The organism is Aeromonas sp. Y293-4 (assembly GCF_027705905.1).
Classification (GTDB): domain Bacteria; phylum Pseudomonadota; class Gammaproteobacteria; order Enterobacterales; family Aeromonadaceae; genus Aeromonas; species Aeromonas veronii.
This window is the reverse complement of record NZ_JAPDCI010000003.1, coordinates 53,256-144,785: the sequence shown is the minus strand read 5'-3', so window position 1 is coordinate 144,785 and position 91,530 is coordinate 53,256. Positions and strand designations below refer to the sequence as shown.

Annotated in this window: 73 protein-coding genes, 3 tRNA genes and 2 riboswitches; of the genes, 39 read left to right on the top strand and 37 right to left on the bottom strand. The window is 58.0% G+C overall.

Annotated features, from left to right (window positions below; all coding sequences use genetic code 11):
- Positions 1 to 6: 6 nt before the first annotated feature.
- The 4 genes from OKC31_RS04610 to OKC31_RS04595 form a co-directional block, all read right to left on the bottom strand.
- Positions 7 to 82, bottom strand: a tRNA-Ala gene (locus OKC31_RS04610).
- A gap of 788 nt (positions 83 to 870) precedes the next feature.
- Entirely contained in the window at positions 871 to 2,787 is a 1,917-nt protein-coding gene (locus OKC31_RS04605) for a glycoside hydrolase family 19 protein (RefSeq protein WP_270656377.1), read from the bottom strand.
- A gap of 79 nt (positions 2,788 to 2,866) precedes the next feature.
- Positions 2,867 to 5,848, bottom strand: a complete 2,982-nt coding sequence (locus tag OKC31_RS04600; protein ID WP_270656376.1) for a M66 family metalloprotease — start codon at positions 5,846 to 5,848, stop codon at positions 2,867 to 2,869.
- A gap of 73 nt (positions 5,849 to 5,921) precedes the next feature.
- Positions 5,922 to 8,534 carry a glycosyl hydrolase family 18 protein gene (locus tag OKC31_RS04595; RefSeq protein WP_270656375.1) on the bottom strand — a complete coding sequence of 871 codons (2,613 nt, stop codon included), beginning with the start codon at positions 8,532 to 8,534 and terminating at the stop codon, positions 5,922 to 5,924.
- A gap of 104 nt (positions 8,535 to 8,638) precedes the next feature.
- Positions 8,639 to 8,726, bottom strand: a riboswitch (cyclic di-GMP riboswitch).
- Positions 8,727 to 9,041: 315 nt separating this feature from the next.
- Between OKC31_RS04595 and OKC31_RS04590 the strand changes: the two genes are divergently transcribed.
- Positions 9,042 to 10,277 carry a sensor domain-containing diguanylate cyclase gene (locus tag OKC31_RS04590; protein ID WP_231720104.1) on the top strand — a complete coding sequence of 412 codons (1,236 nt, stop codon included), beginning with the start codon at positions 9,042 to 9,044 and terminating at the stop codon, positions 10,275 to 10,277.
- Positions 10,278 to 10,404: 127 nt separating this feature from the next.
- On the opposite strand, the gene OKC31_RS04585 is transcribed toward OKC31_RS04590, so the two are convergent.
- Positions 10,405 to 12,999, bottom strand: coding sequence for a glycosyl hydrolase family 18 protein (locus tag OKC31_RS04585; RefSeq protein WP_270656374.1), 2,595 nt, complete (start codon positions 12,997 to 12,999; stop codon positions 10,405 to 10,407).
- A 103-nt stretch (positions 13,000 to 13,102) separates the two neighbouring features.
- A riboswitch (cyclic di-GMP riboswitch) is annotated at positions 13,103 to 13,190 on the bottom strand.
- Positions 13,191 to 13,424: 234 nt separating this feature from the next.
- Positions 13,425 to 16,880 carry a hybrid sensor histidine kinase/response regulator gene (locus tag OKC31_RS04580; protein ID WP_247823331.1) on the bottom strand — a complete coding sequence of 1,152 codons (3,456 nt, stop codon included), beginning with the start codon at positions 16,878 to 16,880 and terminating at the stop codon, positions 13,425 to 13,427.
- A gap of 215 nt (positions 16,881 to 17,095) precedes the next feature.
- Between OKC31_RS04580 and OKC31_RS04575 the strand changes: the two genes are divergently transcribed.
- The 3 genes from OKC31_RS04575 to OKC31_RS04565 are packed head-to-tail and all read left to right on the top strand — an operon-like array spanning position 17,096 to position 19,086.
- Positions 17,096 to 17,644, top strand: a complete 549-nt coding sequence (locus OKC31_RS04575; RefSeq protein WP_021229702.1) for a DUF2975 domain-containing protein — start codon at positions 17,096 to 17,098, stop codon at positions 17,642 to 17,644.
- A gap of 7 nt (positions 17,645 to 17,651) precedes the next feature.
- Positions 17,652 to 17,861 carry a helix-turn-helix domain-containing protein gene (locus OKC31_RS04570; protein WP_005335250.1) on the top strand — a complete coding sequence of 70 codons (210 nt, stop codon included), beginning with the start codon at positions 17,652 to 17,654 and terminating at the stop codon, positions 17,859 to 17,861.
- 7 nt (positions 17,862 to 17,868) lie between these two features.
- A complete protein-coding gene (locus tag OKC31_RS04565) occupies positions 17,869 to 19,086 on the top strand; it encodes a hypothetical protein (RefSeq protein WP_270656372.1) in 1,218 nt (405 codons plus the stop codon).
- Positions 19,087 to 19,163: 77 nt separating this feature from the next.
- On the opposite strand, the gene OKC31_RS04560 is transcribed toward OKC31_RS04565, so the two are convergent.
- The gene (locus tag OKC31_RS04560; protein WP_139408996.1) at positions 19,164 to 20,318 is read right to left on the bottom strand and encodes a 3-phenylpropionate MFS transporter; all 1,155 of its coding nucleotides are present in this window, start codon (positions 20,316 to 20,318) and stop codon (positions 19,164 to 19,166) included.
- 289 nt (positions 20,319 to 20,607) lie between these two features.
- Positions 20,608 to 22,713 (bottom strand): TonB-dependent hemoglobin/transferrin/lactoferrin family receptor, encoded by a 2,106-nt coding sequence (locus tag OKC31_RS04555; RefSeq protein WP_270656370.1) that lies wholly within the window; start codon positions 22,711 to 22,713, stop codon positions 20,608 to 20,610.
- Between the two features lie 193 nt (positions 22,714 to 22,906).
- On the opposite strand from OKC31_RS04555, the gene OKC31_RS04550 reads away from it, so the two are divergent.
- Genes OKC31_RS04550 through OKC31_RS04540 form a run of 3 tightly spaced genes read left to right on the top strand, consistent with a single transcriptional unit; the run spans position 22,907 to position 24,879 of the window.
- Complete coding sequence (locus OKC31_RS04550; protein WP_247823335.1) at positions 22,907 to 23,878, top strand: ChaN family lipoprotein; 972 nt, start codon at positions 22,907 to 22,909, stop codon at positions 23,876 to 23,878.
- 25 nt (positions 23,879 to 23,903) lie between these two features.
- On the top strand, positions 23,904 to 24,458 hold the full coding sequence (locus OKC31_RS04545) for a cysteine hydrolase family protein (RefSeq protein ID WP_005348211.1): 555 nt from the start codon (positions 23,904 to 23,906) through the stop codon (positions 24,456 to 24,458).
- Between the two features lie 37 nt (positions 24,459 to 24,495).
- Positions 24,496 to 24,879 carry a hypothetical protein gene (locus tag OKC31_RS04540; protein WP_270656368.1) on the top strand — a complete coding sequence of 128 codons (384 nt, stop codon included), beginning with the start codon at positions 24,496 to 24,498 and terminating at the stop codon, positions 24,877 to 24,879.
- An 87-nt stretch (positions 24,880 to 24,966) separates the two neighbouring features.
- Here the strand turns inward: OKC31_RS04540 and hutZ are convergent, their stop codons facing one another.
- Together hutZ and hutX are read right to left on the bottom strand one after the other, a co-directional pair.
- A complete protein-coding gene (hutZ, locus tag OKC31_RS04535) occupies positions 24,967 to 25,524 on the bottom strand; it encodes a heme utilization protein HutZ (RefSeq protein WP_270656366.1) in 558 nt (185 codons plus the stop codon).
- Positions 25,521 to 26,033, bottom strand: coding sequence for a heme utilization cystosolic carrier protein HutX (gene hutX / locus OKC31_RS04530; protein WP_005362516.1), 513 nt, complete (start codon positions 26,031 to 26,033; stop codon positions 25,521 to 25,523). Before hutX ends, hutZ begins: the two co-directional genes overlap by 4 nt.
- Before the next feature lie 170 nt (positions 26,034 to 26,203).
- On the opposite strand from hutX, the gene OKC31_RS04525 reads away from it, so the two are divergent.
- From OKC31_RS04525 to pepE, 8 genes are all read left to right on the top strand, one after another.
- Positions 26,204 to 27,055: a heme/hemin ABC transporter substrate-binding protein gene (locus OKC31_RS04525; RefSeq protein WP_270656364.1), complete on the top strand. Its 852-nt coding sequence runs from the start codon at positions 26,204 to 26,206 to the stop codon at positions 27,053 to 27,055.
- The gene (locus tag OKC31_RS04520; protein ID WP_270656362.1) at positions 27,052 to 28,083 is read left to right on the top strand and encodes a FecCD family ABC transporter permease; all 1,032 of its coding nucleotides are present in this window, start codon (positions 27,052 to 27,054) and stop codon (positions 28,081 to 28,083) included. The genes OKC31_RS04525 and OKC31_RS04520 overlap by 4 nt, the downstream gene beginning before the upstream one ends.
- An 11-nt stretch (positions 28,084 to 28,094) precedes the next feature.
- The gene (locus tag OKC31_RS04515) at positions 28,095 to 28,907 is read left to right on the top strand and encodes a heme ABC transporter ATP-binding protein (protein WP_270656359.1); all 813 of its coding nucleotides are present in this window, start codon (positions 28,095 to 28,097) and stop codon (positions 28,905 to 28,907) included.
- 230 nt (positions 28,908 to 29,137) lie between these two features.
- A complete protein-coding gene (locus tag OKC31_RS04510) occupies positions 29,138 to 30,493 on the top strand; it encodes an endonuclease/exonuclease/phosphatase family protein (protein ID WP_270656357.1) in 1,356 nt (451 codons plus the stop codon).
- 246 nt (positions 30,494 to 30,739) lie between these two features.
- Entirely contained in the window at positions 30,740 to 32,434 is a 1,695-nt protein-coding gene (locus tag OKC31_RS04505; protein WP_247823337.1) for a sensor histidine kinase, read from the top strand.
- Positions 32,428 to 33,165, top strand: a complete 738-nt coding sequence (gene btsR, locus OKC31_RS04500; protein ID WP_247823338.1) for a two-component system response regulator BtsR — start codon at positions 32,428 to 32,430, stop codon at positions 33,163 to 33,165. The genes OKC31_RS04505 and btsR overlap by 7 nt, the downstream gene beginning before the upstream one ends.
- 217 nt (positions 33,166 to 33,382) lie before the next feature.
- Positions 33,383 to 35,191 carry a carbon starvation CstA family protein gene (locus OKC31_RS04495; RefSeq protein ID WP_164537584.1) on the top strand — a complete coding sequence of 603 codons (1,809 nt, stop codon included), beginning with the start codon at positions 33,383 to 33,385 and terminating at the stop codon, positions 35,189 to 35,191.
- Between the two features lie 250 nt (positions 35,192 to 35,441).
- Complete coding sequence (gene pepE, locus OKC31_RS04490; protein ID WP_247823339.1) at positions 35,442 to 36,179, top strand: dipeptidase PepE; 738 nt, start codon at positions 35,442 to 35,444, stop codon at positions 36,177 to 36,179.
- 120 nt (positions 36,180 to 36,299) lie between these two features.
- On the opposite strand, the gene OKC31_RS04485 is transcribed toward pepE, so the two are convergent.
- The 3 genes from OKC31_RS04485 to dnaB form a co-directional block, all read right to left on the bottom strand.
- Positions 36,300 to 36,719, bottom strand: a complete 420-nt coding sequence (locus tag OKC31_RS04485; protein WP_247823340.1) for a secondary thiamine-phosphate synthase enzyme YjbQ — start codon at positions 36,717 to 36,719, stop codon at positions 36,300 to 36,302.
- Positions 36,719 to 37,792, bottom strand: a complete 1,074-nt coding sequence (gene alr, locus OKC31_RS04480) for an alanine racemase (protein WP_236293611.1) — start codon at positions 37,790 to 37,792, stop codon at positions 36,719 to 36,721. The genes OKC31_RS04485 and alr overlap by 1 nt, the downstream gene beginning before the upstream one ends.
- A 191-nt stretch (positions 37,793 to 37,983) precedes the next feature.
- Positions 37,984 to 39,378 carry a replicative DNA helicase gene (gene dnaB, locus OKC31_RS04475; protein ID WP_194495529.1) on the bottom strand — a complete coding sequence of 465 codons (1,395 nt, stop codon included), beginning with the start codon at positions 39,376 to 39,378 and terminating at the stop codon, positions 37,984 to 37,986.
- A gap of 363 nt (positions 39,379 to 39,741) precedes the next feature.
- Here dnaB and OKC31_RS04470 point away from each other — a divergent pair, with 363 nt between their 5' ends.
- Positions 39,742 to 40,602 carry a Tim44 domain-containing protein gene (locus OKC31_RS04470; RefSeq protein ID WP_005335275.1) on the top strand — a complete coding sequence of 287 codons (861 nt, stop codon included), beginning with the start codon at positions 39,742 to 39,744 and terminating at the stop codon, positions 40,600 to 40,602.
- Positions 40,603 to 41,026: 424 nt separating this feature from the next.
- Here the strand turns inward: OKC31_RS04470 and slyD are convergent, their stop codons facing one another.
- Positions 41,027 to 41,698 carry a peptidylprolyl isomerase gene (gene slyD, locus OKC31_RS04465; RefSeq protein WP_100645229.1) on the bottom strand — a complete coding sequence of 224 codons (672 nt, stop codon included), beginning with the start codon at positions 41,696 to 41,698 and terminating at the stop codon, positions 41,027 to 41,029.
- Between the two features lie 143 nt (positions 41,699 to 41,841).
- The gene (locus OKC31_RS04460) at positions 41,842 to 42,045 is read right to left on the bottom strand and encodes a YheV family putative zinc ribbon protein (protein WP_005335287.1); all 204 of its coding nucleotides are present in this window, start codon (positions 42,043 to 42,045) and stop codon (positions 41,842 to 41,844) included.
- Positions 42,046 to 42,084: 39 nt separating this feature from the next.
- On the opposite strand from OKC31_RS04460, the gene OKC31_RS04455 reads away from it, so the two are divergent.
- The 3 genes from OKC31_RS04455 to OKC31_RS04445 all read left to right on the top strand — a co-directional run bounded on the left by OKC31_RS04455 (position 42,085) and on the right by OKC31_RS04445 (position 44,850).
- Complete coding sequence (locus OKC31_RS04455; RefSeq protein ID WP_247823342.1) at positions 42,085 to 42,744, top strand: hypothetical protein; 660 nt, start codon at positions 42,085 to 42,087, stop codon at positions 42,742 to 42,744.
- Between the two features lie 153 nt (positions 42,745 to 42,897).
- On the top strand, positions 42,898 to 43,797 hold the full coding sequence (locus OKC31_RS04450) for a chemotaxis protein (RefSeq protein ID WP_005335289.1): 900 nt from the start codon (positions 42,898 to 42,900) through the stop codon (positions 43,795 to 43,797).
- A gap of 66 nt (positions 43,798 to 43,863) precedes the next feature.
- Positions 43,864 to 44,850, top strand: coding sequence for a hydrolase (locus tag OKC31_RS04445; protein ID WP_247823343.1), 987 nt, complete (start codon positions 43,864 to 43,866; stop codon positions 44,848 to 44,850).
- On the opposite strand, the gene OKC31_RS04440 is transcribed toward OKC31_RS04445, so the two are convergent.
- Both OKC31_RS04440 and OKC31_RS04435 read right to left on the bottom strand, forming a co-directional pair.
- The gene (locus OKC31_RS04440) at positions 44,829 to 45,206 is read right to left on the bottom strand and encodes a diguanylate cyclase (RefSeq protein WP_270656355.1); all 378 of its coding nucleotides are present in this window, start codon (positions 45,204 to 45,206) and stop codon (positions 44,829 to 44,831) included. The two genes, OKC31_RS04445 and OKC31_RS04440, sit on opposite strands and share 22 nt — an antisense overlap.
- Positions 45,207 to 45,242: 36 nt before the next feature.
- Positions 45,243 to 45,977, bottom strand: a complete 735-nt coding sequence (locus OKC31_RS04435) for a membrane-associated sensor domain-containing protein (RefSeq protein WP_270656353.1) — start codon at positions 45,975 to 45,977, stop codon at positions 45,243 to 45,245.
- A gap of 97 nt (positions 45,978 to 46,074) precedes the next feature.
- Between OKC31_RS04435 and OKC31_RS04430 the strand changes: the two genes are divergently transcribed.
- The 3 genes from OKC31_RS04430 to OKC31_RS04420 are packed head-to-tail and all read left to right on the top strand — an operon-like array spanning position 46,075 to position 47,771.
- Positions 46,075 to 46,299: a YheU family protein gene (locus tag OKC31_RS04430; protein WP_005335298.1), complete on the top strand. Its 225-nt coding sequence runs from the start codon at positions 46,075 to 46,077 to the stop codon at positions 46,297 to 46,299.
- A 52-nt stretch (positions 46,300 to 46,351) separates the two neighbouring features.
- The gene (locus OKC31_RS04425) at positions 46,352 to 47,221 is read left to right on the top strand and encodes a phosphoribulokinase (RefSeq protein WP_247823345.1); all 870 of its coding nucleotides are present in this window, start codon (positions 46,352 to 46,354) and stop codon (positions 47,219 to 47,221) included.
- A gap of 16 nt (positions 47,222 to 47,237) precedes the next feature.
- A complete protein-coding gene (locus tag OKC31_RS04420) occupies positions 47,238 to 47,771 on the top strand; it encodes a DUF4136 domain-containing protein (protein ID WP_005335300.1) in 534 nt (177 codons plus the stop codon).
- A 141-nt stretch (positions 47,772 to 47,912) separates the two neighbouring features.
- On the opposite strand, the gene OKC31_RS04415 is transcribed toward OKC31_RS04420, so the two are convergent.
- Both OKC31_RS04415 and OKC31_RS04410 read right to left on the bottom strand, forming a co-directional pair.
- Positions 47,913 to 48,209 (bottom strand): MliC family protein, encoded by a 297-nt coding sequence (locus OKC31_RS04415; protein ID WP_043820839.1) that lies wholly within the window; start codon positions 48,207 to 48,209, stop codon positions 47,913 to 47,915.
- Between the two features lie 93 nt (positions 48,210 to 48,302).
- A complete protein-coding gene (locus tag OKC31_RS04410) occupies positions 48,303 to 48,707 on the bottom strand; it encodes an OsmC family protein (RefSeq protein WP_270656351.1) in 405 nt (134 codons plus the stop codon).
- A gap of 326 nt (positions 48,708 to 49,033) precedes the next feature.
- On the opposite strand from OKC31_RS04410, the gene crp reads away from it, so the two are divergent.
- The 4 genes from crp (at position 49,034) to OKC31_RS04390 (ending at position 52,854) form a co-directional block, all read left to right on the top strand.
- The gene (gene crp, locus OKC31_RS04405; RefSeq protein WP_005335304.1) at positions 49,034 to 49,672 is read left to right on the top strand and encodes a cAMP-activated global transcriptional regulator CRP; all 639 of its coding nucleotides are present in this window, start codon (positions 49,034 to 49,036) and stop codon (positions 49,670 to 49,672) included.
- A 125-nt stretch (positions 49,673 to 49,797) separates the two neighbouring features.
- Positions 49,798 to 50,598: a putative RNA methyltransferase gene (locus OKC31_RS04400; protein ID WP_247823346.1), complete on the top strand. Its 801-nt coding sequence runs from the start codon at positions 49,798 to 49,800 to the stop codon at positions 50,596 to 50,598.
- Positions 50,599 to 50,941: 343 nt separating this feature from the next.
- Positions 50,942 to 52,048: a porin gene (locus OKC31_RS04395; protein ID WP_227342031.1), complete on the top strand. Its 1,107-nt coding sequence runs from the start codon at positions 50,942 to 50,944 to the stop codon at positions 52,046 to 52,048.
- A gap of 176 nt (positions 52,049 to 52,224) precedes the next feature.
- Positions 52,225 to 52,854, top strand: a complete 630-nt coding sequence (locus tag OKC31_RS04390) for a murein L,D-transpeptidase catalytic domain family protein (protein WP_216952974.1) — start codon at positions 52,225 to 52,227, stop codon at positions 52,852 to 52,854.
- Positions 52,855 to 52,930: 76 nt separating this feature from the next.
- On the opposite strand, the gene OKC31_RS04385 is transcribed toward OKC31_RS04390, so the two are convergent.
- Positions 52,931 to 53,362 (bottom strand): universal stress protein, encoded by a 432-nt coding sequence (locus OKC31_RS04385; RefSeq protein WP_216952973.1) that lies wholly within the window; start codon positions 53,360 to 53,362, stop codon positions 52,931 to 52,933.
- A 193-nt stretch (positions 53,363 to 53,555) separates the two neighbouring features.
- Between OKC31_RS04385 and OKC31_RS04380 the strand changes: the two genes are divergently transcribed.
- Positions 53,556 to 54,305, top strand: a complete 750-nt coding sequence (locus OKC31_RS04380; protein WP_216961110.1) for a substrate-binding periplasmic protein — start codon at positions 53,556 to 53,558, stop codon at positions 54,303 to 54,305.
- Positions 54,306 to 54,323: 18 nt separating this feature from the next.
- Here OKC31_RS04380 and OKC31_RS04375 read toward each other — a convergent pair whose 3' ends face one another.
- Positions 54,324 to 54,776, bottom strand: a complete 453-nt coding sequence (locus tag OKC31_RS04375) for an RNA methyltransferase (RefSeq protein ID WP_216954310.1) — start codon at positions 54,774 to 54,776, stop codon at positions 54,324 to 54,326.
- 204 nt (positions 54,777 to 54,980) lie between these two features.
- Here OKC31_RS04375 and OKC31_RS04370 point away from each other — a divergent pair, with 204 nt between their 5' ends.
- Together OKC31_RS04370 and OKC31_RS04365 are read left to right on the top strand one after the other, a co-directional pair.
- Complete coding sequence (locus OKC31_RS04370) at positions 54,981 to 56,072, top strand: PfkB family carbohydrate kinase (protein WP_247823347.1); 1,092 nt, start codon at positions 54,981 to 54,983, stop codon at positions 56,070 to 56,072.
- Positions 56,066 to 56,974 carry a pseudouridine-5'-phosphate glycosidase gene (locus OKC31_RS04365; protein WP_247823348.1) on the top strand — a complete coding sequence of 303 codons (909 nt, stop codon included), beginning with the start codon at positions 56,066 to 56,068 and terminating at the stop codon, positions 56,972 to 56,974. The genes OKC31_RS04370 and OKC31_RS04365 overlap by 7 nt, the downstream gene beginning before the upstream one ends.
- Before the next feature lie 86 nt (positions 56,975 to 57,060).
- On the opposite strand, the gene OKC31_RS04360 is transcribed toward OKC31_RS04365, so the two are convergent.
- The 4 genes from OKC31_RS04360 to OKC31_RS04345 all read right to left on the bottom strand — a co-directional run bounded on the left by OKC31_RS04360 (position 57,061) and on the right by OKC31_RS04345 (position 59,997).
- Entirely contained in the window at positions 57,061 to 57,786 is a 726-nt protein-coding gene (locus tag OKC31_RS04360) for a carbonic anhydrase (RefSeq protein ID WP_201989967.1), read from the bottom strand.
- Between the two features lie 350 nt (positions 57,787 to 58,136).
- Complete coding sequence (locus OKC31_RS04355; protein WP_201989823.1) at positions 58,137 to 59,411, bottom strand: alpha/beta hydrolase; 1,275 nt, start codon at positions 59,409 to 59,411, stop codon at positions 58,137 to 58,139.
- 426 nt (positions 59,412 to 59,837) lie between these two features.
- Positions 59,838 to 59,913 (bottom strand) — tRNA-Asn (locus OKC31_RS04350).
- Positions 59,914 to 59,921: 8 nt separating this feature from the next.
- Positions 59,922 to 59,997, bottom strand: a tRNA-Phe gene (locus tag OKC31_RS04345).
- A gap of 722 nt (positions 59,998 to 60,719) precedes the next feature.
- Between OKC31_RS04345 and OKC31_RS04340 the strand changes: the two genes are divergently transcribed.
- Together OKC31_RS04340 and OKC31_RS04335 are read left to right on the top strand one after the other, a co-directional pair.
- Positions 60,720 to 61,877 (top strand): tyrosine-type recombinase/integrase, encoded by a 1,158-nt coding sequence (locus tag OKC31_RS04340; protein WP_175429520.1) that lies wholly within the window; start codon positions 60,720 to 60,722, stop codon positions 61,875 to 61,877.
- Between the two features lie 38 nt (positions 61,878 to 61,915).
- The gene (locus tag OKC31_RS04335; protein WP_270656348.1) at positions 61,916 to 64,219 is read left to right on the top strand and encodes a DUF927 domain-containing protein; all 2,304 of its coding nucleotides are present in this window, start codon (positions 61,916 to 61,918) and stop codon (positions 64,217 to 64,219) included.
- Between the two features lie 445 nt (positions 64,220 to 64,664).
- On the opposite strand, the gene OKC31_RS04330 is transcribed toward OKC31_RS04335, so the two are convergent.
- From OKC31_RS04330 to OKC31_RS04320, 3 genes are all read right to left on the bottom strand, one after another.
- Positions 64,665 to 64,841: a hypothetical protein gene (locus tag OKC31_RS04330; RefSeq protein ID WP_005348328.1), complete on the bottom strand. Its 177-nt coding sequence runs from the start codon at positions 64,839 to 64,841 to the stop codon at positions 64,665 to 64,667.
- A 126-nt stretch (positions 64,842 to 64,967) separates the two neighbouring features.
- Entirely contained in the window at positions 64,968 to 65,861 is an 894-nt protein-coding gene (locus tag OKC31_RS04325) for a helix-turn-helix transcriptional regulator (RefSeq protein WP_049049173.1), read from the bottom strand.
- 324 nt (positions 65,862 to 66,185) lie between these two features.
- Positions 66,186 to 66,953 (bottom strand): hypothetical protein, encoded by a 768-nt coding sequence (locus OKC31_RS04320; protein WP_049049176.1) that lies wholly within the window; start codon positions 66,951 to 66,953, stop codon positions 66,186 to 66,188.
- Between the two features lie 269 nt (positions 66,954 to 67,222).
- On the opposite strand from OKC31_RS04320, the gene OKC31_RS04315 reads away from it, so the two are divergent.
- Complete coding sequence (locus OKC31_RS04315; protein ID WP_124244789.1) at positions 67,223 to 67,645, top strand: helix-turn-helix domain-containing protein; 423 nt, start codon at positions 67,223 to 67,225, stop codon at positions 67,643 to 67,645.
- Positions 67,646 to 67,735: 90 nt separating this feature from the next.
- On the opposite strand, the gene OKC31_RS04310 is transcribed toward OKC31_RS04315, so the two are convergent.
- The 5 genes from OKC31_RS04310 to OKC31_RS04290 all read right to left on the bottom strand — a co-directional run bounded on the left by OKC31_RS04310 (position 67,736) and on the right by OKC31_RS04290 (position 71,397).
- Positions 67,736 to 68,977: a tyrosine-type recombinase/integrase gene (locus tag OKC31_RS04310; RefSeq protein ID WP_227342027.1), complete on the bottom strand. Its 1,242-nt coding sequence runs from the start codon at positions 68,975 to 68,977 to the stop codon at positions 67,736 to 67,738.
- Between the two features lie 492 nt (positions 68,978 to 69,469).
- Positions 69,470 to 69,904 carry a DUF2787 family protein gene (locus OKC31_RS04305; RefSeq protein ID WP_227342026.1) on the bottom strand — a complete coding sequence of 145 codons (435 nt, stop codon included), beginning with the start codon at positions 69,902 to 69,904 and terminating at the stop codon, positions 69,470 to 69,472.
- Positions 69,901 to 70,527 carry a hypothetical protein gene (locus tag OKC31_RS04300; RefSeq protein WP_227342025.1) on the bottom strand — a complete coding sequence of 209 codons (627 nt, stop codon included), beginning with the start codon at positions 70,525 to 70,527 and terminating at the stop codon, positions 69,901 to 69,903. Before OKC31_RS04300 ends, OKC31_RS04305 begins: the two co-directional genes overlap by 4 nt.
- Before the next feature lie 22 nt (positions 70,528 to 70,549).
- Positions 70,550 to 70,852 (bottom strand): YkvA family protein, encoded by a 303-nt coding sequence (locus tag OKC31_RS04295; protein ID WP_227342024.1) that lies wholly within the window; start codon positions 70,850 to 70,852, stop codon positions 70,550 to 70,552.
- Complete coding sequence (locus OKC31_RS04290; RefSeq protein ID WP_227342023.1) at positions 70,849 to 71,397, bottom strand: hypothetical protein; 549 nt, start codon at positions 71,395 to 71,397, stop codon at positions 70,849 to 70,851. The genes OKC31_RS04295 and OKC31_RS04290 overlap by 4 nt, the downstream gene beginning before the upstream one ends.
- A 245-nt stretch (positions 71,398 to 71,642) precedes the next feature.
- Here OKC31_RS04290 and OKC31_RS04285 point away from each other — a divergent pair, with 245 nt between their 5' ends.
- The gene (locus OKC31_RS04285; protein ID WP_227342022.1) at positions 71,643 to 72,002 is read left to right on the top strand and encodes a hypothetical protein; all 360 of its coding nucleotides are present in this window, start codon (positions 71,643 to 71,645) and stop codon (positions 72,000 to 72,002) included.
- 74 nt (positions 72,003 to 72,076) lie between these two features.
- Here the strand turns inward: OKC31_RS04285 and OKC31_RS04280 are convergent.
- Positions 72,077 to 72,930, bottom strand: a protein-coding gene (locus tag OKC31_RS04280; RefSeq protein WP_227340631.1) for an IS5 family transposase whose coding sequence is annotated in 2 segments (ribosomal slippage) — positions 72,077 to 72,588 and positions 72,588 to 72,930 — 855 coding nt in all. Because the reading frame shifts where the segments join, the coding sequence is not laid out codon by codon here.
- Between the two features lie 623 nt (positions 72,931 to 73,553).
- On the opposite strand from OKC31_RS04280, the gene OKC31_RS04275 reads away from it, so the two are divergent.
- From OKC31_RS04275 to rraB, 5 genes are all read left to right on the top strand, one after another.
- The gene (locus OKC31_RS04275; protein ID WP_257119816.1) at positions 73,554 to 74,735 is read left to right on the top strand and encodes an efflux RND transporter periplasmic adaptor subunit; all 1,182 of its coding nucleotides are present in this window, start codon (positions 73,554 to 73,556) and stop codon (positions 74,733 to 74,735) included.
- Positions 74,736 to 74,811: 76 nt separating this feature from the next.
- On the top strand, positions 74,812 to 77,979 hold the full coding sequence (locus tag OKC31_RS04270; RefSeq protein ID WP_227342021.1) for an efflux RND transporter permease subunit: 3,168 nt from the start codon (positions 74,812 to 74,814) through the stop codon (positions 77,977 to 77,979).
- Positions 77,980 to 78,028: 49 nt separating this feature from the next.
- Positions 78,029 to 79,483, top strand: a complete 1,455-nt coding sequence (locus tag OKC31_RS04265; RefSeq protein ID WP_227342020.1) for an efflux transporter outer membrane subunit — start codon at positions 78,029 to 78,031, stop codon at positions 79,481 to 79,483.
- A 179-nt stretch (positions 79,484 to 79,662) separates the two neighbouring features.
- The gene (locus tag OKC31_RS04260; RefSeq protein WP_227342019.1) at positions 79,663 to 80,709 is read left to right on the top strand and encodes an AraC family transcriptional regulator; all 1,047 of its coding nucleotides are present in this window, start codon (positions 79,663 to 79,665) and stop codon (positions 80,707 to 80,709) included.
- 1,349 nt (positions 80,710 to 82,058) lie between these two features.
- The gene (rraB, locus tag OKC31_RS04255; RefSeq protein ID WP_026034893.1) at positions 82,059 to 82,394 is read left to right on the top strand and encodes a ribonuclease E inhibitor RraB; all 336 of its coding nucleotides are present in this window, start codon (positions 82,059 to 82,061) and stop codon (positions 82,392 to 82,394) included.
- A 63-nt stretch (positions 82,395 to 82,457) separates the two neighbouring features.
- Here the strand turns inward: rraB and OKC31_RS04250 are convergent, their stop codons facing one another.
- Complete coding sequence (locus tag OKC31_RS04250) at positions 82,458 to 84,413, bottom strand: sensor domain-containing protein (RefSeq protein ID WP_162517759.1); 1,956 nt, start codon at positions 84,411 to 84,413, stop codon at positions 82,458 to 82,460.
- Positions 84,414 to 84,597: 184 nt separating this feature from the next.
- On the opposite strand from OKC31_RS04250, the gene OKC31_RS04245 reads away from it, so the two are divergent.
- Entirely contained in the window at positions 84,598 to 85,092 is a 495-nt protein-coding gene (locus OKC31_RS04245; RefSeq protein WP_042060865.1) for a hypothetical protein, read from the top strand.
- 65 nt (positions 85,093 to 85,157) lie between these two features.
- Here OKC31_RS04245 and OKC31_RS04240 read toward each other — a convergent pair.
- Both OKC31_RS04240 and OKC31_RS04235 read right to left on the bottom strand, forming a co-directional pair.
- A protein-coding gene (locus OKC31_RS04240) for an IS3 family transposase (protein WP_270656344.1) occupies positions 85,158 to 86,377 on the bottom strand; the annotation gives its coding sequence in 2 pieces (ribosomal slippage) (positions 85,158 to 86,029 and positions 86,029 to 86,377; 1,221 coding nt in all).
- Positions 86,378 to 86,487: 110 nt separating this feature from the next.
- A partial coding sequence (locus OKC31_RS04235; RefSeq protein WP_270656341.1) for an Ig-like domain-containing protein occupies positions 86,488 to 91,530 on the bottom strand: 5,043 nt, incomplete at its 5' end.

The window sequence follows — 91,530 nt, the reverse complement described above, 5'->3', positions numbered from 1 at the left end:
AGAATTTGGTGGAGCTACGCGGGATCGAACCGCGGACCTCTTGCATGCCATGCAAGCGCTCTCCCAGCTGAGCTATAACCCCAACTCACCTCGGCGCTGACGAAGTTATCTCCGGCAACGGAGGCGCATGATAGGCATCACCCGCTTTGCTGTCAACCCTAAAATAACCGCGACTGATTCGTTTAGTCAAAATTGCAGCAGTTCGCTGTTTTTACCAGCAAGGCGCGTGCTATCTCTCTGTTTTATGTCATAAATCGGCTCAAGCACCTATAAAGGAGAGGCCATGCAGCAAGCCTCTTTCCCCGTGCAACGCCCCCGCTCTCAGGCCTCTTTTGCAGGCTGATCGTCAGCGTCTCCCCCGTCACCTAGGGAAAGCCTTTCCATAAAGGGCATTGCATTTGAAAACCCTTTCCATGATTTTTGTAAATTTACAACACAGAAAGTTGATCTGGCTCACAAATGACCATAGGATCAAACCGTGACCCAGGTCACACACCATAACCATAAATGACAGAGCGATGAGGTAAACCATGTTTGAGAATCTGGCAGTCCTGTTCCACCTGCGCGGTGCAACCACCAAGAACGGCGTTGTAGAGAAAGATGCCTATGCCCCCTCCACCCGTGAATACTACTTCCGCTACGGCAAGTAATTGCTGAAAGCCTTTCACGAAAAATGTAATAAAAAAACAACACACATCATCACACAGCCCTTTCGAGGCGCTGTCCTGTCCGGGCCAGATGTTCCACGGCCAAACCTGAACTCCACCAAACATGAATGGGGCCCGCAGGCCCCATCTTTTATTGCTCCGAATTGTCATTGCACCAGATAGTGTTCCGGCTAATCGGCAAGCCTTGTAACCCTGAAACGGCTCAGAGTTTGATCCAGGCATCGGCCCAGGCCGTGCCCTTGCCCGGCTCATAGGCCCAGGCGGCACCGGCACACCAGCCGGTGTAGGGGTGCGGTTTGCACTCGTAGCTGGCACCGCCGCTGCTGACCCGCTCGCCCGCCTTGTAGGGAGTCCCCTCTTTATAGGTCGGATAGTCAGGCGGCGTTACGCCCCCCTCCTCCCCTTTCACCAGCAGGCTATGGGTGGTGCTACGGCTCAAGCTCCCTTCATCGGTCACCGTCAGTTTGATCTCCAGCTTGGTATCACTGGCCAGCTTGGGCAGAGTCAACTCCAGAGTGACCTGATCCAGTGCCGGTGCAGAGGCACCTGCCGGAATAGTCCAGGCATAAGAGAGTGGCTTGCCTTCCGGATCTCTGGAATGCTGGCCGGAGAGGGTCACCTTGCTGCCACCTTCGGCCTGCGCCGGGCCGGTGATATTGGCCACCGGTGGCAGGTTGGTACCACCGCCGTTATCCTCGATCACCACCTCCGGATAGAAGTGCTGAACGCAGCGGCTGTAATCCCCCTCCTTGAAGGCACTGAAACGGGTCTGGTAACCCACCAGCTTGCAAGCGTAACTCTTGCCGCCGTTGGGGTTCTCTGCCACATAGCTCCAGTCCTGCTCCCAATAGATGGGCAAGGCACCGGCGCCATTGTCATCAAACACCTTCATATTCTTGCAACCCAGCACCTCGTCGGATGGCACCGCCACTCCGAGGTAGTTGGCAAACTCGCGGTAGTAGTTGATGCGATTCTGGGACTGGGCGTGCTCGACCGGACCGCCGCACTCCACCCCGCCGTTGATGATCTGGGTAGTGACCCCGAAGCCCGGCACCAGACCGTTCTGCTTGTCATGGTCATTCGGCTGCCAGGTGCCATCGATGACATGGAGCATGGAAGGCTTGGGCGGCTGCGGATAGGTATAGAAGAACACCGCACTGGCGAGGTTCAGCCAGGTGTCGGCCACCAGATCGGGGCGGTCGAGCAGGGTGCGCACCGTGCCGAACATCGCCTCGGAGAAGGGGCCATAGTTGTAGTTGTAGGAGAGCTGCTTGGCACCGCGGCCAAAGTAGCTCTTGAACTCGCCATTGTCGAACGTACCGCACGGCCACTGCTGACCCTGCCACACATCGGGACGGCACTCGGCGTTGTAACCGCCGCGCATGGTCTCATTCCATCCCATCTCGCGCACGTAGACCAGCGCCTGACGCCACTCGGCTTCCGGGCGCCAGTTTTCATGGCCACCGGTCTCCTGGGCGAAGTGGGCGAACATAGTTGCCAGGGTCTTGCGGCAGATGGCATCGGCATCACGGCCATCGCTGTAGTCGCTGCACAGGGCCGGGAACTTGGCCGCCGCCTGCAGCAGGCCGCGATAGGTGTACTCGGGGGCGCGCAGCGGGAAGAGGTAGTTGAACTGGCTCTCGCTCAGCAGGCTTTCGACCCGCTTGACGTTGCCCGGGTTGTCGGCACGGCCCGGCTGCACCGCCTCGACGACCAGATTGTCCCGGGTAGCGATGGAAGCCTTGACCGCCTCCATCGCCGGGAAGTCGGTCAGCGCCTTCTCTTTGGCATCCAGCTCAGCCTGGCTCATATAGACGGGGGTGGTGCTGCCATCCGGCGGGGTTGGCGTTGGCGGATTGGGCTTGTCATCGCCACCGGTGTCCGGCGGGGTCACTTCCCCTTCGCCGACAAGCTTCCACGGGGTATCCCACTCATTGGCGGCCGCCATGCCCGGAGTCTGACCCGGGTTGACCCACCACTTGGCCTCAAAAACCTGGCCGTTGTAATTGACCTGGCTGCCGCCCGGATAGGATTTGTTGATGTCGTATGCCTCGGCCGCCCACAGGTGGCCGCTCAGCATCATGCTGGCAAGCAGAAGGGTGATGCGGTTTTTTTTCATTATTCTTGCTCTCTATGGTTTTGTGGCAAAAGGCAGAGCCCGCCTGAACAGGCTCCGCCATCTTCATCATGGACTCAACCTAGGGGCAGCTTGCCGCCCCGACATCCAGCCAGACATCGTGCTTCCCCGGCTCGTTGCCTTGAGTCCACCACTTGGCCTTCCACTGACGGCCATTGTGGTTGGTCAGCTCACCGCCGTTGTAGGCAACGGTAGCGCTCCAGCCCAGCTCAACCTGACTAGCCAGCGCCCACTGATCGGCGACGCGGCCCGGTTCATTGCCCTGAGTCCAGTACTTGGCACGCCATACCAGCTGGTTGTGGCTCACCTTGTCGCCGCCGTTATAGACCTTGCCGGCCTGCCATGCGGGAACATTCGCCGCTTCCGGGTCGGTGGTGTTGCAAGAGCCGTCGACCATGGGCTCCAGCGTCAGCACGACGCGCCCTTCGCTCTGATGTACCCCATCCGAGACGCTCACACTCAGCTCATGCTGCTCGCTGGTGGTGACAACTGGCGGTAACAGACGCAGGTTGGCACTGGTCTCGCCGTCCGCCTGCCAGCCAGCTGGGAAGTGCCAGCGGTAGCTCAGCGCATCCCCCTCGGGATCCCTCGCCTCGGCAGTGATGGTCAGCCACTCACCGCCGATGCCGCCAAGCTGCGCCGGCACGGTCACCACCGGAGGCTGGTTCTCCACCACGCCCTGCTCCAGCGGCCGCCCGTTGACGGTAAAGGAGAGGGTCTGCTGCGATGGCAACAAGCTCTGCTGTACCAGTGTCTGGCCACGGCACTGGATGGTGGCGCGACCGGGCTCGCTGGCGGTGGGCAGGTTGATGTGGAACTTGTTCATGACGCTGCTCGCCGCCCGGTGATTGGCCAGCCTGAAGCGCTGCAGACCATCGCGGGTCTCCACCTGCAACTGGCAGTCATTGCCGGACAGGGTGCGGCTGTCATCCGGATAGGTGAAGCCGTAGGCGCCGTGCAGTGCCGGATAGATATAGCTGCGCAGGGCTCCTTGCGGATCGTAATAGCCCACCAAAGTGGTCACCGGCACGCCGAACTGCTCGGGCTTGCGCGCAACCTTGGTATCGATAGGGGAGACCTCCACCCAGCTCTGGCCATCCGAGGTGAAGCTCTTCTTGAAGCCCCTGCTCACCAGGATATCCTTGCCGTTGATAAAAAGGTGGCTGTTGTAACCGGCCCCGTGATCGATGGTCAGACTGCGCCCACGGTTGTCCGCAGAGGCAATCGGCACCCGGATATCACGGGTCCAGCGACCATCCCACATGGCGACCCTGACCAAGCCGTAATCCGCCAGCAGGGCACTCAGCCCGGCCTCGCTCAGGGCATCCATGGGGGCATCGACCTTCTCGATCCCCTCGATTGTGTGCTGATAGGGCTCCATCCTGGCCGTCGCACTGTTCCACTTGCTAAAGCCGGTGGCCGAGTTGGCATCGAACACCGCCTTGCTCTCCAGAAAGCGCTGGATGATGGCGGCCGAATTGGGGGTATAGAGGGTGAAACGGTTGGCGCCGGAGAGAGGGCGGCCGCCCGCCATCGCATCGTGGCCAAACTTGCGGCCATCGAACGGTGGCTGGCACTGGCCATCCAGACAGGCATCCTCATTGGTGCGGGTCGGCGAGAAGTTGGGGATGAAACGGTGTTTGTCACTGTCCCAGCCCCAGCTGGAGTTGAGCTGATCGGCACTGCGATGAACCGAGCCGCGGAAACCATCCACATAGTGGCCAAGGCCGAAGTTATGGCCCACCTCGTGGCTGAACTCGTTGCCCAGCGAATCATCCAGCGTGACGATGCCACCGCCACCGGAACCTCCGTGCACCTGAACTCCATTGGCATACTTGCCGCGACTGTTGTGCGCCGTCAGCTGGGCCGCAACAAAGGGATGGCTTCCCTCCCCTTCACCGGCACTACTGTTGATGCCGTAATTGGCATTGTCGATACCGTGGGAGATAAGCTCCTTGCCGATGCGCTGACGCATGGTGCCGCCATGCCAGCCCCCTTCGCTCGGGTCAAAATCAGTCAGCAATGTGCCGTTGGGCAGCATCACCTCAGGCAGGGAGAGCGGTGCATACTGACTGACAATCATCCGGCTGGCCGGAATGGTCTGGAAGTATTCGCGATGGGCCTCCCTGTCATTGGCAAAGGCAAAGCGATCCCGTGGCGTGGTGAGCATGCCGATGTCGATGGTGTGCAGCAGCAGCTCGCCGGGGGCGCCGACCTTGATATCACGCAGTTCACCACTGAGATTGCCCTGACGAACGGAGAGGGTCAGTCCGGGCTGGATCCACCCGGCGGGCAGCTCGCCGCTCCAGGTATCCGCTGCATAGGTGATGCGGTTGTTCTCCAGCTCCCCCTCGCGGAACCACTGCCCATTGGCAAACTTGAACTGCAGGGTCTGACCACGGGAGACGGTCACCTGTCGCTCACCATAGAAGGCCGTCGAGTTATAACCGGCGCTGGAACTGATCCGCACCATCTTGCCCTCCAGCTCCGGGCTCACGGGCAGGTAGATATCCCGAACCCAGCGGCCGTCGGCGGTCTGGATCTCCACCAGCGCACGCTCGGTCAGCCGATCCTTGAGAAAGGCGCCGCTCTTGTCGTTCAGTTTGGCCAAATCAGCACTGCTGCTGATGACAGCAGTGGTGCCGCTCTCCGGGATGAAACTCACTCCCCCTTCTGGAGCCCCCGCGAGGTGGTAGACCGTCTCTGGCAGCGCCGATGGCGGCGACAAGGTCAGGGTGCCCAGCAGCTTGCCGCTGCCGTCACGAGCCTCCACCGTCATGGGGGTCACCCCATCGGCCTGGAGTGGTTTCACCAGCAGCAGGCTCTTGCGCAGGCTGGTCAGGATGGGTTGGCGATCCCCCTCCTTGGGATGGGAAGGCAGGATCTGGCTCTGGGCAAACTGCACGCGGGCAGCCAGGCTACCCGCCAGATCGCTTTGCGGTGTCGTCTCATTGAATATCAGGGGCGAGGTGGTGGCAGACAAGGGGCCAGCCGCCAGGGTTGTCATGATGAGGGCAGCGATTCGGGTCACATTTGTGGTCATTGTCGGGTTCTCGTTCATATTGCTACCGGGAATGAGGGGCATGTCGCCATGCCCCGTCATCGGTGAGGAGGCCTCAGTTACAGCTTGCTGCCCCGATATCCAGCCAGACATCGTGCTTGCCCGGCTCATTGCCCTGAGTCCACCACTTGGCCTTCCACTGACGGCCGTTGTGGTTGGTGAGATCCCCGCCGTTGTAGGCAACGGCTGCGTTCCAGCCCAGCTCAACCTGACTCACCAGCGCCCACTGATCGGCGGCGCGGCTCGGCTCATTACCCTGAGTCCAGTACTTGGCCTGCCATACCAGCTGGTTATGGCTCACCTTGTCACCGCCGTTGTAGACCTTGCTGGCCTGCCATGCGGGAACGTTGGCTGCTTCCGGATCTGTGGTGTTGCAAGAGCCACCCTCACCGCCTTCGTTGACTGGCGTGACGGTGAGACGGGTGGCCGCGTTGGCATCGAGTGCGCCATCGGAGACGGTCACAGAGAGGTCATAACCGGTTTCGACATCCACCGCCGGGCCGGTGACCACCAGGGTGGCGCTGTTCTGGCCGGTCGCCGTGATACCGGCGGGCACTTGCCACTGGTAGATCAGCTCGTCGTCGTTGGGGTCGGATGCCTTGGCAGTGATGGTCACCTGCTTGCCCTCTTCCACCTTGACGCTGGCAGGCAAAGTCACCACCGGAGGCAGGTTGGGCTGCGGCGCCTTGTTGGTCACCACCACCTGATCCCTGGCTGTCAGTTGATGGTCATCGGTCACCGTCAGCTCGAATACCAGGGCGGTATCAGCACTGACGGCATTCACATCGACCCGCACCTTGGCCTGCGTGGTATCGCCCAGCACAGCTTGCGGGCCGGAGACCTGCTTCCAGCTGTAGGTCAGAGAGCCTTTTTCCGGATCATGGGAGGCTGAGCCATCCAGCGTCAGGGTAGCCGGGCCGGTCACCGCCACATCGCTGCCCGCATTGGCGACCGGCGGCTTGTTGGCGGGCGGAGTGACCCCTTCGCCGTGACCGAGACCTTCATGCATGGCGTTAAGGATGTCGCCATTGTCGGCATCGATCTCCCAGGAGAAGAGGCCGCCCAGCTTGTTGGCCAGCACGTATTGTCCTTTCGCCTTGACCGAGCGCTCGTCGTCATAGGTGATCAGCTCGCCGGTGGAGGGCTTGAACAGGGTGGCCGCTTCGGCAGTCTCGTCGTAGTTGTACTCCCAGCCTGCGCCCATATGGCTGTTGACGATGTGGCGATAATCCAGCACGCCATCTTCCCAGGTGCCCTTGATCTTGCCGGTGGCGGTGCCGGTGAAGGGATCGTTACCCTGATAGCCGCTCACCCCTTTCCAGCCGCGACCGTAGGCGGCGGCACCGATCACCAGCTTCCCGGAGTCGACCCCCTGCGCCAGCAGTTGCTGTACCGCTGCATCAGTGTTGTAGCGCTTGTTGGCCGAGCCGTTGGTGGCCTGATAGAGGTTGGCCTGATGACCCAGGGAGGTGTTGCTCCAGGCACCGTTGTAGTCGTAACTCATCACGAAGAGGTGATCCATGTACTGCTGGGCAGCCTTGTAATCCACATCCTCGATCTTGTCGTAACCGGCACCGATGGCGGAGGTGAGCTGATAGGTGCGACCGGTCTCGGCCTCCAGCTCGTCGAGCATGGCGCGCAGATCCTTCATGATCAGCACATAGGTTTCACCATCTTTGGTCTTGTCCCCCAGATTGGGGTTGGCACCGTCGCCGCCCGGGAACTCATAGTCGATATCGACACCGTCGAAGAACTTCCAGGTCTGCAGGAACTCTTTGACCGAGGCGACGAACACGTCACGCTTGGCCTTGTCATGCATGAAGAAGAAGGGATCGGAGAGGGTCCAGCCACCGACGGAGGGGAGGATCTTCAGGTCCGGATAAGCCTGCTTGAGGGCCATCAGGTTGCCGAAGTTGCCCTTGTAGGGCTCATCCCAGGCAACCAGTGACCCCTGCCCTTTTTGCAGCGCAGCCCAGGGATCGTGAATGGCGACCTGGAAATCCTTGCGCCCGGCGCAGGCACGTTGCAGCGCCTGGAAGCTGCCAGAAATCTCTTTGAGGCTGTCGTTGAGGCCATCACCGCCACAGATCGGGGTGAAGCCATAGAGGATATGGGTCAGGTTCTGGGCTGGCAGCTTGTCCACGGTGAAGTTGCGATCATAGACCCCCCACTCCACATAGTAGGTGCCGACCACCTTGCCGGATTTGTTGACGTAAGGCTTGTTGTGCTCCTGCAGGGCTGGCTTGAGTGGTGCGAGGTGGCTGCCGTCGGTATCGGCGACCACGATCTCCTTGGTATCAGACAGGGTGCAGCCATCGCCGTTGCACAGCGCGACCTGCATCTGATAGCGGCCCCCCTTGTGCACCTTGAAGGTGGCAGTGCCAGCGGCGGAAGAGGGACCGGACCAGACTTCCTTGCCATCCAGCAGCACCTTGGCACTCTGGCCAATATCGCCGTTCCAGAGATTCCAGGTGACGGTCACATCGGCGCCATCCTTCACCTTGACCAGCTCGTTATAAGCGGTCGCGGACTGGCTGACTTCGACGATAGCAAACTTGGTGGGGCCCCAACCGATAGCGGGTTTGCCGGGAGCTGCCGCATAAGCGGCGGAGGAGGCGAGCAGGGTGCCGACCATCATGGCCAGCAGTGCGGGTTTTGGACTTAGCATATTGCTTTCCTTTTCGTTTCGTTATGGGAAAAACGAAAGGGCAACGCAACACGACAGGTGACACAAAAACGGCCACCCCTTGGCAAAGGCAGCCTGCATTCTACTGTGGTGGCCCCGCTATCCTAGGTCGTCTTGACCCTTAGACCGGAAGCTTTGCGTCCCGACTTTTCAATCGGTTTGCCCTTGTCACAACGTTATTTCTGGCGATAAATAATCACCGATTGACTGTAGGGTAATTCTGATAAGTAAGCAAATAGGACCATTGCCAGCCCACCAGTTACCAACCCCGACAATTACCCACTTTCAAGAAATTAATGTTTAAAAAACAGCCGGATATGCAGACCTAATCTCATCACCTCCAACCAGATACCTCACACCATTTTTTTGATCTGCATCACACCAAATTGAGAAAAATCAATGAGTAAGAACAATATGCGACAAAAGACCCATCTGTATCGCAACTAATGAATTTATAATCGCCGCTTTGCATGGCCAGCAGGTGTCTTCATGCCCAGCGAATTGCCCTCACGCACCCGGTTATCCAGATACGACAAATTTGTTCGTTTGACGATTTATGCCTTGCCACTGGCCGGGATGATCTGGCTTATCAACAGCCTCAATGGCTGGCAAAGGGCGCCGCTTGCCAGCACCTTGCTAGTCCAGAGCTACCTTATCTGCACCTTCTGGCTCTATCGCCACTACCGCTACCATCTGCACCGCCAGTGGCAGCATCTGAGTGAGGCGCTCAAGATCAACGAAACCACCGCCGAACTGGCCCGCAACTCGGCGCAATACCAGACCGAAGAGGCCTTTCTGGAGGATCTGCTCAGACGAGCCGTGATGTTGATCCCGGGAGCCGAGATGGGCTGCCTGATCAAGCTGCTGCCGGGCACAGGCATGTTGAGGTATGAAGCGGCCATCGGCATGGATCTGGTGAAACTGCGGCGGATCAATCTGCCGCTGGAGCACACCTTTCAGTACAAGCTGACTCAGGGGCGCTGCAACAAAACACTGCTGATCAACGACCTGTCGAAGATAAATGCCACCATGCCCCTGTCCGAACAGGACAGAGAGCTGCTGGTCAACTGCACCGACCTGCCCATCCAGGCCACGCTGGCGACCCCGATCCATATCGATGGTCAGCTCTACGGCATGATCAATATGGACAGCAGCAAACGTCATGCCTTTACCCGCTACGACAGCCACCTGATGGCGATCCTGGCGCGGGATATTCGCCACGCCATCACCATCTATCAGCAGTCCCGCCGCATCTATCAGCTGGCCAATACCGACCAGCTGACCGGGCTCGCCAATCGCCAGCAATTCGAACTCGCTCTGCAAGCACAGCCGGAAGGCACCCTGCTGCTGATCGACATGGATAATCTCAAGCAGCTCAATGACAGCAGTGGCCATTTAGCGGGTGATCAGGCCCTGCGCCTTATCGCAGATGGCATACGCCAGCACTTCGGTCAGGGGGTGATTGCCGCCCGCTTCGGCGGGGATGAGTTTGTGCTGCTCACCACTCTGACACCGACCGAGCTGCAACAGGCGATGGCCAGGCTGACGACCATGCTGGCCAGCGCCTCCCCCACTATCTCGTGCAGCATGGGGATGGCCCCCTATCGCGGCGACTTTGCCGCTGCGTTTGCCAGAGCCGATGCCGACATGTACCAACACAAGCGGCACCACAAAGAGCAACGTGCGGCACAGATGCCAGCTATCGGGGAGAGCATTAATCACTAGGCAAGAGTGAGCACTTTGCAGGGACACGAGAGAAGCTGGGGGAAACCGGTTGGCAGACCCGCCAGAATGTGGCGAAGCGGGGAGAAAAAACGGGGCATGACTGGCATGCCCCGCCACCATTCAATGCTTATTTACAGCTGGCGGCCCCCACATCCTGCCAGACGTCGTGTTTGCCGGGCTCATTGCCCTTGGTCCAGTACTGCGCCTTCCACTGACGGCCGTTATGGGTGGTGAGCTCGCCACCGTTGTAGGCCACATTGGCATCCCAACCCAGTTGCACCTTGCTCACCAGCAGCCACTGATCCGCGGTGCGGCTAGGCTCGTTGCCCTGGGTCCAGTACTTGGCCTGCCACACCAGCTGGTTGTGGCTCACCTTGTCGCCGCTGTTATAGGTGCTGGCCGCTTTCCAGACTGGCCAGTTGGCCGCATCCGGATCGGTCGCCGTGCAACCACCGCCGCTGCTGGCCGGTTTGACCGTCAGACGGGTTGCCGCACTGGCATCCAACCCACCGTCGGAGACGGTGACGCTCAGGTCATAGCCGGTGTCGCTGGTGACGTTCGGGCCAGTCACCACCAGGGTGGCGCTGTTCTGACCCGTTGCGGTGATGCCTGCCGGCACGCTCCACTGATAGGTCAACGGATCACCGTTCGGATCAGAGGCGGTCGCCTTGATGGTCACCTGCTTGCCCGCCTCCACAGAGGCCGTGGCAGGTACACTCACCACCGGCGCCAGATTGGCCTGCGGCGCCTTGTTGGTCACCACCACCTGATCCTTGGCACTCAACAGCTGGTCATCGGTCACCGTCAGCTCGAACACCAGATTGATGTCGGCAGTCACCGCATCGAGTACAACACGAGCCTTGGCCTGAGTGGCATCCAGCAGGGCAGCCTGCGGGCCGGAGATCTGCTTCCAGCTGTACCTGAGCGCGCTGTTTTCCGGATCGTGGGAGGCCGAACCATCCAGCGTCACCTCGGTCGGACCGGTCACCTTGAGGTCACTGCCCGCGTTGGCCAGCGGCGGCTTGTTGGCGGGGGGAGTCGTCCCCTCGCCGTGACCCAGCCCCTCGTGCATGGCGTTGAGGATGTCGCCGTTGTCGGCATCGATCTCCCATGAGAAGAGGCCACCCAGCTTGTTGGCCTGCACATACTGCCCCTTGGCCTTGACCGAGCGCTCGTTGTCATAGGTGATGAGATCGCCGGTCGCCGCCTTGAACAGATAGGGCGCCTCGGCCACCTCGTCGTAGCCCTTCTCCCAGCCCGCCCCCATCCGGTTGTTGACGATGTCGCGGTAATCCACCACCCCGTCCTCCCAGGTGCCTTTCACCTTGCCGGTCGCCTTGCCGGTGAAGGGGTTGTTGCCCTGATAACCGCTCACCCCGGTCCAGCCACGGCCATACATGGCGGCCCCGACCACCAGCTTGCCCGGTTCAACCCCCTGCGCCAGCAGCTGATTCACCGCCTTGTCGGTGGTGTACTTGGTATCGGGATCCCAGCTTGCCGCATAAAGGTTGGTCTGGTGACCCAGCTCGGTGTTGCTCCAGGCACCGTTGTAGTCGTAGGTCATCATGAAGATGTGGTCCATGTAGGGCTGGGCCGCTTTGTAGTCCACATCCTGGATCTTGTCGCCCCCCGCCCCAATGGCGGAAGTGAGCTCATACTGGCGACCGGTCTCGGCCTCCAGCTCGTCGAGCATGGCCCGCAGCTCCTTCATCAGGGCCACATAAGTGGCACCATCACTCGGGCTGCCCAGTTTCGGGTTGGCACCCTGTCCGCCTGGGTACTCCCAGTCGATATCCACACCATCGAAGAACTTCCAGGTCTGCAGGAACTCTTTCACCGAGCCGACAAACACATCGCGCTTGGTTTTGTCACCGAGGAAATAGAAGGGGTCGGAGAGGGTCCAACCGCCGACCGAGGGGAGGATCTTGAGGTTCGGATAGGCCTGCTTGAGCGCCATCAGGGCACCAAAGTTGCCCTTGTAGGGCTCGTCATGGGCGGTGAGGTTGCCTTGCGGCATCTGGATGGCGGCCCAGGGATCGTGCATCGCCACCTTGAAGTCAGCCCGGCCGGCGCACGCCCGTTGCAGCGCCTGGAAGCTCCCTTCGATCTCCTTGAGGCTGTCGTTGAGGCCATCCCCGCCGCAGATGGGGGTGAAGCCATAGAGGATATGGGTCAGGTTCTGGGCCGGGATCTTGTCCACCGTAAACTTGCGGCCATAGACTCCCCACTCCACATAGTAAGTCCCCACCACCTTGCCGGACTTGTTGGCGTAGGGCTTGTTGTTCTCCTGCAGCGGCGCCTTGAGTGGCGCCAGATGGCTGCCATCGGTATCGGCGACCACGATCTCCTTGGCATCAGAGAGGGTACAGCCATCGGCGTTGCACAGCGCCACCTGCATCTGGTAGCGCCCCCCTTTCTTCACCTTGAATTTGGCCATGCCCGCTGCGGCCGAGGGGCCGGACCACACCTCCTGACCATTGAGCAGTACCTTGGCACTCTGGCCCAGATCGCCGCTCCAGAGGTTCCAGTTCACCTCCACATCGGCGGCATCCTTTACCTTGACCAGATTGTTGTAGGCAGTGGCCGCCTGATCGACTTCAACGATGGAAAACTTGGTGGGGCCCCATCCGATGGTCGGCTTGCCGGGCGCCGCAGCATAAGCGGACGAGGCGCAGCACAGACCGACCGCAAGGGCCAGCATGGTAGGCTTTGGACTTAGCATTTTTTATATTTCCCTATTTCGTTATGTTGGCAACGAAAAGGGCTACGCCCTGACAGGTAACGCAGACGGCAGTGCGGCCTCTTGGCAAAGGTGCACAACAACCTGTGGTGGCCCCGCTATCTCAAGTACGGCTCATCCCTGGACCGGAAGCTTTGCGTCCCGATCTTGCGATCGGTTTGCCCTTCGGTTACTTCATTTTCGATGCAAAAAATCGCATCCCGACTATAGAGTGAGCCAATCCGGTCTGCCACTGTCGGCGTTCACCGACAGTGGCAAGCCAAAAGAGTAACTGGCAGCCATTACGCAGGAAGATGAAGAGATCTTCGCCAATAAATCTCTGTTTTCGGCATTTATCCATGACCATGGCCCACGGGATCATTGCGCGGTTTTGTGAGCCGGTTCACGGCTTGCCGCTCCGGATGCGGCTAGCGCAGCAGCAAGCTGTTCATCAGGGCTCGCAGTTTGAGTGGTTTGACCGGTTTGCTGATATAGCCATACCCCCGCTCGCGGATCTGCACCTGCAACTCGCTCTTGCGATCGGCACTGATGATGATCCCTCCCAGTTCATCGCCACACACCCGTTGCAGGACAGCGAGCGCCTCCAACCCAGTCTTGCCATCGTCGAGGTGGTAATCGGAGAGCACCAGCCGTGGCACAAACCCCTCTGCTATCAGCGCCTCGGCTTCGGCCAGATCGACGGCGCAGCGCACCTCGCAGCCCCAGCGGCCGAGCAAGGTGCTCATGGCGGTCAGAATGTCCCGCTCATTGTCAATGCAGAGCACGGCTACCCCCTCCAGCTGGCTGTCGCGCGCCACCGGCGCAGCCAGCTGATGGGCCGTGACCTGCCGGGTCGCCAGATTGAGGGTCACCGCAAAGACCGATCCCTTGCCCGGCCAGCTCTGCAATGTGAGCTGATGACCGAGCACCTGCGAGATGCCACGGGCGATGGCGAGCCCCAGACCCAGCCCCTGCTCCTTGGCGGTGCGGGAGTGATCGAGGCGGGAGAACTCGTCGAAGATCGCCTCCTGCTTGTCCTGCGGGATGCCGGGGCCGTTGTCCCATACCTCGATGCGGATCTTATCCCCCATCCGGCGACAACCGAGCAGCACCCGGCCACCCGGGTTGTAGCGAAACGCATTGGTGAGGAAGTTCTGCAGCACCCGGCGCAGTAGCCGCACATCGCTGTGTACCGCATGCTTGCTCTCCACCACCGAGAAGTGGATCCCCCCCGCCTGGGCCAACACGCCAAACTCCGCCTTGAGGTTGTCGAGCAGATCGCGCAGGGCAAAGTCGAGCTTCTTGGCCTTGAACTTGCCCGCTTCGAGCCGCGAGATATCGAGCAGATCGGTGATGAGATCCTCGGTCGCCCCCAGCGCATCGTCGATATGGCGGGCAATGCGGGCCTGCTCGCCAGCATCGGGCAACATCTCCAGCAGGGAGGAGGTAAACAGCTTGGCGGCATTGAGGGGCTGGGTCAGATCGTGGCTGACCGCCGCCAGAAAACGGCTCTTGGATTGATTGGCCCGCTCCACCTGCTGGTTCACCAGCAATAGTTGGCGGTTGAGTTCGGAGAGCTCACGGGTACGCTCGGCCACCCGTGCCTCCAGATGTTCGTTCGCTTCGCGCAGCACCCGCTCCGCATCGCGAAACGGCGTGATGTCGGTAAAGGTCATAACAAAACCGCCGGCGGGCATGGGGTTGCCCTGCATCTCGATCACCCGCCCGTCCGGGCGCTCCCGCGCCGAGATATGGGCGCTGCCCCGCTTCATAAAGGCGACCCGCCGCGCCACATGATCCTCGATATCGCCGGTGCCACAGAGCCCCTGCTGGGCGTTGTAGCGGATGATCTCCTCGATGGGACGCCCTGCCTGAATAAGCCCCGGCGGATAGTGGAACAGCTCGATGTAGCGGCGGTTCCAGGCCACCAGCCTAAGCTCCCTGTCCACCACCGAAATCCCCTGCCCGATATGCTCGATCGCCCCCTGCAGCAGGCCGCGGTTGAAGCGAAACACGTCGGAGGCCTCATCGACTATGGTGGCGATCTCCTCGAGCTGCATGTTGCGCCCCTGCAGGGCAGAGGCGAGCACCAACCGCGCCGAGGAGGTCCCAAACACCCCGGCCAGCAGCCGCTCGGTATGGGCAATCAGCTCGGCCGAGGCCTGCATCTGCGGAGCAAGGGTGCCGCCCCGCTCTCCGGCGAAGCGACCAAAGGCACGCTTGACCCGGCTTGAGCCGACAAAGCGGGCCGCCAGCATCTCCAGCTCCTTGACCGAGACCCGCGCCTGATAGAGGGCGGCGGTATCGCGGCTCGGCTTGCCGACAAAGTTGGCCGCCTGCAGCCGCTCGCTCACCGCCGGACGGGAGAGCAGCGAGCCTGCCACATAGCCGAGCAGGTTGAAGAGCAGGCTCAGGAAGATGCACCAAGCCCCGAGACTCAGCTCGCGAAATGCGGGCCAGTCCGGCGGCGCCAGCAGTGCTGCCAGCGGTGAACCGGCCAGCAGCCCGCTCTCCACCAGCAGGGTCACGAACCAGAGGCTCACCCCGAGGCTCAACCCAAGATAGACCCCCTTGCGATTGCCGTGACGCCAGTAGAGGCCGAGCAGCAGGGCTGGCGCAAACTGGGCCACCGCGCCAAAGGAGAGATAGCCGATGCGCGACAAGCTGGTGAGATCGCCGAGCCACAGGTAGAGCCCCCAGGCCGCCAGCAAGATCAGCAGGATGGCGCCACGGCGCACCTGCAACAGCAGCCGCACCAGCCGCTCGTCGCGCCCCTGCCGCCAGAAGCGGCGCAGCAGCACCGGCAGCACCAGATCATTGCTCACCATGATCGCCAGTGCGATGGTGCAGACGATCACCATGCCGGTGGCCGCCGAGGTGCCGCCGAGAAACGCCAGCATCGCCATGCCATCGAACCCGAGGGCCATCGGCAAACTGATCACATAGGTGTCGGAGGCCATGTCGGCCCCGACCCACTGCTTGCCCGCCAGCGCCAGCGGCCAGATAAAAAGCCCCATCACGAACAGGTAGAGCGGGAAGATCCAGCGCGCCCAATGAAGATCCTGCCCCTGATTGTTCTCCACCACAGTCACATGAAACTGGCGCGGCAGGCAGATGACGGCGCACATCGCCAGCACCGTATAGATGGCAAGCTCCAGCAGGTTGCCGGGGCTCACCGCCACCACCTGTGCAAAGAAGTCGCGGGTCACCTGCTCGTGAGCCTCGCCCGGTTTGCTCAGGATCAGCCAGAGGGCGAAGCCCCCCACCGCGATAAAGGCCAGCAATTTGACCACCGACTCGAAGGCGATGGCTACCACCATCCCCCTGTGGTGCTCGGTGGCATCAAGATGGCGAGTACCGAACAGGATGCTGAACAGCGCCAGCAGCAGAGTGACCCCGAGCGCCAGCTCGCTGGTATTGCTGGTCGGGCTGATGCCGCCGCTGTTGACCATCAGCAGATCCAGCCCGGTGACGATGGCTTTGAGCTGCAACACCAGATAGGGGAGGATCCCCATGATGGCGATGAGAGCGATCACCATGGCGAGCCGCTGGGATTTGCCGTAACGGGCGGCAATAAAGTCGGCGATGGAGGTGATGTGCTCGCGCTTGGCCACCAGAATAAGGCGGGCCAGCAGCCGCCAGCCAAACAGAAAGACCAGCATGGGGCCAAGGTAGATGGGCACCGGTGACCAGGGGGATTCACTCGCCTGACCCACGGTGCCGAAGAAGGTCCAGGAGGTACAGTAGACCGCCAGCGACAGGCTGTAGAGCAGCGGTTGTCCCTTGAGACGGTGCCGTTTGTGCTTGTCTGCCACGAAGGCGATCAGAAACAGCAGCCCCAGATAGGTGAGCGACAATCCGATCAGCAGCCATCCCTGGTGCATCGATAACTCCTTGTCCATGTTGAGTTTTTGTATACAACCTCGCCAGTCTAGAGAGGCTGCAGCCAAAAGTCATCCCCTTCGGACAGATTGAAATTATCGTTTTTCAATAAGTTTTATCTTGACTGTATATCGTAAAACAATAAACATTGCCGATGTAAATATTGATAAACGATAAACTTTACCTTTCAGATAAAACCATCACAGTGAGGAATGAGATGATCTCCAACAAACTCGAACGCTCGAGCATGCTGATCGAATGGCTGCTGCTGCTGGCACTGCTGGCGACCCCTTTGATCACCTTGCTGGAGGTGTGGACCCCCTTCGGTGGCGCCGATTTTCTGCAGGAGAAGCTCAACACCATCTTGAGCCGCCCCGGCATCAATCCTGCCGACTATCCCCTTCACTTCTCCACCCGGCTGCTCGGCACCCTGGTGCAGCTGTTGCCAGATCTGGTCTTTATGATGATGCTCTGGCAACTGCGTCAGCTGTTTCGCGGCTACCGCGCCGGTCTGCTCTTCACCTTCGAGCAGATCCGCCGCTACCGGCAGATCGGACTGCTGCTCTGTACAACCTTCCTGGTCGAATTGATCCTGACCCCCTTGCTGGATACGGTGCTCACCATGAGAGGCCCGGAAGTACTCGGTACCATAGCGCTGAGTACCTCAGATTTCCGGGTACTGCTGGCGGGACTGATCGTACTGGCGCTGGCACTGGTCATGCGCGAGGCCAAACTGCTGGCCGATGAACAGCAACTGACGGTGTGAGGATCCTATGCCCATTATCATCCGCCTCGATGCCCTGCTGGCCGAGCGCAAAATGACCGCCCGCGAGCTGGCCCAGCGCATCGACATCACCGAGGCCAACCTCTCGATCCTCAAGAATGGCCACGCCAAGGCGGTGCGCTTCTCCACTCTGGAGGCCATCTGCCGTGAACTCAAATGCCAGCCCGGCGATCTGCTGGGCTACGAGCAGGAGCGCTAACCCCCTTATGAGTCGTCATATCACCCTGTTTGCCCTGTGGCTGCTGCCGCTGTGGGCCTGCGCTGGCAATGACGCGAACGGCCCCCGCTACCTTATCGAGCAGGGCGCCAGCGCCAATGTGCTGCAAGTGCGCCTCACCATGCAGGGCAAGCCCCCTTTTACCCTGCTCCCCGCTCGTCAGTTGCCGGGCAGTGCCACGCCGGTTTCCCCCGCGCTGGTCTGCCTTGCAGACAACCAGCCGGTTGCCCTCAACCAGCCCTTCTCCTGCAAAGAGATCGGCTGGCAAATCACGCTCACACCGGCTCCGGCAGAGGGTGCAGATGCCTCGGCCCAACAGTCGCTGCTGTTTGCTCCCAACCAGTGGCTATTGACCGAATGGGGTAACTTTGTGCGCCAGATGGGGAGCCGCCAAGGAAAGGTTTGTCTGCCGGATGGCAGCTGCCAACCACTGCCGGATGTCAACCAGCCGCCGCTGATCCTGCCATTTGGTCTGGACACAGTGCCCGTCACCAAGCCGGATCCGCGGCTGGTGCTGAGCCATGACGAGACCGCCAACCAGCTCGATCTGCCGGCCTTGCAGCAGCAACTGAATGAGATCATCGACTATCTGGCCTTCCAGCTCGATGTGGATCCGCCCGCTCATCCATGGCAACTGGTGTGGCTGGGGCGGGATGTGGCGACCCGCTCCCTCGGCGGCGCCGCCGGAAATCAGGTGTTTGTCGCCAACTACCCCACCGAGGCTGGCAAGCCGACGCCACAGGCCCCCTTGCGCCTGCTGCGCACCTCGGCCCACGAGGCGGTGCATATCCTCAGCGCTCGCCACTCTGCTCCACAACCCACCTGGGTCAACGAGAGCCTTGCCGAATACCTTGCCATCAAGGCGCTACGCCGCTTTCGGCTGCATCAGGTCACGGCGGTCAACGAGCTGGCCGAGCGGGGCAAACAGCTGCCCCATAGCGAGAGTGGTCTCTATCGGGCGGCTCGCGAGGTGCTGGCGGGCGATCACTCCTACTACCCGCTCTTTTACGTCAAGGGGAGCGCCTTCTGGGAAGCGCTGGAGCGGGAGCTGCAACACAATGATGTGACGCTGGCGCAACTGCTGCCCCAACTGGGCTGGCTGCCGGATGGACGCTTTGATGCCGCCTCCAATGAGCTGCTTGCCGGCACCATCGGCTCGGATACCTGGCGCCGCCTCAGCCGCCTCTATCTTGGCAAGCAGCAGTAACGCCACAAACCGCAGTAACGAAAAAGGGAGAGCCGTGGCTCTCCCTTTTGTTAGGTGATGATTCAAATAGACAAATATCAGGCTGGAGCCCTCTCCTGCGCAGAGGGCGCAAAGGGGCGCAGCCGCAGGAAAAAGACCGGCAAGACCACCAGCACCATCAGGAAGAAGATGCCGCCGCCGAGAGGCTCGAACAGCACGCCGCAGAGTGCCATCAGAGCCGCCACCGTCATGCCGAGGCCAAGGGCCGCATAGAGCGCCTGAGTCGGGATCAACTGCTCGGCCGGTAGCTGACGGGTCATAAAGCGCACCGCCCCCAGATGGCTCATACCAAACGTCACCGAGTGGAGCAATTGCCCCAGCACCAGCACCCACAACTCGGTCGAGGCACCCAGCAATACCCAGCGCACCACACAACCGATGGCACCGGCGATAAAGAGACTCTGGGCGCCAAAGCGCTGCAAGAAACGCTTGTCGGCGGCGAACATGCAGATCTCCGCGACCACCCCGAGCGCCCAGAGATAGCCGATGATGGTGCCGCTATACCCTTGCGCCTTCCAGTAGATGGCACTGAAACCGTAGTAGGCGGCGTGGCTTCCCTGCAGCAGAGCTGTCAGCAGCAGGAAGCGGCGCACCGGCGCGCTGCGCAGGGTCGCCAGCAGTGATGCCTTGGCGCGCTCCCCCTGCACATCCTGTGGCGCGGGACTAAGTGGCAGCCAGCTGAGCAGCAGCATCAGCACCAGCCCCGCCACCATGGTGTGCAAAATCCAGTCGCTACCGAAGTTGCCCACCAGCGCCCCCACCAGGGTAGAGGCGACGATAAAGGCAAAGGAACCGCATAGCCGCACCTTGCCGTAATCGAGGTGAGCCTGCACCACCATTCGGGTCGCCAGCGCCTCACCCACCGGCATCAGGGTCGGATAGATAAAGTTCGCCAGCAGAGTCAAGCCCACCAGCCACCAGAGGTTATGACTGAGATAGAAACCGAGAAAGGCCAGCAGACTGAGCAGGGAGAGCAACCGGGTAACCGGCAACAGATGGCCCGCCCCCTTGATCTGCCCCATCACCATCAGGTTGCCAGCAAAGCGGATCGCCATCCCCGCCCCCAGCAGGAGACCTATCATCTCGGCACTGACGCCCACCCCCTCCAGCCAGAGCGACCAGAACGGCAAGTAAGCACCGTAGACAAAATAGAAGGCGCCGAAAAAGAGCGCTAACCAGGAAAACGCGGGCATAGATCCTCTGCAACCGGATGACGGGAGCAGAATGATAACCCATCCGCCCCCGCAGATCCCGATGGAAACCCTGCGCAGAAAACGAAAAAACTTCAATAAAATTGAACTATTACCGAAGAGGTGGGGTCTACTTGGTAACACCTCCTCCTGGTTAGTGTTGCAATCCTTCTACCCGCCCATGGCGGGTTTCTTTTTTAGGCAAACATTTGCTCTGCTCCATCGTCACAACATGGCGGCGACAAAAAAGGGGCCGAAGCCCCTTTGATCATCTGCGTCTGTTGTTTGCTCTTTAGAATACGTATTTGACCCGTGCACTCAGGTTGCGGCCCGGTTCGGTCATCATGCTGTTATCGGAGCCCTCGGCACGACCGGCGATGCGCTCGTAGCTGGTGTACTCCTTGTCAAACAGGTTGAAGACCCCGACGTTGAGCTGCAGGTCGGTCATCGGGTTGAACTGGGCGTACATATCCACAACACCCCAACCGGCGCTCTTCACGTAATCGTTGCCTTTGCTGTCTTTACGGACTTTGTCCATGTCGTCAGCAAAGCGCAGGGCTGTGTTGAAGTTCCATTGGGCCTGTTCCAGACGCACACCGACGGAGCCGTTGAGCGGGCTCAGACTGTTGATGTAGTTGCCATCCCCATCCTTGCCTTCGATGTAGGCGAGGTTGCCCCAGACATTAACGATATCGTTGAGCCAGTAATCCGCCTTGGCTTCGACCCCTTTGGTGGTCGCCTTGCTCAGGTTCTGGTACTGGTAGACGGCGGTGCGCCCCTCTTTGCCCACTTCCACCATCTCGATGAAGTCTTCAAACTTGTTGTAGAAGCTGGCTACTTCATAGCTGAAGCCGTTGCTGCTGCCACGTACACCGAGATCGATGCCGTCGCTGCTCTCCGGATTGAGGTTCGGGTTGGGCTCGATGCGATAGCCGTACGCCTGATGGTTCAGGGTGGAGAAGGCGCTGTCATACATGGGGGCCTTGAAACCGTGGCTGTACTGGGCGAACAGGTTGGCCGCCTCGTGGGCCTTGAACACCAGACCCAGCTTGGGTGACAACTCCCCTTCCGAGAACTTGTGCAGCTTGTCGCCTGTGTAGGCCGGATCGTTGTCCGGAGTCATCCGGTAGTAGTCATAACGGGCACCCGGGGTCAGCACCCAGCGCTCGCCAAACTTGATCTCGTCAAAGGCCCACAGGGCGCTGCGCTCGCTGGTGGTAGCCGGGAAACTCAGCTCGTTGTAGCCGACAAAATCACCGGGGGTCGTCGGCCCCTTGTAACGGGTACGTTCGTTGTCGGTGTGCTCGTATTCAGCCCCCCAGGCCAGACGGTGGTTGGCGACCGCCTTGTGGAACTGCAGCTGGGCGCCGATGTTCTTCTGATCGAACACGTTGTGATCAAGAGAGTTTTTGGTCACATAGGGGTTGCCGGGGCTGACCGGATACTTGGATGAGGCGTACTGATCCAGTGTCTGCTTGGTGCGGGCGAAGTAGACCTTGCTATCCATCCGATCGGCCCAGCCTTGATTCAGCGCGATGCCGTGATCCAGCACCACAGAGAGGTTGTCGGTCTGCTTGTCGGTGATGGGCTGATCAAAGACACGGGCAGTACCGGTACCGACCTTGTTGAGCTTGACCGCATCCGGCTCCTCGCCATCGGTCAGGTAGTCAACGGTCAGCTTGAGGAACTGCTCATCGGAGAGGTTCCACTTGCTCTTGAGCAGCAGGGCGTGGGTACCGATATCGAAGTCGTTTTTGGTGGAGTCGAAATTCTGGGTCACACCGCCATCGCGCCAGGTGTAGCGCAGCAGGTTCTCCACTTCACCAGTGCGCAAGGCGCCGGTAAAGCCCGCCATCTTCTGGTGGCTGCTGGAGGCGTAACCGCTGGTCACGTCCAGATAACTATCCTTGCCCTTGAGGAAATCGCTGGCATCCTTGGTGGTGATGGCAATCACGCCACCCAGCGCATCGGAGCCGTAGGCGGCAGACGCCGGCCCCTTGGCCACTTCTACCTGCTTGATCATGTCGGTATCGAAGTAGCTCTGACCGACACCGCCTTTGCTGTAGGCATCGTTCTGGCGCACACCGTCGCGCACCACCTTGACCCGGTTTTCACCCATGCCGCGGATGATGAAGGTCTGCGCATCACCCTGACCGCCGAGCACAGTCACACCGGGTTCGTAGCGGAACAGGTCGGCGACATTGGTGACGACCTGCTCTTCAATCTGCTTGGCGGTGATCACCGAGATGGGGCCGGAGACATCTTCCAGTTTTTGCTCCATCCGTGAGCCGCTGACGACCACGACTTCATCCGCCTTCTGGGTGGCAGCAAAGACCTGGGAGGAGAGACCGGCAGCCACGGCGAGGGCAACCAGAGAGAGTGCGTTATGATGGGTCACAGCGAATCCTTATTGAGAACTGTTATCAAACAGGCCGCATATTACCCGGCTCTCGACAAAGATCAACAAGAAACGAAATCATTCTCATTTGTTTTGAACCAAATTGGTTTTACACTGTCGCCCTGTGTTGCCCTTATTCTCTATTAGCCCCCCGAGATGCACCGGCATCCGGGCATATCAGCCGTGAGATCCCATGATTAGACGACTTCCCCTGCTCGCCCTGCCGCTGCTACTGGCAGCCTGTGCCACCCCCACCCAACCGACCCAGTCATCACAGTTGCAGACGCTCTATGACTACCAGCTAAGCAGCGAGGGAGACGCAGACCTGACGCTGGAGCAGGCGATCGCGCGCATTGCCGACGCCGACATCATTCTGGTGGGTGAGCTGCACAGCCATCCCGCCGTGCATCTGTTGCAATCGCGCCTGCTGAGCGGGCTTTACACCGCTGGCCAGCAGCACGGGCGGCCATTGGCCCTCTCCATGGAGCAGTTCAGCCGCGCCGATCAGAAGACGCTGGATGCCTATCTGGCGAACCAGATTGGTGAGGCTGCCTTGATCCGCGAAGGCAACGCCTGGCCCAACTATCCGAGCGACTACCGCCCGCTGGTAGAGTTTGCCAAAGCGCACCGGATGCCGGTGATCGCCGCCAACGCCCCCAAGCCGCTGGTGAGCTGTGTCGGTCAGGAGGGGGCTGAGTGGCTCGACAAACTGCCAGCCACTCGTCGCAGCCAGCTGGCCCGCCAGTTGACGCTGGGGGATGACCCCTATCGCCAGAAATTTATGGCCTCCATGCACCATGGCGATGCCGACAGCAACGCCCGCCGCTTCGCCGCCCAGACCAGTTGGGATGACACCATGGCCGAGAGCATGGTGGATTATCTCGTCAAGCACCCAGGCCAGCAGATCATGCATATCGCCGGCAATTTCCACGTCGAGGGGGGGCTTGGGCTCGCCAGTCGCATCGCCAGCCGCAATCCTGCCCTCAAGGTAGCGCTGGTCGTGCCTCGTACAGATGAGACCTCTGTTGCAGATCGCGCAGCCGATGTGCAGGTAACCATCATGCCGCTGCCTAAGCGCTGGCAAAACAGTGACGAGATGAAGCAAGATATGGGCGCGCTGCATCAATCCCGCAGTCGTGACTGCAGCCAGTGGCTGCAACCCTAATCTTCCAGGAAACGGCGGGTAAAATATGGATGTGTTACTGATCATCGATGTGCAGCAAGGCTTGTTCAACGAGCCCCGTTACCGCCAGGAGCAGGTGCTGGCCAATATCAATCGGGCTGCGGCCCATGTCAGACAGCAACAGGGACGGGTCATCTATATCCAGCATGACTCGCCCCCTGGTACCGAACTGGAACCGGGCACCCCGGGTTGGCAGTTGCACAGTGCGCTGCAACCGGCCAAGGGGGAGAGCCGGGTGCGCAAAACGGCCTGTGACAGCTTTCTCGATACCGAGCTTGCCTTCCTGCTGGCCGAGCAGCCGGTCGATCGACTGATCCTCTGTGGCTGCGCCACCGATTTTTGCGTCGATACCACAGTGCGCAGTGCGGCCTCCCATGGGTACGAGGTGCTGGTGTTGAGCGATGGTCACACCACCGCCGATCGCCCCCACCTGAGCGCGGCCCAGATCACCGAGCACCATCACTGGATGTGGCGCCACCTCAGCCTGCCGGAGGGGCGCAGTGTGACCCTGCTCACCACCGACGAGCTGCTGGCAGTAACACCCGCCCTGCAGCCATGCTAATCTGCGAGCCTCGTCTCGTTTCTCACCGGAGTCTGTCGTGCGCCTGTTGTCTGCCACCGTGTTGTTGATTGTTCCCCTGCTGTCGGCCTGCTCCAGCTTGCCCGGCCAGAAGTATGACGGGCCGGAACCCCTGTTTCTGACCCACATCAATGAGGAGGGGAGCAAGCGCTTCACCTTTGAAGCCGCGCCCAACGACACCTTGCCGCGCGGCCTCTCGGCGGCCCAGAGCCAGCGGCTGCTGGAACAGCGGGAAGCGTTGCAGGAGAACCTGCTGACCGAGACCCTGGCGACCAAGCAGTATTGCCGCCAGGGCTACATAGTGCTGAGCCAGACCTCATGGAAGGTGCGGGGAGAGTGCAACGAAACGGCCACCGACGCCGATCGTCGCGCTTTTCCCAACAAGGCCTCCTGGCAGGATTGAACAGGCCGGATGAGATAACGCAATAAAAACGGGCAGCCCAGTGGCTGCCCGTTTTGTTATGACGGCTGTCGTGGTCGACAGGGATCCTCAGACCGGCGCATCGGCCGGGCTGGTGAGCTCGGCACCGTTGTCAATGCGCTTGTGCCCTTCCACCAGATGGACGAAATCCACCAGCTCGTCACCGGAGACCGCGAACGCCTGGCCGAAGCCCTTGACGAACAGCCCCTGCTCCGGCTTGAGGCGGAACAGTTTGAAATCCTTGAGGTTGGAGAGACCCTTGATGATCTCGCCAAAACGACCTTCCAGTGCCGCCACCGCCTTGCTCCAGCGGGCGTCGTCACGGGCCACCACTTCAGCCACCGCATCGAAGGTCAAGCGCTTGCGGGCAAACAGCTCGCGGGCACCGCTCTCATCCTCGATCAGCATCAGGGATACCTGGGGCACCTGTTGCAGGTTGCGGGCGTGGCGGGCGATCTCGGAGATCAGCACATAGTAGCCATCTTCCTGCAGCACGAACGGGGCATAGCTGGCGTTGGGATTGCCTTCACCATCGACGGTGGCGAGCTGCAGGGTACGGCAGTTGTCGCGAAACTCGCGGATCTCCGGTTGCAGGCGGTTCTGCAGACGCTCCTGACGTTCACTCATGCTTTGACTTCCTCTTGAGAGTTGTGGCGCAGCGCCATAAAACGGGTGACCTGATCGGCCAGCAGCTGGCGTTTCTCGTCGCGACCCAGATAGACCTTGAAAATGCAGCGGCCGGAGTGACCGAAGAACTGGAAGGAGTGCCCCTCCTTGCCCATGAACAGCTTGCTGACCAGCGCAATCCCCGCCACGTTGTCGAGCTTGAGATGACCATGCAGCTCACCGTCGCGGCCCATCAGGTTGTAGTAACCGCGTGCGTCCTTGCCTTTCGGGAAGGGGGCTTTTACCTCGAAGATGGATCCTTCTGATTCAACGATGGTGGTCACCGGGCCCCAGTCGGCCAAATCTTCCAGCAGACCTTGTGCGCGATCGGCGGGCAACAGGGTCACCAGCTCGGCGGGCAGATGGCGAACCACCTCCCATTCGCTGATGGCAAGCTGGGCCGCCAGGGTGGACGGATGAGCGCCGGGATCCTGCTCCAGCAGCGCGTGAATGCGTTGTGCAATGCTCATGTTTTCTCCCTCTGCGGGACCATACTGTCCCGCTGTTTATCATGGCGGCTACTCTAATAAAGCACCGAAACCAATGCAATTGATAATTGCTATCATTATCAGTGCATTTTTTCCAAAGCCTTGATATTCTCGGCGGCACACCCGTTTCATTCACCCCTTCGGAGGTTAGCATGGGCCGTCGTTTTGCCCTCGCCATCACCCTGCTCTGCAGTTCACTCTCTCCCTTCTCTGCCGTTGCCGCCGACGGACAGAAAGAGCGTATCGTCAGTATCGGCCCGGCCACCACAGAACTCATTCTGGCCCTTGGCGGTGAATCGAGCCTGATCGCCACCGATGTCAGCAGCCCCTTGCCAAAAGGGTTGCCCAAGGTGGGTTATCACCGGGCACTGGCCGCCGAAGGGATCCTGAGCCTCTCCCCCACCCGACTGGTGGGCAGCGACGAGATGGGCCCGGCCCCGACCCTAGATCAGCTGCGTCGTGCCGGGGTCAAGGTAGAGGTTCTGGATACTGCGCCGACCCTCGCCAACCTCAATCAGCGTATCGACACCCTCTCCAGCCTGCTGGGCGACAAAGCCGCTGGCGATCGCCTGAAGGCTGAGATCCAGGCTCAGACCGATCAGCTGGCGGCGCAAGCCAAACAGAACAAACCGCTCAAGGTCGCCTTCCTGCTGCTGCACAAGGGGCAACCCACCAGCATCGCCGGGGGGGACACCACCGCCAGCGCGCTGATTTCGCTGGCGGGCGGCATCAATCCAGTCGCCGAGTTGCGCAACTACAAGCCGGTATCCGCCGAATCCCTCATCGAGATGCAGCCCGATCTGGTACTGGTCAGCGGTCGTGACTGGCAGCAATATGCCGATCCGGCCAAGGTGCTGGCGGAAGTGCCCGCCCTGGCCGCCACCCCGGCTGGCAAGCGTAACGCCATTCACGCCATCGACGGCCACGCCCTGCAAGGGGGCCTGAGCCTCAACTCCCTGCAACAGGCGAACCAGATCGCTCAGTGGATCAAGCAGGGGTCATGATGCGGTTACCCCTCTCCTGGCTGCTGGCCTTCACCACGACCGCACTGGCGCTGTTGCTGCTCGGTTCGCTGGCAACCGGCCCCATGACCCTCACCCTGGGCGAGAGTCTGCGGGCGCTGTTTGCCGGACAGGAGAGCGGGATAGAGTCGCACAAGCTGCTGATCGTGCAGGAAATTCGCCTGCCACGTACCCTGCTCTGCATCGCAGTGGGGGGGATCCTCGGGCTATGTGGCGCAGTGATGCAGGGGCTGTTTCGCAACCCCCTGGCTGACCCAGGCATCATAGGTGTCTCCGGCGGTGCGGCGCTCGGCGCGGCGCTCGCCATCGTGCTGCTGGCCCCCCTCGGCCAGCAGCTGCAAGCCACCATCGGGGTTGGTCTGCTGCCGCTGCTCGCCTTTCTCGGCGGCGCGCTCACCACCACCCTGGTCTATCTGCTCGGCACCCGTGAGGGGGGCACCTCGGTCACTGTCATGCTGCTGGCCGGGGTCGCCATCACGGCGCTCTCCGGTGCAGTGATCGGCCTGCTCACCTATCTGGCGGACGATCAGATGCTGCGCAACCTGAGCCTGTGGCAGATGGGAACGCTGGCGGCAGGCAAACCGGCCGATGTGGCGCTGGCCCTGCTCACCCTGGCGGCCCTGCTGTGGCTCTTTATGCGCGATGCCAATCCCCTCAATGCCCTGCTGCTGGGTGAAGGGGAGGCTCGTCATCTGGGGGTCAATGTGCAATCCCTCAAACGTCGTCTGATTCTACTCACCGCCGCAGGCGTCGGGGTGGCGGTGGCGGTATCGGGGATGATCGGCTTCGTCGGGCTGGTAGTGCCCCATCTGGTGCGCCTGCTGGCGGGCCCCAACCATGTCAGGTTGCTGCCGCTCTCGGCCCTGCTTGGCGCCGCCCTGCTGCTGGCGGCCGATATGCTGGCACGCACCCTGCTGGCCCCGGCCGAGCTGCCGGTGGGCATCATCACCGCCCTGCTCGGCGCCCCCTTCTTCATCTGGCTGCTGGTAAAAGGCCGCCGCGCCCTGTGATACGGACTGTTATGCAACCACTCTCATCCTCACTCTCCTCCCCCCTGTTGAGCTGCACCCGGCTCAGCCTGCGCCGTGGCCAGCGCCAGATCCTGGATGGGCTCGATCTCGACCTCGAGAGCGGCACCCTGACAGCTCTGCTCGGCCCCAACGGGGCGGGCAAGAGCTCGCTGCTCAAGTGTCTGACCGGCGAGCTGGAATATGAGGGTTCCATCACCCTCTTTGGCGCAGATCGCCAAGGGTGGGACAGCAGCCAGCTGGCCCACCGGCTCGGGGTATTGCCGCAAAGCTCCTCACTCAACTTCCCCTTTCTCTGCGAGGAAGTGGTCGCCATGGGACGCTTGCCCCACAGTGAACCGGCGGCGCGGCGTGACGAGATTGTGGCGGCGGCCATGACCCATGCCGGGGTCGAGCATCTGGCCAAGCGGCTCTATCCCGGGCTCTCTGGCGGCGAGCGGCAGCGGGTGCAATTTGCCCGGGTGCTGGCGCAGATCTGGCAGACCCCCTCTCCGACCGAGCAGGCCGAGCAACCCCGCTTGCTGCTGCTCGACGAACCCACCTCGGCGCTGGATCTGAAATACCAGCATCAGCTGCTCACCATGGCGCGCGCCCTCGCCAGCCGCAATACAGCGGTGCTGGTGGTGCTGCACGACCTCAATCTGGCGGCGCGCTATGCCGACCGGCTGGTGATGCTGGAGCGGGGAAAACTGATGGCCGATGGCACGCCTGCCGAGGTGCTGACCCCCGAGCTGATTGCCCGTCTCTATGACTATCCGGCACAGGTGATCCACCACCCCGAGAGCGGCCTGCCGATGGTGGTGTGACAAATTCAGAGTGCGGTAACGGCAGGAAATGCGCCATTCATCCCGGAAACTGCAGTGTATAAACCGGTTTTTCACACCCCATATCGCCCTGCTAACATTCATCATCGCCAGATATGTGGTGTGAATATCCTCACACTTTACTCAGGCAAAATCCCCGCAGCATCGCCGTCTACTTATAATGGCGCCGCCTCACAGAAGGCATAACTCATTGATGCTACGGAACAATTACAATGAAAAATATCAACAAGACCCTACTGGCCGCTGCCATCTCCCTCGGGATGCTGGCAGGCTGCGACAACGACTCAAAGGCAGCTGATCCCATGGTTCGTTTTGCCACCTTCAACCTCTCTTTTGATCGCACTGCCGCCGGTATGCTGACCGGTGAGCTGGCCTTGACCCGCACCGAACAGGACGCCCTGCTGGCCCGCCTCGCCGAAGGGAGCCTGAGCGGCGCCACGGAAACCAAAGCCAAGAACGTGCAGCAGATCCGCAACGTGGCGGAGATCATCCAGCGCACTCGCCCGGATGTGTTCCTGCTCAACGAGTTCGACAACGACGGCAAAGGCGAGAGCACCGCCGATCTGAAAGCCTTCAACGACAACTATCTGGCTCACGCCCAGCACGCAGAGGTGACGGCCATCAGCTATCCGGTGATGCAGAATTTCGCCACCAACACCGGCCTGATGAGCGGTTATGACCTCAATCTGGATGGCAAGGTCAACAGCGGCCCCGACGATGCCTGGGGCTTTGGCAACTACCACGGCCAGTACGCCTTTGCGGTAATGTCCAAATACCCCATCGACACCAAGCAGATCCGCACCTTCCAGAACTTCAAGTGGAAGGATATGCCGGGCGAGCAGAACCCCATCATCGATGACTGCAACAATCCCAAGGTCAAGATCCCGGCCGGCCGCCAGTGTGGTGATGCCTGGTATTCAGACGCAGCCTGGCAGCAGTACCCGCTCTCCTCCAAGAACCATGCCGATGTGCCGGTACGGATCAAGACCGAGAAGGGGGAAGAGGTGATTCACTTCCTGATCTCCCACCCGACCCCGCCAATCTTTGCCAATGCGGCGCGCCACACCGTCAAACACAACCGCGCCGAGATCGCCTTCTGGAATGACTACGTCAAGGGTCTCAACTACATGACCGATGACAAGGGCACCAAGGGTGGGCTGGCCAAAAACGCCAAGTTTGTTATCGCGGGTGATCTCAACGCCGATCCGCTCACCGGTGACGGCGACCTGACCGCCATTCAGGATCTGCTAAACAACCCGCTGATGAATCAGGCCATCACCAATGGCACCCTGATCCCGGTCAGCGAAGGGGGCTCGGAGTGTGTCAGCAAGGGGACCGACTGCAAACGCAACCTCAATCGTCCCAACCCGGAGCGGATCACCAATAGCAGCGTACTGCAGCTGGATCACGTCATCCCCTCCGCCAACCTCAACGCGGTCAAGAGCGGCGTCTTCTGGCCTGCCAGCTTCGAGGCCGGTTATCACCTGGTCTATGATGCGAAACTCGGCATCGCCAAGGGAGTCAGTTCGGATCACCGCATGGTATGGGTCGATCTCAAACTCGATTGAGCCACCCACTGACTGCCAATTCGGGGGCCTCTTGGCCCCCTTTTTGTTGCCGCCATCTCGCCACTTCTGCCGCTGGCTCAAGCGCCATGCTGAGTAACCAGACAGTTACCGCCTGCCACGGCGGCAGACGATTCGGCAAATCGTGCGCTACGCCACCATTCCGATAACCCTGCCTTGCAAGGGGGTACGGGGTTTGCTAATACTCCGCGTCCATTAAATGACCAATCATTACCGGGGCAACGAGCCGTGGCATTTGAACAATTCACTCTGGTGATCTCGCTGTTCCAGCAGCTCTGCGTCTATCTGGTGATCGCCTGGCTGCTCTCCAAGACACCGCTGTTCATGCCGCTGACTCAGGTGACCCTGAGCTGGCCCCACAAGATCCTATGCTACCTCATCTTCTCCGGCTTCTGCGTCATGGGCACCTACTTTGGCCTGAGGGTCGAGGACTCCATCGCCAATACCCGCGCCATTGGCGCCGTGCTGGGAGGCATCGTCGGCGGCCCTGTGGTGGGACTGCTGGTAGGGCTCACCGGCGGCATTCATCGCTACTCGCTGGGGGGCTTTACCGCGCTGGCCTGCACCTTCTCCACCATCGCCGAAGGGCTGCTCGGCGGGATGGTGCACCGCCACTTCGTCGCCCGCCACCGGCTTGATCTGCTGTTCAGCCCCTGGGTGGTGGGCTCGGTGGCCCTGGTCGCCGAGCTGATGCAGATGGGGATCATATTGCTGGTGGCTCGCCCTCTCGATGACGCCATCCACCTTATCGAGAACATCATCGCCCCCATGCTGGTGGCCAATACGCTGGGGGCCGCCATGTTCATGAGGATGATCCTCGATCACCGCGCCATGCTGGAGAAGTACTCGGTGGCCTTCTCCGCCCGCGCCCTCAAGATCGCCGAGCGGGCGATGCGGGTGCTGGACAAGGGCTTCACTCAGGAGGCGTGCCAGCAGATGGCGCGCATTCTCTACGAGGAGACCGGGGTCGGCGCGGTGGCCATCACCGATCGGGAGAAGCTGCTCGCCTTTATCGGCATCGGCGAGGATCACCACCTGCCGGGCACCGCCATCAACTCCCGGCACACCTTCAAGGCGATCCAGCACAACGAGGTGGTCTATGCCGACGGCAACCTCATCCCGTACAGCTGCACTATCCATCCCGGCTGCAAACTCGGCTCCTCGCTGGTCATTCCGCTGCGGGGGGAAGAGGGCTCCGTGGTAGGCACCATCAAGCTCTACGAGCCCAAGCGCAAGTTCTTCTCCTCCATCAATCGCACCCTGGGGGAAGGGATCGCCCGGCTGCTCTCCGGCCAGATCCTGGCGGGCAAATACAACGAGCAAAAGCGGCTGCTGGCCCAGTCGGAGATCAAGCTGTTGCAGGCGCAGATCAACCCGCACTTCCTGTTCAACGCCCTCAACACCCTGTCGGCGGTGATCCGGCGCGACCCCGAAAGCGCCCGCACCCTGGTGCACAACCTCTCCACCTTCTTTCGCAAGAACCTCAAACGCCAAGGGGACGAGGTGACACTGGCCGACGAGCTGGAGCACGTGAACGCCTATCTGCACATCGAACAGGCCCGCTTCGCCGAACACCTGAGCGTGCAGATCCATATTCCCGAGCCGCTGCTGGAGTACCGGCTGCCCACCTTCTCCCTGCAACCCATCGTCGAGAACGCGGTCAAGCACGGCATCTCCCAGATGTTCGAACCCGGCCTGCTGACCCTGACAGCCCGGGTTGAGGCGCAGCGGGTGGTGCTGGAGGTGTGCGACAACGCCGGGCTCTATCAGACGAAACAGGAGGGGAGCGGCCTTGGCATGAACATAGTGGATCGGCGCATCAAGGCCCGTTACGGCGCCGAGTACGGGGTCGCCATCGACTGCGTCCCCCATCAATCAACCCGGGTGAGGATCACCCTTCCCCTGCAGGAGAGCCCATGCTGACCGCCCTGATCGTTGACGATGAACCCCTCGCCCGCGAGGAGCTGCACCTCTTGCTGGAGCAGGCGGGCAATATCCGCCTGCTGGGAGAGTGCGCCCACGCCATGGAGGCGCTGCCCGCCATCCACCGCCTCAAACCCGACCTGCTGTTTCTCGACATCCAGATGCCGCGCATCAACGGGCTGGAGCTGGTGAGCATGCTGGACCCGGACTTGCGCCCCCACATCGTCTTCATCACCGCCTACGACGAGTTTGCCCTGCGCGCGTTCGAGGAGAACGCCCTCGACTACCTGCTCAAACCGGTCACCAGTGAGCGGATGAACAAGGCGCTGGAGCGCATCCAGCGGCTGCTTTCGCCCAAAGGTGAATTAGCTGGCCAACCGCTGCCGGATCCAACCCGCATCGCCCAGCCCCTGCGCAGCATCCCCTGTAGCGGCCACAACCGGATTCTGCTGCTGCCTCTTGGCGAGGTGGAGTTCATCCATAGCGATCTCACCGGTAACCGGGTGATCAGCGGCCAGCAGCAGGGCACCACCGAGCTGACCCTGCGCACCCTGGAAGAGAAGACCGGCTTCGTGCGCTGTCACCGCCAGTACCTGCTCAATCCGGGCCAGATCCGCGAAATCCTACTGCTGGACGGCGGGCTGGCGGAAGTGGTGACTCAGGGCGGCCACAAGGTGCCTGTGAGTCGCCGCTACCTTAAGCCCCTCAAGGAGCTGCTCGATATTCCCTGATGGCGCGCTATGCTTCACCCCGCTCCCGCTCTGCCAGCGACCACTCACCCGCTGACCACGGCCGTCGACACTCCCGCCAAACCACTCGGGGTCGCTTTTCAGCCACTCGCGGGCAGAACCCGGCCACTGACCTTTTCTTCGCTCCCCTTTCCCCACCGCATGGGTAGAGTACAGCCTGAGCCCGGCCAGACTGGCCACAGGAAAAGGAAACTCCCCCATGCAACACGCAATCACTTTTGTCATTGCGGCCCTCTGCATCCTCGCCATCGCATATCGCCTCTACGGCGTGTTCTTTGTGCGCAAGGTGCTGCAGGCTGACGACAAGCAAGTCACCCCCTCCCACCAGCTGGAAGATGGCAAGAACTATGTGCCGACCAACAAGTGGGTCAACTTCGGTCAACACTTTGCCGCCATCGCCGCCGCTGGCCCGCTGGTCGGCCCGGTTCTGGCGGCCCAGTACGGCTACCTGCCGAGCTTTCTCTGGCTGCTGATCGGCTGCGTCATCGGCGGCGCGGTACACGACACCGTGGTGCTGTTCGCCTCCATGAAGCATCAGGGCAAGTCCCTCTCCGAGGTGGCCAAGGCCGAACTCGGCCCCATCGCCGGCTGGTGCACGGGGCTCGCGATGCTGTTCATCATCACCATCACTATGGCGGGTCTCTCCATGGTGGTGGTACACGCACTGGAGCGTAACGCCTGGGGCGTGTTCGCGGTGTTCATGACCATCCCCATCTCCATGGTGGTGGGAATTTGGCACAAGCTGACCGGCAACCTGCAAGCCGCCTCCTGGATCGGCTTTGCCGCCGTGCTGGCCTGCGTCTTCTTTGGCCCCTACGTGCAGGAGAGCGCCTTCGGTGCCTGGCTGACCCTGCGTGCCGAGACCATCAGTCTGGCGCTGCCCATCTACGCCTTCTTCGCTACCGCGCTGCCGGTCTGGCTGCTGCTCACCCCGCGCGGCTACATCTCCAGCTTTATGAAGATCGGCGTGTTCGGCGCGCTGGTGATCGGCGTTATCTGCATCAACCCGGAGATCCAGTTCCCCGCCATGACCCAGTTTGTCCACGGCGGCGGCCCGGTACTGGGTGGCCCGGTCTGGCCCTTTATCTCTATCACCATCGCCTGTGGCGCCATCTCAGGCTTCCACGCCTTTATCGGCTCAGGCACCACCCCGAAACTGGTGGACAAGTGGAATGACATTCTGCCGGTCGCCTTCGGTGCCATGCTGGCCGAGTGCGTGGTGGGCGTGATGGCGCTGATCGCCGCCACTGCCCTGCACCCGGCTGACTACTTCGCCATCAACGCCACCCCGGAGGCCTTCGCCAAACTGGGGATGCAGGTGGTGGATCTGCCGTTCCTCTCCCAGGAGATCGGTATGGATCTGAACGGCCGCACCGGCGGCGCCGTCACCCTGGCGGTGGGCATGTCCTACATCTTCACCAAGGTGCCCTGGTTCAGTAACCTCGCCTCCTACTTCTTCCAGTTCGTGGTGATGTTCGAAGCAGTCTTTATCTTAACCGCCGTCGACTCCGGCACCCGGGTCTCCCGTTACCTGATCCAGGACTTCTTCGGCGAGTTCTACCCGCCCCTCAAGCGCATCGACTGGATGCCGGGCGCCATCGGGGCCAGCGTGCTCGCCTGTGTGATGTGGGGGTATCTGCTGATGTCCGGTGATATCGGATCTGTGTGGGCGCTATTCGGGGTCTCAAACCAGCTGATGGCCTCGGTGGGCCTGATCATCGGTGCCACCATCATCTTGCGACTGGCCAGCAAGCGCCGCTACATGCTGACCTGCCTGATCCCGCTGGCCTATCTGTTCGTCACCGTCAACTACGCCGGTTACTGGATGATGAGCAACGTCTACTTCAACGCCGCGGCCAAGGGCTACAACCCGATGAACGGCATCATCTCCCTCATCATGCTGGTGCTGGGAATGCTGATCCTGCTCTCCGCCCTGCGCAAATGGAGCGAGCTGTGGAAGCTGCGCCAGCAGCCCTCCTACAAGGTGGTTGAAGCGACCGCCTCCTGATGGGCGAGTGGCTTTTCCCCTGACACGACCCCGCTGCGGCGGGGTCTTTTATTGGCGATGGGTGGCGAGCTGACCACTGCTCGTTAATCCACCGCTTGGCATGGCATCACTCATCCATAGCGGTTGAATAGGCCCCCCGATCACAGAACCGCCGCGCCAATGGTGGTAGCATGCCTCCTCTTGCCATCCGGCCGCACGGCGGCTCCGGTGGCCCTCCCTCCTCCGCTTTCACTTTTTGAGGACGTATCTGATGGAACTGCTTCTGCTTAGCAACGGTAAAGCCAACGAATTTCCGGGTCTGCTCGGCTGGGCCCGCGACCGGGTGCAGAGCCTGCTGGCTCGCAAACAGGTCAAGCGCATCCTGCTCATCCCCTACGCGGTGATCCGCAGCGACTGGGATGCCCGCGCCAACGAACTTACCGAGAGCCTCGGGATCGAGACCATCAGCATTCACCACTTCGACGATCCGGTCGCGGCCGTCAATCAGGCCGGCGCCATCTTTATCAGCGGCGGCAACACCTGGCGCCTGAATCAGCTGCTGCATGAAAACGGCCTGATCGTGCCGATCCAGCGTGCCGTGCGCGAGCGGGGCGTCCCCTATGTGGGCTGGAGCGCCGGTTGCAACGTGGCGACCCCGAGCATACGCACCACCAACGACATGCCGGTCTGCAACGCCGCCGTGCTGCCCGCGCTGGGCCTGTTCCCGCTGCAGATCAACCCGCACTATCTGGACGCCAGCATCAGCGGCCACATGGGCGAGACCCGCGACGAGCGTCTGGCCGAGTTCTGCGCCATCAACCCGAGCGAATATGTGGTGGCCCTGCGCGAAGCGAGTCTGCTGCAAATCACCGGAGAAAACGGCAGCGAGCGTCTGGAGTACTGGAGCGCCCGCGAGCAGGACTTCAAGATCTTCAAACAGGGTCAGGAGCCGCAAGCCTTTATGGACGCCGCCCCGCTGGCTGAGCTGACCCCCTTCAAGGTCGCCTGAGCCAAGCAGAGCGCTTCACTACTGGCAGGCGGATAGCTCGCGAAATCGTAAAAACAAAAGAGGGATGGCTCAATGCCATCCCTCTTTTTTATCGTCATCTTTCAGCTGGTTGCAGCCTGATTACTCACCCTGCAGGGTCACCAGCACCTTGCGGGCACCGCCATCGACGCGATGTTCGCCAAGCCAGACCCCCTGCCAGGTGCCAAGTGCCAGCTGACCGTCACGGATCGGCAGTAGCAGGCTCACCCCGAGCAGGGAGGATTTGATGTGGGCGGGCATGTCATCCGCCCCCTCATAGGTGTGGCGATAGTAAGGGGCATCTTCCGGCGCCAGCCGGTGCAGATGGGCCTCCATATCGCTGCGCACGCTGGGGTCGCAATTCTCGTTGAGGGTGAGCGAGGCGGAGGTATGTTGCAGCAGCAGGTGCGCCATGCCAATCCGGTAATCCGCCAGCATCGGCAGCTTGGCCACCAGCTCGTCCGTCACCAGATGAAAGCCCCGCAAACGGGGCTTCAGAGTCAGCAGGCACTGCTGCCACATCAGACGTACTCCATAAAGACGCGGGAGGTGAGTTTGGTGATGAGCTCGTAGGGGATGGTGCCAATCTCGTCTGCCACCCGCTCCACCGGCAACCCCTCGCCCCACAGCACTGCTTCGTCGCCGGGCTTGTCGGTCGCGCCCGGGCCCAGATCGACCGTGCTCATATCCATGGAGACACGCCCCACCAGCGGCACGATGCGGCCGTTGATCAGCACGGAAGTACCATTGGGCGCCATGCGCGGATAACCGTCACCGTAGCCGATGGCGATCACCCCGAGCCGGGTATCGCGATCCGCCACCCAGTTGGCGCCATAACCCACCGGCTCGCCCGCTTTGTGATCCCGCACCGCAATCAGCTGAGTCTTCAAGGTCATCACCGGCTGCAGGTCGTAATCGGCTGCCACCGTGTTGGGGAAGGGCGACACGCCATAGAGGATGACACCGGGGCGAACCCAGTCGCAGTGGGAGTCTGGCCAGGCCAGAATGCCCGCCGAGTTGGCCATGGCCCGCTCGCCCGCCAGCGGCGCCGTCAGGCGGCTAAAGAGATCGATCTGCTCGCGGGTAGTGGGCTGCTCCAGCTCATCGGAGCGGCTGAAGTGGGTCATGATGTTGAACGGCTGCACCACGTTCTTGCACTTGCCGAGTCGTTCGATAAAGGCGGGCATCTCGTCGGCACGCACCCCGAGGCGGTGCATGCCAGTGTCGAGCTTGAGCCAGGCCACCACGGGGGCTGGCAGCTCGACCTGCTCCAGCGCTTCGAGCTGCTCCCAGGTGTGAACCGCCGTCTGCAGGTTGTTGGCCGCCAGCACCGGCAGATCATCGGCAGAGAAGAAGCCCTCCAGCAGCACTATGGGCTTGACTACGGCGCAGGAGCGCAGCATCAGCGCCTCTTCGATACGGGCCACAGCGTAGGCATCCGCATCCACCAGGGTGCGGGCGACCGGCAGCAGTCCGTGGCCATAGGCGTTGGCCTTGACCACAGCGATGATCTTGCAAGCGGGAGCGTGGCGCTTGACCACGGCGAGGTTGTGGCGCAAGGCCGCAGTGTTGATTTGGGCAGTAGCCGCTTTCATGGTTTTCCCTTACGAGGGCACAAATGGTCTCCCCCTCATCGGGCCGAAGACCGCCACTCACTTATCGTCGTCGAAGGCCGGACCGGCATAATTGTCGAACCGGGAAAACAGGCCCTGAGCGGCAGCCAATGACTGGCTATCGATCAGGGCAGTCGTGGTAATGACGAAACCGCCATCACCTTGGGTTTACATCAATAATCGTCGTCAAACGCCGGGCCGGCGTAGTTGTCGAACCGGGAGAACTGACCCTGGAAGGTGAGACGCACTCTTCCGATAGGGCCGTTACGCTGCTTGCCGATAATGATCTCGGCAATCCCCTTGTCCGGACTGTCGTCGTGATAAACCTCATCACGATAGATAAACATGATCAAATCCGCATCCTGCTCGATGGAGCCAGATTCACGAAGATCCGAGTTGACCGGGCGCTTGTCGGCCCGCTGTTCCAGGCTTCGGTTCAGCTGGGAGAGCGCCACCACAGGGCACTGCAGCTCTTTCGCCAAGGCCTTGAGGGAGCGGGATATCTCGCCGATCTCCAGGGTACGGTTGTCAGAGAGCGCCGGCACCCGCATCAGCTGCAGGTAGTCCACCATGATCATGGATAGGCCGCCATGCTCGCGCGCCACCCGACGGGCACGGGAGCGCACATCGGTCGGGGTGAGGCCGGAGGCGTCATCGATATACATCTTGCCCTTCTCCAGCAGCAATCCCATGGTGGAGGAGAGGCGCGCCCAATCCTCGTCGTCAAGCTGACCGGTACGCACCTTGGTCTGGTCGATACGACCGACCGAGGCGAGCATACGCATGATGATCTGCTCGGAGGGCATCTCTAGCGAGAAGATAAGCACCGGCTTGTCGGCGGTGAGGGCCGCATGCTCGCATAGGTTCATGGCAAAGGTGGTCTTGCCCATGGAGGGACGGGCCGCCACGATGATCAAGTCCGAGCGCTGCAAACCGGCGGTCATCTTGTCGAGATCGTTGTAACCGCTCGATACCCCGGTCACCCCGTTGTGGGGGGTCTTGAATAGCTCTTCAATCTTGTCGACGGTCTGCTCGAGGATGAGCTTCAGGGGCTGGGGCCCCTCGTTGGCGCTGGTGCGCTGCTCGGCAATCTTGAATACCTTGCTCTCGGCCAGATCCAACAGATCGCCGGAGGTACGGCCTTGCGGCTCGTAGCCCGCTTCGACGATCTCGTTGGCGACCGAGATCATCTCCCGCACCACCGCCCGCTCACGCACGATTTCGGCGTAGGCGTTGATGTTGGCGGCACTCGGGGTGTTCTTGGCGATCTCCACCAGATAGGCGAAGCCACCCGCCTCTTCCAGCTGTTCGGAGCGCTCCAGCTCCTCCTGCAGGGTGATGAGGTCGATGGGGTTGCCCGCGTTGGAGAGGCGGGTCATGGCCTGGAAGATCAACCGGTGCGGACGGCTGTAGAAATCCTTGTCGATCACCCGTTCGGCAACCCGATCCCAGGCATCGTTATCCAGCATCAGGCCGCCCAGTACGGACTGTTCGGCCTCAAAAGAGTGGGGAGGAACTTTCAGCTGTTGTGTCTTGGCGTCTTTTTTCGCCGTCACTTGCTCTGCCATACACATAAAAACCGCAGCGGGAAGGGGACGGGAATTTTACAAAAGAAAGCCAACTACGGCGAGCCCTATCTGGCGGCTCATACCATCATAAAGGGCCAAACCAGAGTCTGCTCTACCTTGACCATTTTGATTTTGCTTCGCATTTTGCGCTCCTTGCGACTCAATCTTCTGCTTTTCATCCGGTTTACTCCTCTTGTTTGACGCCGTATCGCGGCAACCTCGTTCATGAATAATTCATGCCAGAGGTGATATTGATGAATACAAGCTGCGACACAATTAGGGACAGGCAGCCTGCCATGCGCCTTGCTGAGCTTGCCAAAGCGGAGCATGCCCCACCCACAGACGAGAGTGAAAAGAGTCAAAATGAAAAAGATGCTGACCCTGTTTGCCGTGATCCTGGCCATTGGCCTGGGGGCACCTCACGCCGAAGCCAAGAAGTTTGGCGGCGGCAAATCCTTTGGTAAAAGTTACAAAACTGCGCCGGCCCAGCCTGCGGCCAAACCGGTCGACAACAAGAATCCGACACTGAATGCCCAGACTCCGCCGAAAAAGAGCGGCATGATGGGTGGCCTGCTGGGCGGCCTGCTGGCTGGCGGCCTGTTTGCCTACCTGCTGGGCAGCGGTGCCTTTGAAGGTCTACAAGGAATGGACTTCCTGCTGATCGCCCTGCTGGCGCTGGGTGCCGTCTTCCTGATCCGTACCCTGCGCAAGGGCAAGGTCGCGACGCCACAGCCACAACAAGCGGCCTATGCGGGCTATCAGCCACCGCAATCTGCGGCCCCGCAGCAGTTTGAGCAGAGCAACAGCGCCCCGCAAGCCACTGGCTTTGCCGACAGCGACGTGCCGTTCCGCCTGCCGCCTGGCTTTGACATGAACAGCTTCCTGGCCGGTGCCCGCGATCACTATCGCACCCTGCAAGAGGCGTGGAACAAAAACGATCTGGAAAAAGTGCGCGAGTACGTCAGCCCCGAGCTGTTTGAGCAGCTCAAAGCCGAGCGCGCCGAACTGACTGGCGACCAGCATACCGAAGTGATGTACGTCGATACCCAGCTGGTACGCGCTGACTATGGCAGCGACTGGGCCCAGGTGAGCGTGCGCTTCAGCGGCCGCTACATGGACCGTCAGGAGCAGGTCGAAGAAGACATCAAAGAGGTGTGGCACCTCGAGCGCGATCTGGCCAAGAACAATGCCCCCTGGCATATCGTCGGTATCGAGCAGCTGTAAGGCTTCGCGCCTATCAGTTAGTCACTAGGCAATAGCCAGTCAGTTAAGCCTGACTGGCTATTTTTTTATGGGCACAACGAGACCAAATAGAGACTGACGCTGGCTCGTTATAGCTGTTGGGGCATGAAGTAACTTGGTCATATTGTGCTGATGATGACACCGATTTGATGACTCGTTTGCAGATGACGTTTGCGCTCCGCACAAAAGCCCCATCGCGGAACCGAGAGGGAATAATGTTGAGCATTAACCAAAAATAAGCAGCCTATTAGCTTGGGAAAAGCCGCGAGCCTATTTGACAGACATAAAAAATCCGAAGCCAGAACAACCGGCTTCGGATTTCATCATCCAAGGAGGAGCAATTAATGAGCATTAATTGCTCGGTATGACTCCTACGGCAGATTTTTTATCATCGGCATGGCCGTGATCAGTGGTGATGGCCCTTGCCACCACAACCGCCGCCACCGCAGCAGCCGCCGTGACCATGGTCGTCACCGTGGTCGTGGCCATGATCGTGACCGTGGCCAGCACCGCCGCAGCAACCGCCGTGGCCGTGATCCTCATCGTGGTCGTGACCATGACCGCCACAGCAGCCGCCGTGATCGTGGTCATGACCGTGATCGTGACCGCAACCACCGGCACCGTGAACGTGGCCGTGAGCCAGCTCTTCGGCAGTGGCGGCACGCACGTCCTTGATCTCGACCTTGAAGCCCAGAGTTACGCCAGCCAGCGGATGGTTGCCATCCACCTTGACGAACTCTTCAGACACTTCAACCACGGTCACCGGACGGTGACCATCGTCGGTTTCAGCCACAAAAGTATCCCCTTCGGAGACTTCCATGCCGTCGAACAGCTCGCCCGGTACTTCTTGTACCAGTGTCTCGTCATATTCGCCGTAGGCCTGGCTCGGTGCCAGAGTCACTTCGAAGGCTTCACCTACCGCGCGACCTTCCAGCTCGGCTTCCAGGCCTGAGACCAGGTAACGGGTGCCGTGCAGATAGACCAGCGGCTCTTTGCCGACAGTGCTGTCGATGACTTCACCGTGCTCGTCGGTGACTGTGTATTCCAGCGTAACCACGCTCAGAGGAGCTACTTTCATGTCAGGATCCTGCGGATAGAAAAAAACGGGCTCAGAATACCCTAAAAAGCGGGCCGCGCATATGCCGTGCCGCGCCACGGAGTGACGAAAAAAACGGCAACAGCGTCAGCGAGGAGACCCGCATTCCACCCGCCGTTCCCTTATCAGGGGCGAAACACCCCGATCACCTCTTCCGCCTCGCGAGTCTGCTTGTCGACCTCGGCAGGCGTTTGTACCTGGGTATCGCCACAGGCGACACAGGTCACCTTCTCGACTCCATGCTCCAGATACAGCATCATGTTGTCCAACTTGCCGCACGCCGGGCAGACAGCACCGGCAATGAAGCGTTTTTTACGTCTGGTTTCCATATTTGTTACCTCCAGGCAGCATCATATCAGGGTTTTTACATGCATCACGCCATCGAGTATCACCATTTTTCCTGCCAGGGCCTGCACGCCGGCAACCGCAAACGAACTCCAGTCGGGCAGCTGTTGCGGATCACCCGGGGCGCCGCGCTGCTGAGACTGGGCCAACATGAGCTGTTGCTGCCGGCAGGCAGCAGTTTCTGGCTCTGCGCCGATGCCCTCGCGGCCTTCAGCCCCCTCAGCGGTTGCGAGTACGATCAGCTGAGCGTCTCTTTGCGCGTGGCTCAGCCGCAGCAGGCAGGCTGGCTGCAGACCACCCCGCTGCTCGATGCCCTGCTCGACTCGCTGGCCCGGTGGCAACGTCCGAAAGAGTGGCAAGGCGCCTACGGCCAGCGACTGCAGGTGATCCTGGATGAGCTGCAACAGTGCGCCATCAGCCAGCAGGGTCACGGTGAGCTGCAAGCCTGCTGGCAAGCGCTGGCCAATCGCCAACCGGAGTCTCAGCAACAGTGGGCACAACAAGCCGATGCGCCGGTAGAAGGGAGTGAATTGCAACAACAGTGGCAACTGCTGCAGGCACTCAGATTGCTCAAGGGCGGCAGCAAGCCCGCACAGGTGGCCAGCAAGCTGGGTTATGCCGATGAGGCCGCATTGCAAGCGGCCTGCCAGCAGTGGGGCGTTGGCGAAGATAGTGATCAATAACCTGACACCAGTGTGAGTGTGCCAACGAAATTGGCTGAATGAGTCCAGTTTTTTGCCAGATGGTCGTTAACAAGGAAGGGCCATTCCCCCCGTAATCCTTTATGCTAGAGGCCTGAAGTGACTGCCAACGTTTCGACCAACAGGACATCTGCCATGACGAGCAAAGCCAATCAATCCCAGGGCATGTTGCTGTTTCACCTTTCAGCCAAACAATCCTTTGCCATCGGTACCCTCAAGGTGAAGGAGATAGTGCCCTACACCCAGCTGACGGCAATGCCGCACTCGCACCCGACCGTGTTGGGGGCCGCCAATATGCGCGGCTCCACCATTCCGGTGATCGACATGGCGATGGCGGTGGGCTATCGCCCCATCAGCAAGGAGGAGATGCCCCACTGCTTCATCATCATTACCGACTGCCGCCGCACCCTGGTGGGCTTTCTGGTACGGGGCATCGACAAGATCACCGAGTGCAACTGGCGCGATATCGAATCGCCCCCCGCCTCCCTCGGCCACAATGTCTTCGTAACCGGCGTGACCCGGGTCAATGACCAGCTGATCCAGCTGCTGGATGTGGAGCTGATCCTCTCCCGGGTCTATCCGGATGATCCGAGCCACCTCTATCCGGTACTGACCGATGTGCAGCGGGAACGGATCAAGCCGATGCGGATCCTGCTGGTTGATGACTCTTCGGTCGCTCGCCGTCAGCTGATGGCCGCCCTCGACTACATCAATATCCCCTATGAGGTCTGCACCAATGGCAAGGATGCTCTGACCCTGATGCAGACGCGGGCGAGCCAGAAGACCCCGATCGACATTCTGGTGAGCGATATCGAGATGCCGGGGCTCGATGGCTACGAGCTGGCCTTCGAGGTACAGAGCGACAGCAAACTGGCGGGGGCCTACATCATCCTGCACACTTCGCTCTCCAGCGAGATCAGTGTGGAGCGGGCCCATCAGGTGGGAGCCCATGAGGCGCTGACCAAGTTCGAGGCCAATGAGCTGATTCAGGCCATGCTGCGCGGCGCCGAACATCACGATCGCCTGCTGAAATAAGCCAATGACTGGCGGGAGGAACACACCTCCCGTCCTCCTTATCTTCGACCCAGACCGACTGACCCCATGCTGACCGAGAGCCACTTCCACGCCCCCTGGTGGGCACGCAATCCTCATCTGCAGACCATATTGCCCAAATGGCTGCGCCGCCCCCCTGCCCGTTTTGTGGCGGAGCGGTTTGAACTGCAGGATGGGGACTTTGTCGACCTCGCCTGGAGCGGGGAAGTCAGCCTTGATGAACGGCCGCTGATAGTGGTGTTTCACGGGCTGGAGGGAAGCATTCACTCCCACTATGCCAAGGGATTGTTCGCCCACCTGCAGCAAGAGGGCAGAGAGGCCGTGCTGATGCACTTTCGCGGTTGCAGCGGCGAGCCCAATCGCCACCTGCAGGCCTATCACTCCGGCGCCATCGGTGATGCGCAGGAGCTGATTGCCGAGCTGAGCCAGCGCTTCCCGGGCAAACCACTGATCGCCATCGGCTTTTCACTGGGTGGCAATATGCTGGTCAATCTGCTGGCGCGGGCCTGCCCTGCGGCGCTGAAGGCGGCGGTGGTGGTCTCGGCCCCGCTGCAACTGGCGAGCTGCGCCGATCGGGTCAATCAGGGCTTCTCGAAGGTCTATCAGAACTATCTGCTGCGCACCATGCGCCGCAATTTGCTTAGCAAGATCCGCCAGCAGCAGAAAGCGAGTGAACGCTGGCAACCTAGACAAGTGGAGCAGATTGCCACCCTGCGCGATTTTGACGAGCTGGTCACCGCGCCACTGCACGGCTTTCACAGTGCCAACCACTACTACCAGAGCTGCTCCGGCCTGCCCCTGCTGCGCCAGATCCCGATCCCTACCCTTATCCTGCACGCCGCCGACGATCCCTTTATGTCACACGCGGTCATTCCCCGGCCGGAGCAACTCTCGCCCACGGTGCGCTATGAGTTGAGCCAGCGTGGCGGCCATGTCGGCTTTCTGCACGGCACGCCCTGGCGGCCACGGTTTTGGCTGGATGAGCGGATCAGTCGCTGGATTGCCGAACAGACTCAGGGAGCGGTGCAGAACTGATTGCGTCCCGACTCCTTGGCCCGATAGAGTGCCTGATCGGCCCGCTCCAGCAACTGGCTAGCCTCTTCGCCGGAGACATTGCTGGCAATCCCCTGACTCACCGTCACCCAGGGGGCAACATCGGACGCCAGATGCTCCAGCTGCAGGCTGGCCAAGCCATCTTGCAACCGCTGCGCCAGGCTGGCCGCCGCCTGACGGTCAGTATTGGGCAGCAGCACAAACTCTTCCCCACCATAGCGGGCCACCAGATCAGATGGCGTGCGTACCGCACGGTTGAGCGCTTGTGCCACCTCGTTGAGACACATATCCCCCACCTGATGGCCGTAGTAATCGTTGAAGCGCTTGAAATAGTCCACATCGATCAGAATGAGCGATAGCGGAGCGCCGCTCTCCTAGCTATGGGCCAGCGCGCGCTCCAACTCGATATTGAAATGCCGCCGGTTGGCGACACCGGTCAGAGGATCTTGCTTGGCGAGCTGATCAAGTTTGCGCAGCAGCGTCAGATTTTCATGCTCTCGCATGATCGCAAGCTCAAACCAGCGGTGCAGCATGCGGCGGCCAACCTCCAGCGCAATCACGCCAAACAACACGCCAAGCAGGTAGATCTGGGGAAAATCGACGCGTAAAAAGAGCTCCAACCCCACACCCACCGTCATCGGGCCCAAGAGATAGCCATAAAAAACCTTGCGATCGGGATAAAACGCAATGAGCGCAGCCAGCAGGTTGAGCCGCATGATCCCGTTGGCATAGCTGACCCCTCCCCGCAGCTCCACCTGACCAATCGTATAGATATGCAGCGTCCAGAGTCCGCCCCATAGCACAGTCACCAGTGCAGCCATCCGTAACCAGAGGCGATCCTGCAGATGGTCACAAAACAGGCTGACAACGGGTAGCAGCAATAGCACCACCATGACCAGCGCCAGCTCACTCTGAAAGCGCCAGGGCAAGCTGTCATCACTGGCGAGCCCGACCTGGCTGTAAACCTCATAGCGTATCGAAAGAAACAACACCACCAGCCAGTTCAACAACCAGAACCACACCATGCCTCGGGCAATCGCCTCTCGACGTGCGCTGTCCAGATGCTCAGTCAGGGTTAACGGCGCGCTGCGCTGCGCTTCAGACAACATCTCTCAGACTCCGGTGAAAAGGTAAAAAGTGATTGCATTCGCGGGATTCAACACAACAATAGCCTGACGATCACCTCTTTTGCTGTGAGACCTTTAAATGATCATTCCCTGGCAAGAACTGGACGGCGACACCCTGACCAACCTGATCGAACACTTTGTGTTGCAGGAGGGAACAGAATATGGAGAACAGGATGTACCGCTTGGCGTCAAAGTCGATGCAGTGAGAGAACAATTACAGCAAGGCAAAGCTGTCATCGTCTATAGCGAGCTGCACGAATCGGTGAATATCGTAATGAAAGACCGCTTCATCGAGCAGTCTTGACCCAACCGCAATCCGGACCTTATAACGGAATTCCCAAGGAAGAGAGAATCCCATGTCGGCCAAGCACCCCATTATTGCCGTTACCGGTTCTTCCGGAGCCGGCACCTCCACCTCCACCAACGCCTTTCGCTCCATGTTCCATCAACTGGGATATACCGCGGCTGTGGTGGAAGGTGACAGTTTTCACCGCTACACCCGACCGGAAATGGATGTAGCGATCCGCAAGGCGCGCGAACAGGGGCGTCATATCAGCTATTTTGGCCCTGAGGCCAATGACTTCGGGCTGCTGGAGGGCTTTTTCCAGGGCTATGGGCAGGATGGCAATGGCCAGTATCGCCGCTACCTGCACAGCTTTGACGAGGCGGTGCCCTTCAACCAGATGCCCGGCACCTTCACCCCCTGGCAGCATCTGCCCAGCAATACCGATCTGCTGTTTTATGAAGGGCTGCACGGCGGTGTGGTCACCGAGGATCACAATGTAGCGCGCCACGTGGATTTTCTGATAGGCGTAGTGCCCATCGTCAACCTGGAGTGGATCCAGAAGCTGATCCGCGATACCTCGGAGCGAGGGCATTCCCGCGAGGCGGTGACCGACTCCATCGTTCGCTCCATGGATGACTACATCAACTTCATCACCCCGCAGTTCTCGCGCACCCATATCAACTTCCAGCGAGTACCGACGGTGGATACCTCCAACCCCTTCAGCGCCAAGGTGATCCCGAGTCTGGACGAGAGTATGCTGGTGATCCGGTTTCGCGGTATCAAGCAGGTGGATTTCCCCTACCTGCTGTCGATGATCGATGGCTCATTCATGTCGCGGATGAACACCATAGTGGTGCCGGGTGGCAAGATGGGCTTTGCGATGGAGCTGATCCTGCGCCCGCTTATCCAGCAATTGATCGAAACCGGCAAAATAACCTGATTCAAAGGAGTTCACGATGCGGCTTGCTTATCTCTCTGTGGCACTGCTCGCCCTGCTTGGCGGTTGCAGCAGCGGGCCGGCGGCCCCCACGCTGGAGTCCGGTACCATGCTGGTTCGCCCGATGGGCAACTGGACCTATGGTGCAACCCCGCGCTACGCCCTGGCCGAGCAGTATCAATTTGCCGGTGAGTTGGCGGAAGGGTGGCTGGAGCCAATGCAGCAGGCGGTAAGCCGGGAGCTCAATGGCAAGGGGTGGCAGAGTGCACCGCTTGACGAGGCGGATCTGTGGGTCGCCATCGGCGTCGCGGGCGGCAAGGATATGAGTGACGGCGAGATTTTCGCCCGTCTTGGCATGACGCCCGGGGTATATGCCTCGGCCAACCAGCGCAAAGGGTCGCTGGCCATCGTGCTGCTCGATCGCAAAACCCAGAAAGCGGTCTGGAGCAGCATCATCCAGCTGACCAGCGATGTAAGCATTGCAGACAGCCAGCGTCAGGCGCTTAGCCAGCAGCTCGCGGCCGAGCTGCTCAATCGCGTCCCCACCAACTAACGCTTGTTTAGTGATAATGGATGGATAGAAAAACGGCTTGCCTCCCGGCAAGCCGTTTTTTGTGGTCTCAACCTCTTGACCCAATCCGGCCTTGGCCAGACCCGGACATAAAGCTGCACACCTTCAGATATCTGTGGTCACTTATTTAAGCGTACAGGTCAACAGTGTGACCCCTTTCTGGGTGAGGAGAGCTTGTTTCTCCTGATTCCAGAAGGTGGTGACGCTGTCGGAATATTTGGCGCCAGATTCAGACTCAACACGCGCCAGCTTGTGATAAACCCCGGCATAGGGGAACTGCACCATGTCAGCCTGGGCATCATAGGTAACGGCCAGCATCTCTTCGCCACACTGGTATTGGCTGTATTGATACTGGGTAGGTTGCGGGCTGCTGCACGCCGCCAGGCCCAAAAGGGGAAGCAGAGCGATCAATTTTTTCATTGCACTTTCCTTATGTAATGGCTTTATGTCATGGCCTTGTGCAGTGGCCTTACGTAACGGCCTTATGCCAGGGTACCAACGAAACTATCGTTATCAAGCTTCAACAATTTGATAACTATGGGTAATTTGTACCGCTTTTTCTAACATCAGGGAAACAGAACAGTATTTTTCCATCGACAGATCGACCGCTCTGGCCACCTGTTTCTCTGCCAATCCCTTGCCCGTCACCACGAAGTGCAGATTAATCTTCTCGAAAACCCGGGGCACGCTATCGACCCGTTCGCCACTGACATCGACATGGCATGCGGTCACCGACTGGCGCGCTTTTTCGAGGATGGAGACCACATCAATGGAGCTGCAGCCACCGACCGCCAGCAGGATCATCTCCATCGGGCTTGCCCCTTCACCAGGGGTGGCACCATCCAGCACCACCTTGTGGCCGGACTCGCTCTCCCCTGTAAATTTCATGCCCTCTACCCAGCTGACCTTGGCTTTCATCTCACGCATCCTCATATTGTCATTATGCTCATGATGTCCATAGCATACCCCACTCCCCCTCCGTTCGGCACCCTTGTGCCCATACCGACGCCGTAACGGATGAGTTGGAATGGAAATAGATCAAAATCAACATATCCCCCGCTCATCTTCCCTAGAATGACGCGAACGGCGCAGCAGGCATGACTCCAAGGGATCCTCAAAAGCCCGCAAAGCCTTGTCAGCACAGACAAAGGCTCTTATCCTACTGCGACCACTACAAGGAATGGCAAGGTTGGCAGCTTGCCCGGACGCACAAGTCCATAAAAAGACACTACAGAGGAATTCTCATGGTTATTGGCAAACCGCAAAGCGATCCCACCCTGGAATGGTTCTTGTCGCACTGCCACATTCATAAGTATCCCGCCAAGAGCACCCTGATCCACGCAGGTGAAAAAGCGGAAACCCTCTACTACATCGTCAAGGGCACTGTGGCCGTCTTGATCAAGGACGATGAGGGCAAAGAGATGATCCTCTCCTACCTGAACCAGGGCGACTTCCTGGGCGAGATGGGGATGTTCGAGGAAAACGAGAATCCTGAGCGTTCCGCCTGGGTTCGTGCCAAGGGCTCCTGCGAAGTCGCAGAGATCTCCTACAAGAAGTTCCGCCAGCTGATCCAGGTCAACCCGGATATCCTGATGCGCCTCTCCGGCCAGATGGCCAAGCGTTTGCAACATACCAGCCAGAAAGTCGGCAACCTCGCCTTCCTGGATGTGACCGGCCGGATCGCCCAGACCCTGCTCAACCTGGCCAAACAGCCGGATGCCATGACCCACCCGGATGGCATGCAGATCAAGATCACCCGTCAGGAGATCGGACAGATCGTCGGCTGTTCCCGTGAAACCGTCGGCCGCATCCTCAAGATGCTGGAAGAGCAGGAGCTCATCTCTGCTCACGGCAAGACCATTGTGGTATTTGGCACTCGCTGATAACCCATCCGCAGGCCTGACTGAGGCCTTGGGATAAAAAAGGCTGCTACGGCAGCCTTTTTTGATCCTCTCCCCTATAATCCCGAACGCCCTTCACTGTTCCGGCATTCGCCCAGAGAGTTACTATGCATCTTCAATGTCCCCGCTGCCGCAGTCCGCTCCATCTTCATGAAGCCTCCCAGGGGCGCTATTGCGACAACAAGCATCACTTCGATCCGGCACCGGAAGGTTATCTGGATCTCATCCCCGGCAAGAAAAACCCCAAAGACAGCGACAGCCGCGCCCTGATGCGCGCCAAACACCATTTCCTAGAAGCCGGCCACCAACTGCCGCTGGTTGAGGCCATGGCCGCTCTACTCGCTCCGCTGGCCCCGCAAGAGCTGGTTCATCTGGGATGTGGTGAAGGCTACTACTGCCGCGCGCTGGCAGAGCGCCTGCCCGGCTGGCAGTTTGCTGGGGTTGATATCGCCAAGAACACCATCTTTGCCGCCAAAAAAGCGCAGCCGGACGGCCAGTTTGTCATTGCCGATCCCGCCCGTGCACCGCTGCAACCGGGCTCTGCTCAGGTGCTGCTGGTCAACGATCTCAAGGTCAAGACCGAGCAGCTGGTCAGCTGGCTGGCCCCCGGTGGCTATCTGCTCTATCTGCAGCCGGGCCCCCGTCATCAGTGGCAACTGCGGGTCAGCCTCAATCCGGTGAGTATGGAACACCCTTTAAGCTGGCCCTCGCTTGCCGGTCTCCGACTGGTAAGCCAGGAGCGCTGCCAGTTCCCTATCTCTATGGATCAGACCATGCGCGCCTTTATTCTGGAGACAAGCCGTCTCGGCTGGCGCGCCAACGGCGAACAGCGCCATGCCTTTATCCAGCAAGGTCCGGCACAGCTGGAACAGGATTTGCTGATGACACTGTGGCAAAAAGCAAGCTGACCGCCTGACAGGAGCACGGCAAGTGCTCCTGTCCCATTTTCCTCCCGCCACTCTTCTCCCCCTTCGTGATTCGCCTCACAACTTGAGTCATCGACCTTATTGGTCAGGCCAGCTTTAATGTCAAAACAGCCAATAGAGAATAATTCATTGAATTTAATCTCTTTTTAACCTGTCAAAAAACGTCATATCCAGTATCAACAGCGCCCTTCAGCACCAAATTAAACGACGACAGATTCAGGCCCAGTCAAGGTTCAAGCGCCTACCGTGTGGCTATCGGACCCTTTCCGATTTCCATAGAACCGACCACAGGTTCGGAAGTGTTTACATCAGAGGAAATAAGGATATGAAAAAGTCTGCACTGACTATGGCCATCTCCAGCTTGCTGCTGGCCAGTGGCGCCCACGCTGCTACCGTTTACAACCAGAACGACACCAAGCTGGATATCGGTGGCCGTGCCCAGGGTGCCTACTACGGCACTGACAACAACAGCGCCGAAGGAGATCAGAGCTACTTCCGTCTGCACGTTGCTGGCGAGACCAAGATCGCTCCCGAGATGAAGGCATTCGGCTTTGCCGAATACAACCTGCCGACCTCCGGTTCTGACAACGATGAACTGCGTTACGCCTATGCCGGCATCCAGCACGATCGCTTCGGTGCCTTCAGTTATGGCCGTCAGGATGGTCTGTTCACCAAGGCCGTAAACAACTATACCGACGTACTGCCCGAATGGGGTGGTGATGGCCTGGGCAAAGATACCGAAGTATTCGGTACCGGCCGTACCAACGGTCTGGCTCAGTACATCTTCAACTACGAAGGTCTGACTCTGGGTGCCCAGTTCACTGGTAACAATACCCCGCAAAATGCTGGCCGCAGCGCCATTGCCGAGTCCTTCAACGGTAACCTCTACAACGGTGAGAGCTGGAACAGCACTGGTTCCAAAGAGGGCTTTGCCTTCTCTGCCAACTATGACTTCGATATGGGTCTGAGCCTGGGCGCTGCATACAACCAGGCTGGCAAAACTGCCGAACAGGCCCGCTACGCGGCCTTTGGCGGCGAGAAAGATGCCAAGCTGATGGGCTTCGGTGCCAAATATGCTGCAGGCGACCTCTATCTGGCGGCAACCTATTCCCACGGTGAGAACCACCTGTTCGTCAACAACGGCTACGCCGAGAAGATGGATGGTTACGAAGCCGTTGCCCAGTACACCATCGGCAAGTTCAAGCCTTCTCTGGCTTACCTGCGCACTGACGTCAAAGATACTGCCCACGGCATTGACGACACCTACACCGAGTACGTATCCATCGGTGCCTGGTACAACTTTACCGAGAACTTCAACGCCTACGTTGACTACAAGCTGAACCTGCTTGACTCTGTTGATGGCAAGTCCACCAACTCTCTGGGCAAGAACACCGACGACGTTGTTGCTGTCGCCCTGCAGTACAACTTCTAAAAGGTTGACTGTCGGTTATACCCTGTGAAACCAATGTCTACTGTTTGAATTTCTTCCGGCCGCTCTGCGGCCGGTTTTTTATTGCGCGTTTTCAGCACCTTGCATATAACTATCGAGCGGATAGCTGTAATTTCAGCCCGTTGGACAAGCAAGGATGCGCAAAGAGGGGAGCAGGGATGACAGAGTTACTCGGAAAACGGTGGGGGCCACTGTGGCCAGTGTTACTGTTGCTGGTGAGCATCGGCTGGAGCGGGAATAGCGCCGCCAGTAGTGAGCGCAACCTCTATCAGCAGCTTGGGCTGGCCGGCAAACTCGACAGACAAACCTTTCAAAAAGCCCTTGTCAGCTATCAAAGCGTACGCAGCAAGCAAAAATCCATCCTGACCATCATTGATTACAGCAAGCCTTCGACTCAGCGCAGGCTGTTCGTCATCGACATGAAACGTCACAAACTGCTTTATCACACCTGGGTAAGCCATGGCCGCAACTCAGGTGAACTAGCCGCAGAGCGCTTTTCCAACCAGCTCAACTCCCGACAAAGCTCCCTCGGCGTCTATCGTACCGCAGAAACCTACTTGGGCAAGCATGGCTACTCCCTGCGGCTGGATGGGCTCAGCCCCGGCAAAAACTGCAATGCCCGCAAACGTGCCATCGTGGTGCATGGCGCCGCCTATGCCAGCCCAAACCATCTGCGCAAATATGACAAACTGGGCCGCAGCTGGGGCTGTCCCGCCCTGCCAAAGGAACAAGCCAGGGCCATCATAGATACCATAAAAGGGGGCAGTGTCATCTACGCCCACGGCTAACGGGCACAACACCATAAAACACAAGGCCAGCAATCGCTGGCCTTGTTTGTCACGCTCTCACACTAAACGGGACGAGTTATTGGCGCACCACCAGGACCGGGCACGGAGCATGACGCACCACGGATTCGGCAACGCTGCCTACCAGCAGATGGCTGATGCCGGAGCGGCCGTGACTCCCCATAACGATCAGTTCAACCTCGTCTTCCTTGGCCTGGATAATGATTTCATCCGCTGCCCTGCCAAAGCGAATATCAAACGTTGCCGGAATAGGCAGGGTGGCAATCAGCTCTTTGAGTTGGGCTCTGGCCTGACGCTCCATTTCGTGAGTGATCTCAACGGCTGTCATATGAAGAATTTTGTAACTGTCAAAGCCGTGCAGTTGGTCTACGACATGGATCAGCTTGAGCTGGGCCTCATGGCTCTGCGCCATGAATACGGCATAGTCGAGTACCGCCCGGGACATTTGGGAAAAATCGACAGGACAAAGCAGAGTTTTGATCGATGGCATAATGCAGTCTCCTCTACTGATTGGGGTACTATTGAATCTTGAGTTCATCATAACCATCAGATTGAAAATAACTCTCGACCCTGTCGCAAAATGAACATCAGGGATTTTTTCTGTACGCCGTCGCCATCAATGCCATGGTATAAAGTAGGGTATCAGTGTTTTTTCCTCTGCCCCAGCGAGGCCAGCTCTGACCATGCTACGCATCTGTCTGTTGCTCTGTTGTCTGTTCACTGCGGCGAATTGCCGGGCAGAGTCTATTGACGTTTATTGCGATGATTGGCCCGGTTTTTGTCAAAAGGATGGCAAAGGCCTCTATCTAGATCTGGTGCGAGCCATCTACCAGCCTCACGGCTATCAGGTAACCCCCCATATTGTGCCCTATAAGCGCGCTCTCGCTGTCATTGCAAAAAAAGGGGGAGATATCGCCATGGGGGTATATCGCGATGAAGTATCCGGCGTCCAGCAATCTCGCTATCCGGCATCAGCGGATGACCTGACCGTGTTCATGCTCAAGAAATGGCAACCCCAGTGGCAAGGGGAGAAAAGTCTGGAAGGGCAAACCGTGATATGGCGGCGGGGCTGGGCATTCGACAAGTACATTGCGGTCACCATGCAGTGGCATGAAATTGACAGCGATGAGCTGGCCCTGCAACTGCTTGGTAAAGAGCGATATCGCTTTTACCTCACTGCCGGCGTGCTCTATGTGGATGAGGCTATCCCTCCCGAGCTGCATCGCGTCTTCCTGCGCTGGATCCCGACCTATCCCATTTTTGCCGATACCCAGCAAGGCAACCGGATGTTACAGCTCTGGGATAAGGGAATGGTTGAGTTGATCCGCAGCGGGGGTCTGGCAGAGATCTATAAGCACTATCAGCTCTATGACTACTATCAGGGTTTTATCGAAGAACTGGAACAGAAAGTGGCTGCCAGTCCTGCAGACTGAATGATAACGTTGCGCTAATTACTCTCCCCTCATTCCCTTGGCCAAGCGGTCGTAGAGGATCACATTGACCGAGGCCGCCAGATTCATACAGCCACTGGTCGGCACATAAACCACATCTTTCACCGCGCCATAGAGGGCAGGATCGAGCGTACCATCCTCCGGCCCGAAGATATAAAAAGCGCGTTCCGGATGGACATAGTCGGGGAGCGGTGTAGCGCCGTCGATCAGATCGACCACCACGGGCACGCATCCCTGCGGGATAAACGCCATCAGATCATCCACCCCGAGCAGCGGGATCTTCTCCACCATCTGCTTGGTATCAGTGGCAAAGCGGCGCGCCAGCTCGAAGCGGTTGCCGGTGTAGTAGACCTCGTCCACCCCGTAACAACCCGCAGCCCGCATCACGGAACCGACATTTTCCGGGGACTTGGGATTGACCAACCCCACGCAGCAGAATGCACTCTTTTCCATCATCTCTCCTCATCTTGCGACGGCCATTATAAGCCGTTGCAGGGCCACCGACCCGTTAAAAGTCCCCTCCCCAGCTAAACCGCTTGCCAACCCAGCTTTGAATGTCGATTTTTTGTGCGCAAGCCGACAAATTTTGTACAAGCCGATAGCCAGCAAACGTTTCCCAGCAATAATGGACAAACGTCTGTAAATGGATGTTTGTCTATGACTGAGCGTGAACAAGAGATCCTAGCCCTGCTGCGTCAGGATCCCATGATTGCCCAGCAGGATCTGGCCGATCGCCTCGGCATCAGCCGCTCCGCGCTGGCCAGCCACATCTCCAGCCTGATCCGGCAGGGATATGTGCAAGGCAGAGGTTATGTACTGCGAGAAGGCCCCTACGTAGTGGTGATCGGCGGTGCCAATATGGATATTTGTGGCACCAGCCATGACAACCTGCTGCTCGGCGACTCCAACCCGGGCAAGGTGCGCACCTCGGCAGGTGGTGTTGGCCGCAATATCGCCGAGAATCTGGCGCGGCTCGGCAGCGACACCCGGCTGCTTACAGCGGTCGGCAACGACCAGTATGGTCATCATCTGCTGGAGGTAAGCCAGCGGGCCGGCGTCGATGTGCGCCAGACCCTAGTGCTCGATGGCCACACCACCTCCTGTTATCTCAGCCTGCATGATGGCAGCGGCGAAATGAGCTGTGCCATCAATGACATGGCCATTATCGAGCAGCTCACGCCTGCCCGCCTGACACCCCTCGCAGGCTTTCTCGGCGGTGCCCGGCTTTGGGTGCTCGACACCAATCTGGCCATCCATACCCTCGACTGGCTGTTCGAACGGCAGGGGGATCACGCCATCTTTGTCGATACCGTTTCGGTGGCCAAAGTGGAGAAGATCCGCCCCTGGCTCGGCAAAATCCACACCCTCAAACCCAATCGCAGTGAGGCCGAACAGCTGTGCGGCATGACCATCGCCGGGCCCGAAACCTGGCCCATGGTGGCCGCCTGGTTCCACCGCGCCGGGGTCAAGCGACTGTTCCTCAGTCTGGGTGAACAGGGGATCTTCTACAGCGATGGCGAGCAGCAGGGCCACCTGCCGGTGCTGGGCAGTCCGGTACTCAACGTCACCGGCGGCGGGGATGCCTTTATGGCTGGCCTCGCCCACGCCTGGCTGCAAGAGCTCGACATTGCCCAGACCACCCGCTTTGCCCTGGGCTGCGCCGCCCTCACCGTCAATTGTTCCGATACCGTTTTTTCCGGTCTGAGCAAGACCGCCGTTGACCGCATACTGGAGGAGTACTCATGCTGAACGCTTACCTCGATATCCAACCGGAAGTGGCTGCCGCACTGGCCGCTGGCAAACCGGTCGTTGCCCTCGAATCCACCATCATCTCCCACGGCATGCCCTATCCGCAAAACGTGGAGACGGCCCGTCAGGTGGAGCAGGTGGTGCGCGATAACGGCGCCATTCCGGCGACCATCGCCATCCTCGACGGCCGCCTCAAAGTGGGTCTCGATTCGGGGGCGCTGGAAGCGCTGGGCCGGGCTGGCCACGACGTGACCAAGTGCAGCCGCCGCGACATTCCGTTCGTGCTGGCGCGCAAGGGGATGGGGGCCACCACGGTCGCCTCCACCATGATCATCGCCGCCATGGCGGGGATCCGGGTCTTTGCCACCGGCGGTATCGGCGGGGTACATCGCGGTGCGCAAGAGACCTTCGATATCTCGGCCGATCTGCAGGAGCTGGCACAAACGCCAGTGGCCGTAGTCTGCGCCGGAGCCAAGTCGATCCTCGATATCGGGCTGACGCTGGAGTATCTGGAGACCCAGGGCGTGCCGGTGATCGGCTATCAAACCGAAGAGCTGCCCGCCTTCTACACCCGCGAGAGCGGCTTCAAGGTCGATTATCGCCTCGATACCCCGGCAGCCATCGCAGAGGCGCTGCGCCTCAAGTGGGAGCTGGGACTGGCGGGCGGCGCCGTGGTTGCCAACCCCATCCCGAGCGCACACGCCATGCCAAAAGCCGATATCGACGCAGCCATTGCCCAAGCGCTGCGTGAAGCCGATGAGCAGGGGATCAAGGGCAAAGCGTCTACCCCCTTCCTGCTGGCCCGCGTCTGCGAGCTGACTGGCGGCAACTCGCTGGCGGCCAACATCCAGCTGGTACTGAACAACGCGGCCCTCGGTGCCCGGATCGCTGCCAGCCTGTGATCGCACGCCGATACCTCGCCATGTAAAAGAGGGCCTCGCGGCCCTCTTGTTGTTTTTGCTATCTACAGTGCTATTGCAACGCTGCGTTATTGCAGTACCACGCGCCCATTGAGTGGCTGCACCGGCCGGTTGTTGGGGTGGTGCATCACCGCCTTGAAGGCGTCGATCTGGGCCTGACTGACCTCAACCGGCTGCTTCATCACCAGCCAGCGCACTCCTTCCGAGCAGGGAGGCGTAGTAAGGGAACCGCTGAAGCGATAGTAGTCACGATTCTCGGGCAGCAGTTGCTCAGCAGAGAGTGGCGCCTTGAGGGCCTGGATCTCCCCCACTTTGGCCGGTAGTTCACCCCAGGCAGCCGCCAGCGCAGGATTGGCCTTGCCAGCCTCGAACATCACCGCCACCACGGCGATCTCTCCCTTGTCACTGACATGCACCAGATGCCCTTCCAGCGGATAGGATTTGCCCTCAATGAGGTTTTCACTCGGGGCGTGGAAGTGGAACTGCTTGAGCTCAAACCTGGTGCCATCGAGTTGCAAGGTGCTGCCTGGGGCATAACCGACCTGCACGGTATGACCGTTGTTGACCACTGTGTTGCCACCCGCATGATAGTGGAGTACCAGCGGGGCCAGTTTGGCCTCGACCAGCCCGCTCAGATCGACCGGAGACTGATTGCTGCCCGCACACAGACCAAATTCCGGGGTCAGCTTGGCCCAGTGGGCAGGCCCCGCCTCGCCGCTATATTCCCAGTGGGGGGTGGCAGCAAACACGACAGGGCACAGCAACAGGGAGCAGGCCAACAGAGACTTTCTCATCATACATCCTTATCTTGATTGAAAAGCACGACCATCCCCTCCCCCGGATAGCGGGGCATGCAGAGATGGTATATCTGATACGCGGGATACAGAACATCAGAGCGACTTTCTAATGGTAACGAGCACGGGTTGGTCAATCGGTTGGACCGCGGCTCAATACAGAGTCGTTTGGCAAGTATATGGTGAGGGATCGACAGAGACAGTGAAAGAGGGGGAAATTAATCAGCCGGCTATCCACTCATCGTCTGGCGGATACGGGGCAAGGTTCAGGGAGTCACGCTTTCATAACAACCATCCATCACAACCATCGCGGGAGTCCGGGCTCCCGCGATGGTTGACGATAACGGCAATTAACGGTCGCGATTCAACGCGATCAGACGATCAAGAATCGCTTCACCATCGGCACGCAAACCGTTGTGCTCATATTCATTGGTGATCCAGGCACGACTGTTGCCCAGGCCACGCAGGGTCTCGCGGCTGTAGTCAAACTCCACATACATATCCTCGGCATAGACGGCGCAGGCTACCGGCACCTTGTTGCGGGCCAATTGTGCCGGGTCATAGAGCGCCCCCCAGTCCGCCTTGTTGGCCAGCAGATGAGCCGCCTCTTTCAGGGGCAGCAACTCGCGAAACTGCTCGAACATCCAGGGGTAAACCATCTCGCCGGTGAAGGCGAAATCCTTGCCGGGCGCCCAGTTCACCGCAGGAAACTCCCCTCTGACCCGATCCGCCGCCCAGCGAGTCGCCTCCCCTTCGGCGTAGATAGCCTCGTGCAGAATGGCAAACAGCGGGTTGGTATTGAATGGCTGCATGCTCTGCACCTGATAGAGAAAGGCCGGGCTCAGCTTGTCACCGATAAAGGCCTCCTCCAGCAGGTAATAAAGCTCCTCGAAAGCACCCGTAGCGCCGAGATCCAGCCCTTGCTGCTGGAACTGCTCCACCGTCAGGCGCTGGCCGTTGGGCAGCCGCACATCGTGATGGTGCAGATGGTTGGCCAGCCGGTTGGAAATCCCCTGAGCGTGGGGGAAGCGGGCGAAGAAGGCACGGTTCTTGTCAGCCACCCTCTGGTAGGTGGCACGGTAAACCTCCTCGGCACTGCGGCTGATCGGCGCGATACCGCCGGTGATATAGACCTCCCGCAGGCTATCGGGGAAGAGCGAGAGATAGGTCAGGCAGCAAAAACCGCCAAAACTTTGCCCCAGCAGGCTCCAGCGATGCTTGGGGCTGAGCTCCTGCCGGATGAACTCAGCATCTTGCACTATGCTGTCGGCGCGAAAATGGCTGAGATACTCCGCCTGCTCGGTCGGTGTCATTTTGGCCAGAATATGCCCATGGATGGGGCTCGACATCCCGGTGCCACGCTGATCCAGCAGCAGCACTCTGAACTCCTGCAACGCCCGCTTGAGCCAACCACTGTTAGCCGTCGGGCGCGGCGCCCCGAATCCCGGCCCCCCTTGCAGAAACAGCAGCCAAGGGAGCTTGTCATCGAGTTTGTCTTTGCAGCAGAGGGTGCGGGCAAACAGGGTAATGCTGTCACCATCCGGCTCATCATGATCGAGGGGAACGGTAAAAAAGTGCGGCTCGCAATGAATGCCGTCCAGTACATAGCTCAAGGGGCTGTTCATCTGGGATCTCTCCGTCAGGATGGGAACATCATTGACCCCATCATAGCCCCGCCCAGCCACAGGGTCACTCCGGTTTTCCAAAATGTTAACAATGGCTTAAAGGTCGAAACATCACCCGACAAGCCGCTCTTCAACGGTGCTGAATTAATTGTTTTGCAGGGGAGATTGACGCCATGGCGCCATTCAACAAAGATGGCTCGCCTGCACAGGAGTGCAGCCATTCAGGCCGACAAAATGGATAAGGGAATGTGATGAAACCGAAGTGGATCAGGGCCAGAAAAAGAGAGAAGAAGCCATGCCCTGGCAGCATGCTGCAGACCGGAATGCTGCTGTTCAGTGCCACCTGTGGCGCAACGCTCTTTTTGGCAGCATGCAACAGCAACTAGAAATGAAAAAGCCCGCTCGATTGAGCGGGCTTTTCGAATTTGGCTCCTCCTACTGGACTTGAACCAGTGACATACGGATTAACAGTCCGCCGTTCTACCGACTGAACTAAGGAGGAATTGTAATTGGTGCCCAGAGACGGAATCGAACCGCCGACACGGGGATTTTCAATCCCCTGCTCTACCGACTGAGCTATCTGGGCAACGGCGCGCATTAAACCCTTTCTGGACTGGGGTGTCAACCTTGCAGCCCCAGTTTCTGGCATGTTTTTGCATAGGGTGAACCAAGTGGCGAGATAGTGTGCAAGGAGTCCCTGACTCCACACCGGGATCCGGTTGTCGGCAGGTGCTTCTATCGAGGTTTTTTCCCTTTATAGAATTACCTTTTCGCTCTCTCACGCATTCGGTTCCTCCAACAAGTCAGCCCATTTTCTGTCAAAAAACGGATGAACTAACCTGCATGTTTTTTGTGCGCTGAAAAGTTACCAGAAATTGACCAGACAGGGTTTGGTGCGTCGATACCGAAGGACCTCCGGTCGTCGGCTCCTCAGCGTCCCTGTGAAGAAGAGAAGTGATGGTGTTTCGGCGGGGGAACTCAAATTTATTGTGACGAAAATCACAAAAATTCAATCTCGATTACACCTCTTTTTGAGCCTCAAATGACGATCTTTGCTTTGTGGGCGTACACAGATCCCCCTGAAGATAAGGAGCATTTGTCGTTAGAAGCACAAAGTCGCTCTCCAGAAGGCGATCTGATGTTCGCCTCCGAATCGCCTTCATATGGCTGCCTTTAGGGTCCTCAACTACAAACAAATTCATTAAATATCAATAATATGACTGCGTTTGGTGCTGTTGTGATTTGAGGGGGGGTATGCAAAATTTCTGCAAGCACCGCCATCCGGCGGTTATGGTTAGAGAGGTAGTTGTGAGCAGCGAAGTGTCAACGCCAACTGCTAAAAGCAGGCAGGAGTCGTGTGGAGAATACGTCTCCAAACAAAAAGAGGTAAAAGACGAGTACGTCCCTTGGCTCGCATGGGTCACATATACATCTGGTGCCAGGGTCGGCTACTTCAATGTGCACAGAAACAATCAGCGTTATCGGTTTAAGATCGCGAGCACCAGTGAGGCTAGCCTCAAAGTGATACGCGATAAAGCACGTAAACTGATGGCGGAGCTCATCACAGATCCTGAGGGATTCAAGCAAGCCTATCGCGCTAGTTTATCGGTAGAGCGCTTCATTTATGATGATTACCTACCCGCAGTGCAGGAAACTCATCGTTCTATCAGGACTATAAAGTCCCGTATAAAGCCAATCGTGGCAGCCTTAGGGCACAAGCCACTGAACCGTGTCAACCGTGATGACATCGAGCGCTTTCAAGCGGAGCAAGCAAAAACCAAATCTGTTGCTACGGTGAATCGCTACCTAGCGCAGATCAAGGCTATTGCGACCTTCGCAGTGGAGCGCGGCATACTCAAATCGTCTCCCGCAGCAGATATCCCCGCCAAATACGAGCCTGTCCTGCCTCCCAAAGGCTTACCCGATGAGGCAGTCAATAAGCTGGTCGCTCGCTTGATGGAAGACATTGACGAGGAAAAGGCTCGTCTGTTGCTGTTCCTGTTCGCAACGGGCTCCCGGATGGGAGAGGCCAGAGCTCTAAAGCTGCAGGATTGTAACCTCACCACTCAGATCGCTTTTCTACCGACGAGTAAGTCTGGCCGAGAAAGGCTTATACCGCTTAATCAGTTCGCCCTTGAATTGGTTCAACTTCAGCGCCAGCGCCATGGCACGACCGGCCTGCTTTTTCGAGGCCAAGATGGTGTCTCTCCGATATCGGAGCCCCGCCGTTACTGGTACCACGTCTGTAATGATTGCGGATTATCGGGGGTACGCATACATGATGCGAGGCATTCAGTCGCGACCTCACTGCTGAACAAGGGCTGTTCGCTCGATGTATTGCAGAAAGTCCTAGGCCACAGCTCTCCTCGGATGACTGAAAGGTACGCTAGGCACCACGATAAGACGCTGGTCAAGGCCGTCGACGTACTTCACACCGTATGGGACCTGCCCAACCTCACCTGCTAACAAACTTTAGGAGATGGGGGAGGGAGACTCCCCCATTAATGATTATGCATCGTTCCAAAAAAGATAATAACGGTAAACTGAATCGTTTCATTACTGATAGGACGCATCAAAGAAGGGGCTCACTAGGTTCCCTCGATATTGCTAATCAGGTTGTACCGCCGACAGACTCGGTACCTGACTCGGATCAGGAAGCATCCGCGCCAGAATCGATCCCTACGGTCGCCCCTAGATCGCAGCCATTACTGGTGTCGGCAACGCATGATGAGCAACCTCATGATGATTACTGTACAAGAGCGCAGGTAGCTCAAGAGCTGGAGGCATTCCGTGTTAGGCATATGCATGCCGCCTTTTATGCTTCTGACGAGGGGCAAGCCCTCAATAAGGGTAAAGAGCCAGATGAGTGTCTAGTTTTGCGGGATGGCTCCTTGTCGCCTCACTGCATCAAGGAGCTGACAGAGTGGCAGGGCTCACCATTTATCCCTGAAAATTTCAAGATCACTCCTGATGGCAAAGTCATGTTCATGGCTGGTAACCCCCCCTCCGAGGTCTTTGCGGGGGTCACATTGCCAATAGCCACATACCTGGACAAAGACGGTCGGCTTGAAGCCGTGGAGCTGGCTTGCCTTGCTCCTGATGGCAGTGTAGTTACCTTCCAGTTATCTCTGAAGGACATTCATAACGACCTGAAAAAAGTCAAGACAACGCTGAGCTCTTACCGACTCTCTTACTACCAAGGAACAGAGAACCAACTGATACGCTTTATGCTTGGCTGTGCAAAGATGGAGCTGATAAAGTCCATTTGCTTAGTGGAACAGGCAGGTTTTGTGCCTGAAAAACGGGTCTATGTGACTCATGAAGCTACCCTGAGCCGCGAAGATGGTCACTCAGCAAAGCGGTACCGATATCGACTTCGCAAGCAGCTTGGGCAACTGAGCTCAAGGGATTCACTGGAAGCCTGGAGGCGGAGTGTCGCGGAGCCAGTACGGCAGTTCCCGATAATGGTGTTTTCGATATTGGCGATGCTGACCAATGTGTTGATAAACCTGCTACAAAAGCCCTCAACGATCGTTCATGTTTATGGCCTGAGCTCCGTGGGGAAGACGACTCTAGCGATGCTGGCTCAGAGTACAGTAGGACGGGCTACCGACCCTAGTGAGGATGGCACGTCTGCTATTAGAAAATGGCACAATACTTTCAATGCATTGATATCACTCATTGAAATGCACCATGGGATGGGGTTGGTACTTGACGAGTTGGGTTCATTCACCGGGAGGAATTTCAGCTCGCTCATGTATGCGATGACAAACGGGCAGAGCAAAGGGCGTTGTGACAAAGATAGCCTTCTGATTGAAGCCAAAAACACAGCGGCGCTCTGCATTTTCTCGACGGGCGAGATGAGCTCTGATGATTTTTTGCGCAAATTGCGTGACTCTGTAAACTCAGGCGCTCGTGTCCGGATGCTTAATATCGAGATCCTGCAGGATGATGCCAGGCTGCCGGGTGAAACACTGGCCCAAGCCAAAGCCCGGATTGACCAACTCAAGGCGGCTTGTGGGACTTACTACGGCACAGCGCTCCCGGCTCTGGCGCAAGGGCTGTTGAACTTGCCGGAGGCCACTTCCTTTGAGGTGTTGCAGCAGTTGACTCGTGATCGGGTTAATGAGTGCGCCGGGCGTTTGGAGTCTTTGGTCAATGGTGCTACCGAGTCACCGCTTATTCGTAGAGGTCTGGATTTCTTTGCCATGACGCTGGCTACCGGCTTGTATGGTATCGAGCTGGGTGTGTTGCCCTTCACTGAGAGTGAGGTTTTGGATGCAGTAGTCGAAGGGGCTAATCGATGGGCATCCTCATTAAGGGAGAAGCCTGATGATGTATCTCTGGCCGCGCATGGACTCCTCAATACCCTAATCCGAAACCGCCAGATGTTTCCAGACATTGACTCGGTGAAAGAGAGTAAACACATGGGGTTCACTCAAGGTCCTAATTTCTTGGTGCGTTTGTCATGGTTCGATGAGTTGGTTCCGCAATATGGCAAACAGGTGATTGAATGGCTTGAGAAGCATGGTTATCTGCGGCCTGGGCCAGATAAAAAATACATCCGGTTGCGCAACACCAGCCGGGATACCAAGTATAGAGCTGGTAATTACTATGCGCTGGATCACGACAAGGTGATGGGCTTTACCGGTGGTATCGAAGAGATAGATGGTTACGAGGGGGCATCCCGAGAGTCTCCATCCTCCGCTCCGAGTTTCACCCGCCGCGCGACGAGCGAGACGGGGGGTGTGATGGTTGAGTCCTCACCAGACATGTCAGAGATACCGGCAGATGTCGAAAAATTCTAAAAGATGAAGGGGGGCCAGTGCGAACTGGCCCCCTTGCTTTGTGGGATCCGGTGGCAAATTACCGTGGTCTCTACACGGTTACTCAGGGCTGCGAATACTTGTCAATTATGGGGTGGTTGACCGATGCAGCAGGCAAAAGGGGGAGGAGTGTTTCAGCAGGCCGAGAAGGCCAGGATGATCTTGTTGCGGAGGTTTGGAGAGCCGTGAGGCCAAAGCAGCTCATTGGGTCGCTAAACCGCGATACGGGTGTCTCACCGTGGGGGGAGATACCGGTGCAGTTCAGTGACGAGATCCCAAGCAGTCCTCCTGCATCAGCAGGTATTGTCAAACGGTTAAAAAAGAGGCCAGAACCGACTGGCCCTGACCTCTTCACTTCCGAGCTTTCGTGGCAGATATCGCTCAGAAATCCATCTTCATAAAACAGGAGTTAGTTTATTTCGCTGGATTAATATACTTCATATCCAGCGGGAACGCGGTCCCCTTCATCAATTTCCTCTCGGGATTCACCGATCACCCGGTTAACCCGATCCCAGAACGTCTGACCATCGGTTTCGGTCAGGCCGTATTCCTGCTTCACCTCGCGCTTTGCCGTGGACTCTTTCATCTGGATCATTTTACTCATGTATTACTCCTTGGATTGCTACTGCTTGATGGTTGACGACAATGCAGAACAGCGGCGACAGGTGGTGTCGTGGCATGTCAGGCGCTGTCGCCAGATGTATAAACTGGGATCTTTGTCACAAATGGGTCAGGGCGGAGCCTGACTCATCAGGGTCAATAAATGGCGTAAATCACGGACGATTTGCTCATGGATAAAACCGGGCGAGATCACCGTCAGTCCCGGCATCCAGGATTTGATGACGGGCAGAATTTGATTGGCATCGAGCACACGACTGCTCAATAACAGCGCACCGTCATCCAAGGTTTTGACAATCTCCTGCTCGGGCAGCAACGGGCGGTGCTGAAAGTTGATGGCGATGGCGGCACTGGCCTTGAGGAGCACCTCGATCATGCCGGAGCGCCAGAGCGTCGGATCGGTATCGATTTGCCGCTGAATAAGCGCATCGCGGGTAAAGGTCTGTTGCGATAGCTCAACCAGCGCGATGGAGCTCAACGGATAGGCTTGCAACCTCCCCTCGCTGACGCCGACCAAGTGCCAGGTGCCCTTGTAGTTGACAAGCTGATAGGGGCTAAACAGTTGCTTGCGCTGGTCTTTGGTGATGAGCCAGCATTGCAGATGCTGGGTCATTGCCTGCTCTAATACCGGTAGCTGGTGACTCAGTGAGTCGGTGGACTGGGCATCGAATCCCTTGATGGCGAAGAGGCTTGGGGTGTCTCTGTCCAGCAGCTGACCCAGACGATGTTCACTGGCGCGGGGGAATAGGTCGGTGATACCCAACTGGTCGGCCAGTTTTCGCACTTTTCCGTCGTTCTTGTGATTGAGGAACCCAGGATCCAGCCAGTACTGCTGGCTGCGGTGCTCTATCGGTAGATAGCTGAGGCGTTGATTGAAATCCCGCTGCAGGGTGCGCACGGTGACGTTGTACTCGGTGGCCAGATCACTCAGGTGTAGCTTCTCACCGCTGTACAGGCGGGTGAGGAGCATACCGAGGCGCTGCGCAATCTTGTCGTGTTCGTGCATACCATCACAGAAGGGGAATAACCGTGTCGCGGATTATCCAAACAGGCCGCGACACGGCGTGACGAATTGGCTGGCAGGCAGTTTTTCGCAAAACCCATCATCGGCGATGGGCTTTTGTCATCAGTGGAGGGGTTTTGTTATCAACCGGCGAGAAGCGGTTGAGCTGGCCAGGAAGGCCGGTTCGGTGAGGTTGTTGCGGCTTGCCCAGAGATGGGGCTGAGTTGATGCTATTGAGCCGCTTAACTGCGATAGCGGTATCTCACCGCTGAGGGAGATACCGGGTTGCTGCTCACCTTGATAACTGAGGAGGGGCTGACTCCAGAACTATGCCGCTGCAAGTGCGTCTTCAGCTCCATCCCGTAAGGCAACCACTCCCAAATAGAGGCAGATCGGGACCGTCTTTCTGAAAGCTGGACCTTGTAAGTCATAAATAAGCCAGGCTCCAGACAGGACCCACATCACAGGGCCGAGCGCATTTAGCATCGGGTTTCGCTTACTGACTTCCTTGACCAAAGCTTTGGCGGCTTCACGCCCGACGATCTGGGTAATTAAGCTAATGATAATGGTCTCTATTAGGCCGAGAGCAACCTTGGGGCCAAGGATCTGGATGATAAAGGGGAGAATGGCCACCTTACCGTTTTTGGCGAGATGCTCCTTTATTAAATTAGCGTCTTCATTACCTACACCCATTTTCTTGAACGCATCGGCAAGTTCAGTTGGTGTTTTTGATAGCAGTTCTGTCTCAACAACAGCAGACACTAACCGTTCCAATCGGCTTTCCACTGAGCCCCCGCGTTTGACTCTGACTTTGAGCTTTTCGCAGACATCCTCAATCAACTCAAGGGATGAGATTCCACCATCACGACTCGATGAAAACACTGAGCGAACTGCATAAGCGACATCAGAAGATCCGTAATACCTGATCTGTTTGTCCATTAGTGCGCACAGTTCCGTTTTGGCTGAAGACGCGTGATGACTTTTTTGAAGTAATTCTTTGCGGGCAGCATCATCAGTAAAAGATACATAGCTATCCAACACGCCGGACAGGTACTCAAGGTCTGCGTGCTCACATTTAGCCAAGATTTTTTCCATACGATATCTCCCTGTTGGATGCGCTGCGTGCTCACTGCCTAATGTTGAGTGAGGCGAAAGTCACACCAGAAGTTGCTTGATTTGAACCTGCTGTTTTTGGGCATCGCGTCTTGTCCGCTAGCTCACGAAGAGATACTAGCAAGTGAGTTGCAACCCGTAAAGTGGGTTGTTACGCTTTTTTTGACAATGCAGTCCAATCATGGGTAGTATGTGAGTCGAGATTTCGTATAAAACCTTTTACTTCATAAACTTAGAGTGTGACGCATCGAATGGAAGAGAAAAAAGTAAGCTATGCAGCTGTAGTTGGTGCTGTTCTTTCAGAAGAAAGGGAGAGGAGGAACGTAAGCCAACTGATGGCCGCCAATGTGGCTGGATTGACCCAGTCAACATGGGGACGAATGGAGCTTGGCCGGGCATGTACATTGGAAAATCTAGCAAAGGCTTCTAAAGCATTTCACTTTGAGCTTTGGCAGTTATTAAAAGTCGTTGAAGACAGGGTTAAAAGTCTTGAGGAGCAGGGCTTTAAGGTCGTTTACGAGTTGCCATCAGAGTCAGAAATAAAGGAACGTCAGGAAGAATGGCTGACCAGTAGCTCGCTGATATCAAAAATGTCACTCATTGGTTTGGGGGCATTGGCTGGGGCCGCCATGATGGGAGTGGCGGAATACATTAAGAAAGCTCCAAACAAGTAGGTTTGTTCTTCTTTTAACCAAATTACGGCATCTGATGTCCGCAAGTGACAACAACCGGTATCTCACACCTAGGCGAGATACCGGTTGTTGTTAACTGGCCTGAACCCACTCGCCCTCTTCGGGAAGCGGCAGCGGCTTGGATGGTACTGAACTGGTCAGCGCATCATGGATGCAGTTGGCTATTTTCTGGCTGGTCTGCTGCATCCGAGTGTTATGCAGGTGTGCATAACGCAGTGATGTCTGACTGCTCCGGTGGCCTAGTTGGGATTGCACATCAAACAGGGTGCCGCCGTTGGAGACAATCAGCGCGGCTACCGAATGGCGACAGGTGTGCAGGCACACCCCCTCCTTATCTATACCAGCTCGCGCCAACATCCGCTGAAAACCCTTGGTGGGGTTTTGCAATGGCTGCCCTTGCCGCTTGCCTGGAAACAGGTAGGGATTTCCCTCTGTCACCGGTAAGTAGTTCAACAGCTCCACCGCCATATGGTTCAGGTGCAACACACGGCTATGGCCGTTCTTGGTGTGGGGAATGTATAGGGTCTTGTCCTCCTTGTTGTAGTGCTGCCATTTGGCCCTTGCCAGCTCGGCCCGGCGCAAGCCGGTGAGCAGCAACATCTTGACGTACTGACCGGTATAGAAACTTTCATGCTGATCAGCAGCCCGAAACAGGCGACGGATTTCATCTGGGGTGAAGTAGCGTTCGCGTCGATTGTTTTCTCGCAGCAATGACACCAAGGCTGCGGGATTCTCTTTAATCAGCCCGGCACGGGCGGCCCAGGTCATGATGGCCTTGAGCAATGCTAATACGCGATTGCAGGTGGCCGGGGTGAGGCGCTTGAGTAACATCTGTTGCATGTTCTGGATGCGGGTGAGGGTGATCTCTTCCGGGATCAGATTGCCGAAGATGGGCCGTAGGTGATTACGGAAGCGATGTTCATCCGTCTTCCAACTGCGATTTCGAGATTGCAGATAGGGCAGATAGTCTTCCTGAAACAAATTGCTCAGGGTCTTCTGGTTGCGCTTCTCCTCCTTGGCCTGTTGCGGGTCAACGCCTTCGGCGATCTTGCGTTTGTAGTCGAGCGCTAGCTTGCGAGCCGCGCTGACATCCAATGTGGGATAGTGCCCCAGCGCAATCGCCCGTTTGCGCCCATGTATTTGATAGCGCAGCAGGAACTTGCGACGCCCCTCCCCTTTTCCCACCAGACAGCGCAGACCGGTCACATCGGTATCTGAATACTCCGCTTCGGTACTGCGAGCGTCATCGGGGTTAGGGGGCAGATCGGCAATCCGTCGATTGGTGAATTTAAATCGGGTAGGTGTTTCGTTCATGGTTCGCTCCTCAACATGTGAGCTGGTGCAACAGGGTATAGGCTCCCTTCACAGTGGAAAGGAGGTCTAATCCCCGTCTCTGGCTTGGCGATCAAAATGGTCGTTGCTCATCGCGCCTTGGCCTGACTGGCCCGGCACGATGACAACGCGGGAAAGGTGAGTGAGCAGATGGCCGCCCCGGTCGCTACCCGGTCCGATCCCGTAAAAATGCTACCGAGCCCCGTGTCCGCCCCGCACGAACGGGGGGGGGGCGGGGCTGGTTTTTCCCTTTGAGGGATTGAGCTTTTTCATCTCAACCCCGTAAACCCGCGAAATTTGCGGAAATAATGGGTGAGTTAATGAATAGGTCGGGTTGCCCCGCAATGTCACGGCGAGCCCCGTGCCCGCCCCGCACGAATGGAGGGAAACGGGGCGCGTTTTTCCCTTGGAGAGATTGGGTAAATCGACGCCAACCCCGTAACCCCGTGAAATTTGCGCAGTAACAGGGGGGAATTATTCACTGGCTACCGTGATCGCATAGATACCCAGCGACAGATAGGTGAGGAAATTGCCCTCCCATAATTCATAGAACTCACCCAGCTCAGACAACGGCACCACATGCGCATAGGCAATCAGCCCTTCCTGGCTTGAGAAGTCAAAATCGACCTCCTTCGCCAATTCGGCATAATCGCCCATGCCGACATAGGAAAAGTCCGTGATATAGACCAAGGACCATAGATTTCCTCGTCGTTGTAGACGGATCTCCACCGGATGAAAGCCGCCGGTTTCCGGGCCATAACCCGGATCACGAAAGTTCATCGTGACAGCTCGGGCTTGTTGCCATCTGGGATGGTGTCTGTTCAGCAGGTCGGTCAGACATACGGCGAGCCGGGATGAAACCGGCAGGGGGAGTCCCTGCCAGTTCAGTGCTATGTCACGGTTGCTCATTGTTGGGTCTCCTGCCCGGCTACCTCGTCGCCGGTCTCGGATCCCGTTTCGGCCCCGGCCTCATCCATCTTGTCTGACAAACCGGCCTGGTCGTTGGCTGTTTCCAAAAACGGGGGCTCATTGCCTTTCTCGATGGTTATCTCATCGATCGTGTCATCTTGCTCCTTCTGCCCCTTGGCTTTTCCCTTGCGAACCTGTTTATCCATATTGGCCGGTTCATCCAGCTGAGTAGACCAGTCGCTGAGGGATAGGCCGACCCGGTGGAACGGCGAGTTGGGCTCGGCGGCGGCCAGTAACTTTTCAGCCCGCAGGATGGCGGCGAGGAAGCCGTGGTTATTGGCACTGCCCCTAACAAACAGCGCCTTGAGCGCCACCGATTTGAATGGCGCATCCTTGAGGATGTCCAGCAGTGCCAGGATGTCATCGAGCGATAACCAGTGCTTGCTGAACAGGCCGCCCGTGTCGTTGGCGGTAATGCGAAGGGCATAGCGACCTTCATCGTTCTTGCCCACGTCGTAGTGCAGCAAACCACTGGCCCGAGCGCTTATCTTCGGGGCCTTGGCAGATTTAATAACAGTCCAGACCGGAGCAGCCGAGGCTGCCGGTTGTGTGGCTTTAGCCATGATGAAATTCCTTCTGAAGGGATTACTTGAAGAAGTCAGCCGCTTTGCTGCGATGACCTTGATGGATATGACTGCCTAACGAGGCAATGGCGCCGCTAATGACCCCCAGGTCATCGGTGAGTCCGACGCCGGGAATGAAGTCCGGTACGGCATCGACCGGACAGAGCAGATAGGCGAGGGCGCTGACCACGATGGTCTTGACCCACAAAGGCGTCTGCTCGTCGGCCATCAACAGGTAGAGCAAGACGGCCTGCTCAACCAGCAGCTTCATGCCCTTGATGTGTTTTAGCTTGGCGAGTAGCGAGGAGCGGTTGATCTCGGTCATGCGGCCCACTCCCCATCCCAGTATGACGCCAGCGCCAGACTGACCACACCATCGCAGATATCCAGGACCGGACCCGCGTTCCGGGCGGTGACGTTGAGCAACTTGAACACCGGATGGTCTTTATCATGCAGCGTCACTTGTGTGCCCTCCAGAGCGATCCAGCGCTCAGGTAACGGCAACCAGTAGACGGCCTGCTCGGCGCTGTCCGTGGTGAAGCTGCTGTCCCCCATGTCCCACACCTCTTCGAAGATACCGTTGTCCAGGTCGTGGGTTGCCTGACCGGAGAAGCGAGCAATCGACAGCACCAACTGCCCTATCTGAGTCGAGGGCAGTTGGTGCAAGGTGTAGATGTCGGTGTGACTGAAGATGGCAACCAATACCGGCAGACCGGGCATTGGCAGGGATTCCGGTACATAACGACCGTGGATGCGGATGGCTTTGACCAGTTGATGATGGCGCAGCAAAGCCCGCGACAGGGTATCCAGATAATCCTGAGTCGCGTTTTTGCCCTCGCCAATGGCATCAAACAATGAAAGTTCAGACATGGATGTTCTCCTTGGATGATCCCGGACCGGAATGGTCATGGGTTATCCAGGGATTCATATATGTTTGAGGATTGGGCTTTTACGGGAAGGGGAGAGCAGGCAATCAGAATGAGCAGCAATTGATAGCGGGTGAACGGTGGTTTTGAAAAAGGCCTGTCAGATGAAGGGGATTTTTCTCACAACAGTATATATAGGGGGCAATTCTTTATGCCCTGTAACCCTAATCCGATGAATAAGGACTCATCATGCCTCACTTCCGTAACTATCAAATCAACGAACTGGTCAGTGCTTCGCACCGTGACCAGATTGACTTACGAGCCTATCGCCGAGCGCTGGAACTTGCGCTACAGGCTGTCTTTGGTTTTGACCTACAGCGTGTTGTTGTGAAACGCCGGTTCTATGCCTACTCACTCAAAGACCGCAAGGCGACTCGCAGAGAAAAAATGCTCCTGGGTCAGCGGGTTGTCTTGGCTATTCCTGCTCTCCTACCTGCCATCAAAAGCTATCCGCTGCGATACCCGGAGGCGTTCCGTACTAGCCGTAGGCTGTTCCAGTACGTGAAGGCTAAGAAACGATTGGCTGATATTGGTCCGCAACTGAGATAATGGATTCCCCTAGCCTTAGGTGGCTAGGGGCGTTGACCAAATCGATGTGGCTTGAATGGAGCTAGGCTGTGTTCTCAAAATGCTGGTTTTCTGTCCACCAATAGTTCCCGTAAGTAATGAAGGCAGAAAGCCAGCTTGATAAAAGCAGCAAAACTTCCCGCTAGCTTTTCATATCTCGTTGATAATCGACGAAACTTCTTCAGCCATCCGAAGCATCGTTCGACCACGTTTCGCCTGCGATAACGAGCTTTGTCTAATACCAGTGGACGTCCCTTATGGTACCGCTGCTGGTCGCTACGCTGCGGGATGACCGCTTTTATCCTTCTGCGCCGGAGTTCTGCCCGCAAAGCCCTGCTGCTATAGGCCTTATCTGCGGCAAGATGCGCTGGTCGCGTGCGATAACGGCCTGATGAGGTCGGTATCCTTACCATGGCCAACGCACTTGTCGCATATCTGATTTCCGCTGATTGCCCCGGTGAAAGGCAGAACCCCAGCGGTAAACCATTACCATCAGTGACCAAGTGAATTTTGCTGCCAAAACCGCCACGCGAGCGGCCAAGCGCTTGATTCACAGAAGTGTTTTTTTACGCGCTCCGGCAGCATCTTTGGATGCCCTGACATTGGAGCCGTCAATGCACCACAGGTCGAAGTCGATAAGTCCTTCTTCATTGAGATGCAGTTGCAGCGCTTCAAGGATGGCATCAATGCGACCTGTACTTTGCCAACGTCGAAAAGTGTTGTAGACCGAACTCCATGGGCCGAAACGTTCTGGCAGATCTCGCCAAGGTGCACCGGTGTGGAGTATCCAGAGAATGCCATTGAGCACCTGGCGTGGCTCGCGAGTAGGACGTCCGCTTATGTGGTGGTATGGGAAAAGGGGCTCGATAAGCCTCCATTGTGCATCGGTCAACTGGTAACGACGGGACACTGCGTAGGTCTTAAGCTATTGAGAGGATTTGAGATTATATCTTCATCACTTTAAGAACACAGCCTAGTCATATTTCGATTCCAAGAAAATCATGGTCCAATTGTGCCATGCCTTAGTGGCTGGCCGCCGATGCTAGACCGGTTCTTGAAGATGGCGGAGGAGAAGAGGTTGTCAGGTAATATTATCTACGTTGCGTCTTTGGGATGATTGAGTAACACCACCGGTGGCACATGTCATTGAAGTATTGACATTCCAGCAACGGGAGGGGCTAGGTTTAAAACGCAGCCATTTGATGATAGAGAATGTTAGGGAAGGTGCGAATAAGTCATATGGCACGAGAGCATTTACTGGTAACCCATTGATATTAAATGACTAAAATTTTCATTTTTTGTTCGTGGGATACTTGTTCGCACTTTCCTTAGTTCAAGTCAGTTGTTTCTATGAGCTCGATTTTTATGAATTGGCGCGTTTTGCAAGTAAATTGGCGCGTTCTGCATATAGGTTATGTCTTGCCCCTTGTATTGTTCTGATCTGCCTCAATTTGTGACCAAGCTCCCGTTTTGGCGACGATTTGACCATCGCACATCACGTTTTTTTCCTATTCCACAATTGGAATCATCTATATGAAAAACATACATATTTTGCGGTATGACGCATCGCCTTTGTTGGTAGTGTTGACCTTGGGTACCCTGTTGCTTGCCGGTTGCAACGACAAGTCCATCCCAGTATCGATGGCACCGCCCGAGGTGAGCGCGGCGCAGGTTGTGGTCAAACCGGTGACCCAGTGGGATGAATACAGTGGCCGTATTGAAGCGATTCAAAGCGTCGAACTGCGTCCCCGTGTATCTGGGTATCTCGAGAGCGTGAACTATCGGGAAGGTCAGGAGGTGAAACAAGGCGATGTGCTGTTCACTATCGATGCCCGCAATTACCGCGCCGAACTGGCGCGGGCCAATGCACAGTTCGCACGTGCGACCAGTGTGGCGGCGCAGAGCCGCAACGAAGCGCGCCGCGCCAAGGTGCTGGTCGCCCAACACGCCATTTCTACCGAGCTGTGGGAGCAGCGCAACGCTGCCGATAAAGCGGCCCAGGCCGATATGATGGCAGCTCAAGCTGCGGTCGATACGGCAAAGCTCAATCTGGAGTGGACCCAGGTACGCGCACCGATTGTCGGTCGGGCAGGGCGTGCGCTGGTGACCAAGGGCAACCTGGTTACGGCAGACGGCGCTACGAGCGTGCTGACCACCTTGGTGTCGCAAGACAAGATGTATGCCTATTTCGACATCGATGAGAATGCCTTCCTGCGTTACACCCAGCGCGCCCGCACTGACCTAGGTGGCAACAGCGCCACGATCCCGGTTCAGGTTGGGCTCTCCAATGAGGAGGGCTTCCTCCACAGCGGCGAGGTCGACTTTCTCGACAACCGGGTGCAGCGCAGCAGCGGCACCCTTCGCGTTCGCGCCATTCTGGATAACAAAGATCGCATTTTGACCCCAGGTCTGTTTGCCCGTGTGCGCCTGCAAGGTGGCCGCATTCCCGATGCCGTGCTGATCGACAACAAGGCCCTGCTGACTGATCAGGACCGTAAATATGTCTATGTGGTCGACAAAGATGGCAAGGCCCAGCGTCGTGACGTGATTCCGGGACGGGAAGCCGAGGGGCTTCGCATCATCGAGAAAGGATTGGTGGCTGGCGATCGCGTGATCATCGAAGGCTATCAGAAGGTGTTCATTCCGGGCATGCCGGTGAACGCCAGAGAGGTGCCGATGCAGGGCGCTTCAGCATTGACGGCGGCGATGAAATGACCACCCCAATGTCCACTGCGGCGCGTGTGCTGACGCGCCTGGTCTCTCTCGAACAGTCTGTTTAAGGACCTATTCCATGGACTTTTCCCGTTTCTTTATTGATCGGCCAATTTTTGCGGCTGTGCTGTCGATCGTGATCTTCGCTGCCGGATTGATCACCATTCCTAACTTGCCGGTGAGCGAGTATCCGGAAGTGGTGCCGCCGTCGGTAGTGGTACGAACCGTCTATCCGGGCGCCAACCCCAAGGTGATCGCTGAAACCGTGGCCACGCCGCTGGAAGAGGCGATCAATGGCGTCGAAGGCATGATGTATTTCAAGTCGGTGGCTGGCTCTGACGGCGTGCTGCAGATGACCATCACCTTCCGTCCGGGCACTGACCCCGACGAGGCCGCGGTCAAGGTACAAAACCGTGTGGCGCAGGCACAGGCTCGTCTGCCGGAAGATGTGCGCCGCCAGGGCGTGACCACCCAGAAGCAGTCTCCGACGTTTCTGATGGTGGTGCATTTGACTTCGCCAGGCGGCAAGTACGACACCCTGTACTTGCGTAACTACGCGCGTCTGCATGTGAAAGATGCGCTGGCGCGGATCCCGGGGGTGGGGGATGCCCAAGTGTTTGGTGGTGGTGACTATGCCATGCGCGCCTGGCTTGACCCGGACAAGATTGCCTCTCTGGGCCTGACGGCCAGTGATGTGGTCAGCGCCATGCGCGAACAGAACGTGCAGGTGTCGGCTGGCCAACTGGGTGCCGAGCCGATGCCAAACAGCCAGTTCCTCACGCTGATCAACGCCCAGGGGCGTCTGCGCAGCGAGCAGGAATTCGGCGATATCGTGCTGAAAAATGGCGATAACGGAGAAGTGGTGCGTCTGGCCGATGTGGCCCGCGTTGAGCTTGGAGCCGGCGATTACACCCTGCGCTCCCAGTTGGATGGCAAGAATGCGGTCGGTATAGGTATCTTCCAGTCGCCGGGCGCCAATGCGCTCGAGATCCGCGATGCGGTCATCAATGCGATGAACCAGATGCAGAAGACCTTCCCGTCTGATGTGAAGTATGAAGCTGTCTACGACACCACCATCTTTGTGCGTGATTCGATCAGTGCCGTGGTGGACACCCTGCTCGAAGCAGTATTGCTGGTGGTGCTGGTGGTGATCCTGTTCCTGCAGACCTGGCGTGCCTCGATCATTCCGCTGATCGCCGTGCCGGTGTCGGTGGTGGGGACCTTTGCTACCCTCTATGTACTGGGTTTTTCCATCAACACCCTGAGCCTGTTCGGTCTGGTGCTCGCCATCGGGATTGTGGTGGACGATGCCATCGTGGTGGTGGAGAACGTCGAGCGTAACATCGAAGAGGGGCTCTCGCCGGTGGCTGCGGCGCATCAAGCGATGCGTGAAGTCTCCGGGCCGATCATTGCGATCGCGCTGGTGCTGTGCGCCGTGTTTGTGCCGATGGCGTTTTTGTCCGGTGTCACCGGCCAGTTCTACAAGCAGTTCGCCGTCACCATCGCCATCTCGACCGTGATCTCGGCCATCAACTCCTTGACCTTGTCGCCGGCGCTGGCTGCCCGTTTGCTCAAACCGCACGATGCGCCCAAGGATGGTCCGAGCCGACTGATTGACTACCTGCTGGGATGGTTGTTCCGTCCGTTTAACCGGGTCTTCAAGTCGAGCTCCGAGCGCTATGAGCGCAACATCTCCCGTATCCTTGGTCGCCGTGGCGCCGTGTTTGTGGTTTATGCCCTGCTGCTCGGCGCGACCGGTGTGATGTTCAAACAGGTTCCGCCCGGATTTATCCCGACCCAGGACAAGCTCTACCTGATTGCCGGGGTAAAATTGCCGGAAGGTTCGTCGATTGCCCGCACCGACGAGATGTTGCGCAAGGTCGCCCAGATCGCACAAGAGACCGACGGGGTGGCGCACACCATTTCGTTCCCGGGTCTTAATGCGCTGCAATTCACCAACACACCCAACACCGGGGTGGCGTTCATACCGCTCAAGCCGTTTGCTGAGCGTAATGGCCGCACTGCGGCACAGATCAATGCCGAGATAAACCAGAAGATCGCTGGTCTGCAAGAGGGCTTCGCCTTCTCGATGATGCCGCCTCCGATCCTGGGGCTCGGCAGCGGTAACGGCTATCAGATGTTTATCGAGGACCGTGGCAATTTCGGTTACGGCAAACTGCAAGAAGCCGTGCAGGCGATGCAGGGCACAGTAGCCCAGACACCGGGCATGGCGTACCCAATTACGAGTTATCAGGCCAACGTGCCGCAACTCGATGCCCATGTGGATCGTGTCAAAGCCAAGGCGCAAGGGGTCGCACTGACCGAGCTGTTCGATACCTTGCAGACCTATTTGGGCTCGACCTATGTGAACGACTTCAACCAGTTTGGTCGTACCTGGCAGGTGATTGCGCAGGCGGACGGGGCGTTTCGCGATAGCGTGGAGGACATCGGCAAGCTGCAAACCCGTAATGCCCGCGGCGAGATGGTACCGATTGGTGCGATGGTGACCATCAAGGAAACCTACGGTCCGGACCCGGTGCTGCGTTTTAACGGCTATCCCGCCGCCGATCTGGCCGGTGAGGCCGATCCGCGCATGCTCTCGTCGGCGCAGGTGATGGGCAAATTGACCGATATCGCCGGGCAGGTATTGCCGGTAGGGATGACTACCGAGTGGACTGACTTGAGCTATCAGCAGGCCACTCAGGGCAATGCCGCCTTTATTGTCTTCCCGGTGGCAATCTTGATGGTGTTCCTGGTGCTGGCAGCGCTGTACGAAAGCTGGACCCTGCCGCTGGCAGTGATCCTGATTGTACCGATGACGCTGCTCTCGGCGCTGTTCGGGGTCTGGATGACAGGTGGTGATAACAACGTCTTCGTTCAGGTGGGGCTGGTGGTGCTGATGGGGCTGGCGTGCAAGAACGCCATCCTGATCGTCGAGTTTGCCCGTGAGCTGGAGATGAACGGTCGTGGCATTGTTGAGTCCGCGTTGAAGGCATGCCGGCTGCGGTTGCGCCCGATTGTGATGACATCAATCGCCTTTATCGCCGGCACGGTTCCGTTGGTGCTCTCCACGGGCGCCGGGGCGGAAGTGCGCTCGGTGACCGGTATCACGGTCTTTGCGGGGATGCTGGGGGTGACGCTGTTTGGTCTGTTCCTGACCCCGGTGTTCTACGTGGCGCTGCGTAAGCTCTCAGGCCGGCCCTTGGTCCAGCATGGCGAGTCGACCTTCGTGGGCGATCCGCTCTGAATCCGGGCGTATTCCAACCTCTTTTTGGACGAGTAACTTTACGATGTATGTGAACTCGAAAACCCATCCATTCCGTCGCGTGCTCACGGTGAGCCTCGCCGCGCTGTTGTCAGCGTGCAGCGTCGGACCGGACTTTGAACGTCCGGCCCTGCCGGCCGTGAGCAGCTATGCCCGTTTGGATGCCACAGTGCGTCAAGAGCCGGCTCCAGATGCGGGGCCGGCGTTCTGGCGCGGATTTAACGACCCGGAGCTCACCAAACTGGTTGAGCTTGCCCTGCGTCATAACCACGATGTGCAGCTGGCACTGGCCAATTATCAGCAGGCCAATGCCATGCTGGGTAGCGCAAAGTACGACTTGCTGCCTACGCTCACCGCCAGCTCGCAGGCAAGCAATGAGCGCAGCAGTGCCAGTCAGCAGCCCGGCGTCGCGGCTGCCGATCGCGATTATCACCAATATCAGGGTAGTGTCGGCTTTAGCTGGGAGCTGGATCTGTTTGGTCGCGTGCGGCGTTCCGTGGAAGTGCAGCGCGCCGACACCCGTGCCAGTGCCGATGATATGGCTGCCATGCAGGTGGCGGTGGTGGGGGAACTGGCCCAGACCTACTTCCAGCTGCGCGGCTGGCAGGAGCAGCTGGGCATCGCCCGTGACAACGCCGCCAACCAGGCGCAAACCCTGTCGCTACTGCAACTGCGGCAAGGGGCGGGCATGGCCAGCGCGTTTGATGTGGATAGAAGCCGTGCCCAGCTCGAAACCACCCGAGCCAGCATCCCGCCACTGGAGGTGCAAATTGCGCTGGCTACCCACCGACTGGGTGTACTGACCGGTAATGTGCCGGAGTCATTGATTAGCGAGCTGGCGGCGCCGGCAGCGCTGGCGCAGTTGCCTGCGAATGTGCCCATGCAGGCTCCTGGCGAGTTGCTTCGCCGCCGTCCAGATGTCGCTGCTGCCGAGCATCGCCTGGCCGCGTCGACAGCGCGCATCGGTGTGGCCACTGCCGATCTCTTCCCCCGATTTACCCTGGGGGGCTTGATCGGTACTCAGGCATTGGATGCCGGCTCTCTGTTTGCACGGGACAGCGAGACCCGGTCGCTGACACTCGGTATTGATGGCTCATTTTTGAATGTTGGTCGTGTTCGTGCGCGCATCGCTGCCAGCAATGCGCAGACAGCCGGTGATCTGGCCAGCTATGAGAAAACTGTCCTCACCGCGCTGGAAGAGACCGAGAATGCGCTGGTTCAGGTGTCACGCAGTGAGCAGCAGCGCCAGCATCTGGAGCAGGCTGCTGCAGCCAGCGTGCGTGCCGCCGAGGCGGCCAAGGTGCGCTTCGACCAGGGCGCCATCGATCTGCTGGCGTTGCTGGATGCCGAAAGCGTGCGTCTGCAAAGCCAGGATGCGTTGGCACAGAGTCGGGTCGGATATACCCTGGCCGTGGTGTCACTCTACCGAGCCATGGCCGGCGGTTGGCCGGAATATGTGGCCGATGAGGCATCCAACAAAACCTGAGCAATGGGCCCTTTTGTGAGCCGATGACTGGCACCTACACATATCAAGAATGTGAATAACTGCATGGTGTGATGTCAGATATTTTTTGCTAAAAAGCGGCATTGGCCCACCAATGCCGCCAAGCGGTATCAGCGGCCTGACAAGGTCACGTTATCTACTTTGATTGAGTACACCACACGATGATCGATCGTTTTAGAATTTCCAAACAGTGGATGTTGCGCATTGCAGAGCGGGGGCTCTCGTTAGAGATGTTGCAGCGCAAAGCCGGACTGCCTGAGCTGTTTTTCCAGCAAGAGAAAATCTATGCCTCCACGGCAGAGTTGTTTTCCCTGTGGAGCGCGATCACAGACCATTGTGGCGATGTGGCATTTGGTCTCAAGTTGGGTGCAGATATGCGACTCGAGCGCAATCATCCGATGGCGATTGCGGCGGTGTGCAGCAGTTGTTTACGAGATGCACTGCAGCGTCTGGCCCGTTACAAACGGGTCGTCTGCCCGGAAGAGATCCGTGTCGAGGTAAAAGGTGATGAGGTGATCATCGACTCTCATTATCTGGCAACCAGTGAGCAACCGCCCCATATCATGACTGATATGGGCTTCTCTTGGATGACGGCCATGGCACAACACAGCTCTGACGGACATATTCGCCCGCGGCGCATCGAATTGACGCGTGGCCCCGAGCATCGCGCGTTGCTGGAGGGGCACTTTGGCTGTCCGATCACCTTCAATGCGTCGCGCAATGCACTGGTGTTTCGCAGCAGCGATCTGGATTTTCCCTTTTATACCCACAACGAAGAGCTGCTCGCCGTGATTGCCCCGCAGCTCGATGCCGAGTTGCAGGAGCATGACCAAAACACCAGAATCACCTACGCGGTGAAACAGGTGCTGAAGCGCACTCTCGCGGGTCGGCGTCCGACGCTGCAATCGCTGGCCAAAGAGCTGGCGATGAGTACGCGAACTCTGCAACGGCGGTTGACCGATGAGGGCATCACTTTTCAGCAACTGGTGGAGGAGACCCGCCGCGAACTGGCGCGCTCCTATTTGCAGACTGGCGCGATAGAGCCCAACGAGATGGCGTACCTGCTCGGCTACGAAGATTCCAACTCGTTTTATCGAGCGTTCAACGGCTGGGAGGGGGTATCTCCCGGTGAGTGGCTCGAGTTGCAGCGCAAAGTCGCCAGAGGTGCGGTAGGGTATGGTTCTGGAAGAGGGGCGTTTGAGGCTTAAAGCGAACCAGCGTTTTAGTCCTGGTAATGGTGAGACACTCGTATCGCGGCTTAGCGGCCGAATAAGCCGCTGTGGCCGCACAGCTATCCTGAGAGCCATAACAAGCTCATCCTGGCCTTCTCTGCCTTTTGATACGATCATCTATCCTTCTGACCGTAGCATCAGTCAACCACTCCATGACTGACAATTTTCGCAGCCCTGAGCATCCATGCTGCCACCACGGCAATTTGCCACCTAAGCCCACAAAGCAAAGGGGCTAGTTCGCACTGGCCCCCCTCTTCCTAAAACTTTTCAACGTCCGCTGTCAATGCTGCCATCTCCTATCTAAAGGAGGCTATCTCCTTTTCCCCGTTATCCCCGACAGCAAGTGAACCTAGTGGTCGTTGGTAGCGGAGTATCCTCGGGTTTATAACAATCATCACAGTCTACCTCCATGATCTTGTCATAGTTGAAAGCATAATACTGGCCGTCACGAATGTGAGCTGTGCGACGCTTGATACGCGTGGTTAGGCGATCATGTTCGGTGCGAATGAGATAGCATCGCTCTTCCAGCCGATTCAGCACTGGCTCACCGAGTTGGGAAATCATCTTATTGAAGTATCCTACACGGACCAAGAACCACTGGTTATGGATCACTCTTATGTGTTCTTTATGGTGAGTCGAGTATATTCAAAAATAACTGACGCTTTAGTGTCAACATCTCCTGAGAGTGGCGAATAACTCGGCTGATGTCATCCAGCTGCTTCCCCAAAGAAGCGACCCAGCGACGAGCACTCTCTACCAATACAATATCACGCAGGAGTTGCCTGGGAGGGCACGCGTTGTTCGTAGGAAGTGGGGATCAATGCAGGGGAGGGTGGAGTGGATTTCGCTATCTGTTGTCAGATGAAGCAGCGGAGCAGAGGTCCGGGGATTATTAATCTCGAGCTCGGTGAGCAACCTTGCCAGAGATTGACCAGAGACGCATAACAAAAAGGCCTCGCGTTGAAAGCGAAGCCTTGTAGGGTGTGCTGTCCAGAGCTGTGGTATGGAAACGATCATGGGGATTTTCAATCCCCTGCTCTACCGACTGAGCTATCTGGGCAACGGCGCGCATTAAACCCTTTCCAGCGCAGAGTGTCAACCATGATGGCACGATAAAAAGCGCGTTCGCTCAACAACCGAACGAAGCGACCATTTATTATCCATTTCAGTCCTGTTTGCCATACTTGCTAGCCTCTGAACACCCTGCAGGCTGCGCCAATATGATGGAAATTCGAGGTTCAGTGGGTCCGCCGCATTGAGCCGAATCCACTCTGCGAGTATGCTTTGCCGCAATGATACCGCCTGGAGGCAACATGAGTCTGAATATGCAAGAGTGGCGTGATGAGACCACCGAGATCGTCAACGAACTGCTGGCCGATGGCAGTAATCCCGATGCGGATTACGACATCGAGCACCACTTCGCCTGCCAGGATTTCGACCGTCTGGAAAAAGCAGCGGTTGACCTGTTCAAGGCCGGTTTTGAAGTGACCGATGCCGAAGAGATGGAGCTGGATGACGGCGCCACCATCTTCTGCTTCGATGCCACCATCGAGTGCAAGCTGAATGTCGAAGCGATCGTTGCCGATATCGCCAAGATGCTGCCCATCCTGGAAAAATATGGGGTGGATTACGATGGCTGGGGCACCTACTTCCAGGATTGATCCTGCCTCCATCGTAAAACAACAAGGCCACCTTGCGGTGGCCTTGTTGTTTCTGACGATCTCTCACGCCAGATAGCTGGCAGCAAACTCCGCCGGCGGCAGGGGACGACTGAACAGATAGCCCTGAAGCCGATCACACCCCGCCTCGGTCAGCCACAGCTGCTGCTCGGGTGTCTCTACCCCTTCGGCCGTGATCCGGATCCCCAGCTCATGGCCCAACCCGATGACTGACCGCACGATAGCGGTGGTCGCGCTATTGCTGGCGAGCCCCTGAGTGAAGCTGCGATCCAGCTTGAGGGTCGCCACCTGCAAACGCGGCAGATAGGCCAGCGAACAGTAACCGGTACCAAAGTCGTCGATGGCCAGCTGAAAACCGGCGGCGATCAGGTTATCGAGGTTGGTCTCAATCTCGTCGGCGTTCTCCATCAGTACCCCTTCGGTAATCTCCAGCTCCAGTTGACTGGCCTTGAGACCATGGCGAGCGATGCAGGCTGAGACCCGCTCACAGAGCGCCGGATCACGGAACTGCAGCGGCGAGAGGTTGATGGAGAGCACCATATCCGGCTGCGCAGTTTGCCACTGCGCCAGCTGGGCACAGCCCTGCTCCAGCATCAACTGACCAAGCTGACCGATGATCCCCATCTCTTCCGCCAACGGAATGAACTCATCGGGGGAGATCATCCCAAGCTCGGGATGGGGCCAGCGACAGAGCAGCTCGGCGCCGTGCAGCCGGTGAGTGCGGGTACAGATGATCGGCTGATAGACGGCAACCAGCTGGGCGGACTTGATAGCGAGCGGCAACTGGGCGGCGATCAGCTGACGCCGCTTGAGCCGGGCATGCAGCTCGGGATCAAACAGGGTGCAGTACTGCTGCTGCCGTTTGCCCTGCGCCAGCGCAGCCTCGGCATGACTGAGCAACCGCTCGGCATCGCTTGCCCGCCCCTGGGCCAGCCCCAGAAACACCGGGATCTGGATACGATGATCTTCCACCTGATAGTGCTCCATCAACTGCTGCTGCAGATGCTGGCTCCACCCCTGCAATGGCTCGTTGAAATCCGGCAACAACAGGCTGAAGTCATCGGCAGCGACCCGACAGAGCAGAGAACGCGGCGGTACCAGCTGCTGCAACCGCTTGGCCACCTGGCTGAGCAGGCGGTCGGCAATCCGGATCCCGAAGCGATCGTTGATCTCACGAAAATGGTGCAGGTCAACCAGCACCAGCGTGGCACTGCGTCCCCCCAGATGGCGGCTGGTCTGCAAGAACCGGGAGAGTTTGAGCAATCCAGTCAGACTGTCGTAGTGCTGCTCCTGCTGCAACTGCGCCTGAGTGGTGCGCAGGCCGGTGATGTCACGCCCCAGCGTCAGGATCCCGAGGGAGTGGCCGTCACCATCGGGGACATCGACCCGGGTGATCTCCATGTGTCGCCCCTGCCCGCTGGCATCCAGCAGACAACACTCGCCGTGGCCCATCCCCTGCGGCGCCGCCAACCGGAACGGTAGCTGCTGACCCAGCACCTCATCCGCCCCTTGGCCGATAAAGTCGAGAAACGCCTGATTGCACTCCAGCAATACCCCGTTGTGATCATCGAAACGGATCAGATCAGGAATGGCATCGAGCAGAAAACGCTGCAACAACTGCTGCTTTTTGACCGTCTGTTCCAGGCTCTTGCGCTGGGCAATCTCGTTAACCACGCCAAACACTGCGCACGCCTCTCCCTGCGGGGTGTAAAGAGGCACCTTGTGCACCTCCATCCAGCAGGTATTCCCGCCCCGGTTGCAATGAAGCTGCTGATACAGCATCGGCACGCCTCCGGCAAGCAGCTGCTCATCCTCACTGCGAAATACATCGCCCCAGGGCATCTCTGCATCTGTCTTGCCGACTACCTCGGCAGGCGACTCCAGCTTGGCTTCACGGGCGAACTCACGATTGGCGAACAGGTAACGCCCATGACTATCCCGACAGAAGATACTCATTGGCAATTGGTCGATGATCTGCTGCAGCAGATCCGGGGTGAGCATGTTGGTCACAGGGGTGCTTATGGAGGAATTTCGAGCAAATCTATGATAGCAAACCAATTTTGTAAAGCATCCCGATCACCTCCCCATAACATCGACGCTGGATGGTTGCTGACAGAGATTGTCGCTCCGGCGATAATAGGCGCCGGTTGGCCAATGGCCTGGTGATATGGACGAGAGAAACAAGATGAAAAAGATTATGGGGAGCGCATTGGCGCTGCTGCTGGTTGGTTGTGCTGGTGACAATAACGGCGGTGAGGAGTATCGCTACAACCCGCCAATTGCCAAGGCAACCAACAACACTCAGGAAATGGCGATCCCGGTGGATCTGGTGTGGGCTCGCGCCGAGAAGTGGTTCACCGATCACGGCCTCACCATCGAAAACAGCCAGCGTGGCTCCGGCCTGATGACCGCCAACGTCAATCAGTCAGCCGACGGGCTGGAGTGGTTAGACTGCGGCACCATGGGTTCCAAAGTTGCACTGGGCAACCCGAACCTGCAGATCAACCTGATCATCACTCAGAGCGGCAACAGCAGCGTGGCCACCGTCAACGTCAAGGGCAACACCGAACTGTTCTTCGTTGAATCCTCAGGCGAGCGCGTACCGGCCCCGTCCATCAAGCCGGTCTGTGTCTCCCGCGGCAGCCTGGAGCAGAGCCTGTTCGCCACCCTCGGCAACTGATTTCTCTTCCCTGCAATGTCTAGTCCTGAAATAGGTTTACACATTTTCAACTAGCATTTCTCTAATCAGAACCCCCTATGTACCGCATCGGGGGTTCTGTATTTCAACGCATGATGCGGCCGCTCCTCGTTGTAAATATCCACCGCCTCACGCACCATTTCCCGCGCTTGCGTCAAATCCTGCGGGCTTTGCAACAATAACTCTCCTTTCAAAATCCCGTTCACCCGCTCCGCCAACGCATTCTGGTAACAGTCATACCCATCCGTCATCGAGCATTTCACCCCGTACCGTTCATGTAATGACTGATACACCCCCGAGCAATACTGCACGCCGCGGTCCGAGTGATGGATGAGTTCACCGCTGCCACACCGTTGCTTCAGTGCTTTCTTGAACGCCATCGCCACCGATTCGGCGTGCATCCCTTCGTGCACGTGATGGCCCACTATCTTGCGTGAGTAGGCATCCGTCACCAGGCTCAGGTACAGCGGCCCGCTCCTGGCTGGCAGATAGGTGATGTCTGCGACCCAGACCTGCTCCGGGGCCACCGGCGTGACCTGCTCCGGCCCTGCCTTGAGCAAGTTGGGGTGGCGGTAGAAGCGGTGAAAACTGTGGGTGGTCTTGTGATACGCCCGTCTGGGCTGCACCAGCAGGCAGTGCTCGGCCAATATCCAAAACAGCCTGTCCCGCCCGACCTTGAGCCCGCCATCCTCCTGACCCTGCAGCAGATAATGCAGCTTGCGAGTGCCCACCCGAGGTTGTCGCAGTCGAACCTGACGCACGAAGCGCACCACCTGCAGTCCTTGTGCATGGCGCTCGTCGGCGACCCGATTGCGCTTGTAGTAAGCCTGCCGGCTTATCCCCAGAAACAGGCAAGCCCTGACAATGGTCAGCCTCTCGACTTGCCGCTGCGAGAGGACTTGCCGAGTCGCTTTTTTACGATGGAGACGCCGTAGTCATTCTTCAGTACATCGACGACGGCCTCAAAGAACTGGGCCTTCTGACTCATCAGCGCCAGCTGCTGCTCGAGTTCCTTGATGCGCTGTTCGGACGTCTGGTTGTCGGGGTCAGGCATGGTGATGCTCCTGCCGGCACGCACAGAAGCCCCCTGGCTCCAATCTTGCCGACCATGTTTACGCAACCATACCAGAACGGTGGAGCGGCCCTGAATGCCATAACGCACCTGAGCCTGTTTGTAGGTGAGCTCGCCTTTTTCAATCTGCTCGACCAGCGCCAGTTTAAAAGTCAGCGAGTAATCGCGCTGTGTCCGTTTCACACCTTGTCCCATCGGATTCTCCATTTATTGGGGGAAAAGGTGTAAACCATATTCAGGACGGGACACAAAGATAAAAAAAGCGGCAGATTGCTCTGCCGCTTTTTTATTGCCCCGAGTTGGGCTTACTTGTCGATATCGAGCAAGTGGTTTTGCAACATATAGTCGATAACCTGACTGGCCTGGCTCTGAGCCGTATATGCATTTCCTGTCAGTGAGGCAAAAGAGTGACCTTCCAACACTATTGTTTGCATCAATTTATGATCACTTGTGTCATCTCTCACTTCCAAACGAACCTTGCCGTTATCTTCAAAGATGGAGAGTAGCTCTTTAAGGGATGCCACACTCTTGCTGCTATGTGCATCGAGCAAATCGCTCAAGTCAATGACATCCTTCTGATCCCCATCGACAGCATTATTGGCCGTCTTGTTAAAATCAGTAATGACATCAACGGCAGGATTGCTGACACTGGCATCCCCCTGATTCCATACGAAGATATCCGCTCCATCGCCACCGGTCAGTATGTCGTTGCCCAGACCACCACTCAAATAGTCATTCCCTGTTCCGCCGGAAAGGAGATCATTACCCGTTCCCCCTCTCAGACCGTCATTTCCGTCACCACCAAATAATAAATCGTTACCTGAACCACCAAATAGCAAGTCAACGCCACCTTGACCATAAATACGATCACTTCCGGCCCCCCCATGAGCAATATCAATATGGGCAGTACTAAAAGCCTGGGTCTTAAGAGCACTATCCTCACCATCACTTGGAGTAACTAGCAGGTTACTGTCCGCCCCACTCATGAACAACTCCAGCTTTTGTTGCGCGGCTGCTATATTGTTAATCGCACTTGCATTCTGATCCAGAATCGCATGGCTTTCACCAAGATAAATTATGTCATCGCCACGCCCAGATAATACATTATCCCCACCAGCCCCCACATCAATCACAACACCTCGAGTATGGTTTGCAATCAACTGATTACTGATTCCTGCAGGGTTACTCCACAACAGTTGTTCATCACTGGTACCAAAATAATTCAATCGCACATCATCAATCACATCACCTGTAGACCTTACATCTGTACCCACCACAAAGGTCAATGTGCTCGAACTGGTATCACCATCTAGATCTTTCAAGGTATAACCAAAATCAAACTTGACTGAGGGTGACACCGCAGCACCAAAGAACTGGTAACTGCCGTTATCAAGATCGACACTCAGCGAGTGCTTGTTATCGATGTAGATAGTCAGCGTTTTGGTTGCAGTATCAAATTTATGGCTGAGCACATTGGAACTGCCTGCAGTAATAACAGTATTGCCGTTAAAGTTATACGTCACGCCACGAACCGTAAGTTGGCTCACAAAACCACCATCTGCACCGACTCCATATCCCTCAACACTGCTCAACAAATTACCGCCAATCGGCTGCACCACTGATTGCAACAGGATGGGTGGCAACTTGGTCACGTCCGGGACAATTACCGCATTGCCATCCACTTTCAAGTAACCATCGTGTGCAACTCGATTCAACTGCTCAACATCAAGATCACGCTCACCCATTCCATATGCAAGAGCCGTCACATTATTTTTATTTAAATGATCAATCCAGGATTTCTCTTCAGCCTGATCTATCTTATCGGTTGTATTAGGTTGGCCATCAGACAGGAAATAACTGACATTGGTGGCCCCATTCAAACGCCCAGAATTACTTCCCCCCCAACTATTTTGGGCCAATTTGAGAGCATCATCATAATCAGTGGAACCATCGGCTTTCAATTGGGAGATGATATTTTTGGCAGTTGCAACATCAAGCCAGCTTGAATCGCCTTTAAGCGCTGCATCATAAGAAAAAACGATAAGCTGTACTTTTGTCTGCCCTTGCGCAAGATACTGATCCAGCAACTGGTAAGCAGACTCTTTCATTACATCCAAACGAGACTTGATGACATTTTTATCACTTCCCGTTTTTGCATCCCATGCCATAGAGCCGGATATATCCAAGATCAACTGCACATTAGCACCGACTTTAGTTTCTGACTCCACAGCATGGAAAATCGGGCCGGCAACCGGCACATCATCACGTACGGCAACAACGAAAGAGTCGGGGATAGTGTCGAAACCGGCTTTGCTCACCTCATAGTTCACGGTGAGACGCAGCTCATCCTGACTGCTCAATATATTGCTTTGACCATCCACAAGATGGCTGAGCGGCTTGATCATGGTGAAGGTATAGCTCGGCGGATTCGCGTTGTTATCTACCGTCACGGTAAAGGCCAGATTCGCAGGGGTTTTGGTACCTATATACCCATTAAGCCCCGAACCAACCTGCTCCCAGTTCAACACTTGTCCTTCTATGCCAGTTATCCCGCCAATACTCAACAGCTTGAGCTGAACACCTGTCACGTTGTTACCACTACCATCTGTCACCTGTAGCTGCTGGGTTACAGAAAGCGGACCACTGATCGGTTCTCCGACAGGCTCTGGCAAACCAGCATTGCCACCAGACAAACCATCTTCATCAACCAGACCATTCTCTAAATGGACTCTAAAATCGTTATCGATGATGGTGCCAGTGCCACTCTTGTCACCTACGGTCACCTGCAGAGTCTCGTTAGTCTCAACCAGACGATCGTTCACTGTAGGCACGGTAACCGTGAAGCTGGTCACCCCGGCTGGTACGCTCACACTCTTGCCATCGGCGCTCAAAGTCACACCATGGCTAAATGTTGGTCTTCCCCAATCAGCATTTGTTGCGGCATTCGCTCCTGTGCCGGCAATGGAGAAGCTGTACTGGGTCACCACATTGGTCGCCCCGCTCAGGGTCACTACATGTTGCAGACTGGTACCTTCAAGCTCGCTGTCACTTGCTATATTGACCACAGTCGGGCGCGCCAGCGGGTTGACAGCAAAGCTGCCTTGCGAGCTATCACCATCGCGATCAAAGGCCTTGAAGGTGAAGTCGATGTCGCCATCGTCCGGACGCTGCATCTCGGCATACTGGAAGAACTCCCATTTGCCGGTAGCAGGGGTGAACTCCAACTTGAAGACTAACTTGTTACTCTCATCATGCCCCAACAGTGTATTGCTACCGCTATTGCTGATGGAGATACGAGACCCCGTGGCTGTCAATAAACCGCGCTCAAAGTCTGTATCCTTGATGTCAAGCGCCATATGCCCTTTGCCATCAGCACCCCATTGTGGCGCGAGAGTACCGGAGCCATAGGCAATCGCCTGCGGGGTAGAGGAGCCAAGGAACTCGATAGACTTGACGGTAAAGTCGCTGTTATCTGAGGTATTGGTGTTGCCGTTGTTGGTGGCCTTGATCACCATGGTGTCAAAACCGCCCTGCTGCACCTGGAAGTTCTGGTTGTACTCTCCACCTGCCGCATCCGAGCTAAACATCAGTGTGGAGACCAGTACTCCTCCGCGGTAAAACTCCACAACACCACTCTCCTTCTCGCCACCAAACATCTGGCTGAACTTGATATTCGCACCATAGGCCACGGTCCCCGGATCGAGCTTGACGATCAGCTCCTCGGATGCAGACTTTCCATTCCCAAAGAGACGGAAATCCACTTCATTGGCGAGGTTGTGATAAGGACTATTGCTACTTGCAACACCAAGCCCAGCCGTTGAAGCATTGACATCTGCAGCAATAAGAGTTGAATCGGTCGCCGACTTGAACCCTTGGGCAGTGATCTTGAACCCGTCCAGATCAAGCTCTCTCTGGTTTGTCGTTGCCGAGTATCGAGTCAAATCAAACAGGCCGGTCAATACATTCGGTATGTCTGTCTTGGCAACGGAGACCACTTCAGCATTCTCGGCAATCGGGGCATCATCTTCGACAGTAATCGTCAAAGGCTTAGTCACAGACAGAGTCCCATCAGAAACAGACACATTTATCTTGAGATCAAGGGTGTCTTCCTGGGTGGTATTAGCATGATCCAACGGCTGCTTCAGGGTCACTTCATAACCCCAGTCACCTTTGCTACTACCAACTGGTGCTGTCAGCTTAACCTCAAGAACAACGTTGTCCTTGCTACCGGCGTAGCCAATCAACGTTTTGCTGTCAGCATCCCAACTCCACTCGACCTTCACACCACCAGAATAAACTGGTTGAACACCATTATCGGTTGGCCATCCCAGTGAAACAGTCAAGTTATTGCTGTCAATATCACCGACGGTAATCACTCCCTTGGCAACGACCTCATCAGTAGTATCTTTGCCACCTTCATCATCTTTCAACCCACCAGGGAGACCTTCTTCGGAAACGACTGCATCCTTGGATATGGTCAACGTCGGCAGATCGTTGACCGCATCCACCTTGATGGTCACGGTGGCGGGGCTCGCATCTACGGCGCCGTCGTTGTCCACCGACACATAGGTGAAGCCGGTATCACCGTTCCAGTTGGCATCCGGTTTAAACGTTAGCTTGCCCGCATCCGCAACAGCTATGGTCTGATTAGCTGTCACCACCACGTCACCCAGATACAGGGTGCCGTGGGCTGGCAGACTCTTGATGGTGAAGCTCACCACCGTACCGTCAATGTCGCTGCCGCTGAGGGTCGGGATGACGATGCTGGCTGCATCTTCCCGACCGTTTGCCAGCTTGTTCGCCGTCTCCGGTGCTTCATTCAGGATCTGCGCGTTGTCGCTGCCCGGCAGGGAGACGTTGCCCGCCTTGTCGGTCTGAGTCGCCGTCACCGTCAGCGACTTGCCGTTGGCCGGAGTCGTTTCCGTCCAGCTGATGGTGCCGTTTTGATAGCCGTAGCTCTTGCCATTGCTTGCCAGCAGGGCGCCATCGGCCTTAAGCGTCAATTGGACAGTACTGTTCACCCCACCATTGTTGATGGTCAGCGTCACCTTGCCGCCCACAACCAGGTCTGCGTGATTGATCCCGGCGCGTACCTGGATCTGATCATTGCCAATCTCGGCCTTAGTCAGCATCTGGTCGTTGTTGGCATCGTCCACGATAACCACGGTCGGGGCATTGGGGGCCTGGGTGTCGATCGCGGTGTCGTCACTGTTGCCGGTGCCCACGTTGCCGTTGAGATCGGTGTAGCTGCCGTTGTTCACGGTCACGCTGGCGGAGCCGGTATAGCCCGGGGTCGGGGTGAAGGTACCGGTCCAGGTCTGACCGCCGTCGGTGCTCTTGAGATCGGT

What these genes read in the sequence shown, in the direction of transcription:
- OKC31_RS04445 (WP_247823343.1), top strand. Translation starts at nt 43,864, where the DNA reads ATGCTGACCGAGAGCCACTTCCACGCCCCCTGGTGGGCACGCAATCCT.
- OKC31_RS04425 (WP_247823345.1), top strand. Translation starts at nt 46,352, where the DNA reads ATGTCGGCCAAGCACCCCATTATTGCCGTTACCGGTTCTTCCGGAGCC.
- alr (WP_236293611.1), bottom strand. Translation starts at nt 37,792, where the DNA reads ATGAAAGCGGCTACTGCCCAAATCAACACTGCGGCCTTGCGCCACAAC.
- OKC31_RS04460 (WP_005335287.1), bottom strand. Translation starts at nt 42,045, where the DNA reads ATGGAAACCAGACGTAAAAAACGCTTCATTGCCGGTGCTGTCTGCCCG.
- OKC31_RS04410 (WP_270656351.1), bottom strand. Translation starts at nt 48,707, where the DNA reads ATGAAAGCCAAGGTCAGCTGGGTAGAGGGCATGAAATTTACAGGGGAG.
- hutZ (WP_270656366.1), bottom strand. Translation starts at nt 25,524, where the DNA reads ATGAGTGAACGTCAGGAGCGTCTGCAGAACCGCCTGCAACCGGAGATC.
- OKC31_RS04290 (WP_227342023.1), bottom strand. Translation starts at nt 71,397, where the DNA reads ATGTCTGAACTTTCATTGTTTGATGCCATTGGCGAGGGCAAAAACGCG.
- OKC31_RS04285 (WP_227342022.1), top strand. Translation starts at nt 71,643, where the DNA reads ATGCCTCACTTCCGTAACTATCAAATCAACGAACTGGTCAGTGCTTCG.
- OKC31_RS04415 (WP_043820839.1), bottom strand. Translation starts at nt 48,209, where the DNA reads ATGAAAAAATTGATCGCTCTGCTTCCCCTTTTGGGCCTGGCGGCGTGC.
- OKC31_RS04575 (WP_021229702.1), top strand. Translation starts at nt 17,096, where the DNA reads ATGATCTCCAACAAACTCGAACGCTCGAGCATGCTGATCGAATGGCTG.
- OKC31_RS04515 (WP_270656359.1), top strand. Translation starts at nt 28,095, where the DNA reads ATGCAACCACTCTCATCCTCACTCTCCTCCCCCCTGTTGAGCTGCACC.
- OKC31_RS04330 (WP_005348328.1), bottom strand. Translation starts at nt 64,841, where the DNA reads ATGAGTAAAATGATCCAGATGAAAGAGTCCACGGCAAAGCGCGAGGTG.
- OKC31_RS04275 (WP_257119816.1), top strand. Translation starts at nt 73,554, where the DNA reads ATGAAAAACATACATATTTTGCGGTATGACGCATCGCCTTTGTTGGTA.
- OKC31_RS04320 (WP_049049176.1), bottom strand. Translation starts at nt 66,953, where the DNA reads ATGGAAAAAATCTTGGCTAAATGTGAGCACGCAGACCTTGAGTACCTG.
- OKC31_RS04385 (WP_216952973.1), bottom strand. Translation starts at nt 53,362, where the DNA reads ATGCCATCGATCAAAACTCTGCTTTGTCCTGTCGATTTTTCCCAAATG.
- OKC31_RS04295 (WP_227342024.1), bottom strand. Translation starts at nt 70,852, where the DNA reads ATGACCGAGATCAACCGCTCCTCGCTACTCGCCAAGCTAAAACACATC.
- dnaB (WP_194495529.1), bottom strand. Translation starts at nt 39,378, where the DNA reads ATGGCAGAGCAAGTGACGGCGAAAAAAGACGCCAAGACACAACAGCTG.
- OKC31_RS04510 (WP_270656357.1), top strand. Translation starts at nt 29,138, where the DNA reads ATGAAAAATATCAACAAGACCCTACTGGCCGCTGCCATCTCCCTCGGG.
- OKC31_RS04605 (WP_270656377.1), bottom strand. Translation starts at nt 2,787, where the DNA reads ATGAAAAAAAACCGCATCACCCTTCTGCTTGCCAGCATGATGCTGAGC.
- OKC31_RS04520 (WP_270656362.1), top strand. Translation starts at nt 27,052, where the DNA reads ATGATGCGGTTACCCCTCTCCTGGCTGCTGGCCTTCACCACGACCGCA.
- OKC31_RS04360 (WP_201989967.1), bottom strand. Translation starts at nt 57,786, where the DNA reads ATGAGAAAGTCTCTGTTGGCCTGCTCCCTGTTGCTGTGCCCTGTCGTG.
- OKC31_RS04590 (WP_231720104.1), top strand. Translation starts at nt 9,042, where the DNA reads ATGCCCAGCGAATTGCCCTCACGCACCCGGTTATCCAGATACGACAAA.
- OKC31_RS04395 (WP_227342031.1), top strand. Translation starts at nt 50,942, where the DNA reads ATGAAAAAGTCTGCACTGACTATGGCCATCTCCAGCTTGCTGCTGGCC.
- OKC31_RS04270 (WP_227342021.1), top strand. Translation starts at nt 74,812, where the DNA reads ATGGACTTTTCCCGTTTCTTTATTGATCGGCCAATTTTTGCGGCTGTG.
- hutX (WP_005362516.1), bottom strand. Translation starts at nt 26,033, where the DNA reads ATGAGCATTGCACAACGCATTCACGCGCTGCTGGAGCAGGATCCCGGC.
- OKC31_RS04260 (WP_227342019.1), top strand. Translation starts at nt 79,663, where the DNA reads ATGATCGATCGTTTTAGAATTTCCAAACAGTGGATGTTGCGCATTGCA.
- crp (WP_005335304.1), top strand. Translation starts at nt 49,034, where the DNA reads ATGGTTATTGGCAAACCGCAAAGCGATCCCACCCTGGAATGGTTCTTG.
- OKC31_RS04580 (WP_247823331.1), bottom strand. Translation starts at nt 16,880, where the DNA reads ATGCACCAGGGATGGCTGCTGATCGGATTGTCGCTCACCTATCTGGGG.
- OKC31_RS04525 (WP_270656364.1), top strand. Translation starts at nt 26,204, where the DNA reads ATGGGCCGTCGTTTTGCCCTCGCCATCACCCTGCTCTGCAGTTCACTC.
- OKC31_RS04420 (WP_005335300.1), top strand. Translation starts at nt 47,238, where the DNA reads ATGCGGCTTGCTTATCTCTCTGTGGCACTGCTCGCCCTGCTTGGCGGT.
- pepE (WP_247823339.1), top strand. Translation starts at nt 35,442, where the DNA reads ATGGAACTGCTTCTGCTTAGCAACGGTAAAGCCAACGAATTTCCGGGT.
- OKC31_RS04310 (WP_227342027.1), bottom strand. Translation starts at nt 68,977, where the DNA reads ATGAACGAAACACCTACCCGATTTAAATTCACCAATCGACGGATTGCC.
- OKC31_RS04430 (WP_005335298.1), top strand. Translation starts at nt 46,075, where the DNA reads ATGATCATTCCCTGGCAAGAACTGGACGGCGACACCCTGACCAACCTG.
- OKC31_RS04245 (WP_042060865.1), top strand. Translation starts at nt 84,598, where the DNA reads ATGAAAAAGATTATGGGGAGCGCATTGGCGCTGCTGCTGGTTGGTTGT.
- OKC31_RS04585 (WP_270656374.1), bottom strand. Translation starts at nt 12,999, where the DNA reads ATGCTAAGTCCAAAGCCTACCATGCTGGCCCTTGCGGTCGGTCTGTGC.
- OKC31_RS04375 (WP_216954310.1), bottom strand. Translation starts at nt 54,776, where the DNA reads ATGGAAAAGAGTGCATTCTGCTGCGTGGGGTTGGTCAATCCCAAGTCC.
- OKC31_RS04565 (WP_270656372.1), top strand. Translation starts at nt 17,869, where the DNA reads ATGAGTCGTCATATCACCCTGTTTGCCCTGTGGCTGCTGCCGCTGTGG.
- OKC31_RS04390 (WP_216952974.1), top strand. Translation starts at nt 52,225, where the DNA reads ATGACAGAGTTACTCGGAAAACGGTGGGGGCCACTGTGGCCAGTGTTA.
- OKC31_RS04435 (WP_270656353.1), bottom strand. Translation starts at nt 45,977, where the DNA reads ATGTTGTCTGAAGCGCAGCGCAGCGCGCCGTTAACCCTGACTGAGCAT.
- OKC31_RS04570 (WP_005335250.1), top strand. Translation starts at nt 17,652, where the DNA reads ATGCCCATTATCATCCGCCTCGATGCCCTGCTGGCCGAGCGCAAAATG.
- slyD (WP_100645229.1), bottom strand. Translation starts at nt 41,698, where the DNA reads ATGAAAGTAGCTCCTCTGAGCGTGGTTACGCTGGAATACACAGTCACC.
- OKC31_RS04400 (WP_247823346.1), top strand. Translation starts at nt 49,798, where the DNA reads ATGCATCTTCAATGTCCCCGCTGCCGCAGTCCGCTCCATCTTCATGAA.
- OKC31_RS04450 (WP_005335289.1), top strand. Translation starts at nt 42,898, where the DNA reads ATGACGAGCAAAGCCAATCAATCCCAGGGCATGTTGCTGTTTCACCTT.
- OKC31_RS04495 (WP_164537584.1), top strand. Translation starts at nt 33,383, where the DNA reads ATGCAACACGCAATCACTTTTGTCATTGCGGCCCTCTGCATCCTCGCC.
- OKC31_RS04470 (WP_005335275.1), top strand. Translation starts at nt 39,742, where the DNA reads ATGAAAAAGATGCTGACCCTGTTTGCCGTGATCCTGGCCATTGGCCTG.
- OKC31_RS04315 (WP_124244789.1), top strand. Translation starts at nt 67,223, where the DNA reads ATGGAAGAGAAAAAAGTAAGCTATGCAGCTGTAGTTGGTGCTGTTCTT.
- btsR (WP_247823338.1), top strand. Translation starts at nt 32,428, where the DNA reads ATGCTGACCGCCCTGATCGTTGACGATGAACCCCTCGCCCGCGAGGAG.
- OKC31_RS04485 (WP_247823340.1), bottom strand. Translation starts at nt 36,719, where the DNA reads ATGTGGCAGCAGTGCCTGCTGACTCTGAAGCCCCGTTTGCGGGGCTTT.
- OKC31_RS04380 (WP_216961110.1), top strand. Translation starts at nt 53,556, where the DNA reads ATGCTACGCATCTGTCTGTTGCTCTGTTGTCTGTTCACTGCGGCGAAT.
- OKC31_RS04325 (WP_049049173.1), bottom strand. Translation starts at nt 65,861, where the DNA reads ATGCACGAACACGACAAGATTGCGCAGCGCCTCGGTATGCTCCTCACC.
- OKC31_RS04370 (WP_247823347.1), top strand. Translation starts at nt 54,981, where the DNA reads ATGACTGAGCGTGAACAAGAGATCCTAGCCCTGCTGCGTCAGGATCCC.
- OKC31_RS04355 (WP_201989823.1), bottom strand. Translation starts at nt 59,411, where the DNA reads ATGAACAGCCCCTTGAGCTATGTACTGGACGGCATTCATTGCGAGCCG.
- OKC31_RS04365 (WP_247823348.1), top strand. Translation starts at nt 56,066, where the DNA reads ATGCTGAACGCTTACCTCGATATCCAACCGGAAGTGGCTGCCGCACTG.
- OKC31_RS04250 (WP_162517759.1), bottom strand. Translation starts at nt 84,413, where the DNA reads ATGCTCACCCCGGATCTGCTGCAGCAGATCATCGACCAATTGCCAATG.
- OKC31_RS04335 (WP_270656348.1), top strand. Translation starts at nt 61,916, where the DNA reads ATGATTATGCATCGTTCCAAAAAAGATAATAACGGTAAACTGAATCGT.
- rraB (WP_026034893.1), top strand. Translation starts at nt 82,059, where the DNA reads ATGCAAGAGTGGCGTGATGAGACCACCGAGATCGTCAACGAACTGCTG.
- OKC31_RS04455 (WP_247823342.1), top strand. Translation starts at nt 42,085, where the DNA reads ATGCATCACGCCATCGAGTATCACCATTTTTCCTGCCAGGGCCTGCAC.
- OKC31_RS04305 (WP_227342026.1), bottom strand. Translation starts at nt 69,904, where the DNA reads ATGAGCAACCGTGACATAGCACTGAACTGGCAGGGACTCCCCCTGCCG.
- OKC31_RS04560 (WP_139408996.1), bottom strand. Translation starts at nt 20,318, where the DNA reads ATGCCCGCGTTTTCCTGGTTAGCGCTCTTTTTCGGCGCCTTCTATTTT.
- OKC31_RS04600 (WP_270656376.1), bottom strand. Translation starts at nt 5,848, where the DNA reads ATGACCACAAATGTGACCCGAATCGCTGCCCTCATCATGACAACCCTG.
- OKC31_RS04545 (WP_005348211.1), top strand. Translation starts at nt 23,904, where the DNA reads ATGGATGTGTTACTGATCATCGATGTGCAGCAAGGCTTGTTCAACGAG.
- OKC31_RS04550 (WP_247823335.1), top strand. Translation starts at nt 22,907, where the DNA reads ATGATTAGACGACTTCCCCTGCTCGCCCTGCCGCTGCTACTGGCAGCC.
- OKC31_RS04300 (WP_227342025.1), bottom strand. Translation starts at nt 70,527, where the DNA reads ATGGCTAAAGCCACACAACCGGCAGCCTCGGCTGCTCCGGTCTGGACT.
- OKC31_RS04595 (WP_270656375.1), bottom strand. Translation starts at nt 8,534, where the DNA reads ATGCTAAGTCCAAAACCCGCACTGCTGGCCATGATGGTCGGCACCCTG.